Source organism: Nostoc sp. DSM 114160 (genome assembly GCF_053470305.1).
Window position 1 is genome coordinate 1038186 of the sequence record NZ_JBPFGO010000004.1, and the last position, 92721, is coordinate 1130906.

The 92721-nt window shown below is 42.2% G+C and carries 60 protein-coding genes, 1 other RNA gene and 16 pseudogenes; 46 read left to right on the top strand and 31 right to left on the bottom strand.

Going from position 1 to position 92721, the window contains the following annotated elements; all coding sequences use genetic code 11:
• The 3 genes from NSTCB13_RS36245 to NSTCB13_RS36255 all read left to right on the top strand — a co-directional run bounded on the left by NSTCB13_RS36245 (position 1) and on the right by NSTCB13_RS36255 (position 2778).
• Positions 1 to 1803 carry an ABC transporter ATP-binding protein gene (locus NSTCB13_RS36245; RefSeq protein WP_448266576.1) on the top strand — a complete coding sequence of 601 codons (1803 nt, stop codon included), beginning with the start codon at positions 1 to 3 and terminating at the stop codon, positions 1801 to 1803.
• Positions 1804 to 1847: 44 nt separating this feature from the next.
• Positions 1848 to 2102, top strand: a complete 255-nt coding sequence (locus NSTCB13_RS36250) for a TIGR03643 family protein (protein WP_448275806.1) — start codon at positions 1848 to 1850, stop codon at positions 2100 to 2102.
• A gap of 142 nt (positions 2103 to 2244) precedes the next feature.
• Positions 2245 to 2778 (top strand): dihydrofolate reductase family protein, encoded by a 534-nt coding sequence (locus NSTCB13_RS36255; RefSeq protein WP_448275807.1) that lies wholly within the window; start codon positions 2245 to 2247, stop codon positions 2776 to 2778.
• Positions 2779 to 2831: 53 nt separating this feature from the next.
• Here NSTCB13_RS36255 and trxA read toward each other — a convergent pair whose 3' ends face one another.
• Complete coding sequence (gene trxA / locus NSTCB13_RS36260) at positions 2832 to 3170, bottom strand: thioredoxin (RefSeq protein ID WP_322696114.1); 339 nt, start codon at positions 3168 to 3170, stop codon at positions 2832 to 2834.
• Positions 3171 to 3395: 225 nt separating this feature from the next.
• Positions 3396 to 3707 carry a hypothetical protein gene (locus NSTCB13_RS36265; protein ID WP_448275898.1) on the bottom strand — a complete coding sequence of 104 codons (312 nt, stop codon included), beginning with the start codon at positions 3705 to 3707 and terminating at the stop codon, positions 3396 to 3398.
• Positions 3708 to 4172: 465 nt separating this feature from the next.
• On the opposite strand from NSTCB13_RS36265, the gene NSTCB13_RS36270 reads away from it, so the two are divergent.
• Entirely contained in the window at positions 4173 to 4388 is a 216-nt protein-coding gene (locus NSTCB13_RS36270) for a hypothetical protein (RefSeq protein WP_445626482.1), read from the top strand.
• 153 nt (positions 4389 to 4541) lie between these two features.
• On the opposite strand, the gene NSTCB13_RS36275 is transcribed toward NSTCB13_RS36270, so the two are convergent.
• Both NSTCB13_RS36275 and NSTCB13_RS36280 read right to left on the bottom strand, forming a co-directional pair.
• Entirely contained in the window at positions 4542 to 4934 is a 393-nt protein-coding gene (locus NSTCB13_RS36275; protein ID WP_445626483.1) for a hypothetical protein, read from the bottom strand.
• 189 nt (positions 4935 to 5123) lie between these two features.
• A pseudogene (locus NSTCB13_RS36280) lies at positions 5124 to 5579 on the bottom strand (Uma2 family endonuclease); the annotation flags it as partial.
• Positions 5580 to 5669: 90 nt separating this feature from the next.
• Between NSTCB13_RS36280 and NSTCB13_RS36285 the strand changes: the two are divergent.
• A protein-coding gene (locus NSTCB13_RS36285; protein WP_448273099.1) for an IS5 family transposase occupies positions 5670 to 6484 on the top strand; the annotation gives its coding sequence in 2 pieces (ribosomal slippage) (positions 5670 to 6036 and positions 6036 to 6484; 816 coding nt in all).
• A 21-nt stretch (positions 6485 to 6505) separates the two neighbouring features.
• On the opposite strand, the pseudogene NSTCB13_RS36290 reads toward NSTCB13_RS36285, so the two are convergent.
• Positions 6506 to 6688: pseudogene (locus tag NSTCB13_RS36290) on the bottom strand (Uma2 family endonuclease); the annotation flags it as partial.
• A gap of 73 nt (positions 6689 to 6761) precedes the next feature.
• Entirely contained in the window at positions 6762 to 7919 is a 1158-nt protein-coding gene (gene aroB, locus NSTCB13_RS36295) for a 3-dehydroquinate synthase (RefSeq protein WP_448275809.1), read from the bottom strand.
• A 220-nt stretch (positions 7920 to 8139) separates the two neighbouring features.
• Between aroB and petL the strand changes: the two genes are divergently transcribed.
• The 11 genes and pseudogenes from petL to NSTCB13_RS36350 all read left to right on the top strand — a co-directional run bounded on the left by petL (position 8140) and on the right by NSTCB13_RS36350 (position 15917).
• The gene (gene petL, locus NSTCB13_RS36300; RefSeq protein ID WP_099101760.1) at positions 8140 to 8235 is read left to right on the top strand and encodes a cytochrome b6-f complex subunit PetL; all 96 of its coding nucleotides are present in this window, start codon (positions 8140 to 8142) and stop codon (positions 8233 to 8235) included.
• A 268-nt stretch (positions 8236 to 8503) separates the two neighbouring features.
• Positions 8504 to 8944, top strand: coding sequence for an ATP synthase subunit I (locus NSTCB13_RS36305; protein WP_448275811.1), 441 nt, complete (start codon positions 8504 to 8506; stop codon positions 8942 to 8944).
• A gap of 60 nt (positions 8945 to 9004) precedes the next feature.
• A pseudogene (gene atpB / locus NSTCB13_RS36310) lies at positions 9005 to 9767 on the top strand (F0F1 ATP synthase subunit A).
• Between the two features lie 232 nt (positions 9768 to 9999).
• Complete coding sequence (gene atpE, locus NSTCB13_RS36315) at positions 10000 to 10245, top strand: ATP synthase F0 subunit C (RefSeq protein WP_012411162.1); 246 nt, start codon at positions 10000 to 10002, stop codon at positions 10243 to 10245.
• 181 nt (positions 10246 to 10426) lie between these two features.
• Positions 10427 to 10858 carry a F0F1 ATP synthase subunit B' gene (locus tag NSTCB13_RS36320; protein ID WP_322715098.1) on the top strand — a complete coding sequence of 144 codons (432 nt, stop codon included), beginning with the start codon at positions 10427 to 10429 and terminating at the stop codon, positions 10856 to 10858.
• A 194-nt stretch (positions 10859 to 11052) separates the two neighbouring features.
• Complete coding sequence (locus NSTCB13_RS36325) at positions 11053 to 11625, top strand: F0F1 ATP synthase subunit B (protein ID WP_448266571.1); 573 nt, start codon at positions 11053 to 11055, stop codon at positions 11623 to 11625.
• Positions 11622 to 12176: an ATP synthase F1 subunit delta gene (gene atpH / locus NSTCB13_RS36330; RefSeq protein WP_445626486.1), complete on the top strand. Its 555-nt coding sequence runs from the start codon at positions 11622 to 11624 to the stop codon at positions 12174 to 12176. The genes NSTCB13_RS36325 and atpH overlap by 4 nt, the downstream gene beginning before the upstream one ends.
• 214 nt (positions 12177 to 12390) lie before the next feature.
• Positions 12391 to 13905, top strand: a complete 1515-nt coding sequence (atpA, locus tag NSTCB13_RS36335) for a F0F1 ATP synthase subunit alpha (protein WP_445626487.1) — start codon at positions 12391 to 12393, stop codon at positions 13903 to 13905.
• Positions 13906 to 14001: 96 nt separating this feature from the next.
• A pseudogene (locus NSTCB13_RS36340) lies at positions 14002 to 14950 on the top strand (F0F1 ATP synthase subunit gamma).
• Between the two features lie 171 nt (positions 14951 to 15121).
• Positions 15122 to 15513, top strand: a transfer-messenger RNA (tmRNA) gene (gene ssrA, locus NSTCB13_RS36345).
• A gap of 191 nt (positions 15514 to 15704) precedes the next feature.
• A complete protein-coding gene (locus NSTCB13_RS36350) occupies positions 15705 to 15917 on the top strand; it encodes a hypothetical protein (protein WP_445626489.1) in 213 nt (70 codons plus the stop codon).
• Here NSTCB13_RS36350 and NSTCB13_RS36355 read toward each other — a convergent pair.
• On the bottom strand, positions 15910 to 16365 hold the full coding sequence (locus NSTCB13_RS36355; RefSeq protein WP_445626490.1) for a helix-turn-helix domain-containing protein: 456 nt from the start codon (positions 16363 to 16365) through the stop codon (positions 15910 to 15912). The two genes, NSTCB13_RS36350 and NSTCB13_RS36355, sit on opposite strands and share 8 nt — an antisense overlap.
• A 1093-nt stretch (positions 16366 to 17458) precedes the next feature.
• Between NSTCB13_RS36355 and NSTCB13_RS36360 the strand changes: the two are divergent.
• From NSTCB13_RS36360 to NSTCB13_RS36380, 5 genes and pseudogenes are all read left to right on the top strand, one after another.
• Positions 17459 to 19200: pseudogene (locus NSTCB13_RS36360) on the top strand (diflavin flavoprotein).
• Between the two features lie 115 nt (positions 19201 to 19315).
• A pseudogene (locus NSTCB13_RS36365) lies at positions 19316 to 21029 on the top strand (diflavin flavoprotein).
• 496 nt (positions 21030 to 21525) lie between these two features.
• Positions 21526 to 22428, top strand: coding sequence for a hypothetical protein (locus NSTCB13_RS36370; RefSeq protein ID WP_448275813.1), 903 nt, complete (start codon positions 21526 to 21528; stop codon positions 22426 to 22428).
• Positions 22429 to 22763: 335 nt separating this feature from the next.
• Positions 22764 to 23837, top strand: coding sequence for a TIGR03032 family protein (locus NSTCB13_RS36375; protein WP_448275815.1), 1074 nt, complete (start codon positions 22764 to 22766; stop codon positions 23835 to 23837).
• 275 nt (positions 23838 to 24112) lie between these two features.
• Complete coding sequence (locus NSTCB13_RS36380) at positions 24113 to 24292, top strand: hypothetical protein (protein WP_292785777.1); 180 nt, start codon at positions 24113 to 24115, stop codon at positions 24290 to 24292.
• A gap of 45 nt (positions 24293 to 24337) precedes the next feature.
• Here the strand turns inward: NSTCB13_RS36380 and NSTCB13_RS36385 are convergent.
• Positions 24338 to 25632 (bottom strand): annotated as a pseudogene (locus NSTCB13_RS36385) (dicarboxylate/amino acid:cation symporter).
• A gap of 193 nt (positions 25633 to 25825) precedes the next feature.
• Between NSTCB13_RS36385 and NSTCB13_RS36390 the strand changes: the two are divergent.
• The 3 genes and pseudogenes from NSTCB13_RS36390 to NSTCB13_RS36400 all read left to right on the top strand — a co-directional run bounded on the left by NSTCB13_RS36390 (position 25826) and on the right by NSTCB13_RS36400 (position 29075).
• Positions 25826 to 28457: pseudogene (locus tag NSTCB13_RS36390) on the top strand (DNA polymerase III subunit alpha).
• Between the two features lie 188 nt (positions 28458 to 28645).
• Positions 28646 to 28855: a type II toxin-antitoxin system HicB family antitoxin gene (locus tag NSTCB13_RS36395; RefSeq protein ID WP_445626497.1), complete on the top strand. Its 210-nt coding sequence runs from the start codon at positions 28646 to 28648 to the stop codon at positions 28853 to 28855.
• Positions 28848 to 29075 (top strand): type II toxin-antitoxin system HicA family toxin, encoded by a 228-nt coding sequence (locus NSTCB13_RS36400; protein WP_448266565.1) that lies wholly within the window; start codon positions 28848 to 28850, stop codon positions 29073 to 29075. Before NSTCB13_RS36395 ends, NSTCB13_RS36400 begins: the two co-directional genes overlap by 8 nt.
• A 214-nt stretch (positions 29076 to 29289) precedes the next feature.
• Here the strand turns inward: NSTCB13_RS36400 and NSTCB13_RS36405 are convergent, their stop codons facing one another.
• The 6 genes and pseudogenes from NSTCB13_RS36405 to NSTCB13_RS36430 all read right to left on the bottom strand — a co-directional run bounded on the left by NSTCB13_RS36405 (position 29290) and on the right by NSTCB13_RS36430 (position 39715).
• Positions 29290 to 31038 carry an Rqc2 family fibronectin-binding protein gene (locus NSTCB13_RS36405; protein WP_448275817.1) on the bottom strand — a complete coding sequence of 583 codons (1749 nt, stop codon included), beginning with the start codon at positions 31036 to 31038 and terminating at the stop codon, positions 29290 to 29292.
• Positions 31039 to 31359: 321 nt separating this feature from the next.
• Positions 31360 to 32595, bottom strand: a pseudogene (locus NSTCB13_RS36410) (glycosyltransferase family 4 protein); the annotation flags it as partial.
• 908 nt (positions 32596 to 33503) lie between these two features.
• The gene (locus NSTCB13_RS36415) at positions 33504 to 34076 is read right to left on the bottom strand and encodes a Uma2 family endonuclease (RefSeq protein WP_448275819.1); all 573 of its coding nucleotides are present in this window, start codon (positions 34074 to 34076) and stop codon (positions 33504 to 33506) included.
• Between the two features lie 43 nt (positions 34077 to 34119).
• A complete protein-coding gene (gene recQ / locus NSTCB13_RS36420; RefSeq protein ID WP_448275821.1) occupies positions 34120 to 36282 on the bottom strand; it encodes a DNA helicase RecQ in 2163 nt (720 codons plus the stop codon).
• Positions 36283 to 36460: 178 nt separating this feature from the next.
• Positions 36461 to 38035: an AAA-like domain-containing protein gene (locus tag NSTCB13_RS36425; protein WP_448275822.1), complete on the bottom strand. Its 1575-nt coding sequence runs from the start codon at positions 38033 to 38035 to the stop codon at positions 36461 to 36463.
• A gap of 273 nt (positions 38036 to 38308) precedes the next feature.
• A complete protein-coding gene (locus tag NSTCB13_RS36430; RefSeq protein WP_448275823.1) occupies positions 38309 to 39715 on the bottom strand; it encodes an AAA-like domain-containing protein in 1407 nt (468 codons plus the stop codon).
• 585 nt (positions 39716 to 40300) lie between these two features.
• On the opposite strand from NSTCB13_RS36430, the gene NSTCB13_RS36435 reads away from it, so the two are divergent.
• From NSTCB13_RS36435 to NSTCB13_RS36445, 3 genes are all read left to right on the top strand, one after another.
• Complete coding sequence (locus NSTCB13_RS36435) at positions 40301 to 41260, top strand: protochlorophyllide reductase (protein ID WP_448275825.1); 960 nt, start codon at positions 40301 to 40303, stop codon at positions 41258 to 41260.
• Between the two features lie 220 nt (positions 41261 to 41480).
• On the top strand, positions 41481 to 41945 hold the full coding sequence (locus NSTCB13_RS36440) for a DUF29 domain-containing protein (protein ID WP_448266553.1): 465 nt from the start codon (positions 41481 to 41483) through the stop codon (positions 41943 to 41945).
• A gap of 309 nt (positions 41946 to 42254) precedes the next feature.
• Positions 42255 to 42875 (top strand): TMEM165/GDT1 family protein, encoded by a 621-nt coding sequence (locus tag NSTCB13_RS36445; RefSeq protein ID WP_445626508.1) that lies wholly within the window; start codon positions 42255 to 42257, stop codon positions 42873 to 42875.
• A gap of 146 nt (positions 42876 to 43021) precedes the next feature.
• Here NSTCB13_RS36445 and NSTCB13_RS36450 read toward each other — a convergent pair whose 3' ends face one another.
• On the bottom strand, positions 43022 to 43918 hold the full coding sequence (locus tag NSTCB13_RS36450) for a tetratricopeptide repeat protein (RefSeq protein WP_448275826.1): 897 nt from the start codon (positions 43916 to 43918) through the stop codon (positions 43022 to 43024).
• Between the two features lie 378 nt (positions 43919 to 44296).
• On the opposite strand from NSTCB13_RS36450, the gene NSTCB13_RS36455 reads away from it, so the two are divergent.
• Entirely contained in the window at positions 44297 to 45319 is a 1023-nt protein-coding gene (locus tag NSTCB13_RS36455; protein ID WP_445626510.1) for a hypothetical protein, read from the top strand.
• A 152-nt stretch (positions 45320 to 45471) separates the two neighbouring features.
• On the opposite strand, the gene NSTCB13_RS36460 is transcribed toward NSTCB13_RS36455, so the two are convergent.
• From NSTCB13_RS36460 to NSTCB13_RS36475, 4 genes and pseudogenes are all read right to left on the bottom strand, one after another.
• On the bottom strand, positions 45472 to 46641 hold the full coding sequence (locus NSTCB13_RS36460; protein WP_448275828.1) for a homocysteine biosynthesis protein: 1170 nt from the start codon (positions 46639 to 46641) through the stop codon (positions 45472 to 45474).
• Between the two features lie 587 nt (positions 46642 to 47228).
• Positions 47229 to 48381 (bottom strand): annotated as a pseudogene (locus NSTCB13_RS36465) (AI-2E family transporter).
• A gap of 90 nt (positions 48382 to 48471) precedes the next feature.
• The gene (locus NSTCB13_RS36470; RefSeq protein WP_448275900.1) at positions 48472 to 48663 is read right to left on the bottom strand and encodes a hypothetical protein; all 192 of its coding nucleotides are present in this window, start codon (positions 48661 to 48663) and stop codon (positions 48472 to 48474) included.
• Positions 48664 to 48947: 284 nt separating this feature from the next.
• On the bottom strand, positions 48948 to 49940 hold the full coding sequence (locus NSTCB13_RS36475) for a hypothetical protein (RefSeq protein WP_448275830.1): 993 nt from the start codon (positions 49938 to 49940) through the stop codon (positions 48948 to 48950).
• Positions 49941 to 50410: 470 nt separating this feature from the next.
• Between NSTCB13_RS36475 and NSTCB13_RS36480 the strand changes: the two genes are divergently transcribed.
• The 3 genes and pseudogenes from NSTCB13_RS36480 to NSTCB13_RS36490 all read left to right on the top strand — a co-directional run bounded on the left by NSTCB13_RS36480 (position 50411) and on the right by NSTCB13_RS36490 (position 53357).
• Positions 50411 to 51580, top strand: coding sequence for a pyridoxal phosphate-dependent aminotransferase (locus NSTCB13_RS36480; RefSeq protein ID WP_448266548.1), 1170 nt, complete (start codon positions 50411 to 50413; stop codon positions 51578 to 51580).
• A gap of 102 nt (positions 51581 to 51682) precedes the next feature.
• A complete protein-coding gene (locus tag NSTCB13_RS36485; protein ID WP_448266546.1) occupies positions 51683 to 52120 on the top strand; it encodes a secondary thiamine-phosphate synthase enzyme YjbQ in 438 nt (145 codons plus the stop codon).
• A gap of 183 nt (positions 52121 to 52303) precedes the next feature.
• Positions 52304 to 53357, top strand: a pseudogene (locus NSTCB13_RS36490) (Rieske 2Fe-2S domain-containing protein).
• 1 nt (position 53358) lies between these two features.
• On the opposite strand, the gene NSTCB13_RS36495 reads toward NSTCB13_RS36490, so the two are convergent.
• On the bottom strand, positions 53359 to 54036 hold the full coding sequence (locus NSTCB13_RS36495) for an SDR family oxidoreductase (RefSeq protein ID WP_448266544.1): 678 nt from the start codon (positions 54034 to 54036) through the stop codon (positions 53359 to 53361).
• A gap of 263 nt (positions 54037 to 54299) precedes the next feature.
• Here NSTCB13_RS36495 and NSTCB13_RS36500 point away from each other — a divergent pair, with 263 nt between their 5' ends.
• From NSTCB13_RS36500 to NSTCB13_RS36510, 3 genes are all read left to right on the top strand, one after another.
• Complete coding sequence (locus NSTCB13_RS36500; protein WP_445626518.1) at positions 54300 to 54695, top strand: hypothetical protein; 396 nt, start codon at positions 54300 to 54302, stop codon at positions 54693 to 54695.
• Between the two features lie 411 nt (positions 54696 to 55106).
• Positions 55107 to 56870, top strand: coding sequence for a WD40 repeat domain-containing protein (locus NSTCB13_RS36505; protein ID WP_448275832.1), 1764 nt, complete (start codon positions 55107 to 55109; stop codon positions 56868 to 56870).
• A gap of 31 nt (positions 56871 to 56901) precedes the next feature.
• On the top strand, positions 56902 to 57213 hold the full coding sequence (locus NSTCB13_RS36510; RefSeq protein ID WP_448275834.1) for a hypothetical protein: 312 nt from the start codon (positions 56902 to 56904) through the stop codon (positions 57211 to 57213).
• A gap of 43 nt (positions 57214 to 57256) precedes the next feature.
• Here NSTCB13_RS36510 and NSTCB13_RS36515 read toward each other — a convergent pair whose 3' ends face one another.
• The 3 genes and pseudogenes from NSTCB13_RS36515 to nrdJ (NSTCB13_RS36525) form a co-directional block, all read right to left on the bottom strand.
• On the bottom strand, positions 57257 to 57478 hold the full coding sequence (locus tag NSTCB13_RS36515) for a hypothetical protein (protein WP_448275835.1): 222 nt from the start codon (positions 57476 to 57478) through the stop codon (positions 57257 to 57259).
• 388 nt (positions 57479 to 57866) lie between these two features.
• Positions 57867 to 58940: pseudogene (gene nrdJ, locus NSTCB13_RS36520) on the bottom strand (ribonucleoside-triphosphate reductase, adenosylcobalamin-dependent); the annotation flags it as partial.
• Between the two features lie 355 nt (positions 58941 to 59295).
• A pseudogene (gene nrdJ, locus NSTCB13_RS36525) lies at positions 59296 to 60526 on the bottom strand (ribonucleoside-triphosphate reductase, adenosylcobalamin-dependent); the annotation flags it as partial.
• A gap of 474 nt (positions 60527 to 61000) precedes the next feature.
• On the opposite strand from nrdJ (NSTCB13_RS36525), the gene tilS reads away from it, so the two are divergent.
• Complete coding sequence (tilS, locus tag NSTCB13_RS36530) at positions 61001 to 61993, top strand: tRNA lysidine(34) synthetase TilS (RefSeq protein ID WP_445626520.1); 993 nt, start codon at positions 61001 to 61003, stop codon at positions 61991 to 61993.
• Positions 61994 to 62267: 274 nt separating this feature from the next.
• On the opposite strand, the pseudogene hmpF reads toward tilS, so the two are convergent.
• Positions 62268 to 64033: pseudogene (gene hmpF, locus NSTCB13_RS36535) on the bottom strand (pilus motility taxis protein HmpF).
• A 384-nt stretch (positions 64034 to 64417) separates the two neighbouring features.
• On the opposite strand from hmpF, the gene NSTCB13_RS36540 reads away from it, so the two are divergent.
• The 7 genes from NSTCB13_RS36540 to NSTCB13_RS36570 all read left to right on the top strand — a co-directional run bounded on the left by NSTCB13_RS36540 (position 64418) and on the right by NSTCB13_RS36570 (position 78245).
• The gene (locus NSTCB13_RS36540; protein ID WP_448275837.1) at positions 64418 to 65596 is read left to right on the top strand and encodes a response regulator; all 1179 of its coding nucleotides are present in this window, start codon (positions 64418 to 64420) and stop codon (positions 65594 to 65596) included.
• Between the two features lie 323 nt (positions 65597 to 65919).
• On the top strand, positions 65920 to 66285 hold the full coding sequence (locus tag NSTCB13_RS36545) for a response regulator transcription factor (protein ID WP_069073698.1): 366 nt from the start codon (positions 65920 to 65922) through the stop codon (positions 66283 to 66285).
• Positions 66282 to 66830 (top strand): chemotaxis protein CheW, encoded by a 549-nt coding sequence (locus tag NSTCB13_RS36550; protein ID WP_448275839.1) that lies wholly within the window; start codon positions 66282 to 66284, stop codon positions 66828 to 66830. Before NSTCB13_RS36545 ends, NSTCB13_RS36550 begins: the two co-directional genes overlap by 4 nt.
• 14 nt (positions 66831 to 66844) lie before the next feature.
• Positions 66845 to 69781: a methyl-accepting chemotaxis protein gene (locus tag NSTCB13_RS36555; RefSeq protein ID WP_448270163.1), complete on the top strand. Its 2937-nt coding sequence runs from the start codon at positions 66845 to 66847 to the stop codon at positions 69779 to 69781.
• Positions 69782 to 69970: 189 nt separating this feature from the next.
• A complete protein-coding gene (locus NSTCB13_RS36560; RefSeq protein ID WP_448275841.1) occupies positions 69971 to 70099 on the top strand; it encodes a hypothetical protein in 129 nt (42 codons plus the stop codon).
• 40 nt (positions 70100 to 70139) lie between these two features.
• Positions 70140 to 75782 (top strand): response regulator, encoded by a 5643-nt coding sequence (locus tag NSTCB13_RS36565; RefSeq protein ID WP_448275843.1) that lies wholly within the window; start codon positions 70140 to 70142, stop codon positions 75780 to 75782.
• A gap of 369 nt (positions 75783 to 76151) precedes the next feature.
• Complete coding sequence (locus NSTCB13_RS36570) at positions 76152 to 78245, top strand: prolyl oligopeptidase family serine peptidase (RefSeq protein WP_448275845.1); 2094 nt, start codon at positions 76152 to 76154, stop codon at positions 78243 to 78245.
• A gap of 15 nt (positions 78246 to 78260) precedes the next feature.
• Here NSTCB13_RS36570 and NSTCB13_RS36575 read toward each other — a convergent pair.
• Together NSTCB13_RS36575 and NSTCB13_RS36580 are read right to left on the bottom strand one after the other, a co-directional pair.
• Positions 78261 to 80335, bottom strand: a pseudogene (locus NSTCB13_RS36575) (ATP-binding protein).
• Between the two features lie 12 nt (positions 80336 to 80347).
• Positions 80348 to 81949, bottom strand: a pseudogene (locus NSTCB13_RS36580) (YlcI/YnfO family protein); the annotation flags it as partial.
• A 165-nt stretch (positions 81950 to 82114) separates the two neighbouring features.
• Here NSTCB13_RS36580 and NSTCB13_RS36585 point away from each other — a divergent pair.
• The gene (locus NSTCB13_RS36585; protein ID WP_445626528.1) at positions 82115 to 82591 is read left to right on the top strand and encodes a Uma2 family endonuclease; all 477 of its coding nucleotides are present in this window, start codon (positions 82115 to 82117) and stop codon (positions 82589 to 82591) included.
• 393 nt (positions 82592 to 82984) lie between these two features.
• On the opposite strand, the gene NSTCB13_RS36590 is transcribed toward NSTCB13_RS36585, so the two are convergent.
• Entirely contained in the window at positions 82985 to 83452 is a 468-nt protein-coding gene (locus NSTCB13_RS36590) for a hypothetical protein (RefSeq protein ID WP_445626529.1), read from the bottom strand.
• A gap of 401 nt (positions 83453 to 83853) precedes the next feature.
• Between NSTCB13_RS36590 and NSTCB13_RS36595 the strand changes: the two genes are divergently transcribed.
• Positions 83854 to 86673 (top strand): M16 family metallopeptidase, encoded by a 2820-nt coding sequence (locus NSTCB13_RS36595; RefSeq protein WP_448275847.1) that lies wholly within the window; start codon positions 83854 to 83856, stop codon positions 86671 to 86673.
• Between the two features lie 310 nt (positions 86674 to 86983).
• Here the strand turns inward: NSTCB13_RS36595 and NSTCB13_RS36600 are convergent, their stop codons facing one another.
• A complete protein-coding gene (locus NSTCB13_RS36600) occupies positions 86984 to 88000 on the bottom strand; it encodes a sulfate/molybdate ABC transporter ATP-binding protein (RefSeq protein WP_445626531.1) in 1017 nt (338 codons plus the stop codon).
• 95 nt (positions 88001 to 88095) lie between these two features.
• Positions 88096 to 88602: a membrane protein insertion efficiency factor YidD gene (yidD, locus tag NSTCB13_RS36605; protein ID WP_445626532.1), complete on the bottom strand. Its 507-nt coding sequence runs from the start codon at positions 88600 to 88602 to the stop codon at positions 88096 to 88098.
• Between the two features lie 326 nt (positions 88603 to 88928).
• Here yidD and chlP point away from each other — a divergent pair, with 326 nt between their 5' ends.
• Positions 88929 to 90149, top strand: coding sequence for a geranylgeranyl reductase (chlP, locus tag NSTCB13_RS36610; RefSeq protein WP_448275850.1), 1221 nt, complete (start codon positions 88929 to 88931; stop codon positions 90147 to 90149).
• Positions 90150 to 90592: 443 nt separating this feature from the next.
• Here chlP and NSTCB13_RS36615 read toward each other — a convergent pair whose 3' ends face one another.
• Positions 90593 to 91957 carry a S9 family peptidase gene (locus NSTCB13_RS36615; RefSeq protein ID WP_448275852.1) on the bottom strand — a complete coding sequence of 455 codons (1365 nt, stop codon included), beginning with the start codon at positions 91955 to 91957 and terminating at the stop codon, positions 90593 to 90595.
• Positions 91958 to 92088: 131 nt separating this feature from the next.
• Between NSTCB13_RS36615 and NSTCB13_RS36620 the strand changes: the two genes are divergently transcribed.
• A complete protein-coding gene (locus NSTCB13_RS36620; RefSeq protein WP_448275853.1) occupies positions 92089 to 92313 on the top strand; it encodes a hypothetical protein in 225 nt (74 codons plus the stop codon).
• A 126-nt stretch (positions 92314 to 92439) separates the two neighbouring features.
• Here NSTCB13_RS36620 and NSTCB13_RS36625 read toward each other — a convergent pair whose 3' ends face one another.
• Complete coding sequence (locus NSTCB13_RS36625; RefSeq protein WP_448275855.1) at positions 92440 to 92604, bottom strand: hypothetical protein; 165 nt, start codon at positions 92602 to 92604, stop codon at positions 92440 to 92442.
• Between the last annotated feature and the right edge of the window lie 117 nt (positions 92605 to 92721).

The window sequence follows — 92721 nt, forward strand, 5'->3', positions numbered from 1 at the left end:
ATGAGAGGCACTATTCCCGTTGTTGCATCTGAGGAAAACGCAAGTCAGCAATTTTCCACCCTGCGGCGCTTTTTACAATACGTGCTGCTTTATCGCAAAGAAATTCCCATCGCTCTGACATTAGTATTAATTGGTGCCATAACTCAGGCAGTTGGACCATTCTTTCTCGGCTGGTCGATCGATCGTTTGATTGCACAAGGGAATTTGCAAGGACTGCTGATGTTGTTAGGGCTACTAGGACTGAACTACGGACTTGGTGTCTTAGCAATTCGGGGTCAAATTATTCGAGTCGGCTGGATTATGCAGCGATTGCTGGCTCAACTAAGACAAGATATTTTCATTAAAATCCAAAGTCTGCCACTCAGCTTTTTCGATCGCAGCGAAGCAGGCGATTTAATGAGCCGCTTGCTGAATGATGTCAACACCGTGAATCAAGCATTTGGACTGACGATTGCCCAAATGCTGGGCAATACTTTCAGTTTGGTGGGCATTGTAATTGCTATGCTCTCAATCAACCTGCGACTTGGTTTGTTGAGCAATCTGGTTGTGCCACTGATGATTTTTACCACAAGCTTATTTGCACGTTGGGCAAGAGTCAGATTTCGCGTCACCCGACAAACCATTGGGGAACTTTCCGCCAAGTTAGAAGAAGATATTGGCAGCGTCCGAGAAGCACAAGCATTTAATCGCGTACAGATGAATATCGCAGAATTTGATATTCTTAACGCCGCTAATAGAGATGCCAACGTTGAGGCTGTGGCAATTACTTCCGCCTTTTTGCCCTCTATCGATTTTCTCAACACACTAGCAACGGCTGGCGTGCTAGCCTATGGCGGTTATCTAGCGGTAACAGGAGCTGCAACAGTGGGTGTAGTGACATCCTTTTTACTTTACGTCCAGCAGTTCTTCCGCCCGATCCAAATTCTCAGCCAGTTTTACACCCAAGCTCAATCTGCTTTTGCCGGATTAGAGCGAATATTTCTATTATTAGATGAACCGTCAGAACTCAAAGATGCACCCGATGCCATAGAAATGCCGCCTATTCAAGGTGAGGTGACATTCGAGAACGTCAAATTTGGCTATAACCCAGATCGACTGGTTCTTAAAGGAGTAAATTTACACGCCTATCCAGGGCAGATGGTTGCATTAGTCGGGCCAACCGGTTCGGGAAAAAGTACAATTATTAATTTGATTTTGCGCTTCTATGATGTATCTAGCGGTGCAGTGAAAATTGATGATATTGATGTGCGTAGCGTGACTCAAGCAAGTCTGCGCCGTCAAATTGGCATCGTCCTGCAAGACAATATTTTGTTTACCGGCACTGTCGCCGAAAATATAGCTTTTGGCGCTCCTTACGCCAGCCAAGCTGATATCGAAGCGGCTGCACAACTAGCAAATGTGCATGAGTTCATTACCTCATTACCACAGGGTTATACAACTCAATTGGGGGAACGGGGAGCGCCTCTGAGCCAAGGACAGCGACAACTAATCAGTATTGCTCGGGCGGTATTAATTAATCCCCGAATTCTGATTTTGGATGAAGCCACCAGCAGCATCGATACCCGCACAGAAGCACTAGTACAAAGTGCGATCGCTCGTTTGCTCCAAGGTCGTACTAGTTTCGTAATTGCCCACCGCCTCAGTACAGTTACGCAGGCAGATCGGGTATTAGTAATTCAGCAGGGACAAATTGTCGAACAGGGTACTCACGCCGAACTCATTAATCAGCAAGGTGTTTATGCCAACCTTTATGCTCTGCAACTGGGTGCAGCAGACACAATGGTTCTTCAAAACGAAAAGTAAAATATTATATATAGCTCAAATTTACTAATTGCCAGCAAAAAAAAATGAAGCTACCTAACCTTGATTCACAAACCATCGATCGCATCATTGAAATGGCATGGGAAGATAGAACATCTTTTGATGCAATTGAAGCTCAGTTTGGGCTGTTGGAGAAACAGGTAATCGCCTTAATGAGGCGCGGAATGAAAGAATCTAGTTTCAAGATGTGGCGAGAACGAGTCACCAAACGCAATACGAAGCATTTATCTCAGCGAGAATTTATTACAGGTCGGTTTAAATCGCATAATCAAAAAACCTAAGTAATTGGGTAAGCGTAGGCGTAGCCCGTCGTAGCATCGCTCTTTTGTGATATAAACCATCAAGGGCTAAAATGCTGTAAAAAGAATAAGCGTGCGATCGCTTGTACTCATTGAGTGAAAACTACCAAATTCACCAAGCACAATGACGAAAGTTACACTCTACATTGCAGCTAGTTTGGATGGCTACATTGCTCGCAACGATGGCAAAATTGAGTGGCTATCAATCCTTGATACAGAAGATGAAGACTATGGTTATGGTGATTTCTACGAATCGATTGATGCGATCGTCTTGGGTAGCAAGACGTATGAAGTAGGGTTGGGTTTTGATCGCTGGCCTTATCCAGAAAAAAAATCCTTCGTATTCACCCAGCGTAATTTCCAATCCGATCGTCAGGACGTTGTATTTGTTTCTAACCCAGTAAAACAGGCGTTAGCAGATATAGAGGCTCAAGGTTTTAAAAATATCTGGCTAGTTGGTGGCGGAGAATTAATCAATTCGTTTCTTCAGCACAGCTTGATTGACGAATATATTATTTCAACGATTCCAATTATCTTAGGTGGCGGTATACATCTTTTTCCACCATCTAACCATGAAGAAAAATTAGAGCTGATTAACTCACAACAATATCCAAGTGGTTTACTTCAAACACATTATAGGCGAAAAGTAAATGGTTAAAATAATTCGTAATCCCTAATGATATTCTCTACGAATTACGAATTACGAATTAGCTAAACAAGCTTCTGAACAGCGTTGCTAAAGTCTTCGTAAGGAGAAACCCCTACTATAGTTTCTGCTAAAATACCATCTTTGAAAATTAAAACTGCTGGAATACTGCGAAGACCGAATTTTTTGAAAACGGGCTTATTCCTGTCAACATCTACCTTAACGACTTTAGCACGACCTTTGTATTCTTCGGCAAGTTGATCCATTAACGGACTGACTAGGCGACAGGGGCCACACCAAGTAGCAGTAAAATCAACAACAACAACTTTCTCTTCACTTCCATTTAAAACAACATCAAATTCACTTTCTTCAACGTAAGTAACTATGTCAGTATCAGTAGACATTTTTTAATTCCTTAGTGGCAAACTAAAATTTCAGCAAAAAACTAACTATACAAACTATACTCCCTTCTGAGTGTCAGATTAATTAGTTACCTACATTCATAGGAAAACTCCCACAGATGATTTTTGCTGTAATGGTATATTTAATGACTTATAGTTTTTTACGTAGGTGCGATCGCATAACGCACATTACTATCCAAAAACCCCTACCTTCAAGGCGTAGAAGCGTCAACAGTCATTCTGCTGGTCAAATAATTCTAACAACCCAATTGTGCCGACAAAAAAAGTATAAATAGGATATTTTATTGGCATCTTTTGTCTTGAAGGTGCATAAAAAGCTGCTATAATACTTTCAATAAAATGGCATATCATCGCAAAACGCTCAATCAAAAAAATTGGATTAAGGCTGTTTGGTAGAGGAATGTTAGTTATTACTGCATAAATATTCCACGATTCCAATCCAATTGCGCTTGTTATCAGCGCTGTAGATATAATTTTTATAAAGGTATAAATCTTTTTCTCGATCGATTTTAAGTCCATACTGCTCAAAATAATATTTAACATATCTACAATACTTGGAAAATTAACCAAAAAGTTAATATGTTTTGTCTAAAAATTTGCCCTAAGCCAACCAATTTTATTTCATATTTTCATTTTTACAAAAGCCTATAAAAATATAAATATGCTACAGAGGTAAACTGGCACAGCTAGCTATATGTTCTCACGATGACAATTTCTATATTGGTAACTTACAAAAAATAAATTATCCTAAATTATTCGTACATTTGTATTAGGGGCGTACATTGGGGCATCCCTAAGATCGGATGTTTTTTAACTGGAAGTAGCTGAAGTCAATATTCCCAAAATTTTGAGAAGAGAACAGACTAAAAACTATGAGCTATTGAGATTAAATCGCCTAGATATTTCAAAAATGAAAAAAGTGTGGAATAATACATAAGTGAGAAATTTAATTGCACTCCATAGATTGATAATAAATGTAAAGCTATGATTGCTCAACATTACAACTCAATTCATGTTGAAAATGACTTGCTTAAACAAATCAAAATTAAAGAAAATCAGCTAAAAATTGCACAAGAGTCTGAAATGCTTCATGTAGCAGAAGAATTACAGAGTCAATTATTAAAGCTACAGTCTCAATTATCAGAGCCGCAAGAGCAAGACGCTGAAATTCAAGCGTTGATGAGTTTGCTAGACGAATAAGATTGTAAACTTTTGTTGCAAAATTGGAAATACAAAACCTCTGTTGGCCAAAAGCAAAGTATAGCGATCGTGATGTCTGGAAATGTAGCTTATGTGCTACAGTTTAAAAATTAACAAGACAAGCAAAAGCCATAGAAGAGTGATGATTCTTACTTAGATAAGACGTTGGGGTTTTTGCTGAGTATGTGGTCTTTTGCTTTGCGGTACTGAATCAATCTTCAGAATAGGTTTAATTGGGCGCTGTTGCCTTTGATTAAGAATTTGAATTTCTCTCTCAATTGAATTTTTTCCTTGTCTAAAAAATTCTTGAGAATTATATGGAACCAAGTCACGGGATAAATGTTGAGCTTGTCTTGGAGTCAAATTAGAAACTGCTTGTTCAGCATTGGCAGAAGTCTGTACAGCCAGTAAAAAAGCTGTTGAAAGCACCAAAGGTTTTATTTTTATACATCTGGTAAATATTAAGTTTAACATCGTTGATAGATCGGTTGCGTGAAGACAGTTTTCAACCATATTAGTCTTGGTCTGATTATAAATAAAATACATTTATTCCTTGCTAATTACCTCCTACAAATGGATGAATTATGAATTAACCAGCTAAACTATTAGTACAGTACAGCGTAAATATGGCTACTATCTAAATTAACCAGATAAGTTGCTCAAGCAACTGGTTAAAGTTAGACAAACCTTCCGCTACTTGAAATTTCGATGGATGTTGAAAGCAAGAGAATTGTGCTATTCAGTAGCTAATGGTATTTTCGCCTTTTGAAACACCCGCTCAACAGTAAATTGCAGTCCCTCAAACAAAGAATCTGTGAGTAGTTCTTCTCCCATATAAGTTTGTGGCGCTGCGTCTGGATAAAAAACAGTAATGCTTCTGGCTTTACTATCTAATATCCATACCCGCAGCACCTGAGCATCCAAATAGTCTTTGGCTTTAGCCGCCATTTGTCCAAAGGTTTGCCCTGGTGAGAGAGTCGCAGTCTTGGCGGTTTCCGCCGATTGCGAACTCTCGAACCCGAAGGGCGAAATAATCTCAATCACCAAATCAGGAGGAACAGGACAAGCTTCATTTTCATCCCAGTTGGCGGGTAAACGCTTATAAGAAATGTATAAAATATCTGGAATTGGCATCCAATCTCGTCCTCGACGAGTTAAAGCAACAGCCCATTCCGGGCAAACTTCTCCTTTAGAGCTGATTCGTAAAGAAAATCTAAAGAAAGCTGAATCCGGCTTTGTTAAGGTTATAGGCTAAATCGAGTGTAATTTATGTTGTTGTCGATGAGCCGTATACCTACGATTGAGAATCCACACCGCAAACCCTACCCAAGTGATTTAAGCGATGCTGAATGGTTGATTCTCAAGCCTCTTCTCCCTACGCCAAAGGGATTTGGGCATCCTGTAGAAGTAGATTTACGAGAAATATTGAATGCAATTTTCTACGTGCAACGTACTGGGTGTCAATGGGAAATGCTACCTCATGACCTTCCTCCATATACAACAGTGTATGGCTACTTTCAAAAATGGCAGCGTAAAGGCATCTGGCAGCAGATTCACGACCAAGTGCGCTATCAACTGCGACAAGATTTAGGGCGAGATGAAAATTCTACCGTGGCGATCGCAGATTCTCAGTCAGTGAAGACCACGGAAAAAAAGGGGAGGTCTACGGTTTCGATGGTGGTAAGAAGGTTAAAGGGCGTAAGCGACATATAGTTGTAGATTCTCAAGGGTTGTTGATTGGTGTTTTAGTAACTGAAGCCAATGCGTCAGAACGTTTAGGTGCTGTGGTTGTACTGCATGAGGCGGTTAAAGAATTGTCCAAATTGGAAGTTGTTTGGGTAGATCAAGGCTATTCAGGAGAAAACTTTGCTCAAGCAGTCAAGAAAGTTTGCGGAGAAAAGGTTCGTGTTGAGGTGATTGAAAGGATATCGAAAACATTTGAGCGATTGCCGAAACGATGGATTGTGGAACGGACATTTGGCTGGCTTAATAGATTTCGGCGTTTGAGTAAGGATTATGAGTTGTACACAGAGTTAAGTGAAGCTATGATTTATGGCTCATTGATTCGTCTGATGATCAAGCGGATGGCTTCTTAAGCTTTTGTTTACGAATCAGCTCTTACCCTCACACGATTGCTCAATCAAATTAAGAATAACGCGAGTAAGTTTCGCGTGAAAAAATTTTGGTGACATTTTAGGAATTGCTTGGCCATCAACTAGCTCATAAGTTATGTCTCCCTCGCCTGGTGGAAGATTTAGGAACTCTTGCAAAGTTAATTGATTTTTGCCTTGGAGTATCATGGCTCATTAATTCGTAATTGAAGAACAGAGCAACTAACTTTTATTCTGACTCCTTAATTCTTCTTCAAATTGTTCACATTCCCCGCAACACTTGCCGAATAATATCCGATGGCACTTCATCGGTAATTGTTACTACACCAATCTCTGTTGGTAAAACAAACCGCACTTTCCCCGCTTTGACTTTCTTATCTAACTGCAACGCCTCAATAATTGCTTCAATATCTATTCCATCTGGTAACTGAGTTGGTAAACCCGCTTTTTGAATTAAAGCATTTTGACGTTCTGTGTCTTCTTTTTGCCACAGTCCCAAATCCACAGCAATTTGACCGGCTGCTACCATACCAATAGCCACCGCTTCACCATGATTTACTAGACGATAACCAGTCAAACTTTCCACTGTATGACCGATGGTGTGTCCATAATTGAGAATTGCCCGTAATCCGCCTTCTTTCTCATCTTTGCCAACAACATCAGCTTTTGCTTGACAAGAGCGCGTTAATATGGTCGTTATTAAGTCAGGTTTGACATAGCGGAGTTGGTCGAGGCGTTTACTTGCTTCTAACTGGGTAAACAATTCGGCATCCCAAATCACACCGTACTTAATAACTTCTGCCATTCCTGCCCGAAACTCGCGCATAGGTAGAGTTTTTAACACATCTGGGTCAATCAAAACCAAACGCGGTTGATGGAATGCCCCAATTAAGTTTTTACCTTGGGGATGATTCACACCAGTTTTGCCACCAATTGCCGAATCTACCATCGCCAACAAAGAGGTAGGCACTTGGACAACATTAATACCGCGTAGCCAAGTTGCGGCTGCAAAGCCAGTCATATCGCCAATTACACCTCCGCCCAAAGCCACCATCGTAGAAGAACGTTCTAGGCGGTTTTCCAAGGCTACATCGTAGAGTTTTTGGATGGAATTGAGGGTTTTGTAGCGTTCACCAGGTGGTAGAGTGCAGCTAGCAACTTCAAAACCAGCAGATTTGAGGGATGTAATTGCTCTTTCGCCAAAATGCTTAAAAATCGTCGGATTAGAAACTAGCAGTACCTTCTTGCCCAGCTTGAGACTGGCCATCTGTTGACCCAGTCGATCTAAACTCGAAGGTGCGTTAGCGTCGCTCGACGTTCGCGTAGCGTCTCGTTCGCGCAGCGTCTCCGACGGGAGAAGAGAAGTTATCACAATCTCATAAGACTGCTCTGGTAAATTTACATTAATTACAGAAGTCATTGCCCAACCCCAAACAAGCGCTTGTGGGCTGTATTGTATCGCAATCTACGAAATGGGCATAGGGCATTGGGCATAGGGCATTGGTAAGAAGCAGGGAAGCAGCAAAGAAGTTGCAGTAAGTATTTCTCCTCTACCCTCATGCCCAATGTCCCATACCCCATCCCCAATACCCAACAACTAATGATTCAATAGATTTAGGAAGTATTCTGGAGAGCAATAAATGTTTGCAATTGTATCTTATATCGTCTTCTTGGGTTTATTCTTTGGCTTATCTGTAGGATTGCTGTTCGGTCTACGGACTGCCAAAATAATTTAATCGAGGTATATTTAACCCAAAACTCTTGTGGGGGCGGGCATCTTGCCTGCCCTCAGTTGACAAATAGGCTATAAAACCTTTACTTTTTCACCAATTCCGGCAACGTGGACTTAATAAAATTGCTGTAGGCTTTAGTCCTTCGGTACTTACTGCCTGATGTTGACAAGAAGTTAATTGTTTTTTCCTAAAGTATTGTTACTGGATCGTGATATGATTCAGCTGACTGAATGTGCAGTCATCATATTTAACTGTACTGGTTTCAAGTCCCGTGAGCTTGTCAGACGAATCAATTGCGCCCACTCCGACAACGCAACAAGATGCTAAAACTGGTTCTGAAGACACAGAATCAGGTAACTCCATGCAAGAGTTCTATCAACTCTTCCAGCGATTATTGGTAATCACGCTTGTCTTGACGGGGGTTATTTTTATCTCTGTGTGGATTTTTTATTCCTTAAACATTGCCCTAAATTATTTAATTGGGGCGTGTACAGGTGTGATTTACTTAAAAATGTTGGCAAGAGATGTTGAGCAGCTTGGTAGTGAAAAAACCAGTCTGAGCAAAACTCGTTTTGCTCTGTTTATTGGAGTCATGATCGTAGCAACTCGATGGCGTGAGCTACAGATTTTGCCCATTTTTTTGGGATTTCTAACTTACAAAGCCACGCTCCTCGTCTATATGGTGCAAATTGCGTTCATTCCTGATTCTTAAAAAGTCAGGCTCACAAAGATAGTAATCCCATCCTCGCTCGTTGGGGAAAATGCTTGAAGAATGCAAATGCTTAGTGTCTTAAACGCCTTTAATTCTTTTCCCCTCGCCGAATTAGAAGTAGGTCATCATTTCTACTGGCAGTTGGGCAATCTTAAAATTCATGGGCAAGTTTTTCTCACCTCATGGTTTGTGATTAGTATTCTAGTAGTGGCTTCAATTGCTGCTACTCGCAACGCACAAAGAATTCCCAAGGGCATCCAGAATTTGATGGAATATGCCTTAGAATTTATTCGTGATTTGGCAAAAAACCAACTTGGTGAGAAAGAGTACCGCCCTTGGGTGCCATTTATTGGCACATTGTTCTTGTTTATTTTCGTATCGAACTGGGTCAGGTGCGCTAATTCCCTGGAAGCTCATCAAGCTACCTTCGGGCGAATTGGCAGCTCCCACCAATGACATCAATACGACAGTCGCATTGGCATTGCTGACCTCTTTAGCGTACTTTTACGCAGGTTTTAGCAAACGGGGTTTAGGCTACTTTAAGAAATATATAGAGCCAACCCCTGTTTTGTTGCCGATCGCAATTCTCGAAGATTTCACCAAGCCCCTCTCCCTAAGCTTCCGGCTATTTGGTAATATTTTGGCGGATGAATTGGTAGTAGCGGTGCTGGTGCTACTAGTTCCTCTATTTGTACCTCTGCCTGTAATGGCCTTGGGTTTATTTACCAGTGCCATTCAAGCCCTGGTTTTTGCCACCCTAGCCGGAGCATACATTCATGAGGCAATGGAGGGGCATGGTGAAGAAGGACATGAGGAGCATTAAATCAGTGAACAGTTAATAGTGAACAGTTATCAAGCGTGCGGTGCAACTGACAACTGATAACTGGTAACTGAATAACTGTTAAACTTCTCAGTTGATAGCACAGTTCCAAGAGCATTTTCGCTCAAAACATCGCAAAGCGCGATCTAAAGAACTCAGGTGCAGCGTGAAAACCACGTTTCTAATTGTTAACGTAATGTCTGTTAGTTTTGTAATCAAAGCAAGGAAAATCAACATGGATCCATTAGTTCAGGCTGCTTCAGTTCTCGCTGCTGCTTTAGCGATTGGTTTAGCTGCAATTGGCCCTGGTATCGGTCAAGGAAACGCTGCTGGACAAGCAGTAGAAGGTATTGCTCGTCAACCTGAAGCAGAAGGAAAAATTCGCGGTACTCTGCTATTAACCTTGGCATTCATGGAATCCTTGACTATCTATGGTCTAGTAATTGCCCTGGTATTGCTGTTTGCTAATCCTTTCGGCTAATACCTAAAATTTTTGTGAGTGTGGAGACGTGAACCATCACGCCTCTACAATCAAAAGATTTTGGGTATCTTAATAGTTGTAATGTACAGTTGACCCTTGTTGGCTATGGGTCTCTAAAATATGAAAGGTTGGATGATGTTGCTAGCCATGAAAACTGCTACTCCAGCCAAAGAGGAGACAAATGTTTGATTTCGATGCTACCTTGCCCTTCATGGCATTGCAATTCCTGCTACTAGCAGCTTTGTTGAATGCAATTTTCTATAAGCCACTGACCAAGGTACTAGACGATCGCGATAATTATATCCGAACGAATACCCTTGAGGCGAAAGAAAGCTTGGCAAAAGCCGAGCGTTTAGCCGCCGAATATGAGCAGCAACTCGCAGACGCTCGCAGACAATCGCAAGCTACTCTAGAAGCAGCTCAACTGGAAGCTAAAAAAATTACTGCCGAGAAAATCGCCGAGGCCCAAAAGGAAGCTCAGTCTCAACGAGAACAAGCTTCTGTTGAAATAGAACAACAAAAGCAAGAAGCCTTTCGTACCTTAGAGCAACAAGTTGATGCTCTAAGCAGGCAGATTCTAGAAAAACTATTGGGGCCAACTCCAGTTAGATAAGCTAACCAGACTGGTTCCGTGAAAGCATAGGCGCAGCTGGTCCCTAGTCCAGAGCGCAAAATTTAAGTGTCAAAAAAAGGCACTTTTTCCCTTCTCGGGAAAGATACTTAGATTTCCTTACGGGGAAAAGATACTTAAATTTCCTTAACTTGGGAAAAATACAACGTATTAGCAAGCGAGCAGCGCACTTGTAAATGGGTATCATGGGGACATTCTTATTACTTGCCGCAGAAGCGAACGCTGTTGGCTCTGAATTGGCAGAAGGCGCAGCAGAAGGTGGTTTCGGTCTAAACCTAGACATTTTTGAAACCAATCTGATCAATCTAACGATTCTGATTGGCATATTATTCTACTTCGGACGTAAGGTTTTAAGCAATATCCTGAACGAGCGACAATCCAATATTGCCACTGCAATTCAGGAAGCAGAAGGGCGCTTAAAAGAGGCAAAGACTGCCCTTTCCCAAGCGCAAGAGCAATTGAAGCAATCTCAAGCAGAGGCAGAACGCATCCGCCAATCTGCCACAGAAAACGCCCAAAAGACGAAAGAAGCCTTGTTAGCGAAGGCAGCGCAAGACGTAGAACGCTTGAAACAAACAGCAGCAGCAGATTTAAATACCGAAACAGAGCGAGCGATCGCTCAACTACGGCAAAGAGTTGCTGCACTAGCATTGCAAAAAGTCGAATCGCAACTCAAAGGCGGGATTGCCGACGATGCTCAACAAAGTTTAATTGACCGCAGCATCGCACAACTGGGAGGCAATGTATGACAAGTCAAGTAGCAACAGCCGAAGTAGCCCAACCCTATGCACAGGCACTTTTGTCAATAGCGCAATCGAAAAATTTGACAGAAGAGTTCGGGGAAGATGCGCGTACTTTACTGGGGCTGTTAAAAGCAGACAAACAGCTACAAAACTTCTTTGGCAACCCGTTTATTCAGCCTGAGAACAAAAAAGCTCTGATCAAACAAATACTTGGTGAAGGCTCTAACCCCTACTTACGCAACTTTTTGTTGGTGCTAGTAGACAAACGCCGCATTGCATTCTTGGAATCGATTTTTCAACAATATCTGGCGCTGTTGCGGCAGCTGAATCAAACCGTATTAGCGGAAGTGATTTCAGCCGTTCCCCTCACAGAAGCTCAACAGCAGGCAATCATTCAAAAGGTCATTGCCATAACTAATGCTCGCCAGGTAGAACTAGAAACCAGGGTAGACAACGAGTTAATTGGTGGTGTGATTATTAAAGTAGGTTCACAGGTAATTGATGCCAGTATCCGGGGTCAGTTGCGCCGCCTTTCATTGCGCTTAACTAATAGTTAAGAGTTAGGAGTAGAGACGCGATTAATCGCGTCTGTACAGGAGTTAGAAGTTAGGAGTTAGAAGTTAGGAGTTAAGAGTTAAGTAGACAATAATTTATTTTGACTTTTAACTTTTAACCTTTGATTTTTTAACTCATCGCTCTTAACTCATCACTCTTAACTCATCACTCCTAACTCTTGAATTTTTCCGTCTCGAAAGCAAACAAGATAGACACATGAGCATATCAATTAGACCTGACGAAATTAGCAGCATTATCCAACAACAAATCGAGCAATACGATCAAGAGGTCAAAGTTGCTAACGTTGGTACCGTCCTACAAGTAGGTGACGGTATTGCCCGGATCTATGGTCTGGAAAAGGCTATGGCTGGGGAACTCTTAGAATTTGAAGATGGCACAATTGGCATCGCCCAAAACTTAGAAGAAGACAACGTGGGCGCGGTGCTTATGGGTGAAGGGCTAGAAATTCAAGAAGGTAGCTCTGTAACCGCTACTGGTAGAATTGCTCAGATTCCAGTAGGAGAAGCCTTAATTGGACGAGTTGTAGACGCTTTGGGTCGCCCCATCGATGGTAAGGGAGACATCAAAACTTCAGACAGCCGTTTGATTGAATCTCCAGCACCCGGTATCATTGCTCGTCGGTCAGTACACGAACCCATGCAAACGGGTATCACAGCTATTGACTCAATGATTCCCATCGGTCGCGGTCAACGAGAATTGATTATTGGCGACCGTCAAACCGGTAAAACTGCGATCGCGATCGACACAATCATCAACCAAAAAGAAGAAGATGTAATTTGTGTCTACGTTGCGATCGGTCAAAAGGCGTCCACCGTCGCTAACGTGGTGCAGACATTACAAGAAAAAGGCGCACTTGATTACACCATCGTCGTCGCTGCTAATGCCAGCGACCCAGCAACCCTGCAATTCCTAGCACCCTACACAGGCGCAACTATTGCTGAGTACTTCATGTACAAAGGCAAAGCGACCCTGGTAATTTATGACGATCTCTCCAAGCAAGCCCAAGCTTATCGCCAAATGTCCCTACTGCTGCGTCGTCCACCCGGACGCGAAGCTTACCCTGGAGATGTATTCTACATTCACTCCCGCTTGCTAGAAAGAGCAGCAAAGCTAAGTGACGAATTAGGTAAAGGCAGTATGACCGCCCTACCAATTATCGAAACCCAAGCTGGTGACGTTTCGGCATACATCCCCACCAACGTAATTTCTATTACCGATGGTCAGATATTCCTGTCTTCTGACTTGTTCAACGCTGGTATCCGTCCGGCTGTGAACCCCGGTATTTCTGTATCCCGCGTGGGTTCTGCGGCGCAAACCAAGGCAATGAAAAAAGTTGCCGGTAAGATTAAATTGGAACTAGCCCAATTTGACGACCTGCAAGCCTTCGCTCAATTTGCTTCTGACTTAGATAAAGCCACTCAAGACCAGTTAGCACGGGGTCAACGGTTACGCGAACTCCTCAAGCAGCCACAAAATTCGCCACTTTCAGTATACGAGCAAGTAGCAATTCTATACGCTGGTATCAATGGTTACTTAGATGACGTTCCTGTAGATAAAGTCACCAGCTTTACCCAAGGTTTGCGCGAGTACTTAAAGACTGGTAAGTACGCCGAAGGAGTAAGAGCCTCCAAAGCGCTAGGTGATGCAGAAGAAGCTGCCTTAAAGGAAGCACTTACCGAATACAAGAAGACCTTCAAAGCAGCAGCGTAATTAAAGTGAGGAGTGAAGAGTTAAGAGTTAAAAGTTAATGAAATACTCCTACCTCTTAACTCCTAACTCCTAACTCCTAACTCCTAACTCAAGAATATGCCCAATCTAAAAGCAATACGCGATCGCATTCAGTCGGTCAAAAACACCAAAAAAATCACAGAAGCCATGCGTCTGGTAGCTGCGGCTAGAGTGCGTCGGGCGCAAGAACAAGTGCTAGCAACTCGCCCCTTTGCCGATCGCTTGGCACAAGTATTGTATGGTTTGCAAAGCCGTCTGCGCTTTGAAGAAGCAAACCTACCACTGCTGAGAAAACGCCAAGTTAAATCAGTCGGGTTGTTGGTAATTTCAGGCGATCGCGGTCTATGCGGCGGCTACAATAGTAACGTTATCCGTCGTGCAGAAAACCGCGCTAAAGAAATCCAAGCAGAAGGTTTAAACTATCAATTTGTACTCGTTGGACGCAAAGCTACACAGTACTTTCAGCGCCGCAATCAGCCAATTGATGCCACCTACAGCGGCTTAGAGCAAATTCCCACCGCAGCAGAAGCCAATCAGATTGCTGACCAGCTACTTTCTTTGTTTCTTTCCGAAGAAGTCGATCGCATCGAATTAATCTATACCAGATTCATTTCCTTAGTTAGCTCCCGTCCTGTGGTACAAACCTTACTGCCCCTCGATCCCCAAGGGTCTAGAAGCAGGCGATGATGAAATCTTCCGCTTGACAACCCGTGGTGGTAAATTTGAAGTCGAACGCGAGAAAGTGACTAGCCAAGCCCGCACGTTGGCTCCTGACATGATCTTCGAGCAAGATCCCGTGCAGATTCTCGATTCTCTATTGCCCTTGTATCTGAGTAACCAGCTATTGCGGGCGCTACAAGAATCAGCAGCTAGCGAACTAGCAGCGCGGATGACAGCTATGAGTAATGCCAGCGACAATGCCGGTGAACTGATTAACACTTTAACCCTGTCCTACAACAAAGCTCGACAAGCTGCAATTACCCAAGAACTCCTTGAAGTTGTGGGCGGTGCTGAAGCACTAACTTAGAAAAATACTTGTTGTGGATCGTCGTAAATAGCCAATCGCTAATTTTAAAACCATTAACGATTGGCTATTTTGAGTAATGGGAGCTATATATCCTGACTTTGATAATTACGAATTACGAATTACGAATTACGAATTAAAAATCGCGTACTATAATTGAAATATGAAGCGCATGGGTCCGTCACGGTTTCGACAGGTTGGCGAACGCTGCTCTGTGATTCAGGTCGAGAGTGAGTCTCCTCTCGCAAATCAAAGGCTCAAACAAAAAGTAAATGCGAATAACATCGTTAACTTTGCTCGTAAGGATGCTCTAGTAGCAGCCTAAAACACCTCTTACAGGTTCGAGCGTCTTTAGTTTGACTCCGTTAAGGACTGAAGACCAAACCCCAACGGATGCTCTAGCAAGCGTTCTCTGGTTGGCTTGCTGGCTAAGATTAAATCAGAGCATCCTACGTTCGGGATAATGAACGATTCCCGCCTTGAGGGTCAGAAAGGCTAAACCTGTGAATGAGCGGGGGGGTCAATACCCAATTTGGACAGCAGTTCGACTCTGCTCGGATCCACTAAAAATAGTTAACAAGTCCACTTGACACTGTGATGTGTAAGTGGGCTTTGTTTTATGGAAAACTCCATCATAATTTTCTATAATGCACAGTTAACTTGAGTTCATTCAACGGCTAAAATAGCAATACCGTTTAGTGAAGCCCAAAATTTTTGGTAAAGATGCGAAACTAAACTGTTATCCTGCTGCGCTAAGGTGTCTCTACAAGTTTCTCGGCAAACCTTAAACCAAAAATGTGTAGACCTCAACAGCACCCAAGCCCGACTAACAGAAAGAAGCGCAACAAATATTATTTCTGCAAAAAGTCAGGAACTTGTCAAGAAAATAATCTTGATTTTCAACCATAATCTAGCGATCGCTACCCAAACGAAACAAGTGATTCGATTTCAAGATGGTGTAATCAGCTAATCACGCTGTTTCTGGGTTTGTGTGCGTTTCCCAACCTTCTTCCTCTTTTTTTCAGTACACGTCGTAGTCGATCTGCACTCAAGTTTACTTGACGCTCAGATGCTAGTTTTTTTGCTAATTGTTTAGAGTTATAAGTCTCTGACTCTTGAGCTAAACAATTTTCGAGATAAACCAAATCTGATTCTGAATATCGTGGTTTTCCTCCTCGGCCAGGAGCATCCCATAAACCTGCTAAACCCATTTTTTCCCAGCGATGAAGGGTTTGACGCACTGTTGAAATCGCCCAATTCAAGCCTTTTGCAATTTGCTCATTTTTTAAGCCGCGAGTATTCAGCAGTAAAACTTGAGCGCGATCCTTAGTACGTTGAGGAACATCTTTGGCTTTTCTCAATTCTTCTAAAGTCAGCTTTTCTTCTTCTGTGAGAAACACTTTTAATCGGCATCCCATAAACAATAACCTTTTACAAAATCAATTTTTGTATCTATTTACGCCTGTATATTGAATTACTTAGGTATTTCATAATACATTTTAAATATTTTAACTACAAGTATTAGTGATATCGGCGTTTCTAAGGCTACTACGCGATAAGTATTGGCTTGGGAAAACTATCAAAATTTGCATTTTTTCATCAACAATGGATTTTGATAAGAAGTTCGGCACATCGAGATTACACATTAACCTATATAGGTAAAGCGATCTGATAGCCTGAAGCTGTAGCTTATAGCTATAACAAGAAAAATTTGTTGGCGTTATCTTGTTAATGTTTAAAGTCGATAATAAAGGACTGTATCATTAAATTCCTGAGATTATTCTTATGCTTACGGAGGTTTATCGAAACTTTAAAAATTATTTTTATGCTAGTTTCCTTTTAGATGAGCAAAAAAATATATACAAGCCTGCTTTCTTTTTATTCAACTAGTCTCTGGAAATTTGCCTTGATTATCTTCAAAAAAATATCTTTTTTCTCAACTTTACATAAAGTTTATATTCTATGCACCATATTTTTGGTTAAGACAACATATTGAATACCAATTGAATAAACTAATGTTAACAGCCGATGCGACGCTTTTTGCAAGCCTAATAAGGTTTGTCCTACCTTTCCTACCTTTCCTACTTTTCCTACCTTTCCTACTTTTCCTACTTGTTTAATTAAGTGAGTACCCGAAAAACATAAATTTTTCTACTTGATAAATATATCCTTTGACAATATGAAGTATTAAAAGTAATCTCAACTTGGTAGATAGACCAACAATCTAATCATGGTAAAATTATGCTTTCTTAGTTAAAAAATATAATTACTATGATATTTTTAAATTAAGATAAAACCAGATAAATAGCAAAAACAAGTACTCAGTAAAACTTAGGGATAAATTAATATTTATTGAGAATATTTTTTGAATCATATTTTTTGCGAAAAAACAGCAATAATTGATACAAGTTAAATTTTTAAAAAACTGATATTCATTACAACTTCAAAGAAAAATAATAGAGAGAATGGGGGCAGAAGAAAAACCTGTTAATTTGCGCTCGGAGACGAATAATGGTATCGATGTCTACGACCGGCAAGGCCCACGCAGAGAACGTTCAACATCGGCTAACTATACAAACTGTAGAAATTGCCCCTAACACAACGGCGATTCGCTCTCTTGACTGGGATCGCGATCGCTTTGATATCGAATTCGGATTGCAAAACGGTACAACCTACAATTCATATCTAATTAGGGGCGAACAAACAGTTTTGATTGATACTTCTCACCAGAAGTTTCGCGATTTGTATTTAGAGACTCTCAAAAGTCTTGTTAACCCCAAAACAATTGATTACATAATTGTTAGTCACACAGAACCAGACCATAGCGGTTTGGTAGAAGATGTCCTCCAGTTAGCTCCTAGAGCCACTGTTTTAGCCTCAAAAGTTGCGCTGCAATTCCTTGAGGGATTAGTACACGATCCTTTTTCCAAGCGGGTTGTGAAAACTGGCGATCGCATTGATCTCGGCAAAGGACACGAAATGGAATTCGTGAGTGCGCCTAACCTGCACTGGCCGGATACAATCTTTAGCTTTGACCGCAAAACCCAAATTCTCTACACCTGTGATGCTTTTGGAATGCACTTCTGTGACGATCGCACCTTCGACGAAGATTTAGAAGCGATCGAAGCGGACTTTAGATTTTATTACGACTGCTTGATGGGTCCTAACGCTCGTTCGTTGTTGAATGCGATGAAGCGGGATGGGCGAACTAGGAAAGATTAATATAATCGCCAATGGTCACGGGCCATTATTATACCACCATTTAGATGTTCTAACCGGGTGCTACGAAAATTGGAGCCAAAGACAAGCTAAAGCAGAAACAACAGTTGGCTTGTTTTTTGTCTCAGAATATGGATATGGCGAACGCCTTGGTCACGCAATTGCCGAAGGTATCCTGAAAACTGGCGTTGGCGTAGAAGTACTGGATCTAAGTACTGCCCAGAGCCAAGAAATTCAAGAACTAGCCGGGAGAGCAGCTGGCATCATTATCGGGATGCCCCCAACTACTTCCGCCGCCGCCCAAGCTGGTATCAGTTCGGTGCTAGCTGTCGCCAAGAACAAGCAATTGATTGGGCTGTTTGAATGTTACGGTGGGGATGATGAACCCATTGATACACTCCGCAGACAATTTCTTGACTCTGGCATCAAAGAAGCCTTCCCACCCATTCGGATTAAAGAGGCTCCCACCGCATCAACATTCCAGTTGTGTGAAGAAGCGGGTAAAGACATCGGACAATTGCTAGTGCGCGATCGCAACATCAAGCAAATCAAGTCCCTTGATGTCAACATGGAAAAGGCACTGGGGTCGCATTAGTAGTGGACTATATATAGTCACCACGAAAAAAGATAATGTCTCAAGTGCAATGCTGGCATCCTGGGTAACGCAAGCGAGTTTGCAACCATTAGGATTTACAATTGCCGTTGCTAAAGACCGCGCCATTGATTCCTTAATGCAAGTAGGCGATCGCTTCGTCCTCAACGTTTTGGAAGAAGGCAATTATCAAGAACTCAAAAAACACTTCCTCAAGCGCTTGCATCCTGGTGCCGATCGTTTTGCTGGAGTGAAAACTCAAACCGCGAAAAACGGTTCGCCGATTCTAACTGATGCTTTGGCATACATGGAATGTGAAATACAGACCAGTATGGAATGCAGCGACCACTGGATATTATACTGCACCGTCCAAGAAGGTCGTGTCTCCAAAAACGATGGATTGACAGCTGTTCGCCATCGCAAAGTAGGTAATTACTACTAAGAAAGAGGCAAGAGGTGACAGGTGACAGGGGACAGAAGAGAAAACTATCCCCTGTTCCCTATTCCCTATTCCCTATTCCCTATCCCCTGTTCTCTGTAACCTATTTCCAACAGCTATGACCAATTCCAAGCCACGTGACGTACAAGTTTTACCAATTGCTACCAATACTAAAGCTATCAGAGCGCGTAGTTGGTCACGTCTGCGGTTTGAAATTGAATACGCACTTGAAAGAGGTACAACCTCCAATTGCTATTTAATTGAAGCTGATAAAACCGCACTTATCGATCCACCGCCAGAAAGCTTTACCGAAATTTATTTAGAGGCATTGCGGCAGACTTTAGATTTACAAAGTTTGGATTATATCATCTTGGGTCATTTTAGCCCCAATCGAGTTGCAACCCTCAAAGCAATTTTAGAACTGGCACCACAGGTAACTTTTGTCTGTTCTCTTCCTGGTGCGAACAATTTGCGTGCTGCTTTCTTAGAGCAAGATTTAAATGTTTTGGTGATGCGGGGGAAAGAAACTCTGGATTTGGGTAAGGGTCATGTTTTGAAATTCTTACCCACTCCCAGTCCGCGTTGGCCGGAAGGACTTTGTACCTACGACCAGCAAACTCAAATTCTTTACACAGATAAGTTATTTGCAACTCATCTCTGTGGCGATGAAGTGTTTGATGATAACTGGGAAACGCTCAAAGAAGACCAGCGTTACTACTTTAACTGCCTGATGGCTCCCCAAACTCCTCATGTGCAAGCAGCTTTGGAAAAAATCTCAGATTTGCAGGTGAGAATGTATGCTGTGGGACACGGGCCCTTGGTACGCACCGGCTTAATTGAACTTACCAAAGCTTATGCAGAATGGAGCCGTTCTCACAACGATCGCGAAATTTCCGTTGCCCTACTTTACGCTTCAGCTTATGGGAATACAGCGACTTTAGCACAAGCGATCGCTCTGGGACTAACTAAAGGTGGAGTCGCAGTTAAATCCATTAACTGCGAATTTGCTACCCCTGATGAAATTCGCATCAACCTCGCACAGTCAGAGGGTTTTATCATTGGTTCTCCTACCATTGGTGGTCATGCACCAACTCCCATTCATACTGCTTTAGGGATTGTGCTATCGAGTGGTGACAACAGCAAACTCGCTGGGGGTCTTTGGTTCTTATGGCTGGAGTGGCGAAGCCTTTGACTTAATTGAAGGTAAACTCCGGGATGCTGGATATCGCTTTGGCTTTGACACTTTGAAGGTGAAGTTTAAACCTGATGATGTTACCCTCAAGTTTTGTGAGGAATTAGGTACAGACTTTGCCCAAGCACTGAAAAAGGCTAAAAAGGTACGCTTACCCCAACAAGCCGCGACTCCAGTGGAACAGGCTGTTGGCCGGATCGTTGGTTCCGTTTGTGTGGTGACAGCTAAACAAGGAGAAGTGTCTACCGCAATGTTAGGCGCTTGGGTTTCTCAAGCCACCTTCAACCCACCCGGAATAACAGTGGCGATCGCCAAAGAGCGAGCGATCGAATCTTTGATGTATCCAGGCGGGAAGTTTGCCTTAAATATTCTACCTGAAGGCAATCATCAAGAATACATGAAGCATTTCCGTAAATCTTTCGCGCCTGGAGAAAATAGATTTGCCAACTTTAGCACAGCAGTTGCAGATAACGGTTGTACCGTCCTCACTGATGCACTAGCATATTTGGAATGTTCAGTCAACCAACGTCTAGAATGTGGCGATCATTGGGTTGTGTATGCAACTGTAGATGAAGGTAAATTACTCAAGCCTGATGCTGTGACTGCCATCAATCATCGCAAAACCGGCACTCATTATTAAATAATGAGAAATTTAACCTAACGAAACCGCTTTAGCTTAAATATAGCCAAGGCGTTTTATAACAAAAATTCTCTTTTTTCTTGTGGGATGGGTCGAAAAGCCCGTCCCAATTTTTTGTCGATATGCAGAATACGCCCAAATAAATTTTAGTTATCTAGAAGCCGATCGATCTTTAGACAGATGTTCAGGGTTATTTAAGTTTTAGATTATACACTATATACCCTTGTATTACAAATTTATCTATTGTTTTAAAAGGACTCCGACAATATTCTAGTAAATTTCTGAAATAAAGAACCACTGACTACGAACTATATCAAGAGCGATCGCTCATAACTGTTGATAAAACGCATATTGCCTAGAGCATCGACGACACATATTGCCTTATATCAAGGGTTTGGTAAATCTGCGTAACATAACTTTACAAGTGTTCCAATTTCCACATATCTCGGCTGATCTACTATTAGGCTATTCTGAATCATGTAAATAGACCTTTAATATGCAAATGTTTAAAATCTGTCTAGCTATTGCTACTTTTTTACCTTTTATTTTCTTTCCTCTTTACTCACAATTGCTGCATTCACCACTAACTTCTATCAAGGTTGCTTTTCTTTTTCTTGCAACTGCTCACGTTGCAACTACTGGATATTTTTATTGGTGCAGAGAATTTAGAGAAAATATTATAGTTAAGAATAAGATGAGATACATATTCTTACCTATTCTGCTGTTTCTTGTAGCAGGATTTATTTATGCTTACTCACCGGATTTTTTAAAGATATATCTGCTGCTGTTCTATTGGGTTTGGCAATCTCACCATTACGGACGCCAAAACATTGGTGTGTATAGCTTCTGGGTTAAACGACCTCTTAAAAAGCTGGAAAGGCAGTGTATCACAATAGGAACATTAGCAGGTACATTTGCAGCATTGAAGATCGTAGGTTATGCAACCGCTCCTATTTTCTTACATCAATTAATTGATATGATGTATCATTTTGGACTGTTTCTTGCTGTTAGCGCTTTTTTTTTATCAGCTTGGACAATCTTCAAAGGTGCGAATCCCTTTCTTTTTGTTATGTCACTCTTTTTTGTTCCGGCTTTTCTTTCAAATAATATTGCCATAAGTTTTTATACTTATGCGATCGCACATGGTTTGCAGTACATCATATTTATGGGGGCGATCGCACTTGCGGATAGTAAGAAAGCCCTGATTCCTTTCAGTATATATATGATACTTGGTGGGGCGATTTTATATAGTAGCCAGTGGGCTGGTGATTCTGTGTGGATACAGTTCTTTGCTGGTGGAGTACTTGGTTTGACAATGGGACATTTTATTGTAGACGCCCATGCATGGCGTTTGTCAATGCCAGTACAGAGAGAATTTGTGTTGAAGAGACTAACTTAATTCTCTTTCTGTTTTTTTGATTTTTTATGCCATAAACGTTCCAGTTTTATGGATACTTCAAGCCTGAATTTTTCAGGAGTGTGCGTTATCAATTGGTTTGTAGTCAAATGTATAAGCCAATACAGTTAAGTTAGGTATTTATTTTTTCTGTTTGTGTCCTTTAGGTTCTTCTGGTACGTCCGCTGCGCGAATGCAGTAGCCAAGCCACTACGCCTCTACGTTCAAAAAATTGACTTTGACAAAGCGTTTTAGCCTTAAATAAACCGTATTGGTTTCTACCCGGCGGCGAAATTTTCATCGCCTAAACACCAGAGTTATCAAGGAGTCTAAACCAAGTGAATTCCAGTAACAGCAACGTTGAGAAACCATTTTTAGAAATCAACGCTTCTCGCCAATTTACCGCTTGGCTGTATGAGCAAAACCTCAGTTTGTCCTTCACTACCTATCAAGCGGGGAAGTTATTTTTCATTGGCTTGCAACCAAACGGCAAATTGTCAGTATTTGAGCGTACCTTTGAGCGGTGTATGGGGTTGTATGCCAATGGCAACAGCCTCTACATGAGTTCCCTGTACCAACTGTGGCGATTTGAAAACATTATCCAATCTGGAGAAAACCACCAAGGCTATGATGCTCTCTATTTACCCCAGATGAGTTATGTGACAGGAGATTTAGATATTCACGATATCGCTTTGAGTAAAGCAGAAGAGAAAGATTCAACTCCACAAAAACTATTATTTGTCAATACTTTATTTAGTTGTTTGGGAACAGTCAGCGAAACCCACAGTTTCGTTCCTCTATGGCAGCCAACCTTTATCAGCAAGCTGGCGGCAGAAGATAGATGTCATCTGAATGGGTTGGCAATGCAGCAAGAAAAACCGAAATACGTTACTGCTGTCAGTCAATCGGACGTAGCTGAAGGTTGGCGGGAGCATCGGGCAAATGGGGGCTGTGTTATTGATTTAGAAAGCAATGAAATCGTCTTGCAGGGGTTGTCTATGCCCCACTCCCCACGCTGGCATCAGGGAAAACTCTGGCTGCTCAATTCAGGTACGGGTGAGTTTGGTTTTGCCGACTTAAAGCGAGGAGTATTTGAACCAATCGCCTTCTGTCCGGGATATCTGCGTGGTTGTGCATTTTATGGCAACTTTGCAATAGTAGGAATTTCCCAACCCAGGCATAACAAGACCTTCAGCGGCTTGGCTTTGGACGATAAATTGCACCAGAAAAATGTTGAGCCTCGCTGTGGGTTACTAGTGATTGACCTGAGAAGCGGTGATATTGTCCATTCCCTGCGAATAGAAGGGGTGGTACTGGAATTATACGACGTGGTAGCCCTTTTGGGGGTACGTCGTCCGATGGCGATCGGGTTTCGCAGCGATGAAATTCGGCGGGTGATAACGGTGGGATAAAAAGCAATTCAAAATTTCCGAAAAATCAACATCAATGATGTCTAATTGAGCAATTTTTCACCTATCTAATCTCAACGGCAGCAACGGCTTTGTGATGTGGAATCAGAAAAATCGCGTGTGCAATTTCAGTATTAAAGCGTAAACAACATAAATTCACTTGCTGGAATTCCGCAATTGCCACAAAGACAATAGCAAAAACGCAGGGTAGCCTTTAACTAGAAAAACAGTATTAGGTAATTCCTAGACACAACTTTTATATTATTTTTCTTGTTCTTATGACTCCAAAACACACTAAAATTAAATTTCCTCTTTGGCAGTATCTGAACCAGCCTTTATTTAGTCGGGATACTAAATTAGTATTGAATCCCCAACGCTTTGTATTGATCTGGCGTCTGCAACTTTTAGAACGTTGCTGGACTAAAGAATGTGACGCCAAAGGACCTCAACAGCATTAGGTTAGGTATTTAAAAAGCTGCTGAACTCAACTAAAAGCTGGCAAACTAAGCCTCGTCTACAGAACGTGGCTTTTTGCCATCAAGTAAAGTACTGACAGTCATATCTCCCATAACATTAATTGCGGTGCGGCAGCGATCCAAAAACCAGTCTACAGTCACTAGTAAAGCGATGTATTGGGTAGGTAAGCCAACAGAAGTGAACACTAGTGTCATTGTTACCAGTCCCGCATTGGGAATATTTGCCGCACCCACAGACGCAAAAATCGAGGTAAGGATGACAATTAACTGCTGTCCCCTAGACTCAGATGTTGCCCAATCAGTTGGGAAATATACAACGCAGACATTGCTTCATAGAGGGCAGTACCATCATTATTGAAATTTGCCCCGACTAATGCGCCCAAAGCAGCAGAAGATTCCCTTAAACCGACTTTTGTTTGCAAAACCTCAAAGGTTACGGGCATTGCCGCTGCTGAGGAAGAAGTTGAGAAAGCTGTCAAAAAGGCATCAGAACCACCAGCGAGGAATTTTAGTGGGTGTACCCAAGAACCAAATTTTACTCTGGTGAGGTAGTAGCACGCTTGCAATACCAGTGCTAACAATACGGCGACGATAAATGCACCCAAAGATTTAAACGGTGTAAATCCCTGCATCGCCACAGTTTTAGCCACAATCCCAAAGACTGCGAACGGTACTAAAGCAATTACCCAGTTAAGGATGCGGACTACCGCTTCAAATAAAATTCCGATGACATCCTCTATGGGCTGGAATCCATTCTTGCCTTGGGCGATTTGTTCAGATTTTAATGCCCGCAGGACGATGCCAAAACTCAGGGCAATCACAATCAACTGGATGACATTATTATCAACCAATGGCTTGAGGACGGCTTCTGGTACAGCATCTTTGAGTATTCCCCAAGGATCGAGACTCTGAGCAGTTATTGCCGTACTTGTTGAGGTGGCTACATTCCCCCAAGTTCCTGGACGCAGGACATTCGCTACGAAAAGCCCCACCAAAATAGCTACAGTAGTATTGGTTAAAAGTAGCACTGCCAGCCGCCGTCCGGCTGTACCAGGGATGTTGGTGGTCATTAAAGTATGCAGCACCGCTACCAAAATTAGGGGTGTAGCCAAGGCGCGGAGAGCCTTTAGCACCAATTCAGCCGGAATTGCTAAATTGTTGATTAAGGCAGCGTTGCTGGGATTAGGATTCCCTGCACCAAGGGCAATTCCGACGCTGACTGCCGCTATTAAGGCGATGAGAATTTGCAACGTGAGAGGGATACGCTGCCACCAAGGGCTAGCTTTGGTTTCAGGCGAAGTAGTTCTCTCTGTTTGACTCATTGGCTAGGTACTGGTTAACTACTGTAACTATTAAAACAACACTAATGATATTGGCAATTCCAGAAAAAGAACAGCTTTAATTTTGGTTAAAAACTGTTAATCTAAGATTCCGTTGCTTTGCAAAATCTCGCTCAAAAGGGTATACCACAAGGTAGGCCCCTAGAGGTGTCTTGGCTTGTGGTTGGAGATGCTTATGTCCTTTGTTCCTTTACATATTCACAGTGACTACAGTCTGCTCGATGGGGCAAGTCAGCTACCAGAGTTGGTAGATCGAGCGATCGCACTAGGAATGAAAGCGATCGCCCTTACCGATCATGGTGTCATGTATGGAGCCATTGAACTGATCAAAATCTGCCGTAGTCAAAATATTAAGCCGATTCTCGGCAATGAAATGTATGTAATTAACGGCGATATCGAGAAACAAGAACGCCGTCCTAAATATCATCAAGTTGTTTTAGCTAAAAACACTAAAGGTTACAAAAATTTAGTTAAATTAACCACAATTTCTCACCTTAAAGGTGTTCAAGGTAACGGAATTTTTTCTCGTCCTTGTATTAATAAAGATTTACTAAAAGAATATCATGAAGGCTTGATTGTCACCAGCGCTTGCTTGGGTGGAGAAATTCCCCAAGCGATTCTCAGTAATAGACCCAGATGCCGCCCGCAAAGTTGCCCAATGGTATAAAGAGGTATTTGGTGATGATTATTATCTAGAGATTCAAGACCACGGCTCCCAAGAAGACCGAATTGTGAATGTTGAAATCGTCAAAATGGCGCGGGAGCTAGGGATTAAAATTGTTGCTACCAATGATTCGCATTTTATTTCTTGTTTTGACGTTGAAGCCCACGACGCTTTGCTATGTATTCAAACAAAAAAGCTAATTGCTGAAGATAAGCGGATGCGTTATAGCGGCACAGAGTATCTCAAATCTGGTGAGGAGATGCAGCAGCTATTTCGCGACCATTTACCGGATGAGGTAATTGCCGAAGCTGTAGCCACTACTGAAGAAGTCGCTGATAAAGTCGAGCCTTACCATATTATGGGTGAGCCTCAAATACCTACACCTCCCATTCCCTCTGGTCATACTGCTGACACTTACGCCGAAGATGTTGCATGGAGTGGACTTTTAGAACGATTAAATCGCAAATCTCGCCAAGAAGTCGATTCCGTCTATAAAGAAAGATTGGAATACGAACTAAAAATGATTCAGCAAATGGGTTTTTCCAAATACTTTTTAGTTGTATGGGACTACATCAAATTTGCTAGAGATAATAATATTCCTGTAGGGCCAGGTCGGGGTTCGGCGGCTGGTTCATTAGTTGCTTATGCAATGCGAATTACTAATATTGATCCTGTGCATCATGGGTTACTCTTTGAGCGTTTCTTGAACCCAGAACGGAAATCCATGCCTGATATTGATACGGATTTCTGTATTGAACAACGGGATAAAGTGATTGAATATGTAACTGAGAAATATGGTGCAGATAGAGTTGCCCAAATTATTACTTTTAACCGTCTAACTTCTAAAGCAGTTTTGAAAGATGTCGCCAGAGTATTAAATATTCCCCTCAAAGAAGCTGACACAATGGCGAAATTAATTCCTGTGGTACGGGGGAAACCAACGAAACTCAAGGTGATGGTTTCTGATAAAACTCCAGAACCAGAGTTTAAAGAGAAATATGATAGAGAACCCCATGTTCGCCATTGGCTTGATATGGCCATGCGAATTGAAGGAACTAACAAAACCTTTGGTGTTCATGCAGCCGGTGTGGTAATTTCTGCCGATCCACTTGATGAAATTGTCCCACTACAGAAAAATAATGACGGTTCTGTGATTACCCAATATTTCATGGAAGACCTGGAATCAATGGGTTTGTTGAAAATGGATTTTTTAGGTTTACGAAACCTGACATTGATTCAAAAAACTCTTGATTTGATTCAAGAAACTAAAGGCTATCGGGTCGATCCCGATGAAATTACTCACCAGGAAAGAAAAGCCCAGAGAATATTAGCTAAAGGCGAACATAGCACTCTCCCAAAAGATGTTCAAAAAACTTATGAATTATTAGAAGCAGGTGAATTAGAAGGGATATTTCAATTAGAATCTTCTGGGATGCGTCAGATTGTGCGAGATTTGAAGCCTTCTAATATAGAAGATATTTCTTCAATTTTGGCTCTTTATCGACCGGGCCCATTAGATGCGGGGCTAATTCCTAAATTTATTAACCGCAAACATGGTCGAGAAAAGATTGATTATCAGCACCAAGTTCTGGAACCAATATTAGACGAAACCTATGGAATTATGGTCTATCAAGAGCAAATCATGAAAATTGCTCAGGATATGGCCGGATATTCTTTAGGACAAGCTGACTTGCTGCGTCGGGCGATGGGTAAAAAGAAAGTTTCTGAGATGCAAAAGCAGCGAGAAAAATTTGTAGATGGCGCAGCAAAAAATGGCGTTCAGAAAAAAGTTGCGGATGAATTATTTGAGCAAATGTTAAAGTTTGCGGAATATTGTTTAAGCTATGACACGGAAATATTAACAGTAGAATATGGATTGTTGCCCATTGGGAAAATTGTAGAAAAAAGCATTGAATGTAATGTGTACAGCGTTGATAAGAATGGGAATATTTACACGCAACCTGTAGCACAGTGGCACGATCGCGGAGAACAAGAGGTGTTTGAGTATTGCTTGGAAGATGGTTCAATAATTCGGGCGACAAAAGACCATAAATTTATGACTGTTAATGGTCAAATGTTGCCAATTGATGAAATATTTGAACGGGAATTGGATTTAATGCGGGTAGAGAATTTGCCGAGTTAGCCAAAATAAAACTTGAGTAGTATGAGATTACGCTGTTGAATTAGCAGCGATCGTATTTGCAAGACAAATACTTTTATTTTTATGGTTGCTGAAAGCGATCGCTCCACTGATGGATGTACATGACGGCGATCTTTATAGAGAAAGGGTGATGCTATGCTTGCTATAAAAAGGATTGAGGATACAGTACGATGAAAACTCGCAGCTTTGCAGTCCTCATTTATAAAGAGGACGATATGTATATAGCTGAGTGTCCCGAAGTTGGTACGGTTGATCAGGGAGAGACAATCGAACAAGCAATTGCTAGCTTAAGACAGGCAACGCAGCTTTACTTGGAGGAATTTCCTCTACCTGAAACATCTCCAAGATATATGACCAGCATTGAAATCACCTATGCCTAAGTTGCCACGAATCTCAAGTAGAGAGGCAATTCGGGCACTGGAGCGTTTGGGTTTTGAGCAAATTCGACAAAACGGTAGTCATGTTGTGATGAAGAAGCAAACACCAGAAGGCACAATTGGCTGTGTTGTACCTGTGCATCAAGAACTGAAGGTAGGAACATTGAGCGGCATTCTTAAGCAAGCACAAGTTACACCGGAAGAGTTCATAGAAAATCTGTAAGCGATCGCTTTGAGTGCGAATTGGATTTGATACAGGTTGATGCGACTGGGGAGACAAGGAGAATAACCCGTGTCCCATGCCTAATACCCAATGACTCAATACGCTTGGGTTAAGGGCTACTGGGAAAAATTTTGGGTTTTTGAGACGCGATAAATCGCCGTCTCTACAAGTGTTTTGTTGCTCATTCTGAACTGTATTGCCCAATGACAAATGACTAATAACTAATGACCATTTGTGGTTTTCCCCAAAGGATGGTTTCTTGCTTGTAAATGGCAATTCCCGGTTTTGCTCCTTTGGGTTTGTAGACGTGTTTTGGTTGAGTGTAAACTACTGGCACTTGCTCGCTCTGACGGGCGCGACTGTAATATGCAGCAAGATTAGCTACAAATTGCAAATCACCTTCTTCGGCAACAGCACCCGGTTCTAGACGTAGTAACACATGGCTACCTGGAATTTCTTGAGCGTGGAACCATAAGTCATAATCCCCTGCTACACGAAAGGTTAATTGGTCATTTTGGCGATTGTTACGACCGATTAAAACTTCAAAGCCATTAGGCGTAAGGTAACGATAAAAGTTAGTGCTGGGAGGTTCGTTTGCACTGCGGCTGCGGTATTCTGGATCTTCTAAATACTTTTGCCCAATCAACTCTTCGCGGATTTCTTCTAAAGCTCGCAAATCTTCTGCTGTTTGGTAGTTATCTATTTGAGCTTTGGCGTAGCCCATCGAAGATATCGCAGCTTCTACTTGTTCTAAATACTCAATTTCTGTCTGCACTTCCAATAGTAGCGGTTCGACGGCAGCACGAGCGCGTTTCAGCTTTTGGTGCTGTTTATAAAGACTTTGAGCATTTTGGACGGCATTTTTATCTGGCTGGAGAGCGATCGCTACTGGCAAATTTGTCTCAAAATCAGCAAGGATAATTTCTTTCATCCCTGGTTCCCAGTTTTGCAAATGAGCCATCAATAAATCAGCTTTTTGCCGATACTCATCGGCTCGATCTGATTGCTGCAAGCGCGTCTCAAAGGTTTGAGCTTTATTGTGTAATTTCGCCAGAATATTATTCAATTTCTGACTCAACTGATGGCGCAATTGCGAAAATAACTGTTCGTTAATCTTGTTACTGTAATAGTGGTTGAGTAACTCCTGAATATTTTTGACCTTTTCAACTGCACCCCAACCCATTACGGTATAACCATCTTTTGTCCAAGCGGGTTGAAATTCTTTGGAATCTAGAGCTTGCAGCCATTCTTGCCAACGCTCAAATAGCCGTCGCCAGTCGTTGGGGTTGAGAGTATGGGTGGATGTTTCTGGTGCAATATTTGCTTCTAGCAGCATCAACTCCACTAGTACAGCACTCAAGCCACTATAACTTTTGAGCAATTGCTGCTTAATTGCTCCTGGTACTAAACTTACCCGTTCTTGCCAACGTTCTTGAGATTCGCTCAAGTAGGGGACATTTCTAGTTAGTTTCGGTGGTGTTTCATAAGGTTGTCCGGTTTGGATGGGACGGACACTAGATTGTTGCTGACTGACTTGATGAGCGGCGGTGATAATTATATTGTTAGCGTCGGTGAGAATGACGTTGCTATACTTGCCCATGATTTCTGCATAGACATGATATAGAGCGCTTTCTCCAGGACGACGGGCAAATTGTAAATCAATCACCCGCTCCCAAGGGGCGATCGCTTCAATCGCCACCAGTGCTAAACCACCCAATTGGTGAATCAGTTGTTGGCTAAAGGTAAAGGTATCTGGCGATCGCGGTGGCGGATCGCCAATACAAATATGTGCAGCTTGGGGATGCCAAGAAATTTGTAGCCAATCTCGCTGTTGCAGGGTGCGTAATGCCATCGCAATCGTATAGCGATCGCGCTGGTAAACTTGTTCTAAGCGTGATGGTAGCCAGTTAGCGCGGATTTCGCTACAAGCAGCTGTGAGAGTGGTAAAGTCAACTGGTTGCAAAGCGATTAGTTTTTAACATTCAAATGGTAGCGATCGCTATGCTTTTATTTTTGTTTAGTTAAAGCATAACAGACCTCACCTATCATAGCGGTTACTTGGTTTGGATAGCTGCGAATCAAAAAACGCAGAAATTATCATCAGATAAGCTTCTGCGTTTAAGCGATCGGTTCGTTTTTTATACAGTTATTTAGCAACCAAAACTGGTTCTTTTGCTGCTGATTGCACTAGTTCGGTGGTTGAGTGTACTAGTTCTTTGGCTGCTGATTGCACTAATTCAGCGGTTGAGTGTACTAGTTCTTTTGCTGTTGACGCTACTGTTTGTGGCTGCATCAGTTCGGTGTAAAGTTCACTCAGTTGATTTGCGACACCATCCCAGCTAAACTTAGTTTCGACGCGCTTTCTACCAGCTTTACCCAATTCATCTCGCCATTCTGGATTTAAGAGAATTCGGTCAATCGCAGAGGCAAAAGCATCTACATCTTGCGGTGGAGCCAATAAACCAGTTTTTTCATTAACTACAGTAAACTGAAGTCCGCCGACATCGCTTGCTATTACTGGTGTACCGCTTGCCATCGCTTCGATCGCTACTAATCCAAAGGGTTCGTAGTGGCTGGGAACAACGCAAACATCGGCAGCAGCATAATAAGTTGGTAAAATATCTTGACTCAGACGACCAGCAAAGGTGGTAAAGTCGCTCATTCCCAATTCGTTGACGATTTGCCCAATGCGATCGCGCTCAATTCCGTCGCTGTTACCTGGAGTGCTACCACCACCAATAATTAGCTGGATATTTTTGGAGTCGCGTAGTTGAGACTCGTTTACTGCCCGTACCAAAGTTTCTATACCTTTGCGTTGGTCAAAGCGCCCCACGTATAGTACAACTTTGGCTTCTTTGTCAATCCCTAATTCAGCCCTGGCTGCTTCTCGTCCAACAGAGCCAAAGCGCTGAATATCTGTACCACATGGAATGATATCGATATTGCCTTTTGTAGAAACTAGCGATCGCATGTGTTCCTGTTCTTGCGGACTTGTCGCTACAATTCGCTCTGCTTTTTCCAACACTTGTTTTTCCACTGCTAATCGCTGACTAGCAATCAAAGGAATATTTTCTATAGTGTTGTACTTGACTGCTCCTAATGAGTGGTAGGTGTGAACCTGTTTACTCTTTTGGATTTTATTTAACTGCATCCCCACCCAACTAGAGAGCCAGTAGTTAGTATGAACCAATTCGTATGTAATTTCGTTTTTTATTTGAAATTTGAGGAAATTATCCACAAATTCTGGCAGATATTCAAAAATTTCATCTCGCGGCACAAACTCAAGGGGGCCAGCTTTTAAACGGATAGTTCGACAATTGTTGCTATGTTCAACTATCGAGTCTTGCTCCAGACTCACTTTGCGGGTAAACATATCAACTTGCCATCCCAGCTGCGCTAGTGCTTCACCCACATTACGCACATAAACATTTTGTCCCCCAGCTTCTTCTTTCCCTATCTCAATCGCTGGGTCTCCGTGGACGGAAATCAAGGCGATACGTTTTTCGGTGGTAGAGTTCATAGTTTGTGTGTTGCTGATTTTAACAAAGTTTTGGATTGTTCCAAACACGTGTATAGCACACTTGCCTGAATTGTTTAGGAACTTTGATTATTATTCACTTTAATTTACTATGTCTAATTTTTTTTAACATCCTCTGTCAGAAATATACATTTAGTTTCTTTAGATATAGGAAATTGTTATATCCGTATCTCATCCTTTTGATAGATAAACATGAGATTTTTTCATTCATGTCTAGCTCTAATTTCATAGACATGGCAATTTTAATTAGCTCTCTACCTAGAGACTCAGTTCTCTGACTTGGGCGAGGATATCTCTGGTGAATAGGGGGTTTGACCCCCTAACATATCTCAGGGTTGGAAGTCAGAATTCAGAATTCAGGATTCAGCAATCTTGACGCGACGCTATCTGCTTTTTCGTTCAAAAGACCCCTTCTTGTATTCTGGCGACTGACGCCTTTATTCTGTTTCGATAAAAATATATTTATTTAGCTTATATTCTCTAAAAGAAATTTAAATTCTGTTTTTACGCAATTATACTGATTTTGCTTCAAACTAATAAATATAGATAGTCACCACCAATTTTCAAACGGAGAAGATTAATATATGAGTTTGATAGATGGTATATTTCTGACGATATTAAATACTGTTGCCTGTCTAGCACTGCCTAAGCTAGTATCTATAATTCTGTCTGCCAAAAACCAAAACACTGAGTCTTCAAAGTCTGCTATGACATCACAAGATTCTAACTCTGAAATTCCCAGTTTTTCTTAATGTAAACTGACGAGCTATAGATATCGCCTTGATGAGGAGAAAACTTAGTTATTGGTGCAAGGCGATATCTGAACAATAAATTATACAGATTGTGTTTTGGGAAAAGAATAAAAGCTGTTTTTCCATTCAACCTAAAATTTATACAGGAAAAAACTGGTCTACAGTACAGCTAAAACCAGGCAATAGCCCAGAAATGAGACGATCGCTACTAAATAAGGTTACTACCAAGTTAAGTTGACTTTGTTCGCGCCGATAGACCTCTAGTTTACGCGATCGCCAATCAGCAATCCAATATTCTTTGACTCCTCTGGAAGAATAAAGTTTAAGTTTTGCTTCCTTATCCCGTCTTTCGTCTGACTTACTTTCAGACAAGACTTCGACTACTAAATCTGGTGCGCCAGTTAAATGTCCCGCTTCATCCAATGTTAGCGCCAAGGTTTCTTTAGTAGCCCAAACTACATCAGGAATCACATTATCTGATTCTGAAAACAAAACGCCGGGGTTAATTACAGCTTCTCCTAAACCAGTAGACTCTGACCAAACATCAAGTCGTCCAAAAATCTTGCCACAAGTTTGTTGATGTTTAAAGTGAAGTACCCTAGTCACAAATAATTCTCCATCAACTATCTCGTAGCGCGTCCCCTCATTTTCTGCAAAGAGTTCCACATCGTGAATTGTCCAGCATACTCCATTATTAAGCATCTCACTCATCGGCTAACTCCTTTAATCTTGTTTATTACTTGTTCTGAACAAATTATCTCTTGCGATTTTCACGCCGCCACTTACTCCGTACTAAACGAATTTCATCAAAAGTGTAGCTTTCGCCTAGTTGTTCTTTGATGGGAGTGAGAGAAATATCTCCGAGTACTTCTAAAACTTGCCAAATTTTTTGTTGATGTTCTATAGATACTAATTGATTTAAATCAACTGGCTGATTTTTCTCAATAAGTTTTTCTAGATGATTGCTAACTGTTGCTGGACTAAGATTGCGCTTTTGGGCAATTTGAGCGATATTTAAACCTTGTTGATGCAATTGTAATGTCTGCAATTCAGTATAAGAAGAAGATGATTTGGCAGAAGATACGGAAGTAGCAGATTTATTTTGCAAACCTTTTTCTTGGCGGTAGGCGCGAATTTCTGTAAGAAACTTTTCACCATATTGAGCAAGTTTGTGACTACCTACACCAGAAAGTTTGGCAAATTCAGCTAAGTTTTGGGGTTGCACCTGTACCATCAATTTTAAAGTGGAATCGTGGAAGATGACGTAAGGTGGTACAGATTGCTCATCAGCTAATTGTTTACGTAGCGATCGCAACTTCTGTAATAATATTTCTGCAACTTCTGCTTTTTCACTCTCCGGTTCCCAGGTAATCTTTTGGACTGTGGTTACAGCTAGGGAAACTGTGCGTTGTTTTCGCATTACTTGCCAACTTAAAGCATTTAGTTTTAAAACTGAATAACCATCGCTAGTTTGTTCTATTAACCCTTGATGTAAAAGCGATCGCCCCAACATTCGCCATTCATCTACAGTTCTATCTTTACCAATACCGTAGGTAGAAAGTTTATCGTGTTCGTATTGAATAATTTTGTCTTTTTTTGCTCCTCGCAACACATCAATTATGTGTAGCATTCCAAACCTTTCTTTGCAACGCGCCACACAAGATAAAAATTTCATTGCTTCAATTGTCCAATCTTGCACGGGTTTGGGGTGACGACAATTGTCACAGTTACCGCAATTCCCAGGAAACCTTTCGCCAAAATAACCCAGTTGAATTGTTCGCCGACAATCAGTGCCTTCAGCGTAATCAATCATCTGCCGCAGTTGTTGTTTAGCAATCAACTGTTCTTGAGGGTCAGCTTTTTGATCGATACTCCATTCAATTGTTTTAACATCACCAAAGCTGAAAAATATTGTACATCGAGATGGTTCTCCGTCTCTACCAGCCCTACCCGATTCTTGATAATAACTTTCTATATTTCTGGGCAGATCGAAATGAACTACCAACCGGACATCGGGTTTATTAATTCCCATTCCAAAGGCAATTGTTGCTACTATCACTCGGACATCATCTCGAATAAATCGCGTTTGATTGCTACTACGTTCTTCATCACTTAATCCGGCATGATAAGGCAAAGCAATAACTTTATCATTTTGGAGTTTAAAAGTTAATTCATCAACTTTTTTCCGAGTTAAAGAATAAATAATTGTCGAACCTTCAGTTTCTCGAATTAGTTCTAATAATTCAGCGTAAGCATATTTAGTTTTAGGACGAACTTCGTAATAAAGATTTTCCCGGTTAAAACTGGCAAGATGGATGCTTGGTTGCTTCAGACCTAATTGTTGAATGATATCACTACGGACGCGATCGGTTGCTGTGGCGGTAAGAGCGACTGTAGGCACATCAGGATAGCGTTTCCGCAGAGATTTCAACTGGCGATATTCTGGACGAAAATCATGTCCCCATTCCGAAACACAGTGCGCTTCATCAATAGCAAAGCTGGAAATACCAATTTTTTCTTTAACTAAATCAAGAAATGGGAGAAACCTTTCACTGAGGAGACGTTCTGGGGCGACGTAGAGTAATTTTACTTTACCGCTGAGGATGGCTTCTTCCCGCGATCGCACTTGGTAAGCATTCAAACTGCTATTGAGAAATGTCGCATTAATATTATTATTTCGCAATGCCTCTACTTGGTCTTGCATCAAAGCAATTAACGGCGACACCACCACTGTTAGCCCATTTTTTAACAACGCTGGTAGCTGAAAACACAAAGATTTCCCCCCACCAGTCGGCATCACCACCATTAAATCTCGATTTTGCAGCGCATCTTCGATAATTTGCCGTTGTCCAGGGCGGAATCGATCGTAACCGAAGTGATATTTTAGCGCTTGTTCGAGATGGGGATACTGAAGCATAGCGATCGCTTTTTCGGGGGTCGTTCTGCGTGGGTAGTTATTAAAGATATCAGGATTTTAACTCACATCATCGGCAGCTTTGGTCAGAGTTGTGTTTGTGTTTGCCATTTAAATTTGCTAGTAATAACCAACCTACACATCGGCTGCACTTGGGTTATTGAGAGTTTTTTAACGAGCGTTATTCTGAGGTTTCCCTAGCAGCTCTTGACTTTGAACAGTGAGGAAATTGCAGGGATGTAGTAATATCGGTGCATTTTAGCTGTGATTCTAAAGCATCAATCTTTCGTAAAAGCGATACTCCCCACACTATAGAAATCACTAATTTAATGGTCATTCCCACGAGCAAAAGTGTCACTATTGTGGCATTTTTCTTTTGTTGAGCCAACCTTTTTTGTTGTTCTGCAAGTCGTGCTTCTACTTCTTGAGCGCGTTCAGCTTCTAAAGCCTGCTGTACTTCTCGCCGATCTAATTCTTCACTAGCAGCTAAAAATCGATAATCTAAGTTGCTCAAGCTTTTACCCTTTGCCCAAGTTTGAGCATCGATCAAGGCTTGTCCGCGCAATAGGCGAGATTTATCTTTTTCTTCTGAGGCTATCCATGCATTGAAGTTTTCGTAGTAAGGACGCAAGTAAGCTAGTTTTTTTCCAACCCATTCTAAATTAAAAACTTCTTGATAAATTCGATTTTTTACTTGGAGACAACCTTGTTTTTTGATTACCAAACCAGACAGCAACAGTTCTACCTGTTCTCGACTATCATCGGCTGGTACTTGCAATCCTTGGAGGACTTGCTGATAAATTCCTAGCAATCTGGCAGCAAATTTTTCGTTTCTGAGGATGCGATCGCGAATAGTTCGCAAATGCTCCGGTTCATCTTGTGATTCCCATTTCTCAATGACGTGCGATCGCACCACATTTTCTATCCAAAATTCTTCTGTGCCAGGAGGAATTTTTAGCTTTCTACCTAAATCATCTTGAGATAAACTCACAATTAGTCTGCACAGCTTTTGAGTAAGAAATGGTTGTCCTTCTGTCCAAGCTAATACTTCTTTCAAAACTTTCTGAGGATGATTGTCTTTAATATCTAATCCCAAAGATAGTGGTTGAGCTTCTTCAAAGGTAAAACCATTGACTTGTATAGTTTTACCAATATTAAACGGGGTAGTATTATCTCCATATATAACTAAGTCTGAAGGTGTCGCAACCCCAAAAATTGCAAATGTTATTCGATGATACTCTGGATTAATTGCTCGTTGGTTATAACAGAATCGAATCATGCTAAAAAAGTCATCAACGGAGAAATTGAGGTTAAGTATACTATCAATTTCATCAATAAAAATAAATAGCCTTTCGTTAGGAAACTGAGCTAATAAAACTTCCGAAATAAATCGACTGAGTTTCTGAACCAAACAAAGATCGTTTTGTTCTTGCCACCAAGTTTTTAAATTAATTTTTCCTAACAGTTTAAAACTTAACCATAAGTCACCAACAACTCCTTTGTACCACTGCTCTGGAGTTATATTTTCACAACCAATATTAGTCATATCAATGGTGGCACATTTAAAGCCCTCTTTTTGCAAACGGTGCTTTGTTTTTACCATCAGTGAAGATTTACCCATTTGTCTACAGCTTAGGATGTAGCAAAATTCACCTTGTTTCAAAGCTTCGTAAAGTTCCATATCCGCTTTGCGCTCAACATAGCTAGGAGCATCATTAGTGAGAGTACCACCAACTTGGTATCGATAATTTTTCATTTGATTGATTTTTAATTTTAAGTTTCTTCTATATCTCAATAGACTTCTTGGCATTTGTCGGGATAAAGGGGAAGGTGAAAAGGGTAAAAGGATAAAGAAATTCAAAATCCTTTCGCTTTAACATGAGTCCCTTTTCCCTCTGTTGCAAAAATATATTTTTGCCAGAGGTCTAATCGACACATTTGTATTGTGACAGTTAAGAAAATTCTGATAATATCGATGAATAATTAGATTCGTAGTCAAAACTTTAGTCTTTAGTATGAACACTCAAAACTAGCTGGTAAATTCATAAGAAATATTAGCACTATTTTGCTTTCCAAACTGTTGGCTAAAATAAAGACGATATAACTCACACATGGCGCTAGCTTGATTGCCGTTTAGTTTAACCAAACCCATACTTTCTAACTTGTAAGCAGCGATCGCGTTTAACTCCACTTTTTCATCTGTGGCAATTACCTGTTCCATAGCTGACATTAATTCTGGTTCTGCTTGCAGTAGTGTCAACAGTTCTCGTAAATGCTGACTGTAAATTCCTACTGGTGTAGATGCAGTTTCTAATAACACCTCTAGCGTCATTCTACCCTGACATAGATGATAAAATGCAAGGCTCACCAGATAGGGATGTCCTCCTACCATTGCTTGTAGGGGTGCAAGGCGTTTTGCCCCTTCCAAGTTTCCTGCCCAATCTAGTCCGTAACGTAATGCTAAACTCTGTACTTGCTTAAGGGTAAATGGTGGCAGTGTAATTGTTATCCCAACATTGAAAGGCGATTGGTTGAGCTTGAGCGGAATATAAATTTCTGTGGTGTGAACCACTACCATCCGTAGTTTTTGCCAAATCCGATCTTGCTTTGCTTGTTCATGCCAAAATCGCAGCATTGGCAGAAAGTCTTGGGCAATATTGGGATGTTCAAAAATCCGATGGACTTCATTCAAAGCCAAAACTAAAGGATTATCATTAATGTATTGCAACAAATAAGCTTCAAAATAGATTTTGCAGCTTACCTTGCTGCCCATTTCTATATCCCAAAAATCATCTACACAAGGAAGGAGATTTAACTGCCTACTGGCATTTACACAAAACCAACGCAAAAATTTATCCAGAGAAACAAAAACATCTCGGTCAGCTTCTTGAAAGTCCAAACAGACAATTTGATAATCTTGCTCTTTCGCATAAGCAATCATCCGATTGAGTAGAGAACTTTTTCCCATCTTTCTAGGTGCTTTGAGCCGGATTAAGCAACCAGGTTGTAAAATCTCATTACAAACAAGTTCTTCCAGAGAAGGGCGATTGATGTAAAAAGGAGAATTTAGTGCTACAGGTCCGCTGGGAAACTCTATCTTGCTTGCTGAAAAAAAGCCTGGAGAAATCATTTCTAAACTAGATTCTTCACCAAACTTCTCTTGAACCTGATTTTTTTGATTATCTATCTCGTCTTGCAAGTGTTTTTTCAAAGCTAAATGTAGATTTTTTTTCGTTATTCTTTCCCCAAGTGCGATCGAAAGGTCTTGCCACAACTCAGAACCAATTTCCTTGATGTAATTGTTGCCGTAGCCTGATACCTCTGCCATCTCACCATAAGTTTTACCCAACCACGATTGATAAAGCACAAACCACTGAATTGGATCGAGAGGCTTGTCTTGGAGAATTTTTTTTACAGATTGTAGAAGCTTATCCACAGAGAAGAAGTTGTTAAACAGCTAGGCAATTTGCTTATACTTTTGAGCCTGGTAACAATATACATCTGAAATATATCTGAAAAAAAAATATTTGAAATCAAAAAAAGTTGATATTGCTGCATTCATCACTATACCAAAAATGTGATTATAATTACTTTTTATCAGGTTTTTTGTATAGAGTTTAAGTCGGCAAGCACGATAAAAGCAATATATATTTAGTTTTGTAAAAACGGTGAAATAACGAATTTGTAAAGTATGTGCTGTATTTACATTTCGTAAAATACTTGGGGATTTTCTCGCCCACTTACTTAGCGCTCTTCCATCACTCTTGGAGAAAGCAATTGCTGCAAGGCTTACGAACCTCACTTTTCAGGTTTTGGCTACATTTACATTTGTGAATTTATATTAGAAAATAAAGCCTCAAACCTTGATTTAGTAATAGTTTCAGTTTTCTGCTTCGATTATTGTTTTCACCAGAGCGATCGAAGGTCGTTAGTTTAGCCTAAATACAGCCCTGAAAAACCTGGTGACAACGATGGCTCGCTGGTATGAGATTCTAGAGACAGTCAATGTGAGCTGAACAGAATGGAACAACATCAAAAGCCAACGGTTGTAATTACGGGTGCCTCTTCAGGGGTGGGTTTGTATGCTGCAAAAGCTCTTGCTGAAAGGGGATGGTATGTGGTGTTAGCGTGTCGGGATTTAGCAAAGGCACAAAAAGCAGCCCAAAGTGTGGAAATCCCCTACAACAGTTATACCAGCATACATATTGACCTTGGCTCCTTGGAAAGTGTTCGACAATTTGTGAAGAACTTCCGAGCCACTGGCAAATCTCTAGACGCTTTGGTGTGCAATGCTGCAATTTATATGCCCTTAATCAAAGAGCCGTTACGCAGTCCAGAAGGTTACGAGTTAACTGTCACTACCAATCATCTAGGGCATTTCCTATTGTGCAACCTGATGCTGGAGGATCTGAAGAAATCATCTTTAGAGCCAAGGCTGGTAATTTTAGGAACAGTTACGCACAATCCAGACGAACTAGGTGGAAAGATTCCACCACGTCCCGATTTAGGCGATTTGCAAGGCTTTGCAGAAGGGTTTAAAGAGCCAATATCGATGATTGATGGCAAAAAATTTGAACCAGTTAAAGCTTACAAAGACAGCAAGGTTTGCAACGTGCTGACTATGCGGGAACTGCACGAGCGCTATCACGATTCAACTGGTATCGTCTTCAGTTCTCTTTATCCAGGATGTGTTGCAGAAACGCCGTTATTTAGAAACCACTATCCCCTGTTTCAGAAAATCTTCCCCTTGTTCCAGAAGTACATCACCGGGGGATATGTGTCTCAAGAGTTAGCGGGAGAACGGGTTGCTGCCGTGGTTGCCGATCCTGAGTATAATCAATCCGGTGTTTATTGGAGTTGGGGAAATCGCCAGAAGAAAGATGGTAAGTCTTTTGTGCAAAAAGTCTCTCCTCAAGCTCGCGATGACGAAAAAGGCGATCGTATGTGGGAATTAAGTGCCAAGTTGGTTGGACTTGCATGATGGAACAAAAACAGACAAACTATGCTCATCTAGTGTTCACCGTTCCACTCAATACTGATGAGTCAACAGAACATCTTAACCTTTACAAACTAGAATGTGAGACTACACCTTTAACAAAATTAATACCTCCCAATTTCTAGAGTTCGTAGGGTGCGTTACACTTTGTTAACGCACTGATGTTAATTGTAAATAGATACGAAAAATTATCTAAACATTTCTGATGGAAACTGCTATGTCTTCTTTAAAGGCGCATTCCCAAACGCTATATGAAACTGATTACTTGCAATGGATAGAAACGACTGTAGAAAAATTGCAAAGTCAGGATTACGCAAACGTTGAGTGGGAGAACCTAATTGAAGAAATTGCCGATATGGGAAGGAGTGAACGCCGGAGTCTTAAGAGTAATTTGATTGTAATTCTGATGCATTTGCTCAAATGGCAATTTCAGCCGGACAAAAGAAGTGGTAGCTGGGAAGGAAGCATAATTGAACATCGTAGACGTGTCAAAGAAGCTCTAGATGATTCACCTAGTCTCAAATCCTATCTTGAGATAGTTTTTGCTGAGTGTTACACACAAGCGGTTAAGCAAGCAAAAGCTGAAACTGGCTTGTCAATGGAATCCTTTCCTCTGAACTGCCCATACCAGCTAGCAGAAGTCACAGATGATGAGTTTTTACCTCAGTAAGCCCTGAATCGGTCTGGATGTACCGCTTCACTCTACAGTTATACCTCTATATGCCTACTCTCTTGACTTAATACATGGAAAATATGTATAATGACGGACGCATAGAAGGGGAGTAGCTGCTGGCAAAAAACTTGAAAGCCAGTACATCTGAATCAACATACTGGCGATGAGCCTGGTTCAGATGGCAAGTAATCAATATTTGAAAGCGAGACCTTCACTAAGTTCACACCGAAAAGTGTAAACTTGGTGAGGTCTTTTGGCTCTCATCAAGCTTCACATCGGTAAACAATTCTTCAGGAGCTTGAGAGAGTGTTAACAGCTTTTACCGCAGGTTTATTACTAATTACAGTTTCAGAACTAGGTGATAAAACATTTTTTATTGCTGTAATTTTGGCAATGCACCACCCGCGGCGGCTGGTGTTTACAGGTGTGACAGCTGCTTTGGCGGCGATGACAATCCTTTCGGTGATATTTGGACAAGCAGTATCTTTGTTGCCAAAAGTTTATATTCATTACGCCGAAATAGCTTTATTTATTGCCTTTGGTATCAAGCTGTTGTATGACGCTAGTAAGATGTCAGCTGCTGCTTGTGATACAGAAGTTGTGGACGAAGCTGAAGCTGCGGTGAAACAAGCAGATTTGCAGTTACCAAAGCAAAAGACTGGTTTGGCAATTATCATAGAAGCCTTTACGTTGACATTTATGGCAGAGTGGGGCGATCGCACCCAAATTGCCACTATTGCCCTAGCCGCAGGTAATAACCCCATTGGAGTGACAATAGGTGCGATTTTAGGACATTCTATTTGTGCTGCGATCGCAGTTATCGGCGGCAAAATGATTGCCGGACGTATTTCTGAGCGTCAACTCACCCTGATTGGCGGATGCCTATTTTTAGTCTTTGGTATTGTTGCTGCCATTGAAGGAGCGTGATCAGGGGCAGGGGAGGCAGGGGAGACAAGGGGACAAGGAGAAAAGGGGGAATTATTGAACAAGTCTCTTCCTTGTCTTCCCCCTCTTCCTTGTCTACCTTGTCTCTTCTCCATGCCCAATGCCCCATGCCCCATGCCCAATGCCCCCTACTTAGGCTTACTTTCCAATGGAGGCGCGGGAGATGCAGCAGGAGTAGGGAGGGGGGAAGCCGTTGCTGCTTTTTTAATTCCGTCTTTGTACTGAGCAGGTGCTAAAGCTACGGCACTATCAAACAAAAGTTTTGCTTCTGCGTCTTTGCCCTGTTGTTTCAGGAGCATTGCTTTTGCCACAACGGGGCGGAAATCTTTGGGATCTTTCTTAATTGCCTGATCGTATACAGAGCTAGCTTGAGCGTACCGTTTCTGGGAAGCATGAACAGAACCTAACAGCACCTGCACCGCTACTGTATCTACACTTCCAGGCTGAATTGTATTTGCTTGGGGTGCATTAGAGAGGGTTTCTTGCAACAAACCAATGGCTGCTTCGGGGCGTTGCTGACTGATTAACAGAGCCACCATTCCTTGCAAAGCCTTCAAATCGCCCGGTTTCGTGGACAAAACCGAGCGATAAGCTTGAGCGGCTCCTTCGCGATCGCCAATTGCTTGTTTGACTTGAGCTAGTAGCACAGAATATTCTGATTGTTCGGGATTGAGCTTGGCTAGCTTTTCTAAAGGTTCAATCGCCACTTGGATATCAGCTGGTTTAAGCTCGCTTTTTTCTTTTTGATTTTTTAGTAATTGTAACCGCGCCTGGAATAAGCCGTAGAGCGCAGTTTGATTTTCTGGTTCCCTTTGCAAAACCTGTTCATAACCCCGTGCTTCGTCTTCCAGTTTTGATTTTTGGTCAGCAGAGGACAAACTGCCTTTGGTGCTAGCAGTATTCTGACTTGAGGGTGGCGTATTATTAAATGCTCCAATTATGGGAATCACCGAAACACCCACAAAAGCAAGAATTGCCACCGCTAAGACGACTTGAACTATCCAACGATTGCGCGGTTGAGACACGGTTTTGTCTTTCTCCTAAATTTTAATGACATTATTATTTACACAAATCGTAAAGTTAAAAATTTCCAAAACTTTGCGGAATACCGTCAATTGCCTGTGAATTTTATAACAATTAACTATCCACACTGCTAAAGTAAGTGATGACTTTAGGAGGAGCCGTCAGAATTGTAGCTATGATATGCTTCCGAAACTAGTGTAAAGCCGCTAAATTAGACATTTAGTGTTTATACATTAAATTTAGCGCCTTTAGGATTGTATAGAGTACCCTAGTGTGATTTTGTGAAAAGCCAATATACTTTCATCAGTCGCACAAATGCTCTTTCCAGCTGCCTTTGTAAAATCCCACAATGGGATGTGTCTGTGCCGCAAGGAGTTTTTATGAATTCCGACCTGATGCCGTTGCCTGAATCTTCCAATTCTTCTGCCTCTAACCAGGGCCCAACTAACGTAGAGGCAGCCGCTAATGTTCGCATAGCAGCCCAGTCCTCTAAACAAGTTGACAATTTGCCTGTCAACACCAGCGAGACTGACTCAAATGGGAACTCGATCAATCGCCAGCAACCGATTCCACCTCCCAGCGAACCGATGCAGTATCGAGCGATCGGGTTAGTCCGGGGTCGCTATCATGCTAGCAGCGAACAATTTACTCAAGGTACGCTGTTGACCGCAGATGGTGTAGAACTCAATGCCGTCCTCCTAGGCCGGATTATGAGCTTAGTCAAGAATCATCTAGACCTAGAAAAAGAACACTTGTGGGTAGTATATCCACGTACCAGACAAGAAAATGATACCTTGCACATCCAAATCGTCGGAGTTTGGGAGCCAGAAAATCTGGCTAAAAACTCAACAGATGAGGACGAATCGGATTTGGAGTTGCAATTACAGACACTTGATGATGGCTTATCCGAGAACTCTGAACTAAATACAACTCCCCCCAGACCTTCATCAGAAGTTACTGATGGTGGTTTTTCTGTTCGTGGTGAAGTAGTATACCAATCTTTTGATGCTAAAAGCTTGGTAGTCAAAATTAGGCAGGCTCCACGTAAATCAACTGATAAACCCAAATATTTTAAGTTGAAATTGAGGGGTGTGCTAACTACCAAAGCAGTGGGAAAATTCTGGGACTTCCAAGCCAAGCGGGAAGCAGACGTTTTAGTAGTAGAAAAAGCTGAGGCGATCGCTGATTTACCCAAAAAACGCAAACCACCATTTAAAGGTGGGCCTCGTGCTGGCATTGGTGGTGCTGGTGGTAGAAAACCATTCCCCCCCAGACGCACTGGCGAAACCCCTCGTCCCATCAAGAAAACAAGTACAGGCGGCGACCCTTCAGTGGTGTCAAAACCTATACCAAGAACACCTGTTCCTAAACCTATCAAACGACCGAAACCGACTCAAGAGTAGGGAATGGGGCATTGGGCACTTGTACTGAGCGAAGCCGAAGTATTGGGTATGGAGAAGAGACAAGGTAGACAAGGAAGATGGGGGAGATTTGTTCAATAATTTCCTCTTGTCCCCCTTGTCTCCCTGCTCCCCTGTTCCCGCACTCCCCCCAATCAAAAATCCGTTCGACGGTCTTGGGGTAGAAAAGATCGCTCCATCGGAATTGGAGAAACTGGTTCTGTCAGGGTAAACGTACCTGCTTCGATCCACTTTTTCAACTCTAAGGCGACTTGCCTAGAAAAAAACAAACTCGCTAAGGGGGCAGAGCGTACTGCTTTGCCCTCTATGGCGATCCACCCAGATTTGAGTTGGGCGTAACTCACCAAACCAAAGGTGGGACGGACGCGCCGGGGAATGGAAAAATCTACTATTGGGGCTACTAAGTCTCGATCTTGGACAGCACAGTGTTCAATTACTTGTTCATTTAATACAGGTAGTGGTACCCCAACACCTAACATTAATGAGGGGCCATAACTTTTGAAGTAACACCCCCGCACCCAATGAGCATCCATTTGTTTGGCATCACCAATTAAAGCTAAAGTAGCGGAAGGCCCGATCGGTGTACGATTAGCTAAACGCTTTTGTAAGGGAAAGTGCTGAGTGCCTTCCCAGACAACATAGCCAATACCGCCGCCTAAAAAAATTCGAGTCCCTATACCAACGAGTTGCAAATCGGGGTCGTTGAGTAAGGGGGAAATCGCACCGGGGTTAGAATAAACAGCATTCCCCAAACGCGGTTGTAAAGGACCGAGATAGGTGAAGAGGGGGCGATCGCCACCATTTACACCAACAATAAAATTTTGATAAAGATTGCGCGGATTGAATAAATAAAACTGATTAATTGTGTCACTGGTAATTGTAGTTTCAAAATTTGCTCTGGGGTAACAATCTGTTACTTGTCCTTGCGCTTTCACGTGTATAGATTTACCAGCGATCAAATCTTCGATTATATGACCGCCACCACGTTCTCGCACTTCTTCCCCATCCGTCGTCTCCACAGCGCAACTCGCACCCAAATATAAATCTACTGCCCCAAAACCAGAGTATGCTGGCACGCCATCTAACCAACAACGGCGAATTTTTATTGGGGGATCGGTATGTCCCAGATTGATAATTGCACCACTTGATTCCATCGGCTCAAAAGTACCAGTGGTAACTACATCAACTTCTTTAGCAGCTTTAGTAACACCGATTTCTACAACTCGTGCTTTTAATTCTTCAGTTGTCAACACCACCGCACGTTGGCGCTTAATTTTTTCGTTAATTTCTGCAATTGTTCGCATCTTCTCAGTGCTTGCGCTTCCTGCTGAATGGTAAATAGGGAGAAACACGATTAATCGCGTCTGTAACTAGGGAGTAGGGAAAAGAAATTTTCATTGCTCTTTGTGAGCGCAGACGATCGAGGCTTTTGGATAATTTCATCTCCAAATAGCGATCGCCAATCTCTGCCCGACATTAACACCCCGAATAAGGATAAAATTCCAAAAAACAATTCAAGGATTGCAAAATTAAAATGATATATTTTTTGGAGCAAACAAGCTGTCTGTATCCAAAATGCTTTTTTCTAAGTAAAATTACTATAAAAAATTTTTGGATTATCAATCAAATGTATGGTTAGAATTAAGTGGATTTACTGAATTTAAATAAGCAATGTCCATCTCTAAGGGTTTGTACCAAAAGTTTACAACTTTCAGTTGTTATTTCACAATTTCTGCCTAATTAATTTCCGGTTTCTGCAAATTTAATCTTTAAGTGGTGGTGTTTTACCGCTAAACTACCAGGTCAAGGTTTTAGAAACCCGGACGAGATTTGAACTCATGTCTCACTGACCAAAAGCGATCGCCTTTTTCTGTAATCAAAAATTGAATGACTAATCTTCTGGTTTCAAGATGTCATCATCAATCGATGGCTTCTTCTTAATGTCTGTATTTTCTGCTTTCCAATTCTCATCGGCTTCTGGAGATTGAGAAACTATTACAAATTCAGTCTCTTGTGTATGATTATTTCCCCATTCATCCAGAACATCTTTAATTAACACTTCTTGCAACCAAATCTTAGCGACAACAGTCAGGGGTAGGGCTAGAAATAATCCTAAAAAGCCAAAGAAAGTGACGAAAAATAGCTGGGCAATTAAGGTTATGGCTGGCAGCAATGAGACTTGATGCGCCATCACAACAGGCGTGATGAAATTACTCTCAATTTGTTGAATAATAAAGTAGAGAATCAAGACAGCGATCGCTTTCCAAGGTTCATCTAAGAAGGCGATCGCCATTGCTGGGATTACACTCATTGTTGGCCCCAGATTGGGAATCAAGTTAAAAAATCCCGCTAAAACTGCTAAAGCAAGTGCTGCCTTGACATGCAAAATTGATAACCCAATCAGACTCATCACTCCCACTACACAGATGGCAATGAAAGCGCCTGTAATCCATCCCTCCAGAGAGACTTCACATTTATCTAAAATCCCATCTACCCGCCGCCGATAAAATGAAGGGAAAAGCCGCACAAATACTTTGCGGTAAGCCATTGGGTCGGCTAACATCATTCCTGTTAAAACCAACACTAGCAAAATCTTGAGAACGACTTCTAAAGAACCAGATACAAAAGCAAAGGAGTTTCCCAGTAGCCGATTGGCGAAAGGCTGTACTTGTTGGATGAGACTATTAATATCTGGGATATAAGGAACTAACTGGTCAGGAATACGAGTTCTCAGGGCATCAAGCCAACTATTAAAGCGTCCAAACCCTCTAGGAACTTGATAGGTTAGTTCTTGAAACTGCTGGGCAAATGGCGGCACAATTAGCCAGAAAAAACCCACGACACCTGCGAAAAAGATAGCTACTGCTAGGAGGGACGGCGAATCCGCGCCTCATCCCAAAGCTTTGGAAGCGTTTCGCTAGCCGATTTAAGGTGGTGGCTAACACAACTGCGGCAAACATCAGCAAAAGCACTTCCCGAATTTGCCACAAGATGTATAAAGAAAGAACTATGGCGATTAAGCCGATCCATTGACCGAGGTTCACAGGCTAACTCCTAACCGTTGCCAAGATGCAATTTTATTGTAATTAAGCTAGGTTAGCTGATTTTAGGAACTTGTGCGTAAAACTATTGAGTTAATTTTGTTTTTCTGCTTGAAATCGCCACAGTAGAGCGATCGCTACAATCGCAACCGGCAAGAATACTATAATCAGCGCGTTGGTTGCTGTCGCCGGAATTGGTAGACTTGGCCCTGCATACTTAATCAATACCGATAACAAAGCCGAGAGTAAAAGCAGTTTTAGAATTAATCCTAGTTGATTTTCCATAAAAGTACGGCAATACAGATTTTTGTGGTACATACAAATTTGCGCTGTACCGTATAGTTTCTAGAATAAACCCACAGATACAATCCTTGTAGTTTTCACAAAAATATAATTTCTAGTACCTGTCAGAAGCGAAGGATGTGAGGCGCGATCGCTATTACACTTTGTTAGTGCTGCCTGAACCTCAGACAGCACATTATACACTATTAAAGCTTTACAGAAAGTAACCAAAACAGCCTTTGAGTAATTTAAATTAAGCACAAAGGAATGCAGAGTTTTAGCAAACTTTATTTGCTCTGAACTGCCTCAATTCTATATTTAGTTTTAATCAACTCAGACAGTTGTATCAAAAGTTTTTTCACTCTAGCTTGAATATATTTAGGATTTTTTGGTACACGTTTAGCTATATATCTTAATAAAGCAATCTGATAGCCAAACTTATACTGAATTGCGGAAAATATATTAGACTTGACCTGGTGGGCTGCATCTTTATCTAGGTTTTTTAACTTTGTGACTTCACGATGATATACCGGATGCTCTCCCCAAACGCAGGCAAAGTGTACAAGAGCCGGAGACACCACCTGATTGTATTTTTGAAAAGTAGATTTACCTTTAATAGCATCTATATTAAAAGAACCACGAAGACCGATAGGTGTTCGCATCATCAGACCTTTATCTTCAAACATACTTTGATTATGTAGCATCATAGCTAGACCAAAAATACGTTCATCATTAGGGCCATCACCACGAAATTCACTAATACCTAGCTTTTTCCAGTCTCTTGAAAATTCTAGTGCTGTTTCAAAAAAGGCCTTCGTAGTATCGTTTTTTTCAAAATAATAGAGACCTCCATTAAATCTAGGTAATTTTGTCAGATTAAATCGTTGGAGTGTGTCATCTACATCAATGAAATTATCTTTATCACCTGCTTGAAGATATACATTACCTGGCACACTAAAACTTCTGCCTTTAAAATCATCAAAAATAAAATTAATATCCCTTACTGCTATGCAATCACTATCAATACAAAGTGTGTATTTAAATGGAGAATAATCATAAACGTGAAGCTTTTGTTTGACGTTAGAACCGTATTCTTTTCTAAGATTTATAACACAATCATAAAGCTCTAGCAAATCTCGATCGTCTTCACGATCGGTAACAATAGCACGCGGAATATTTGGTGAATGAAGACGTAGAGAACGTGCTAATGACTTTGCCATTTCTAGATAATAAGATGCTCCGTAAGCATAAGTGATAATGCCACGTTGTGAAATAAACATATTTCTATTAATTAGTAGTATCTAAGCTTTAACTTTCTAATTGCATTCTAACTTACACTTCAAAAGATAGATATCCACTAATATCAATCCAGCTTAAAATCTGTGTAAAGTATCCGTAAAGTATAGTCTAGAGGATTTACGCAACTGGCATATTATTTTCAGTTCGTAGTGTTGGCGCACTTGTACTGAGCAAAGCCGAAATAGCGTCTCGAACGCGAGTGCATTTCTGAAAGAGAAGAAAAAATTTTAGTCCTCAAAAAATGGCTAAAGCCCTTACTACAAACTACAAATCCGATTTTTTGGTGACACTTGCGTAAGTCGTAGTCTAAATTTTCTTCAGACCTGTTTAAGTATACCTGATTGCCTTTAAAAGAAAATTTTAAAGGTACAAATCGGTTAAAAACAGAAATATATGCAGCAAAAAACAACACAGTAAGAGATACTAAAAGCAAGTATATAGGCAAGAAAATATGGAATCCCTAACCTCTCGTATGCAGGCGGTACAATCGCCAATTATTCCTGTGGTTGGGGAATTGATTAAAAACTCTCCTGGAACCATCTCTCTAGGACAAGGTGTTGTTTCTTACAACCCACCACATGAAGCCATAGAATTTTTAGCCAAATTCTTAGTCGAACCCACCAATAATTTATACAAAGCAGTTGAGGGAATTCCCCTTCTACTGACAGCACTTGCGGAAAAATTACAAGCCTTCAACAGGATTGAAATCAACGGGGAAAACTGCATTGTTGTGACAGCAGGGAGCAATATGGGATTTATGAATGCCATTCTTGCGATCGCGAACCCAGGCGATGAAATTATTCTGAATACCCCCTACTATTTCAACCACGAAATGGCGATCGCAATGGCTGGTTGTCGTGCGGTATTAGTGGCGACGGATGAAAATTACCAATTACGAAAAGAAGCGATCGCTCAAGCAATTACTCCTAAAACACGGGCTGTGGTGACGATTTCACCAAATAATCCCACTGGAGTTGTTTATTCTGAAGCCGCATTGCGCCAAGTAAATCAAATTTGTGCTACTCACAGTATTTACCACATCAGCGATGAAGCTTATGAATACTTTACATATAACGGAGTAAAACACGTTTCACCTGGCTCATTTAGTAATAGCAGCGAGTACACCATTTCTCTCTATAGCCTTTCCAAAGCATACGGTTTTGCTAGTTGGCGCATTGGCTACATGGTGATTCCCAAACACTTACTTGTCGCTGTTAAAAAAGTCCAAGATACAATTTTGATTTGCCCGCCAGTCATTTCTCAATATGCAGCTTTAGGGGCATTGCAGGCAAAAGAGGAATATTTGAAGAGTCATATAGGAGCAATTGCTCAGGTACGCCAACTAGTATTAGAATCCCTTAATCGTCTACAAGGCTTATGTAGCATTATCCCTGCCAATGGCGCTTTCTATTTTTTTCTCAAAATTCATACCCAGATGGATGCTTTTGAATTAGTCAAACAACTAATCCAGGAACATAAAGTCGCAGTTATTCCAGGTACAACTTTTGGCATAGATGACGGATGCTATCTACGCGTTGCCTATGGGGCTTTACAAAAAGAGACAGCAAAAGAAGGTATAGAAAGATTAGTACAAGGTTTGGAAACTATAGTTAGGAGTTAAAAGTCATTCAATTCCTGCCTCTAGCAAGAACTGCCTCCTTCAAAAAGGCGTTAAGCTGTGTTAGCGTACCTCGTTCGCAATTCCAAATATAAAATTCAACAGATGCCAATTATTAATAAGTTAATTGAAATTGAAACTGAGCCAAAAATTAATATTCATAATATCACCCCACAAATTCAAGATTTTCTTGCTTCAACCCCAATTAAAAATGGACAAGTTTTAGTATTTTCTCGACACACAACAACAGCCTTAGCTATCAACGAAAATGAAGTCAGATTATTAGAAGATATAAAAGTATTCTTGCAAAAAATCGCACCTGCATCAGACAGCTATTTGCATAATGACTTGCATTTAAGAGATGTCCCAGAAGATGAGCCGATTAATGCTCACTCTCATTTGATGGCAATGATGCTGACCACAAGTGAGATAATTCCCGTTGTGGATGGTAAATTAGCTTTGGGAACCTGGCAATCTGTGTTGTTTTTTGAGTTGGATGGCCCGCGTAAAAGAACGGTATTTGTGCAAATTTCTGGTGAATAATCCAATTTAACACCTGCAATGCTCTGAGAACAACCTAAATCTGAGAGAATTACGAACACAATCAAGAAGTACATCAGTTGAATTTATCTACAGCAATTAAAGACCTGAAAGAATGTTTTCCAGCATCACCTTCCTTTCCACAAACCAGGACTTTTGTTGTGTCAAAGGCAGAGGCCATTAGTTATGAAAAATAACGATAATTTTGTATTACGTAATACTTGGTACTATGCCCTGCCTAGCAATCAAATCAAGCCAGGTATGATGATTAGCCGCATTTTCTTAGGAGAACCGGTGCTGTTAGTTCGCAGCCAGGATGGCAAAGTGTCTGCGATGACGGACATTTGTCCCCATCGTGGTGTGCCTTTGAGTTGTGGGAGATTCAATGGGCAAGAAGTTGAATGCTGTTACCACGGTTGGCGCTTTAACTCTGCTGGGCGCTGTACTGCGATACCTTCTCTTGTGGAAGAACAGCAAATGGATTTGAGTCGCTTTGATGTGCAGTCATATAGTGTTCGCGAAGCCCAAGGCAATATCTGGATATATATGCCCGATCCCGATAACCCTCAACCTGCATCTGATATGGAAATTCCGGTAATTCCAGGGTTTGATGGGCGATCGCACCAGTTCGTAGAGGTGGTAAAATTCCCTTGTTTTATAGATCATGCAGTAGTCGGTCTGATGGACCCCGGCGCATTCCCCTTATGTTCATCGTGCTTGGTGGTGGCGAAATGAGCAATTGCACGAAGAAGTAAAGCAATTTGATGCTTCGCCCTACGGCTTTACGATGCGACGACACCGATTACCTGCAAATGGGGGTCGATTATACTGGCTGATTGGCGGTGGTGTCCCGGAAACGGAGATTTCTTTTCGTTTACCTGGAGTCAGAATTGAAGAAACCACTATTGGTAATAATCGAGTCGTTAATTTGACGGCAGTTACACCAATTTCAGACACCGAAACAGAGGTAACTTTTGCTCTTTACTGGACACTTCCTTGGGTGGGATTTTTCAAGCCACTGTTACACGTGCTGGCGCGGACTTTCATTGGCCAAGACCGAACGGTGGTAGAAAAACAGCAAATTGGTTTGAAATATAATCCTGTGCTGCGGCTGATTAAAGACTCCGATATGCAGGCACAGTGGTATTACCAGTTAAAGCGGGAGTATGCTCGTTCTGTCGCTGAAAAACGAGAATTTGTTAATCCTGTCAAGGGTCAAATACTGCGCTGGCGTGCTTAAATTACTCCAAAGTAAATTCGGCAAATTCTCTTTGTCCGAATAGCATATTTCGGTCTACGGCTGACAATATTTTATTATTGGCGCGATCGCTATTTAAACTGCGACCAACTAATTGCGCCACATCTGCACGATTGATGCTACCAATAATGTGCGGATCTTCGGTTAAAACGCCATTACCCGTTGCTGGTTCTGACTTTAGTCCACCAGGACGGATGATTGTATAAGTAAGTCCACTGGCAATTAAGTGTTGTTCGGCTTTGTCTTTCTCAGCTAAAACTTTTCCCAGTACCTCTAAAACTTGGGGTGAGGCAGCAACAACACTATTGCCAGCACCTATGGAAGATACAAGAATAAACTTTTGCACCCCAGCTTTAACTGCTGCATCGATCAGATTTCTGTTACCAGGGTAATCCGGCCTTTCTACATCTGATGGTAAACCGCCAATTGTACTGATAACGGTGTGAATAGGTGCATCTGTTACCATTGCGCGTTCTATATCGCCAAGATTCAAAGCATCTCCCTGAACTACTTCAATACCCATTGCTTCTAGTTCAGTAGCAACTGCTGCTGTTCTCAGGAGTGCTTTAACCTTTAGCTGTTGTGCTGTGAGATATTGAGCAATTTCTCGACCAACACCGCGACTTGCCCCAGCTAGAAAAATATAAGATGCACTTGTCATAATAAATTTAACTATTTACGCTCAAAGGATTTTATCAGAGGATTGGCAGTATTTAATAATTGCTCAAGACCATCGAAAAGTGATTTGCCCTCCCAAAAGTAGTAGATAGCTATCATTGCAATCTTAATCTCGCGATCGCAAATAACTGAGTAACCATAATTACAAAAGTATATAAGATAGCAATTATACCTAACCCAATGGTAGGAAGTATTTTAGTAAACATTTGTGCAAATGTAGCAAATAACTTTTCTGTGGATAAACTTATGGCTAAAAAATCTCAACCCAATCTCGAACAATACCAAGATGTGAGATTATCTGCTACCACAAGAATTTGGGTAATTACAGTTGCCATTCTTGGAGTTTGCGTGCCACTGTCAGCCGTTACTAGAAGTGGTGCTATTCTTCCTTTAGTTGCTATTGGTGGCGCAGCTGTTGGTACAGTTGCTGTTTGGCGTTCTGATGAGCAAAAATCCAAAACTAACTATTTGCAACAGCAACAAATAGAACTGCTAGAGCGGAGATTAGCGAATTTAGAAACAATCGTTAGCAGTGATGACTTGAACTTACAAATGAAAATTAAACAAATCGAAGCAAGGGATACTTTTGACGACTCATCTAATGTAAGTACTACACCCAGACAACCAAAACGCAAAGGTTAAAATTAGCCAATCTTCACCATTTATTTCGATTTCAAAGGATATTTCCGCGAATTATCGTTAATAGGTGATTTTTATGTAGCTATTTGCTGACTTAACGTCACTGCAACCTTTAAATCTGTCTCAAATTCAACTTTCTTTTGCAGCTAGAAGTGTTTCTCTAGAAACAGTATCTCGATCTCTATCTCCGTTAGAATTGACTGATATCATTTAATTCTATATACTTCAACTGCATCAGTTCATGAAATGTCTAAGTGCTATCCATCTATCTCTTTCCCGGAAACATTTGTCAATGGCTGTGTTTTATTAGACTGTTAATATTACTGAATTTTTAATTAACTAAGGTTATAAACTTGAGTAATTGCATTTGTATAGCTTACCGTAGGTATGCAATAGTTTGCCGCAGGAATGTAGATGGATTGGATTAGCTTACTCAAAGCTCAACAAATTGACTTCCTTCAACGTGTGAAAAAACCTAAAACTTATGACTTATCTTTGCTGGAAAGTCAAGTTAAAGGTTGCCACACTGAAGTTATAGCCTTTTGGGGCGAGCCATTGGCTAGACTCCAAGAACTTTCTCGTCAACAAGCAGAAGTTCTCGCCAAAAATCCGCCGCCGACGCCGCCGGAATATCCTGAGCCTCCTGACTGGACGATACCTTTTCCCAAATACTTCCAACAACAAGCCCAAGATTATCTTTTCCGGGAGCATATTGTTGACAAGGTAATAACTGAACGCTTGGGCAAGTTAGTAAAAAAGGTGTCACAAGATACTTTGCAAAACATGATTTTAGATGACGAGGGAAATTTGAGTGGCGAAAGTAAATTTCCTTATATACTCAAAGATCGTCCTCAGTTAAGTGTTCAAGTTTACGTTGCTGATGGAGAAAGTTTTAATGGTATTAAGAAAGACAAAATTAAGTGGTCGGTTACTCAAGAAGATTTAAAAAATCACCAAGTATTAATTTTTCTCTGTTTATTTTATCCATCTACAGGTAATTTAGGTTACGAGAAGCAAAGTATCATAACAGGCTTTTTACCGACAAATCAACTTGAATTTAGCGAACCAAAACTGTATGTCACTCCGAGTAATTTGTTATATGCAGGAGGGTTAAGTTGGTATTTAGAATCATTGATGGGTAAAAAAGACACGTCGCCAGTAAGTAATGAGAGAGCGATCGCAGATACAATACAGACTCTACCATCAGAACATTGTCTCAAAGCTATAATCGGTGACTGGGAATGCTGGCAGACTTTGCAAGGACACACCAGAGGAATTAATTGCCTAGCTTTCAGTTCCGGGTGTAATAATGGCAAAGCCTTACCCATTTTGGCAAGTGGTAGTCGTGGCGAAACGAAACTCTGGGATTTAAGCAAAGGCGAATTAATAGAGACATTATCAGAATATCCTTGGGTAATATCTGGGCTGGTGGATGAAGTGAATTCCCTAGCTTTTAGTTCAGATGGACAGACTTTAGTGAGTTGCGGTGCAGATTCGACAATTAAGCTTTGGCACGTAGGCGCTTTAGACTTGATAGATATTTTGCACAAACACAATGGAGTAGTGCGGTGTGCTGCTTTCACCCCAGATGGCAGAATGTTAGCGACAGGCGGAGATGATAGAAAAATTCTCTTCTGGGATTTGATGCATCGTCAGGTTGCGATCGCACTTTCCTTAGATGATACAGCGGCTCATTCCCTAGTTTTAAGTCGAGACGGCGAAACTCTAGTTACAGGTAGCTACCGCAAAATCAAAGTTTGGCGCACCTCACCGCAAACGGGAATCAAAAGTTTAAAAGATGCACAACCACTGCATACCCTCATGGGTCATTCTCACATCGTTTGTTCCTTAGCAATCAGTGCAGATGCTAAACTGCTCGTGAGTGGTAGTTGGGATCAAACGATTAAAGTTTGGCAATTGGAGACTGGAGAATTACTTCATACCCTTAAAGGACATAGAGATCGGGTATATGCGATCGCTTTAAGTCCTGATGGACAAATTATCGCTAGCGGTAGTGCTGATAAAACCATCAAGTTGTGGCATTTACAAACCGGGGAATTGCTGGCTACGTTTACAGGTCATGGGAATATAGTTACAGCATTAGCCTTCACAGCTTCCGGCGAAATGTTAGTCAGCGGCAGTTTGGATAAGACAATTAAAATTTGGCAACGCAGTTAATCGTAGTTGGTAATTCATCATCACACTTTCTTTGGAGCTTGCTTCTTTGCAGGAGTACAATAGACACCTTGCAAAAGTAGGGAAAAGGGTAAGGGGAAAAGGGGAAAGGAACAATAAAAAACATGAGTCCCTTTTCCCGCTTCTTGCAAAAGTAACAAATGCCAAGATGTTGATTAGACTTCTTGGCATTTGTCGGGAAAAGGGGAAAGGAGAAGGGGGAAAGGTTCTGCAAAAGTCTCTTTCCCCTTTAACCTTTACCCTTTTCCCCAAGAGTGCAAAAAGCACTTTTGCCAAGATGTTGATTGTAAAAAGTAGGAGTCAGCGCTACCATCGGCAGCACTAACTCCTTATTTTGTAGTAAATTCAACTATGTCAGGTTGGAGTTTTTAGTCAATCGAAATCTGCTGAGGACCACTGGCTTTGCCGTTATGTGCATCTGTTGTGCTGCTACTGGTGTAACTATTTGAGCGGATCTGTTTATCTAGCCAGCTTTTAACGGGATCGTCTGCAAGATTGAGTCGAAGCACACCAGAGAAAAACCCACCTACAAATGAGACTGGATGCCGAGTAAATTCTCTGAATAGAGGTGACAATTCATTAATGAACATAAAAAGACTCCTGGCACTGCCGTAAAAAATTATTACTTCTTAATTGATCGTAACGTGTTACAGCATTGGGTATGGGGCAAAACAGTGCTGAGTGCTGAGTGCTGAGTGCTGAGTTAAAAGTTAGGAGTTAGCAGTTAAGAATTATTCTCCCCTCTGCCCCACTCAGCACTCAAAACTCGGAACTCAGCACTCTTGAAGGGCATTGGGCGTTAGGAGTGCTGTTAGCGGAAAGCTAAGGTTTAGCCCGTGCTGAGTTAGGAGTTAGGAGTTAAGAGTTAAGAGCTAGGAGTTAGGAGTTTTGTTTATCTCCTTGTCCCCTTGTCCCCCTTGTCCCCTTGTCCCCCTTGTCCCCTCACTTCCTCACTCCCTACTCCCCGATCATTTCGCGTTATGAGCTTGGTTCCCGATCGGGAAACATACACTTATCAGAATCACAACCACTAGGGCCAGCCTCTGTCATTTCGCCTAAATCGTAGCGGCTTAGTACTGCACAGAAATCATCTGTTTTGCGTCGCGCTTTCACCTCTTGAGTTAAGCGATCGTAGGTTGATTTATTTATTGGTTCAAATGGCAAACGTGGGAATGATTGCAAATCGTCAAAACGCGCTAAAAGAGCAGCTGAAATATATCCCTCATCATTGTGAATGGTTTCGTAAATGCGCTGTCCCAAAGGCTCAATTTCATCAGAGCGAAGTTCCAAAGTAGCTGATGTGTTGTGAGTCACGTACCAACGTTGAACCTGGAGGACAAAATCAAATTGGGCTAAGACTGAAAACTTAGAAACATCAATTTCATCAGCTCCTGGTAAATCAGCCCAAGTTACAGAAACAGGGATTTCCACTAGCCATTCACTCACCCGTGGATCGAAGGGATCGTTAAGCAAATTGCCTTGTTCGTCTTTGTCTGATTGAGAGGGAATCACGTTGTAACCATAATCAATACAAGCTAAGGCTACTGGGTCATTTTTACCGAAGGTGATCCGACGAATAAATCTTTGCGCTTTCGGAGGATGCCACCCCGAACTAGCATTAGTTAATAAAGCCTTAGTACCACTTGGTTGCACTGTGGTACAACGATTTGGGCGCTTGAGATTGTGGCGATCGCAATAATCCCAAACCACCCGATGTACAATATCTCTCCAAGAACTGAGGTATTTCTCTTCCTCACGCTTGAAAGCTAATCCTTGCGGCGTTGCGGGTCTTCCTTCCTCCCACCAGCGCAGCCAATTAACACCAAAAGCATGGACAAAGAAATCAAATAAACCTGTAAAAGAAACTCCCACAATTGGGTCTAATTCACGGCTGTATTGATAGCGTGGTTCCAGGAATTTGTGATTTAAAAGTGCCGCTACAGATAACGCCCCAGCAGTGAAAGCTTCTTCTTGTTCTTTGTAGTTACGTGGGTCAATTTGATTAAGGTGAACCTCTGACAAATTGCAGTGGAAATTACTACCGATGATTTCCTTTCTTTGTTACCCTAGAAGCTTTTTATCCCCTAGTTCTACTGCTTGATTATTCACAGTAGCTCCGCGTACCTTTTACAGATGTGATATCAGATAATAAAAGTGTTTCGGCTCCCTTCTCTACGAGAGGCTGCGCCAACGGCTACGCTCAGGGCAAGCCGCTCAACACAAGTGTTTTTCACATCCGCCCCCGCACTCTTGGAGAGATTATATTCTAGATACCAATTTTCGATGTCATCTAGTTTCACTCTCTACGCTGTACGGTGTCAAAGACTTTTTAATTCCTTTGATTACCACGGGATTAGCATCTCAGCTTTCCCCGTTTTTGCGAGGTTTTTAACGTGAGGCAAAATCACTTACCACACGGATTTAGCCCATAGCGAGCTAAACGATGTTCTAGCTCATTAGCATCAAGATTTGAATAACGTTCTTCTAACCACTGTTTTGCTGTTCCTTGTTCATAAGCTTGTAAAAACTCAACTTTCAAAGCTTGTGTTGGCAGCAAATCAATATTTGATCGCGCTACAGCTTCACCAGCCCATTGAATCGCTCCCTCGCCACTATAATATTGTTTGCGGACAGCACCAACACATTCTTCTAAGGTGGGCTTACGGTGAAAAACTCTGGTATGGTTTGCCATCCTGAGTGCATCACGCTCTGGATCGATTCGCCAGTTGCCATTTTCATCTTGCTGCCATAAGTTATCTTTGGCAGTGGCTCCTTGTTCATCGTCAGCAATAAACTGACGCATCCCCGCGCTTCTTCGTATGTTCCCAGCAACAATTGTTACAGCAGCTTGATCGATTAACAGACAGCATTCAACTGAATTTAATTGTCTTCCCACAGCTTTATTCAGGATGGAAGCACAACGCTGATAAAGTCCGGACAATTTCACCGGATTTGCAACTCCTCCAAAGCCGTTGAGAGTTTCTCCTGCTTTTCGGACATCGCTGATATCAACTAATACTTCAACTTCTGCTGAAAATTGTTCATCAGTAGAGAGTTCTAATAAGGCTTGATATGATTCAACCCAACCTTCACGGCTATCTCCAACGTGAATAGTGACGTTATTTCCTTCTATATGAGTTTCAGTATATTCACGCCGCTGTTGGAGAGGAGTGCTGCCAATTTCGCCTTGGGACAGTGACATTCAGTTGATTACGAATCGGAGGCAACTGATTAATAAATTGTGGTTCTAAGATGGCTCCAGTACCACAGCCCATCATTGCTAAATCCATCATTAAGCCGAAGGCACTCCAGTCTTCGAGATTGGTAGAAGTGCAATTATAAGCTCCGGAAAAGTTCTTTGGCTTGGTTATCCAATCTGTACCACCAACCCATAGCCAGCGCCCACTGGGCATAGCTTTCAAGTTGCGTTGCATCTTATCCAGTGTGGCAGCTTCTTCTTGAGTGAGCTTTCCCAACTCGACTAAGCCGAGTATAGTGCGATCGCATACCTCATCCCATGTTTCCCTAAGTCCCGCCTTTGTACGGCGGCTATAGGTTCTAAAAAATACGGGATTAGCAGCCGGTGCAGTTTCTGGAAACCTTGCACTCTGGCGTGTTCTTTCGAGATTCTGAACCATATATAAAGTGTCTTACGTTCTTCTTGCGTGCGGACAGATTATGACTATACGCCAAGTAGTTTGAGTATTAAAGATTGTCAAATTGTCCACTTTACGCTAGCTCTATCCGGCACTGATTACAACATAAATTTATGATGTATAATGTCCCTCACCCTTGGATGGGAAAAATATACTTGGTTATAGTTAACACCATTATTTTTAAGTAAATTATCTCTATCGCCTCATCTTCAGTCCGATTATCATTACTCAGCATGGGCTAAACCTTAGCTATCCGCTAACTATACTTAGGATCTCTTCATTACTTTCCCACAACTAAGTCAGTTGGCACAATAAAACCAAACTATGTGAAGAAAGATAAACTAAACTAAAACCCTTTTTCCTCCTGCTTCCTGCCTTATCCCAACAACAAATTTTTACGCCGAGCTACTTAGCAGTCATAGTTAAATAAGTTGCAGTTATCAGTCAAATCCAAAAATGGTATGGACTCCCTTACATGCAAAAATCCATCGCACAATCAGATCGCGCCACTTATTTGAGCGCAACCAGCGGCTATTAATCGCTGTCTCCGGCGGACAAGATTCTCTGTGTTTAATAAAATTACTTTTAGATTTACAATCCAAATGGGGATGGGATTTAGGTATTGCTCACTGCGATCATCGCTGGCGTTCTGACTCCGAAGCTAATGCTAACCACGTCGAAAACTTAGCTAAAACTTGGGGTATATCCTTTTATTTAGAAACAGCGAACAAACCGATAAATAGTGAAGCGACTGCACGCGATTGGCGCTATCAAGCTTTAAGTGCGATCGCTCAGGTAAATAATTATCAATATATAGTTACAGGACACACGAAGAGCGATCGCGCCGAAACTCTCCTCTACAATTTAATTCGCGGTACTGGTGCTGATGGTTTGCAAGCCCTAACTTGGCAACGCCCTCTAACTACAGGCATTGTGTTAGTACGTCCACTTTTAGAAATCACTCGAAAACAAACAGAGCAATTTTGTCAAGAATTTAAATTGCCAATTTGGGAAGATTCCACTAATCAAAATTTGCAATATGCCCGCAATCGCATTCGCCAAGAACTATTACCATATTTGCGAGATAATTTCAACCCCCAAGTAGAATCAGCCTTAGCCCAAACAGCAGAACTTTTACAAGCGGAAGTGGAATATTTGGAAAAAGCTGCCCAGCAGTTGCGGGATCGGGCATTAGGCGTGAAACATGAAGAAGATTCTCTTACTGTTTTTCCCTTACGGTTAAATCGTCGGGAATTACAAAAAGCACCATTGGCACTGCAACGTCGGGTAATGCGTCAGATATTGCAGCAAATACTGACCGATGCGCCCAGTTTTGAACACATTGAAAAATTAACGGCTTTAATTATAGCGCCCAACCGATCGCAAACCGATCCATTTCCTGGTGGGGCGATCGCTCAAGTACAAGGCGATTGGATCTGTTTTAAATAGTTATAAGTTGGCAGTTAGGAGTTAGGAGTTAGGAGTTTTAAATTTGGAATTTGAAGTTTGGATTTTTTGGTTTTGGATGTTGAGATTTGAGTGAGAAATTTTCTTTAATTGATAATTCCTAACTTCTACAGCGCTTCTTGCTATTATGCAATCCCGTTTTTCTCCTTGTCTCTCCTCTTATAGCTTTCAACTTTCAAAATGTACTCATAGCTGCCGGAAGTGCTGTAACTCATCACTCCTAACTTCCAACTCTTAACTCCTAACTCCTAACTTATTAAGACGCCAGTAATTCCGGCTGAGGCATTAAACTCTGGAGAGTATGACGCAACTGAGCGATCGCTTGGACTTGATAATCACCAGTTTCCTGGAATTGATCTAAAGATTCTGCAATTCCTTGCAGTTTTTGCCGTAATCCATCTAGAGAATCTTGAATTGGTTGTAGTGCTTCTTGATAAAGATTCACTCGCCCAGATAATTCAGCAGTTGTTCTTCGTAGGGATAACAAATTTTCCTCGATCGCTTTCAATTCTTGGCGCTTTTCATCTAAATCGTGAGTTTGATTGTCAATCATTCCCTGATTTAGCTCAACACCAGAACGAATCTGCTCAATTTCACGTTCCAGCTTTTGAACTTCCTGTGAATATTGTTGTCGCTGGGTTTCAATTTGTAACAAAATCGGCTCGAAATTAATTTTGTTGTTACTTTCTTCTTCAGTAACAGTATGTCCTTGGCGTCGTAGCAGTACAGTTTGATGTTGCTTGAGAAACTTCTGGTGCTGTAGCATATTGCGGCGTTGCCCCACCAAACTGGAATTTAGCATCTGATAAAGGTCTTTTTCATCAGTTAGTTCTAATTCCAAATTGATGTGGTCATGGTCAGATGCTTGATTTAATTTAATTTGGAGTTCTTCTATAGCTTCTTGTTTATATTTCAGTTCTTGTTCTTGATCGTGAACAAAGCTAGCGTCGATTTCTAACTTATGCTGCAAGTCTTGCACTATCTTTTGTAGTTCTTCTAAAGGCATTTTCTCCAAAGCCTCCAGATCGGCTTGCTTGCCAAGAACTACATCACCAGATGTTGCCGCTAAAGAGTGCATCTGTTGATATAACTCTTCAGTGTTTCGTAACTGCTCTTTGACGATCCGAGCATATTCTTGCTTACTGGTAAGGTCTGCTGTATTTATTTTCAATTGGGCTGTTTGCTGAACTAGAGAATTTTGCGCTTCTTGCAATGCATTTTGGCGATCGCTAAAAGTTTGTGATAAACGCTCAACTTCTTCTTGCTGTTGTGCGATCGCACTTTTATGCTCCTCCAGTTTTTGCCAGTGCGGGGTAAGAGTCGCTTGCTGCTTTTCGACCAATTCAAAGGCTAGATGCAGGTGTTCTCTAACTGTTTCCGTAGGAGTAACACGACTAGACAAGCGATCGAGTAACTCACTCATTACTCGACTTTGCTCCTCATCCAAAACCGTCCCTTGTTGAAAATCCGCTTGGCGTTCTTCCAGGCGACGCTGCTCACCCCGTAAATGCTCCCAAGCGCCTTCCAACTCTTGGCGGTTGCGCTCAATTTCTCCTTGTAATCGTTCAATTTCCTGGCGCGAGGTGTCAACTTCCTGTTTTTGCTCCTCTAGATGTTGTACCTCATCCTCCAATTGCTGCAACTGTTCTGCTCGTACCTCCATGTCCATTTCACGGCGATTCAACTCTTGCGCCTGAAATGTTAATGACTGTTTCCACTGATCGATTTCATCTTCCTTGAGCTTAAATTTCTCCAACTGGCGGGAAAAATTCTGCAAAATGTTGACGAGTGGACGTCCCCCCCTGCTTCTTGAATCCGCTGTACTTGACGATTGGGATTGAGTTCAACCAATACCAAAGCACCATCATTTAATTTGCTTGCGTCCTCAGCGGCAATCACCTCTTCCGACACAGTACTCCAATTCTGGTCAGTTCGCTGACAAGCTAGCAGTTTCAGTTCGGTTTTGCCACCGCCACTGAGTAAACCACCTTTCTGTTTTTGTACTTCTGCTAAATACAGCACACCGTTAGTCCTTTATTGATGCACTTAAAGTTCGTGTTTTGAGATATACCTTAAATAATTCTGTTAACTTGTCTCACTGAACCAGGGTTTAGAAGAACAAGACAGACAAAACTATAGACGCAAGATGTTACGTCTTGATACTTATAGAAGCGATTTGGTCGCGCCTTTATATTTTGTACTGATGACAGTGATGATGACTTCCGTGTTAACACTAGCTTTGTCAAAGTGTATTACGAAAGATAAAGGTTTATAGTTTAATGTATTCCCTAATGACAATCAGACATAGAGTAAAAATCTTTTCAATACTCCATAATCAATACTTAAAGAATAAGTCATAATTCACGATTCAGAATTCAGCAATACTAAGGAGTACTTTTTAGCTAAATGCAGGGAAATTTAAATGAAATTGATATTTGCAGTATTCTGCAATTGATTGAATTGGGACAGCGAACTGGGCAACTATGGGTGGAAGCTTATAGCTCTCACCATAACAACAAACTGGGTGGAGATGGAGCAAACATTTATCGCTCTAAACAACAGTCTTGGTTCGTTTTTTTTCTTAATGGTCAAATTATCTATTGCCAAGAAGGTGAGAGTAGTTTATCCAGAATTAGTGATTATTTACGTCATTATCGAGTTGAAATGCGACTCACTGACAAACACATTGCCACCCTACCACCAACCGACGCGCCAGAGTATGCCTATCTTTGGGCACTCTTGGAGCGGAATATCATCAACCCAAAGATAGCTGGTAGTATTATTTACGGTTTGGTGCATGAAACTCTCTTTGATTTGCTGAGTTTACGCCAAGGTAACTTCATTTTCCATCAGAGTGCGGCACTTGCCCCACAATTAAACACTTATGAGATTGCTCCATTGGTGACAAAAATTACTAAGCAGGTGCAACAATGGAAACAACTCTATCCACACATTCAATCTCCAGAGCAATTGCCAGTGCTATCTGACAAAGTTCAGCTACAATCTTCTTTACCAGAAGCAACTGTGAATAAGCTACAACATTGGGCTGATGGTAAAACATCCTTGCGACAACTAGCTCGCCATCTCAACCGAGACATTTTGACAGTCGCTAAGGCAATATATCCTTATGTGCAACAAAGTTGGCTACAACTAGTATATTCAGAGACTAATCACCCAGATACACACACGGATAGCTGGGAATTGAAAGAAAAACCGATGGGGCGGATAGTATGTATTGACGATGCGATCGCCATCGGTGAGACTATAAATTCCATCTTACAACCACAAGGTTATGAAGCGATCGCTCTCACCAATCCCTTAGAAGCACTGAGTCTGGTTTTTCAACTCAAACCAGATTTAATTTTATGCGACATTGCTATGTCGGAATTGGAAGGATACGAGGTTTGTGCCATGCTGCGACATTCAACAGCATTTCGGCTCACACCGATTATCATGCTTACAGGGAAAGATGGGTTTATGGATAGAGTCAAAGCTAAGATGGTCGGGGCAACAGATTATTTAACAAAACCGTTTACAGACACTGAGTTACTGATGCTCGTAGAGAAATATATCAACAACCAATGAAAACTGGACATTGCGCATTGGGCATTGGGCATGGAGAAGAGGCAGGAGGCAGGAGTTCTAAAATGTTTGAATTTTGAATGCGTGAATTTTGAATTGATTTCTCCCTCATCTCTCACCTATGGAGCATATAAAGAGATCAAAGATTTGTTGATCTACTAAAAGATGAGTTAAAAGATGTTATCACAGAGTCAGTTAACTGAGTGAAACGTCAATCTCCGGGAAAATAGTGAAGACATAAAATTAATTTATACAGTTAATACTTGCGGAGGAATCAGGGAATGTTCCAATTAGGAACGTCTAAATCAGGAGGTAAATAGACACTTATGAGCACAGTTCTGATTGTGGAAGACAGTATAGCGCAAAGGGAGATGATTACAGACCTCCTGAAAGCAACTGGCCTAACAGTTACCCATGCTAGTGATGGATTAGAAGCATTAGAGGCAATTCAAATAGCACCTCCAGATTTAGTGGTATTAGATATTGTCATGCCCCGAATGAACGGCTACGAAGTTTGTCGGCGGTTAAAATCCGATCCAAAAACCCAAAATGTCCCAGTGGTTATGTGTTCTTCCAAAGGCGAAGAATTCGATCGCTATTGGGGTATGAAACAGGGTGCAGATGCTTACATAGCCAAACCGTTTCAACCAACCGAGTTGGTAGGAACAGTCAAACAACTGCTGCGAGGATGAGGATAAAAACAACATGGGTCAGCAAACCGGACTTTTTAAGTGGCGGCGGTCAAGATCACTTTCGACCAGAATTACAAGTAGAAAGTCCTGAAGGTGAGTTACATTTGAGGTTTTACATTCCCTCGCATCAGGAGTTTGCACTACAAGCAACTGGCATCCGAGAGGTAATTGAACTAAGTCCTGATAGAATCACCCCGATTCCTAATGCTTCTCCTTTACTTTTGGGTACTCTAAATTTACGAGGTCGAGTTATTTGGGTGGCCGATTTGGGTCAATTTCTGGGAGAAGCAGGTGCATTAAACACGGATAGAGCTGAAATTTCGGTGATTGCCATTGAAGAGCAAGACACGATAGTGGGTTTAGCAGTAGAGGAAATCGGTGGTATGGACTGGTTGGATGTCCAGAATCTCATGCCACCAGCTAGTGTTCCAGATACGATGGCTCCCTTTTTACGTGGAGAGTGGTCATTAGGTGCTAAAAATAATCAGTGTCTACGATTGCTCGATCAAATGGCAATTGTACGAAGTGCTAGGTGGGCAGGATGAAATTGGAGGAGGAAATGGCAGCAAGTATTGATAATTACGAGCCAACATATCAACAGGCGATGACCGCCTATGTTCAAAGAAATTATGAGGTTGCGGCCACTTTAGTTGACCAAGTGGTGCAAAATTTACCAGACGACCCCAATACCCATTTGTTGAGAGGTCACATCTACTATGTTTTACAGCACTATGATGTAGCAAAAGAAGAATATCAACAGGTGTTAGGCTTGACTAACGATCGAGAAATTATTGGTTTTGCCAAGAATGGAATTGACAATATCAATCAATATTTAGAGTCATTTAGTGGGCAGATAGATCCATCAGAAAGTCAAGAGGAAATAAACTCTTCAGAGATATCCGATCCACTGGCATATAGCGAATCAGAATTAGAAGATTTAAACGCTAATCAAGAGTTTGACAGCGACAACCTTGATTTGAACTTTTTTGGAGAGCATCAAGAAAGTATGAATGGCGTTGAAGATACATCTTCAAAAAGTCCATTCGACCTGCCCACAGAAGATAGTATTGGAACAGAAAAAATATCAGATTCTTCTATAGCTTTTGGTGATGACCCTTTTGCCATGAATGAAGAATCACAGGAACAAGAGTCAAATAAAAACTGGGAGGAGAACACAGAGTTAGAGTTGCCTGCTTTTTGGCAGGAAAGTATCTCAGAAGATATTTCTGAAGAATCATTAGCAAATAGTCAATTCTCAGATAATGAGATAAATTCTCCTTACGGAAATTCAACTATTGATAATAATAACTCTTCATCTTCTAATTCACAAACTGATAATAACGAGAATAATTTTTCTGATTTGTTGAGTGAGCCAAAGTCTCCATCTCAGAATATGGGAAATTTAGAATATAAAAAATCTAGTTTTGGAGACGAAACTTTACTGATTGTTGCAGAAGAATCAAAAAATGATTCGCCAACAACAAATAACTTGGAATACGGCAATCAAAATAACTTGTCTGAAACCGAATCCCATAGTTGGTTAACACCAAAAAGAGTTGAAGCGAAATCAGATTTTCAGCCGAATTTACCCGATAATGAATCAGCTTTTAATAGTAATTTACCTCGAAAAGAAAAGCAGTTTAAATCAGGTGAATTCATCGGTAAAAATAGCTTCGATGATGAAAATTTTGATATGGAAGCATTTGAGTCTGCCTTTGGCTCAGATGGTTTAAACTCTTATGAAGACTCAAGTAACATACTGAATGGAGAAAATTCTAAGAGCAATATCGAGTTTTTAGATGACTTTGAGGAATTTGATGATTTAGGCAATATTCCAGGGTTTGACCTGATCGAAGGAGATTCTAACTTCGGTAATGTCACAATGCATTCTGCTCCATCAGAAACTAGTGACACTGGACGCCCGCAAGTAGCAGAGGCTTTTGCAAGTAATTCAGCCGATCGCGAAGAAGAACTTTTCTCAATGACTGGTTCCCATGAAGCCGTTCCAGTCTTTAGCCAAACAGATATCTCGAAACTAGAACCCAACGTCAGCATTGAGCAAGGATGGTTAGCACCATTAGAAAATGCCTCCATCGAACGAAAACAATGGCTAATTGCTGGGAGTGTGGGCATAGTCTCAGCGCTGGTTGTAGCCACAGTTAGCTTTGTTGCCACCACATTTTCGCCACCCCAACAACGAGAATCAGTACGAAACACAGGTTGGGCAATGTCATTGGCAGCTGGGATTGCAGGTTTTGCTACCGCAGGCTTTATGGGGAATCTGGCGCTGAAACAAATTCGGCGTACAACTGATGACCTCCAAGCTCAATTTGAGGCTGTACGTCAAGGAAATCTGAATGCTCAAGCCACGGTGTTTTCCGAAGATGAATTGGGGCATTTAGCCACTGGCTTTAATGAAATGGCGCGGGTAATTTTCACAACCACAAGTGAAGCCCAACGCAAAGCCGATGAACAAGAGGAAGCCAAAGAAAATCTGCAACGTCAGGTGATTCGTTTGTTGGATGATGTAGAAGGAGCTGCTAGAGGCGATTTAACAGTCCAAGCGGAAGTGACCGCCGACGTACTAGGAGCCGTAGCTGATGCCTTTAACCTGACAATTCAAAACTTGCGGGATATCGTTCAACAGGTAAAAGTGGCGGCGAAGGATGTGACAAAAGGTGCAACTAACTCTGAAACCTTTGCTAGAGCTTTATCTAGTGATGCTTTGCGGCAAGCAGAAGAGTTAGCGGTGACGCTGAATTCTGTACAGGTGATGACCGACTCGATTCAGCGGGTAGCAGAAGCGGCGCGGGAAGCCGAAACCGTTGCTCGTGATGCTAGTACGATCGCCTTGAAAGGTGGCGAAGCAGTAGAAAATACCGTGGCGGGGATTTTAGAAATTCGAGAAACTGTTGCCGAAACCACTCGCAAAGTGAAGCGATTGGCGGAATCTTCCCAAGAAATTTCTAAAATTGTGGCGTTGATTTCTCAAATTGCTTCCAGAACAAACTTGTTAGCACTCAATGCTAGTATTGAGGCGGCAAGAGCCGGAGAAGCCGGACGCGGGTTTGCGATCGTTGCAGATGAAGTGCGCCAGCTAGCAGATAAATCTGCTAAATCCTTGAAGGAAATTGAACAAATTGTGATGCAAATCCAAAGCGAAACAGGCTCTGTAATGACCGCGATGGAAGAAGGCACACAACAAGTAATTAAAGGTACAAAATTGGCAGAAGATGCCAAGCGATCGCTCGAAAATATTATTCAAGTGGCGAATCGCATCGATATTCTGGTGCGATCTATTACTAGCGACACTGTGGAACAAACGGAAACCTCTCGCGCCGTTGCTCATGTAATGCAATCAGTAGAACTGACCGCCCAAGAAACTTCCCAAGAAGCACAGCGAGTTTCAGGTGCCCTACAACACTTAGTAGGTGTATCCCGTGACTTGATCGCCTCCGTTGAACGTTTCCGAGTGGAAACTATGGAAACCAGGTAAAAAAGTTAGGAGTTAGGAGTGAGGAGTTAGAAATAAAAATCACAACTCACATCTCACAACTCGTAACTTGGAAAAAAGTTAGGAGTTAGAGGTGAGGAGTTAAAAATCAAAATCATAACTCACATCTCACAACTCATAACTCATAATTCATAACTCATAATTCATAACTCATAACTCATAACTTTTGCTATGCTGCCGGAACAACAACAGCGGATTTTGGGTTACTTTATCGAAGAAGCCAGGGATCACCTGAATACCATTGAGCAGGGCTTGCTGAATTTAGAAGGTACCCTGAACGACCCCGGAAATGATCAGTGAGGTCTTCCGGGCGGCTCACTCCATCAAAGGAGGAGCGGCGATGCTTGGATTGACTAGCATCCAGCATACCTCCCACCGTCTGGAAGATTGTTTCAAAATTCTCAAAGATAATCCGGTTCAGATTGACCAAAAGTTAGAGTCTTTATTTCTTGGTGTCTCTGATACCCTAAAATCACTTTTAGAGCATTTGAGTGGGCCTTATGGTCTTTCTGAAGATGCAGCTAATACTTTGATGTCAGAAACTGAGCCAGTTTTTCAATGGCTGTATCAGCATCTGGAACTACTTGTAGAACAAGCAAAGAGTGGAGTAGCCAGCAGTTCTGACGCAACAGAACTCACAACCCCTATAGAGAATGTCTCCACACTTACAGAAATTTTCATGCGGCGAGATATTCCCGATCTAGCAGAATACACTCATCAGGAATCTTCAGACTCGGTAGCACCCCAAGAGGCGCTAGCGCCAGTCACCGCTAAAGAAAATAATAACTGGAGTGAGTTTCAAGCCCAAGTGCTGCAAACACTGCGGGAAATGTTGCAATTATTTAAGCAAACTACAACACCTTCAACTCGGCAAAACCTCCAGCAATGCTGTCACCAATTAGTCAAACTTGGTGAAACTTGGAATTTGCCCAACTGGTGTGGTTTGTGTCAAGCAGCAGCCAGTGCGATCGGCAATCCCGAAAATACTTATCTGACTTTAGCTAAAATTGTCATTACCGAAATCAAACAAGCTCAAGAATTAGTTCTGCAAGGTAGAGAAGCCGAAATTGCAATTAGTCAGCAATTAGAGGCACTTTTAAACTTTGCAGAAATTGAGTTATTAGAAATAACCCCTGATTTATTTGATGAACAATCTCCGGTTTTGACAGAATCAGAGTCAGTTCTATCTGGTGACACCAAGGCGTTAGCCCAGACAACTGAAGAACTGAATTTAGACAAAGATAGTAGCGATAGCGCAGCGTTAGCGAGTCCACAAGCGTCTGGCTACGCCAACGTCTCCGACGAACGCCCCTCCCTTCAGTTACAAGGAATACCACTAAACGAAAGTAGAAACACTAGTCTTACTTTCACCACACATGACGAAGCACACCCAATCAGTAACAATCTCGATCCCAATGGTCCAGAAGTAGGAATAGCTGAGTTAAATACCCTTGCCGATTTATTTGACGGTGAGACTCCCGAACTAGATGAAAGCTGGCATCAAGAAGAAACCTTAGATATTGTTACTATCGATGACTTTGGAATTGATTTGAGCAGCACTGAGGCTGAAGATGCTCATAACGATTTATCTGACTTACTCTCCTTTAATGAGGATATAAGCAACGCGCTACACCCAACAACCACCGCTACAACAGAAGATTTATCCTTGTTATTTGGCGACCATTTCCTAGAAAAAGATAATTCAGAACCGCAAAATCAACAAACATCTGCTACGCCTTTAGAGTTGAGCGATATTAACGAATTTGAGATAAATTTAGACTCATCTTCTTCCGAAATTTTACAAGAATTTATTGATATTTCTAGCGAGCCAAACCAGACTAATAGCGAGATTGCCCAAAATAGTGTAGTCGAAGATTTATTGACACTGGGGTTAGATGATGATGAACTATTGCCAACTAGCAATGTCACTCAACCAGAAACTGAGCCGTTTACTAGTGTGGAACTATCTACTAACCAAGAAAATAATTTTGATAACTTATTTTTAGAAACTAAAAATGCAAATTGGGTAGAAGAAATTACCCCTAGTGACTACATAGAATTACCTCAGCCAACAGACTTGTCTTTGGACAACTTGTTTGCTGAAATGGAAGAACAGCCACAACTATCGACAAGTGAACCAGAAATCACTGATTTATTTGATACGCCTCCAGTAACAGAACCTGAGTTTTCTCAATCAGAAAACGATCTGAGCAACTTCTGGAACCAGGAAACCACAGAGGAAAAGGACGAATTCGATTCCTTAATTGAGCAGAATGTGGAAAGGGCGTTAGATGAAAGTTTGTTTACTGCGGCGGCTGATGACATTTTTGCTGATAATCAGCAGTCCATACCTTCTCCTATAGCCAATTTTGATATAGAAGAAGATTTTGATATCAATTTCCAGCATCAAGAACAGCTAGATTTGATATTATCATCAGACTCTGGAGATAATTTATTTGATGAATTAACATCAAGTAACTTAACTATTTCTCCTATAATCAACGATACCTCTACGCCTGAAACGCCTTTGTTCGCGCAGCATCCTGGAGAAGAAATTCTCAGGCCACAACAACCAGAATCTTTAGATTTTGTTCCAGAATTTACTCATGGAAGCTCAGATATATCTGCTGTCGATCTGGAAGTTAATTCATTAGGCTCTTTTGAGGATAATCCGCAACTGCTGTTTGAAGTCGCAACAAATGAATTGACCTATATTCAGATGGACACCACAGAAAATACTGTGGACGAACTATCAGAAACTATTAGTTTTGGAGAAACTTCAGATTCAGCATTATCCGAAGCACAGCCAGGTGACTTGTTCGACTCTGAAGATGTCGCAACAAATGAATTGACCTATATTCAGATGGACACCACAGACAATATTGTGGATGAACTATCAGAAACTATTAGTTTTGGAGAAACTTCAGATTCAGCATTATCCGAAGCACAGCCAGGTGACTTGTTCGGCTTTATCGATGAAAATTCACAACTGCTGTTTGAAGTCGCAACAAATGAATTGACCTATATTCAGATGGACACCACAGAGAATACTGTGGACGAACTATCAGAAACTATTAGTTTTGGAGAAACTTCAGATTCAGCATTATCCGAAGCACAGCCAGGTGACTTGTTCGGCTCTATCGATGAAAATCCGCAACTGCTGTTTGAAGTCGCAACAAATGAATTGACCTATATTCAAATGGACACCACAGAGAATACTGTGGACGAACTATCAGAAACTATTAGTTTTGGAGAAACTTCAGATTCAGCATTATCCGAAGCACAGCCAGGTGACTTGTTCGGTTCTCTCGATGAAAATTCACAACTGCTGTTTGAAGTCGCAACAAATGAATTGACCTATATTCAGATGGACACCACAGAGAATACTGTGGACGAACTATCAGAAACTATTAGTTTTGGAGAAACTTCAGATTCAGCATTATCCGAAGCACAGCCAGGTGACTTGTTCGGCTCTATCGATGAAAATTCACAACTGCTGTTTGAAGTCGCAACAAATGAATTGACCTATATTCAAATGGACACCACAGAGAATACTGTGGACGAACTATCAGAAACTATTAATTTTGAGGAAACTTCAGATTCAGTCCAGACAAGCCCAGAAGTTTTAGAGACTGAGGAAAATAATAATTTAGAAATTACCTTTGATACAAGAGAAAACACAGTTGTTGAAAATAATTTATTGTTGACAAAAACCACTGAAATAGTTGCTCAAGAAGATGAATTTGCAGACTTGGCAGCATTATTAGAAGAGGACGTAGCACCCATCCCCAAAGCTAAGAAGATACCAGAAGTAGATTTTGCTGCCTTGGAAGACTTGCTAAGTACAGATAACAACAACGATGTCTACGACGGTCTACGCCAACGCCAGCCCTTCAACACTCAACCAGTCTCAGCTAAAAATGCTACTCCATCACCAGCCATAAAAGATGAATTTGGTGACTTAGAGAAATTGCTGGCAGAAGCGAATCAAACAATATCCCATTCTACTGTAGTAAAATCGAACACCAGCCAAGCTACCCGTCCGTCTACTCGTCGGGCTGCGAGATTTGAAGAAACGATGAAGGTTCCAGTTAAGCAACTGGACGATATGAGTAATTTAGTTGGGGAATTGGTGGTAAATCGCAATACCTTAGAGCAGGATCATGAACGACTGCGACAGTCATTAGATAACTTGCTAATTCAGGTACAACAACTCTCAGATGTAGGCGCAAGGATGCAGGAGTTGTACGAGCGATCGCTACTGGAAGCTTCTCTATTAGCTGGACGTAAAAAGAAAGACTCCGGCTTACAAGACCCTGATTCCAATGCCGATAGGGGTTTTAGCGAGTTAGAAATGGATCGTTTTACTCCCTTCCATACGCTGTCCCAGCAGATGATTGAGCGGATTGTGCGAGTACGTGAGTCGGCAAGTGACATTGATTTTGTTACCGAAGAAACCGAGCGCGTAGCAAGGCAGTTTCGCCAAGTAACCACCCAGTTACAAGAGGGATTAACTAGAGCGCGAATGGTGCCTTTTGCTCAAACTATCGATCGCTGGCGGCGAGGAGTGCGCGACAACGCCATTAAGTGTGGCAAACAAGTAGAGTTGGTGATCGAAGGTGGCGATACCTTAATTGACAAGATGATTTTGGATCATCTGACCGATCCGTTGACTCATATGCTGAATAATGCGATCGCTCACGGTATTGAAACGCCAGAAGAAAGGCAAACTGCCGGTAAACCACCTGTAGGAATCATTACTATCCGTGCCTTCCACCAAGGGAACCAAACGATCATTTCTGTCGGCGATGATGGTGCAGGTATCGATTCCGCAAAGGTTAAGGCTAAGGCGGTGAAGATTGGCATGATTACAGAAGCGCAGGCAAAAGCCATGTCTCGTCTGGAAGTCTACGATCTGCTGTTCCAGTCTGGTTTTACGATTAAAGATCAAGCCGATGAAATTTCTGGTCGTGGCGTGGGTATGGACGTAGTGCGCTCCGAAATTAGCGAAATTCGGGGAACAGTTAACACCGATTCTGCGATCGGCAAAGGAACCACCTTCACCATTCGTTTACCACTGACTCTAAGTATTTGTAAAGCTCTCTGCTGCGTCTCCGATCGCTCCAGAATTGCCTTCCCGATGGATGGTGTAGAAGATACGCTGGATATCCCAGTCAAAAATATTCAGCACGATGCCAATGGGCAATCATTTATTTCCTGGCGCGATACAGTGCTACCATTCCGACCTCTGAAGGAACTTTTAACCTTCAATCGCCAAATCAGTCGCGGTAATGTCTATGGCGGCACCAGAGATGATGATATGGTTTCTGTGGTTGTGGTGCGATCGGCAAATACCCTGATTGCTCTACAGATTGACCTGGTGTTAAGCGAACAAGAAATTGTAATTAAGCAATTTGAAGGGCCAGCACCTAAACCAATTGGTGTAGCTGGTGCTACAGTCTTGGGCGATGGTCGGATTATGCCCATTGCTGATGTACTAGAAATAATTGACATCTTCCAGGGACGGATTTCTACACAAGCTGGTGGCAATTCTTGGCAACAAAAACTCACTCCTCCAGATACCTCTCCCGCGAAGATTGACCCGACAGTGCTGATTGTCGATGACTCAATCACAGTCCGAGAATTGCTATCCCTGACATTTAATAAAGCCGGTTATCGCGTAGAACAAGCGCGTGACGGTCAGGAAGCTTGGGATAAACTCCGCTCAGGTCTGCCTTGCGATATTGTATTTTGCGATATCGAAATGCCCCGTTGCGACGGTCTGGAATTACTCTCTCGCATCCAGAAAGACTCTAACCTCAACCACTTACCGATCGCAATGCTCACCTCGCGCGGTGCAGACAAGCACAGACAGATTGCCGCTCAACTCGGTGCTAGTGGCTACTTTACCAAGCCCTATCTCGAAGAAGCTCTACTTGAAGCCGCAGCGCGGATGCTGAAAGGAGAGAAACTTGTTAACTAAATCAACCAAAAGACTTAGATTTTAGGGAAAACTCTACACGCTTCTACCTTTGTTAACGTGAGTTTGACAAGCCCTTTTTTGACCTCTCCCCCAACCCCTCTCCGACACGGAGAGGGGAGCCAAAACCCTAATTTCTCGTTACTCCTCCCTTTCCCCGTGGGAGAGGGAGGTTGTCCGGGAGAGGTTCATCGAACTCACGTTTTGTTACAGCTGATACCCGTTTTTATAGTACAATTGTTCTATGAATTAAAATAGCACGTATTGGCTTCGGCTTCTGCCGAGGCTTTCCCTTTGAGAACAATTAGAGTGAATACCCCAAGTCTTGGGTCTATCTTTGTAGTATGTAAAGAAGCACTTTGACCTAAGACTATGCCTTCTTCTGAAAAATCTCTCACTTATCCAACTAGCCATAAGAGCAATCAAGTCGATAATTACCACGGTACTTTAGTTGCAGACCCTTACCGTTGGTTAGAAGATCCTGACTCTGAAGAAACAAGAACTTGGATTGAGGCACAAAATCAAGTTACTTTTGGCTACCTGAGTGAAATTCCTGCTAGGGAAAAAATTAAACAGCGCCTCACCAAACTTTGGGATTATGAAAAATACGGTATTCCTTTTAAAGAAGGCGAATCTCTGCGAGACGGTTCCACCGAACGCTACTTTTATTTTAAAAATGACGGGCTGCAAAACCAAAGTGTCCTTTACACCTTGAAAACCCTCGACGACCAACCCCAAGTTTTACTCGATCCCAATAAACTCTCAGAAGATGGCACTGTTGCTCTTTCGGGATTATCGATTAGCGAGGATGGTAAGCTTTTAGCTTATGGTCTTTCCTCCTCCGGTTCTGATTGGCAAGAGTGGAAAGTACGCAATATTGAAACTGGTGAAGACCTTCAAGACCACCTGAAATGGATTAAATTCTCTGGCGCATCTTGGACACACGATAATCAAGGTTTTTTCTACAGTCGCTACGATGAACCAAATGAAAAAACTCGATTAGAAGATGTCAACTATTATCAAAAGCTCTACTATCATCAACTAGGTAAACCTCAATCAGAAGACGTTTTAATTTATCATCGTCCTGACCAAAAGGAATGGGGTTTTAGTGGTGGCGTTACTGAAGATGGACGCTATCTAATAATTTCAATTTGGCTAGGTACTGACTCTAAAAATTTGGTTTTTTCCAAAGATTTAACGAATCCTAATGCGGAAGTCGTAGAACTAATTAACCAATTTGAGGCAGATTATAGCTTTATCGATAATGATGATAGCGTCTTTTATTTTCGCACAGATTTAAATGCACCACGGGGAAGGGTTATTGCGATTGATACCAAAAACCCCGCTCCAGAAAATTGGCAAGAAATCATTCCCCAATCTGCGGAGACTCTCGAAAGTGTCGGTATACTTAATAATCAGTTCGTTGCTGATTACCTCAAAGATGCTCACAGTCAAATCAAAATTTTTGACCTCAAAGGTGGATTTATTCGAGAGGTAGAACTACCCGGACTCGGTTCAGCCGGAGGCTTTGGTGGTAAGCGTTATGATACTGAAACTTTTTATAGTTTTACCAGCTTTACTATACCAGGTACTATTTATCGCTACGACATGGTGACAGGAAAAAGTGAGGTTTTCCGTCAACCACAGGTAGATTTTAATCCTGATGATTACGAGACAAAACAAGTCTTTTATCACAGCAAAGATGGTACTAGAGTACCAATGTTTATTACGCACAAAAAGGGTATTAAATTAGATGGAAATAACCCTACTTATCTCTACGCTTATGGTGGTTTTAATGCTTCAATGACACCTAGTTTTTCTGTGAGTTTGTTGGTGTGGATGGAGATGGGTGGTGTCTATGCGATGCCTAATATCCGCGGCGGTGGAGAATACGGCGAAGAATGGCATCAAGCAGGAATAAAGGATAAAAAGCAGAATGTGTTTGATGACTTTATTGGCGCTGCTGAGTGGTTGATTGCTAACAAGTATACTAAGACACAGAAGCTAGCGATCGCAGGTGGTAGTAACGGCGGTTTATTAGTGGGTGCTTGTATAACGCAACGTCCCGATTTGTTTGGTGCAGCGTTACCAGCAGTCGGCGTCATGGATATGTTGCGGTTCCACAAATTTACCATCGGTTGGGCTTGGACTTCTGAATATGGTTCAGCAGATAATCCAGAAGAGTTTCCGGCGCTGTATGCTTATTCGCCATTACACAACATCACACCAGATACAGCTTACCCAGCAACCTTGATTACCACAGCCGATCATGACGATCGCGTTGTCCCTGCTCATAGTTTCAAATTTGCCGCAGCTTTGCAAGAGGCTCACACAGGTGATGCGCCAACGCTAATTAGAATTGAGACTAAAGCCGGACATGGTGCGGGTAAACCCACGGCTAAAATTATCGAAGAAGCCGCAGACAAATGGGCTTTTTTGGTACGTGCTTTAGATGTGAAATTTTAGTGGGCATTGCCTACCCTATGAGACTAAACTAACTATCGCCCTCACTAACTTCTCTGGCTCTACAGGTTTTGTAATGTGAGTTTGAAATCCTACCTGAAGCGCTCTTTGTTGGTCAATTTCTGCGGCATAAGCGGTTAGTGCGATCGCCCGAATGTTTCCTCCTTGATTCGGTGGGCGAGATCGAATCTGCTGCATCAGCATATAGCCGTCCATCTCAGGCATACCTATGTCACTCACTAGCACGTCAGGAGTGAACTGCTCTAGAGCTTGCAAAGCTTCTAAGCCAGAAGTGACGGCTGTCACATTTGCACCGCTTTGTTCTAACACAAATGCCTGAAACTCGCGGGTATCGGTATCGTCATCCACCAGCAAAATTTGAACGCCGTCTAAAGGCACTTCTGCTTCTATCTGTGTGTGTATTGGCTCAGATGCGTTGAGCTTTGCTCTTGCCGCAGGCATCGCTCTTGCCTGCTGCATGAGGGGCAATTGGATGATAAAGGTTGCACCTTGATTCTCACCCTGACTTTCTGCTGTCACCGTGCCCCCGTGCATTTCTACAATTTGTCGCACGATCGCTAGCCCCAATCCCAACCCGCCAAATTTGCGTGTCGTTGAGCCGTCTTCTTGCCGAAAATACTCAAATACATAAGGTAAAAACTGGGGATTGATGCCCTTACCAGTATCGACTACCCGAATCTGAGCTAGCCCGTCGAGTTGCCGCAGTTCAACGGTTACTTGTCCGCTGTTGGGTGTAAACTTAACCGCATTGGTAAGTAAATTCCACATTACTTGTTGCAAGCGGGCTGCATCGCCAGAAATCAGAGCGATCTTAGAATCAAGATCGAGCGCGATCGCAATATTTTTTGCTTCTGCTGCCAAACGCACCGTTTCCACTGCGGCAGAAATCACAAAAGTCAACCTGACCGGAGCCGCTGTTAAACTGAGTTTACCCTGCATGATGCGCGAGATGTCGAGCAAGTCTTCGATTAGTTGCGTCTGTAAATTGGCATTGCGCTCGATAATTTTCAAGGCTTCAGCTCTACGAGCTTCGCTGAGTTTGCCGTTTTGTAGTAAGTGTGTCCAGCCCAAAATCGGGTTGAGAGGCGATCGCAATTCATGGGGGACAGCACCGCCAAAAACTCATCTTTGATCCGGTTGGCGCGATCGGCTGCCTCTCTTGCAGCTTGTTCGCGAACCAGGAGTTGTTCTCGTTCTGCATCAATGCGTTTTTGCTCAGTGATATTGAGTACAGTGCCAACAAAGCGTTGTGGATTGTCGGCAGCATCAAAGTAAGCCTGTCCTCTGGCCGCAATCCACCGTTCAACCCCATCCTGAATCCCAATCGTGCGATATTCTGCGTCATACTTGCCGTTGCTGGCCGGATTCAAAGTCCATTGCACCACCTGTTCTAGTCGTTCGCGATCGTCGGGGTGCAGTCCGGCAAAAAAGACCTCAATGCTGCTCTCGGCTTCTGGTGGTAAGCCAAACATGGCTTTGCAACCCTCATCCCAAATCAATTGGTTGGTGATGAAATTCCAGTCCCACGTGCCTAATTGGGCAGCTTCGATCGCCATCCGAAAGCGGTTTTCACTGTCGCGCAAGGCGGCTTCAGTGCGGGCGCGTTCGATCAGCGGAGCGACACGCGCTGCAACGTTTTCCAGCAACAACATCTCATCCGCCGTCCAATGGCGCGGCTTGTTGGAACTGACTCCGATCGAAGCTACCCAACGCCCTTCACGGACAAACGGTGCGATGACGTAGGATTGCAGATTGATCGGCGTGTAATTGTCGGCGAAATCCTTTGTCCACGGATGCACGTTCACGTCATCAATCCCGAACGGTTGACGTGCCGCCGTTTCCCACCATTCCTTCGCGCCGAAAAGGGAAAGGTCGTAAGTTCCGGCAAGATCCGATCCGTCGAGCCGCCAATCGGGTAAAACCGTTACCTGGCTGCCGTCTGGCGTGACATCAAGATAATAGCAGCGATGCCCGTTCAAAAACGTTCCGACTTCGCGCGTGACGATGCGGTTGATTTCCACTGCATCCGTCACAGTGCCGAGTCTTCGGCTTAACTCGGTTAAAAACTCCACTTGTCGTTCGGCTTGTTTGCGCTGGGTGATGTTGCTGAAATAAACGCTGATGCCGTTTGGGGCCGGGTAGGTGCGAACTTCGTACCAGCGATCGTGATCCGGGTAAAACGCGGTCATTGACGCAGCCACACGATCGCGCATGGCGCTCCAGTAAACCTGGGCCAATTCATTGCTAATCAGTCCTGGATATTCTGACCACAAATTCTTGCCAACTAAATCGCCTGGAGTGCGATCTAGTAGTATTTCGGCAGATGGATTCATATAAGTAAACTGCCAGTTCTCATCCAGTGCAAAGAAGGCTTCAGCGATGCTCTCTAAAATATTTCGAGTCTGCTTCTCGCTTTGGCGCAAAGCTTGCTCTACCTGTTTGCGCTCGGTGATGTCTCGCGTCACGCCTGCCACTGCATCTACTACGCCGTTTATGCCCAAAATTGGCACGAAAATGTATTCATAGGCGCGTGTGCCGATTGCGCTAGTGTAGGGCATTTCATCCTTGAGCGGCTGGTGCGTGGCGATCACCTGTTGAATCTGCTGCTGAAGTCGGGTTGCTAAATCGGTTGGATAATCCAGCTCAAAAAAGTTTTTTCCCAAAGCTTCATGCGAAGTTTTCTGCCAAAGATTGAGCAACGCCGGGTTGACATACGTGAACCGTCCCGCCAAATCAAAGGTGTAAATAAAATCGGGAATTGCAGCGACAAGCGCGTCAAACTTCCGCAGTTGCCCTTCCAGTTCGGTGCGGCTCTTGCGTAATGCTGCTTCAGCACGGGCACGCTCGACAGCTGCCCACGTCTGCTCTGCGGTTTCCTCGACTCGTCTTACCTCATCTTTCGTCCACTGGCGAGGGTTTGCCTGATGCACCGCCAGCAAAGCGACAAATTGATCGTTCTCGATCAGCGGCACATCAATATGCGAGGCAATATCGATTGATCGATACCTTGCCTTTTCGCTGGCTGTGTATTTAGAGTAGTTGACCACATCAGGAACGATCGCCGTTCGCCCCGCTCGATGGTCATCTGTCAGGTTGCGCCCAAAGTCTTCTAGATGGTACAGTCCGCTCAGTTCGGCAACGCCGTTCGTGTAGTTTTTATGAGCGATGATCTCCTGACTGCCGGGTAACACTTCGATGTAAATAACGCGGCTTGCACCTAGAGACTCGCCTAGAATGCGGGCAGCGATCGCCTGAATCTCATTAGCATCAGTCAGCGGGCGTAGCGCATTGGTGAGCTTGACTCGAAGCGCATCGGCTTGGGCAGCTTGAGGCAAGGTATCTGTTGATGTGCTAACCGACAGCAGATCGGATTCTAGCTGCTGGACTCGATCTAGTTCTGTCAACAGGATCTGCACAGCCGTTTTTAGACTGTCCGACCAGGTTTCGACGGCCCCTAGCGACGTTTGCGACCAATCGTGCGATCTCAACAATGCACCTATCTCGCCGCCACCAACAAAGAGGTTTTCAGCCTTGGTGCGATCGGCAGCCCATCTCTGGCGGTGTCGCATTTCCCGTTCTAAAGCCTTAACTATTAAATCATTAAATGATTCGCTACCTTCCTTGAGTTTCCTGGCTTTTGCAAGCAAGTCAGGCGGAAAACAGATTGTTAAGGCTTCGCGTTCCATAGCAATGAGTGTAACCAGATATGGATACCATTTATTGTATTGTGCCCATAGAATAGTAAGACTAAGTTTGCTTCCACTCTCTTTATCTGCAATCAGAGGGTGAGTTTTAATATTGATAGATGAGTTAAAATTCAATCAATCACTCACTCTAGGCAAATATTAATTATGAAATGGGAAGAAGTTTGCGAACACAAACAATTACAAGATTTACCCTTCAAAATCGAATTAAATAAATGGGGTCAAATCGTCATGAGTCCAGTCAAAATTAAACATTCTTTTTATCAAGGAAGAATCCAACGTTTATTAGAATCTTTATTGAATATAGGAGAAGTCATGCCAGAATGCGCTATCAACACATCAGACGGTGTGAAAGTTGCTGATGTTGTTTGGTGTTCAGAAGAACGATTTTCTCAAATTGAAGATGAAGTATCAGCGTCTATTGCACCAGAAATTTGTGTAGAAGTCAAATCAACTGGTAACACTTTGGAAGAAATGGAATTTCAAAGAAATTTATATTTAGAAGCTCAAGCTATTGAAGTATGGTTATGTAATGAACAAGGTCAAATGACATTCTATAATGAGCAAGGCGAGTTAGAGCAATCTTTGTTAGTTTCTAAGTTTCCTAGACAAATTAAACGGTAATTTTAGAGAACAAGGGAGAAAGCGACCGCCTAAATTACTTCTTTTTAAAATGTATCTTAAAAGTCTTGATAATCTTTAATTAAAACCTGGATAAAACTAACCTTTACTTCATTTAAATTATTATCTATTTCATAAATCATGCGATATCAACCTTAACAAAGGGTTAAGCAATAATAATGAAGACAAACAATTATTTACCTTCACCCTCAATACGCTTCGGTTAAGATTTTTTGATAAAAATTCTAGATTATTAAAGATGCGAGAAATCACCCTCTCTACAAAGGAATGATTATTGTAGAGACGGCGATTCCTCGCGTCTTGCCTTAACCAAACAGTATTACCGCTTTTCCCGATGTGAGCAAGAAGTTTGATATTTTTATCCTTCTTGTGCGGTTAAAACGCGACAGCTTGAGCTGTACCAGTCAAATGGATTGTCGTATAAGTTTGTCTTTGCCCCTGGTTGAATTTAGGAATCACAGAAAAGAGATTTGTTGTTGTGATTCCCTTAGTTTCTACTGGCGCTGAGTTGGTTTTTCCAAGGTTTACACGGGGTAAAATCAAAGTAAACACGGTATTGCCAGTATCTACTGTCTTACGGATAGTCACACTTACTAATGTACCAATTTCTGTTTCTACACTACGGATCTGCTCGGTACCTTGAAAGTTTAATGTCTGTTGCTTATCTTTATAGGTAAAAAGGGGCTTGCCAGTAAAGCTTGTCGTTGAGTAGCTAATGCTGACATTCTTACCTTGAAACTGGTATAAGTTTGGTACTACTTCTGAGGCATTAGCTGATAATACAGGTATTGCTGTTAACAGCATACCTAATGTAAACGATCCAATCAAATTTCTTGTTTGCATATCTAAAAAAGTTTTTGCTAGTTTGACGGAGATACTTACCCGAATGGGATGACAATAGGTATCAAATCAATTTTAAAAGTAGATATTGCTACAATCGTGTAAAATGGAACACATTGCAATGCTTGTTAATATATTTGCAATAATTTCTAATATTCTGTAAAAGTTTGCTCTGCGAACCTGATAACCCTTGGGTAGTTTTAACAAATGCACCCAGATATGCTATGGGCAAAAAAGTAGTACAGCAATAAGTTTATATATCATCTTCCCCTGTCACATTTGTTTTAAGGGAATTTTGATTTCATTTTTGTCTTATTCCCTCAATAACTAGCAACTTGAGTTAGATTTAAATTTTGAAATACCCTTTGGGGTTTTATTTTAAAATTGGAAATTTTGTATTGCTTATGAAACGGCGATCGTACATGATGCTTTTAGGATTTTTCCTCAGCCTTATTTTAACTATCGTGCCAATGCCTGGCAATTTCACTAATGCTGCAACACCAACAGCAGTCACACCTGTTTCAGCCCTCTCATTTACCCAAGGAGTGCAAAAAACGGTATTAGACAACGGCTTAACGGTACTAACTAAGGAAGTCCATACTGCTCCTGTGGTGAGCGTGCAAGTTTGGTATAAAGTTGGCTCACGCAACGAGGTTAAGGGAGAGAATGGTATTTCTCACCAGCTAGAACATTTGATGTTCAAAGGTACAAATGACCGTCCAGTACAGTTTGGACGGTTGTTTAGTGCTTTGGGTAGCCAGTTCAATGCTTTTACTAGTTATGACGAAACAGCTTACTTTGGCACAGTGCAGCGAGACAAATTAGAAGCACTGCTGACACTAGAAGCCGATCGCATGGAAAATTCCTTAATTGGGCCTGAACAACTCACCAGTGAAAAGCGGGTGGTGATCTCCGAGTTACAGGGATACGAAAATTCACCAGGTTATCGTCTGAGTAAGGCAGTGATGCGAGCTGCTTTCCCTAATCGAGCTTATGGTTTATCGGTGGGAGGCACAAAAGCCGATGTAGAGCAATTCACGGTGGAGCAGGTACGGAATTATTACCAAACCTACTACAGCCCAGAAAATGCCACATTGGTGATTACCGGAGATTTTGCCACAAAACCCGCACTCAAAGTTGTCCAAGAAACTTTTGGTAAGTTATCGCAACGAGCAAAAAAGAATACGGCACTCCCTAATGCCAGGACAGCAATTGATAATTCCTCGGCATCTTCTTCTGTTGCTGAGGCTTCTCCATCTACCCCTGCTGCGAAAAAAGCACCGATTGTCCTCAAGCAACCTGGAAGCGCAGCACTATTGCAAGCAGTGTATCCTCTGCCAGATATCAAACATCCTGATGTTCCAGCAATTGATTTGATGGATGCCATTCTTACAGGTGGACGTAGTTCTCGACTTTATCAGGCTTTGGTGGAATCTGGACTCGCTAGTTCAGTGAGTGGTGGTGCTGCCGAACTGATCGAACCGGGTTGGTATGAAATTAATGCTACAGCGGCTCCCGGTCAAGAGTTGGGTAAAATTGCCCAGGTACTCCAGGAATCTTTAGTAAAATTGCAAGAGCAGCCTGTTACCTCAGAAGAGTTGAAGCGGGCAAAGACGCAATTGCAAGCCTCGTATATTTTGGGGAATCAAGATATCACTAGTCAGGCTAATCAACTGGGGTATAACCAAACGATCGCAGGGGATTATCATTTTATTGAAAGATATCTGGCTGCGATCGCAAAAGTGACTCCTGCTCAAGTCCAGAAAGCAGCGAAAACTTACCTCAATCCGGCTCAACAAACCATCGGTTTCTTTGAGCCGACTCAACCAGATGGTAAACCAGGAACTTCTAGCGCTGGTTCTGGACGCACGGTGGAAAATTTTAGCCCTGGTAAGCCTGTAGATCCAGCAGAACTAGCAAAATATTTGCCACCTGCTACATCAGAAACAGATTCAGCTAAACAATCACTACCAGAAGAGTTTACCTTAAAGAATGGTTTGAAGGTTCTGTTGTTGAGCGATCGCAATCTTCCCACCATTAACCTGAGCGGACAAATTGACGCTGGTAGTGAATTTGACGGCAATCAAAAAGCTGGATTAGCGAATCTAACTGCAAGCAACTTAATGAATGGGACGCAGACTAAAAATGCTCTGACCCTAGCAAAAACCTTAGAAGACCTGGGAGCCGATTTGAGTTTCAGCGCTAGCCGCGAGGGAACTAGCGTTAGTGGTGAGGGACTTTCAGCAAATCTGCCAATATTGATTCAAACTCTAGCAGATGTGTTAGAAAACGCCACTTTCCCCGCAGATCAGTTAGAACTAAGTCGCCAAAGGGCATTGACAAGTCTGAAAGTTCAACTGGATGACCCTAGAGGTTTGGGAAGGCAAGTATTCCAACAGGCAATTTACCCTGAAAATCATCCATTCCACAGCTTTCCCACAGCCGAGAGTTTAAAGACTATTACTCGTGATGATTTGCTTGGTTTCTACCAGACACACTACCGACCGGATACCACGACGATCGCCTTAGTGGGAGACTTCGATCAAGTTAAGGTAAAAGCTTTGCTAAATGAGGTGTTTGGTAAATGGCAGGCCACAGGTAAGCCACCTGTTCTCAAAATACCAACTGTACCATTTCCGCAAACTTTGACACAACTAAATAAAGTAATTCCCGGTAAAGCTGAGGCTGTCACCTACATCGGCTACAACGGCATCTCCCGGAAAGATCCACGTTATTATGCGGCATTGGTGCTAAATCAAATTTTGGGTGGTGATACCTTAGCCAGCCGCTTGGGTACAGAAGTGCGCGATCGCCAAGGTCTAACCTACGGTATATATAGTGGTTTTGCTGCTGGGATCAATCCTGGTCCCTTCTTGATTCAAATGCAAACTGCTCCTCTTGATGCCCAAAAAGCGATCGCCAGTACTCTCGCATTACTAAAACAGTTACGCGAGCAAGGAGTAACTGAAGCTGAATTAAACGCAGCAAAACGCTCAATTACCAATAGCTATCCTGTGGATTTAGCTAATCCTAGTGATGTATCAAGCATCATTTTGGATAATGCTGTCTTGGGGCTTTCACGGTCAGAAATCCGAGAGTTTCCTCGACGGATTGAAGCAGTCACTATGGCTGATACACAAAAGGCAATTGAAGATTTAATTAAGCCAGAAAATCTGGTGATTGTCACCGCCGGGCCTGGAGATAGTGTAACCAAAGGCAGCTAATCACCTCAGATACATACTAATGGGATTTGATTCAATACAGTTCAGTTAAGAAAAATTGTAGGTTGGGTGAAGCAAAGCGCAACCCAACAAAGCTATGAAAATGTTGGGTTTCGTTCCTCAACCCAACCTACACAACTAAAATCCAAAATGGTATAACAATCCTATCTGATTGGTAAAAATCGCAATAATAAAATCCCCGATTTCTTTAAAAAGTCGGGGATTTCATTGTTTACGAATGATTTAGTAGGATGGCTAATATCACCTTCGTACTTCTTGCCTCCTGCCTCCTGCCTCCTGCCTTCTGCCTCCTTTAAATTGAATAAGACACTGGAAAGGACTTTGCATCCTTTGGCTTCACATACACTCGCTGTAGAGGTTCTAACTTTAAGTCATTAAAGCGATCGCGTGTTAAATGCGCCATCACTACTTGCCCGTCATCGAAAGTTAATTCCACCTGAATTTCCCAACCCAAATGTATTAATCGGCTTACTGTTGCAGGTGTAGTGGTACCGTTAGCAGCCTTTTCTAAAATCACATCTTGCGGGCGCAAAAATACTTGTGGGTGTGGCGCATCAAACCCGCTACTTTGAAAAATCTTCGAGTTGCTGGGTAACACATTCACCGGGCCAATGAAGCTCATTACAAATGCGGTGGCAGGATTATCATAAATTTCAGATGGTGTCCCCACCTGTTCTACACGTCCTTTATTCATCACCACAACCTCATCGGAGACTTCCATTGCTTCTTCTTGGTCGTGGGTGACGAAAACTGTGGTAACATGAACCTCATCATGGAGGCGGCGTAACCATGCCCGTAAGTCTTTGCGGACTTTAGCATCAAGTGCGCCAAAGGGTTCATCTAGCAATAAAACTTCCGGTTCTACTGCCAAAGCCCTAGCTAAAGCTACGCGTTGTCTTTGACCGCCAGAAAGTTGTGATGGATAGCGATCGCCTAATCCAGTCAATTGCACCAATTCGAGTAACTGTTCTACTCGTCCTTTAATCCTCTTTGGCTGTGCCTTACGAATTTCTAAGCCAAAGGCAATATTTTGCTTAACTGTCAGATGCTTGAATAGAGCATAGTGCTGAAATACAAACCCAATATTTCGTTGTTGCACACTTTGGTATGTAGCGTCCTTACCGGTAAGCAGGATTTTACCGCTATCTGGCATTTCTAAACCTGAAATTAACCGTAGTAGCGTAGATTTACCCGATCCCGATGGACCAAGTAATGCAACTAGCGAACCACTCTTAATTTCTAGGCTAACCTCATCAACTGCCTTGAAACTCCCAAATTGTTTGGAGACGTTCTCAACTACTATACCCACTGCTACTATAACCTCTGCAACTAAATCTACAGATCCTTGGTAGGATTACTGTGTCCTACATATACCATATATTGTTATTTATGGATGAACAAGATTTAGCTACCGCAACTACCGCAATCGAGGAAGCTACAGTCAGCACCACTGCAATCTAGGGAACTACAATCAGCAGCACCACAATCTAGGGAAGCACAATCGGGAGTTATGCTAACGATCTCGACACAATTACAGCCCAAATCGGCACAATCAAAACAGTTGGTATTGTCGCTACTAATAAATGAAGATTTTTGAGTAACTTTACCAGATGCTTGTCGTTGCTGCATGTCTCTTTCCTCCTCTGTAGATTCTTCTGAGTTTTCGCTCTGCATTCGCAATATTTGATTGGCTTGCTTGCAAGCTTGAAATCGTTCGCGGGAATTAACAAAAGCTGCTTTTAACCCTTCCTTAGCAACTATCCGCTTAATGTATTGCGAGCAAGATTCGCCGCCATATAGTATTCTGTGGGCACAAGCAAAACCTTTGTGCGGAGAAATATGTTTTTGATATCCAGTAATTGCGGCAGTACTAATTTGTCTAGTAAAAGAATCGAATAAGGAAATCTGCATATTTTATAACTGGGGCATTGGGCATTGGCACTAACCAATATTCTTTTGTACTTACGCAAAAGCTCTTTGAAACTCTTATTTCTTTGTGTTATACCCTGCAAGAAGCCGCTTTGCATCTATGAGGTTCGTTTTTCATGATTTTGCGTAAATCCTGTTCTTCATTCTTCCCAATACTCAATACCAAATACTCAATACCCCAGGTTCAATTCGTATCGAAACATTAAGGAATATTGCATTTGTGCAGAAACCTGGAGGTAAAGCGCCAAATCACCAGAAAGACCGTGGTAGTATGCTCTCGGTAAATGTGAAGATTGGGAGAAAGACCTTTGACACTACGGGTTGCTGTTATTGGGTCAGGCCCTGCTGGTTCATCTGCCGCAGAAACACTGGCAGCCTCTGGGATTGAAACCTACCTGTTTGAGCGCAAGCTAGATAATGCGAAGCCTTGCGGGGGTGCAATTCCCCTATGTATGGTGAGTGAATTTGACTTACCACCAGAGATTATCGATCGCCGGGTACGGAAGATGAAAATGATTTCACCTTCCAATCGCGAGGTTGATATCAATCTGGTAAATGAAGAAGAATATATAGGAATGTGCCGCCGGGAAGTGCTGGATGGCTTTTTGCGCGATCGCGCGGCCAAACTAGGCGCAAATTTAATTAATGCCACTGTTCATAAACTCGATATACCAGGAAACAATACCGATCCCTATACCATTCATTACGTTGACCACACAGATGGGATATCACAGGGTATTGCCAAAACTCTGAAAGTGGATCTAATTATTGGGGCAGATGGGGCTAATTCCCGCGTTGCCAAAGAAATGGACGCTGGGGATTACAATTATGCGATCGCTTTCCAAGAGCGAATTCGCTTGCCCGAAGACAAAATGGCCTACTATAACGATCTCGCCGAAATGTATGTCGGTGATGACGTTTCTACCGATTTCTACGCTTGGGTTTTCCCCAAATATGACCACGTAGCTGTCGGTACTGGTACGATGCAAATCAATAAAGCCAGCATCAAACAGTTACAAGCTGGTATTCGCGCCCGTGCATCCGAGAAGTTGGCAGGCGGTAAAATCATCAAAGTTGAAGCCCACCCCATTCCCGAACATCCCCGTCCCCGTCGTGTTGTCGGTCGCATCGCTTTGGTGGGAGATGCTGCTGGTTATGTTACCAAGTCTTCTGGTGAAGGTATTTATTTTGCCGCTAAATCTGGGCGGATGTGTGCCGAAACCATTGTCGAAGCATCTAACAGTGGTAGCAGGATTCCTACAGAAGGCGACCTGAAGGTTTACCTGAAGCGTTGGGATAAAAGATACGGACTCACTTATAAGGTGCTGGACATTCTGCAAACCGTATTCTATCGTTCCGATGCTACCCGCGAAGCGTTTGTAGAAATGTGTGATGACCTCGATGTACAACGGCTAACATTCGATAGCTATCTGTATAAGACGGTTGTCCCAGCTAATCCGATCACTCAACTGAAGATTACTGCCAAAACCATTGGTAGTCTAATTCGGGGTAATGCCCTTGCACCTTAATTGAGTGGGACTTCCAACAAATAAATTACCCGATTTTGCCGATTGGAAAGAATGTCAATTTGAAATTGATCGGTAAACAAGTTCGTAGTAAGGACTTTAGTCCTAGATTCTTAAGCACTGAAGTGCTTACTACAAACTCATGATATTTAATGAGACATACCACTTGGTAATACCATTTTAGACTTCGGCTCCTTTCGACTTCGCGGTAGTTGAGCGCAGTCGAAACTCAAGGCAAGTCGCTCAGTCGAACGATTTTGGATTTTAGACTTCGGCTCCTTTCGACTTCGCGGTAGTTGAGCGCAGTCGAAACTCAAAGCAAGTCGCTCAGTCGAACGATTTTGGATTGGGAATTGCCTTGGTGCGTCTGACTTGCTGTGAATCCATCTGTCGCAATCATTTTTCAAAATGGTATAATTTGTGAAGTTAAAAGTATGTATTTATACTCACAATCCATGCTTGCTATACCAATTAAGATAGCGTTGTAGGCGATCGCGCAGGTAACTCGGCTTGCTAATATCGTGGGATTGCTCGGGATAAATAATCAATTGAGTATCAACCCCTAAACTTTTGAGTGCTTCATACATCTGCTCGGAGTTGTGCAACGGAACAGAAACATCGCGATCGCCACCCAGAAATAGTGTTGGTGTTACAATTCGGTCGGCGTGCAGGAACGGAAAAGAAACTCTTAGCCAAGTGTTGAGGTTTTTCCACGGCACGCCCAATTCCTGTTCGTAGTCATAAATATACTCGTCAGTACCGTATCCTGCCAAAATATTGGAAATACTAGCTCCACTTACCGCAGCTTTGAAACGAGTATCTTGGGCAATCGTATAGTTTGTTAACATACCACCGTAACTCCATCCACCTATTCCCAACCGAGATGGATCGGCTATTCCTTGTGCTTCAACGTAGTCAACAGCAGCAAGGACATCTTGAACATCTTTATTTCCCCAGTCAGCGTAAATAGCCTTCGAGAAAGCTTCACCCCGTCCCGAACTACCCCGTGGATTAACTGCAACGACAACATAACCTTTTGCTGCAAACAGCTGCCAGTCATACATAAACTGGTTTGTGTACTGCCCGACTGGGCCACCATGAAGTTGAAGGAGTGTTGGGTATTTCTTTCCTGGTTGAAAATTTGGTGGTTTGACTAAGAAACCGTGAATTTCGGTGCCGTCTTTACTCTTGAAACTAATTTCTTCCGTGGTTCCTAATAGAAGTTGGGTAAGCAATTCCTGATTTTCGTGGGATATTGAACGCAGCTCAGTGCCTTTAAGGGTAAAAACCTCACTTGGCTGCTGTGGCATTGAGGATAACAAGGCAATCCTGTCGTCACCCGCTAAGTCAAAAGCGCTGATATTTCTACGTCCACCTAGTAATCGCTCTATCTTACCGCCTGCTACTGGTACTTTTGCTAGGTGAACATTACCATCGTCTTCCAGCAAAAACAGAATTGATTTGCCATCAGATGTGAAGCGTGGCTTAACAACATTGCGATCGAGTTTTGCTGTTAACAGGCGTGGAGTACCTCCTTCCGATGGAATAACGGCAAGATGGTAAACAGCGTACTCAATTAGCTTTTCAGGGCCTCCTTGCAGATAGGCTATTAACTTCCCATCTGGACTCCAAACAGGTCGGCTACCCCAGGAGGGATCGCAATCGGGGACTTCATTGGTAGTTATTTGATGTACTTTTGCTCCTGGTTGGGCTTGGATTGTGTAGACATCCCAATTGTTATGCCGATCAAAATCAGCACCACGCTTGCTGACAAAAGCAATCTTCTTTCCATCTGGAGACCAGCTGGGCAAATACTCATTAAACTCACCTGCTGTCAGAATATCTGCTTTGTGAGTTGCTAAGTCAAACAGGTAGAGGTGTTCGCGACTTTTTCCAAGATATCCAACGCCGTCCTCCTGAAATTGAAAGCGATCGATGACAATTGGCTGTGCCGTCTTTTGTTCGTTGTAAGTTTTTTGGGGTGGATCGTCGGCGATTACAGCCAGTTGTTTGCCATCGGGCGACCAAACGAAATCAGAAACGCCTCCTGGAAAATCTGAAATCTTTTTTGCTTCTCCATCGGCAAGATTCAGCAGCCAAATTTGATTGTCTTCACTGTCGGACTGACGACTGGAGAGAAAAGTTAGGTACTTTCCATCAGGACTGAAACGAGGAGAACTTTCGCTATCTTTACTGTTAGTTAATTTTAGGGTGCGGGAGCCATCCCACGAAGTCAGATAAATATGGTTGTTGACAGAATCATTCTGATATCGGTACTCTTGACCGTATAGCTCTATCCAGGCTCCATCGCTAGAAATTGCGGTTCGCTGACTTGGTGGAGAGCAGACATATCGTCTAGGGTAATCAGCCGTTTGGACGTTGCTTGAACCTTGAGACTCGTACCGATTAAAGCAGCGATCGCACTACAAGCTAATGCAAGTTCCCTAAACTTTTTCATGTTTGTTGTCAAAATTAGCAAGGACGCTTATCTTACATCTGTTAGTCACTTTGCTGGATGTTACTTGCAACTTTATTTTACAAACAGCCTCTTCTAATTTGTCACGCTTGGGGGGAG

Bases quoted from the DNA above. Each gene is read 5' to 3' on its own strand.
- yidD (WP_445626532.1), bottom strand. From the start codon at position 88,602: ATGCAGATTTCCTTATTCGATTCTTTTACTAGACAAATTAGTACTGCC.
- NSTCB13_RS36585 (WP_445626528.1), top strand. From the start codon at position 82,115: ATGAAATGGGAAGAAGTTTGCGAACACAAACAATTACAAGATTTACCC.
- NSTCB13_RS36245 (WP_448266576.1), top strand. From the start codon at position 1: ATGAGAGGCACTATTCCCGTTGTTGCATCTGAGGAAAACGCAAGTCAG.
- NSTCB13_RS36560 (WP_448275841.1), top strand. From the start codon at position 69,971: ATGCTGCCGGAACAACAACAGCGGATTTTGGGTTACTTTATCGAAGAA.
- NSTCB13_RS36555 (WP_448270163.1), top strand. From the start codon at position 66,845: ATGGCAGCAAGTATTGATAATTACGAGCCAACATATCAACAGGCGATG.
- NSTCB13_RS36475 (WP_448275830.1), bottom strand. From the start codon at position 49,940: ATGTTTATTTCACAACGTGGCATTATCACTTATGCTTACGGAGCATCT.
- NSTCB13_RS36500 (WP_445626518.1), top strand. From the start codon at position 54,300: ATGGCTAAAAAATCTCAACCCAATCTCGAACAATACCAAGATGTGAGA.
- NSTCB13_RS36395 (WP_445626497.1), top strand. From the start codon at position 28,646: ATGAAAACTCGCAGCTTTGCAGTCCTCATTTATAAAGAGGACGATATG.
- NSTCB13_RS36415 (WP_448275819.1), bottom strand. From the start codon at position 34,076: ATGAGTGAGATGCTTAATAATGGAGTATGCTGGACAATTCACGATGTG.
- NSTCB13_RS36545 (WP_069073698.1), top strand. From the start codon at position 65,920: ATGAGCACAGTTCTGATTGTGGAAGACAGTATAGCGCAAAGGGAGATG.
- NSTCB13_RS36550 (WP_448275839.1), top strand. From the start codon at position 66,282: ATGAGGATAAAAACAACATGGGTCAGCAAACCGGACTTTTTAAGTGGC.
- aroB (WP_448275809.1), bottom strand. From the start codon at position 7,919: ATGACTTCTGTAATTAATGTAAATTTACCAGAGCAGTCTTATGAGATT.
- NSTCB13_RS36250 (WP_448275806.1), top strand. From the start codon at position 1,848: ATGAAGCTACCTAACCTTGATTCACAAACCATCGATCGCATCATTGAA.
- NSTCB13_RS36275 (WP_445626483.1), bottom strand. From the start codon at position 4,934: ATGTATTTTATTTATAATCAGACCAAGACTAATATGGTTGAAAACTGT.
- trxA (WP_322696114.1), bottom strand. From the start codon at position 3,170: ATGTCTACTGATACTGACATAGTTACTTACGTTGAAGAAAGTGAATTT.
- NSTCB13_RS36325 (WP_448266571.1), top strand. From the start codon at position 11,053: ATGGGTATCATGGGGACATTCTTATTACTTGCCGCAGAAGCGAACGCT.
- NSTCB13_RS36565 (WP_448275843.1), top strand. From the start codon at position 70,140: ATGCTTGGATTGACTAGCATCCAGCATACCTCCCACCGTCTGGAAGAT.
- NSTCB13_RS36400 (WP_448266565.1), top strand. From the start codon at position 28,848: ATGCCTAAGTTGCCACGAATCTCAAGTAGAGAGGCAATTCGGGCACTG.
- NSTCB13_RS36320 (WP_322715098.1), top strand. From the start codon at position 10,427: ATGTTTGATTTCGATGCTACCTTGCCCTTCATGGCATTGCAATTCCTG.
- NSTCB13_RS36440 (WP_448266553.1), top strand. From the start codon at position 41,481: ATGGAAACTGCTATGTCTTCTTTAAAGGCGCATTCCCAAACGCTATAT.
- atpA (WP_445626487.1), top strand. From the start codon at position 12,391: ATGAGCATATCAATTAGACCTGACGAAATTAGCAGCATTATCCAACAA.
- NSTCB13_RS36265 (WP_448275898.1), bottom strand. From the start codon at position 3,707: ATGGACTTAAAATCGATCGAGAAAAAGATTTATACCTTTATAAAAATT.
- NSTCB13_RS36480 (WP_448266548.1), top strand. From the start codon at position 50,411: ATGGAATCCCTAACCTCTCGTATGCAGGCGGTACAATCGCCAATTATT.
- NSTCB13_RS36470 (WP_448275900.1), bottom strand. From the start codon at position 48,663: ATGGAAAATCAACTAGGATTAATTCTAAAACTGCTTTTACTCTCGGCT.
- NSTCB13_RS36255 (WP_448275807.1), top strand. From the start codon at position 2,245: ATGACGAAAGTTACACTCTACATTGCAGCTAGTTTGGATGGCTACATT.
- NSTCB13_RS36570 (WP_448275845.1), top strand. From the start codon at position 76,152: ATGCCTTCTTCTGAAAAATCTCTCACTTATCCAACTAGCCATAAGAGC.
- atpE (WP_012411162.1), top strand. From the start codon at position 10,000: ATGGATCCATTAGTTCAGGCTGCTTCAGTTCTCGCTGCTGCTTTAGCG.
- NSTCB13_RS36625 (WP_448275855.1), bottom strand. From the start codon at position 92,604: ATGAAAAAGTTTAGGGAACTTGCATTAGCTTGTAGTGCGATCGCTGCT.
- petL (WP_099101760.1), top strand. From the start codon at position 8,140: ATGTTTGCAATTGTATCTTATATCGTCTTCTTGGGTTTATTCTTTGGC.
- atpH (WP_445626486.1), top strand. From the start codon at position 11,622: ATGACAAGTCAAGTAGCAACAGCCGAAGTAGCCCAACCCTATGCACAG.
- NSTCB13_RS36495 (WP_448266544.1), bottom strand. From the start codon at position 54,036: ATGACAAGTGCATCTTATATTTTTCTAGCTGGGGCAAGTCGCGGTGTT.
- NSTCB13_RS36270 (WP_445626482.1), top strand. From the start codon at position 4,173: ATGATTGCTCAACATTACAACTCAATTCATGTTGAAAATGACTTGCTT.
- NSTCB13_RS36595 (WP_448275847.1), top strand. From the start codon at position 83,854: ATGAAACGGCGATCGTACATGATGCTTTTAGGATTTTTCCTCAGCCTT.
- NSTCB13_RS36435 (WP_448275825.1), top strand. From the start codon at position 40,301: ATGGAACAACATCAAAAGCCAACGGTTGTAATTACGGGTGCCTCTTCA.
- NSTCB13_RS36540 (WP_448275837.1), top strand. From the start codon at position 64,418: ATGCAGGGAAATTTAAATGAAATTGATATTTGCAGTATTCTGCAATTG.
- NSTCB13_RS36460 (WP_448275828.1), bottom strand. From the start codon at position 46,641: ATGCGAACAATTGCAGAAATTAACGAAAAAATTAAGCGCCAACGTGCG.
- NSTCB13_RS36355 (WP_445626490.1), bottom strand. From the start codon at position 16,365: ATGGGATGCCGATTAAAAGTGTTTCTCACAGAAGAAGAAAAGCTGACT.
- NSTCB13_RS36380 (WP_292785777.1), top strand. From the start codon at position 24,113: ATGACTCCAAAACACACTAAAATTAAATTTCCTCTTTGGCAGTATCTG.
- recQ (WP_448275821.1), bottom strand. From the start codon at position 36,282: ATGCTTCAGTATCCCCATCTCGAACAAGCGCTAAAATATCACTTCGGT.
- NSTCB13_RS36515 (WP_448275835.1), bottom strand. From the start codon at position 57,478: ATGTTCATTAATGAATTGTCACCTCTATTCAGAGAATTTACTCGGCAT.
- NSTCB13_RS36590 (WP_445626529.1), bottom strand. From the start codon at position 83,452: ATGCAAACAAGAAATTTGATTGGATCGTTTACATTAGGTATGCTGTTA.
- tilS (WP_445626520.1), top strand. From the start codon at position 61,001: ATGGTATGGACTCCCTTACATGCAAAAATCCATCGCACAATCAGATCG.
- NSTCB13_RS36485 (WP_448266546.1), top strand. From the start codon at position 51,683: ATGCCAATTATTAATAAGTTAATTGAAATTGAAACTGAGCCAAAAATT.
- NSTCB13_RS36425 (WP_448275822.1), bottom strand. From the start codon at position 38,035: ATGAAAAATTATCGATACCAAGTTGGTGGTACTCTCACTAATGATGCT.
- NSTCB13_RS36455 (WP_445626510.1), top strand. From the start codon at position 44,297: ATGAATTCCGACCTGATGCCGTTGCCTGAATCTTCCAATTCTTCTGCC.
- NSTCB13_RS36370 (WP_448275813.1), top strand. From the start codon at position 21,526: ATGCAAATGTTTAAAATCTGTCTAGCTATTGCTACTTTTTTACCTTTT.
- NSTCB13_RS36505 (WP_448275832.1), top strand. From the start codon at position 55,107: ATGGATTGGATTAGCTTACTCAAAGCTCAACAAATTGACTTCCTTCAA.